Here is a 113,800-nt window from a genome sequence, read left to right as displayed (position 1 = left end):
ACAATATGATTGCACGTCCCGCATCACTACCCGATTCACCGGAACAGTCTTGCGCAGAATGGCGCGCACAATCATAAATCCTTCCGTTTCCTCAACGGTTGTCTCAATGTCCTTTTCCTTGCTGTCGGTATCAGCACCAACTGGCGGTTCTGGTAGCGGCGCTGCCGGCACGTCGTTCACCAACAAACTTTGTCCGCTGATATCAATCATTGCTGACCGCAACCGCATGGCTATTTTATCATTCAGAAACTGATGAAACGAACGGTGCACCAAGATGCTGAATTGCTCTTTGAGTTTCGGAGTTAGCACTCCTTCATACACTTGCTTCGACACAAAGTTTATAAAGTCGGCCGATGGCTGAGTAAACTGCTCATCGAAATATTTTTTGAAAGCCCGCATGTATTTGAGATTATATGCGGCAAAAAGTATGTCCTCAATGTTGAATGAGGCCTTGCTGAGCTTTTTGATTTCAGCAACATCGTTTTCATTGAAGCTGGTGAGGTCAAACTCCAGGAAAGGCCTTTCGTCCATTTTGTTGGCCTGTTCTAAATCGGTGAATAACCGATAAACAAGGCCATTGGTGAGGATGGCAATTCGTGCTTCGGTTACGTGAAAATACCGAAACAGCTGGCTGGCATGGTTGATATTGAGGTCACTGCCAACGTGTTTGCACTCAATTAGAATGATTGGCTTGCCATCGCGCATAATGGCATAATCAATCTTTTCGCCCTTCTTCGTACCAATATCACAAATGAACTCAGGGACTACTTCCGTGGGGTCAAACACGTTATAGCCAAGCGCATTGATAAACGGCATCACCAATGCCGTTTTTGTGGCTTCTTCGGTCTGAATATGCGCAATTTGCTTCTGGGCACGCGAAGCCAGATTAGTAAGTTGGTCAATAAGCTCCATAAGTTTTGGGGTTGGTAGAAAACAGGGTAAACTTATGGATTTTTGGCTAACAAAAAGCCGCTCCTGATTCAGAAGCGGCTTTTTGTTTCTCGAGCAGCGGCCGAAGCCGGCCGTAATTAGAGCTTAACGGCAGCCTCCGGCTTGGCGGCGGGCTTCACGCTGGCGGTTTTGCCGCCTTTCATGCAGCACGAGCCACCGGCCATGCCACCTTTCATGTCTTTGGTGCACGAAGCCTTCATGCTGGCGGTGCACTCCTTCTTGCCTTTCTGGCCGGGCTTGTCGTGGCCGTCGTGGGCGAAAGCAGTGGTACCGGCGAAAGCGAACAGGGCGAGGGCGAGCAGGGTATTTTTCATGAGTAAAGGGGTGGGGTGAGGGGAATAAAGAAAACCAAGCGGTTAGCAGCCTCTAAGATACACGACAGTCCCACTTCTTTGCAGAACGGAACGGGTTATTTCAGCTTCTGCTCCAGCAGCGCGATAATTTCCTTGTTGCCACCTTCTTTGGCCAAGGCCAGGGCGTCTTTGCCATCGTCATCTTTGGCCCGCACATCGGCCCCGCTGGCCAGCAGGAGCTCCACCATGGCCTTGTTGGTCTTGCTTACGGCGGCCATCAGGGCGGTGCCTTTGAAGGCATCGGGCTGGTTGACCTGGGCCTTGTGGCTAAGCAGGAGCCGGACCAGGTCGAGGCTGTTGTTGGTGGCAGCCGTGATGAGGTAGGTGGTGGGGAAGCCGGGCACGATTTGGACGGCGGCGTTGGGGTTGGCCCCGGCGCTGAGCAGGGCTTCGGCCGCCGGAGCATTACTTTTCAGGACGGCTTTGGTCAGCTCCGGGCTTTGGGCATGGGCGGTGAGCACGGAGCAAAAAAGGGCGGCCGCTAGCCATAAACCTTTCTTCATAGCGATAAGAATACAGTATCAGAGATAAAACGGACCACAAAGATGCGCCGGCCGCAGGCTGAATTTGCTGAACCAAAGCAGTCTGTTTGTAAATTATAAGCCGGTATTTGAAAAGTAATACTCCGGGGTAAATACCGGCCATCGCGCCGGGCGCACCGAAACAATTGCGGAAACCGGGGCGTTGCAGGTAGCTGCAACCGCTGCCTGATTCCGGAGAAACCGGTTTTCTCCGGCCTCGGCTGCAGCTCCGTTTTTGCGGGCTACGGCCTGCCCTTGTTCGTTCTATGTCCCTTCGTCGCTACGCCCACATTACCCTGTTCGCATTGGGCCTGCTCACGGCCCTGAGCGCGTTCTTCGTTGCTCAACTGCGGTTCAACTATAATTTCAACGACTTCTACCCCGCCGGCGACCCCGACCTGGATTACTACCAGGGCTACACCCAGCGCTTCGGCAACGACAACGACTACCTGCTGCTGGGCGTGGAAGCCCCCGCCGGCCGCACCGTGTTCGACCCCGCTTTTCTGGCCCGCGTCGATTCCCTGACCCGCCTGGCCGCCCGGCAAAAGGACGTGCGGCACGTCACCTCCCCCACTACCCTGGCCAACACCGTGGTCGAGGGCCTTGGCGTGTTCAGCCTCCCCTACCTGCACCCCGACACCTACCGCGCCGACCCCGCCCGCCGCGCCCAGGACTCCACCCTGATTTACCGCACGCCCGGCCTCATCGGCAACGTGTTCAGCCCCGATGCCCGCGCCCTTACGCTGGTGCTCCAGCTCACGCCCGACCTCGAAAAGCCACCCGGCGACTCGCTGTTCACGGCCCTGCGCAGCGGCCTGGCCCGCCTGCACATCCCCGACGAGCAGGTGCATTTCGCGGGCCGCATCGTGGCGCAGTCCGTGTTTGTGGACCGGCTGAAGTGGGAGCTGGTGGTGTTTATGTCGCTGTCGGTGCTGCTGGTGACGGGGCTGCTGTGGCTCACGTTCCGGACGTGGTGGGGCGTGGTGCTGCCGCTGGTGGTGGTGCTGGGGGCCATTTTGTGGGGCCTGGGCATCATGGCCGCCTTCGGGGTCAGCATTGATTTGATGACGGCCCTGCTCCCGCTCATGCTCTTCGTGGTGGGCATGAGCGATACCATCCACATTATCAGCCGCTACGTGAGCGAGCTGGGCTACGGGGCCAGCAAAAAGGACGCGTTGCGCGTCACCATTAAGGAGTCAGGGTTCGGGTCGGGGCTGTCGGCGCTCACCACCAGCCTGGGCTTTTTCACGCTGATGACCAGCACCATTCGGCCCATTCACAACTTCGGTCTGTTCACGGGCGTGGCTGTTATTCTGGCCTTCATCCTGAGCTTCACGCTGCTGCCGGCCATGCTTGTGCTGCTGGGCAAACCGGCATTGCGCGAGCCACGCCGACAGGGGCACAGCTGGGACGGCGTGCTAGGCCGCCTGTTTCGGCAGGTGCTGGTGCGGCGGCGGCTGATTTTTACGGTGAGCGGGCTGGTGCTGGCCGTTTCCATCGGGCTGGCCACTCGGGTACACATCAATTCCTCGCTGCTCGACGACCTTTCCAAGAGCGACCCCGTGCGGCAGGATTTCGCCTTTTTCGACCGGCAGTTTGCCGGCGTGCGGCCCTTCGAGCTGGAGCTGAAACCGGCCCCCGGCCGTGACATTTACGACTTGGCCGTGCTACGCGAAACCGAACAAATTGAGGGTTATCTGGCGAATACCTACGGCCTGCGCTTCGCCGCCTCGCCCGTCACGCTGGTGAAATCGGTGCGCAAGGCCCTGCACGGCGGCGGCCTGGCCGAATACCGCCTCCCCACCGATACGCTGGAGCTGAAAAGCCTGCGCAGTAAGCTCCGGCAGTTCCGCAAAAAGCCCGAATTCAGCGCCCTGGCCCTGCCCGATGGCTCGGCCGGCCGCCTCACCGGCCGCATGGCCGACGTGGGCAGCATACGGGCCGATAAGCTGAACGCCGCCCTGCGCCGCTACCTGCGCACCAGCACCGACACCACCGTGCTGCGCACCCGCCTCACGGGCTCGTCCAACCTCATCGACAAGAACAACGAGAACCTGACGCTCAACATGATTCAGGGCATGGCCATCGACATTGCCATGGTAACGCTCATCGTGCTGGCGCTGTTCAAGTCCTTCCGCATGACCCTGGTGGTGCTCATTCCCAACCTGCTGCCCATCATCATTGTGGCCGGCGTGATGGGCCTGGCCGGCGTGAACATGAAGGTGAGCACCAGCATTATTTTCACCATTGCCTTCGGCATCGCGGTTGATGATACCATTCACTTTATCAGCAAGCTAAAGCTCACGCTGGGCAAGGAGCCGGATATTTTCAAGGCCGTTCGCTACACGTATCTGCTGGCCGGCAAAGCCGTTATCACCACCTCGCTGATTCTGGTAGGTGGCTTCTCCACGCTGCTGTTCTCGAAATTTGACGGCACGTTTTACGTCGGATTATTGATTGGCCTGACGCTGCTCTTCGGCGTGGTGGCTGAGCTGACGCTCCTGCCCCTGCTGATACTGTATTTCTACAAGCGGCCGAAAGTGGTGACGGCCGGAGCAGCGGTGCCCGATTTGTTAAGCAAGTAGCCTTTAAGCGGCAATAGAAGCGCATTGTAGGGTGCGGGGCTTGCCCCCGCCCGTCGTTGAACGATTCGAGAGCGAGTTATTCAACGACGGACGGGGGCAAGCCCCGCACCCTACCTATCTATGCTAATTTCAAACATCCACTTTGAATCACAAAGTTCTTTATACATTTGCAATCGAATTATCAGCCTGCCGCCTGGTGTTCTGATTTCGCCTCTGCCCGCAATACCTTATGGATTACTTCGTAGCCCCCAATTCCATCGTGCGCCGCATCTGGGGCACGGCCGATACGGTGCTGTTCATCTTTGCCGGGGCAGCGGCGGAGTTTGCGCTCAACAAGGCGGTGGACTGGCTCTACTTCACTGGCCGCCTGCCCGCCGACCCGCTGGCGCGGCTCTTTTCGACGGTTGACTACGCCCGCCGCATCGTGTTTGCCGACCGGGCCGGGGCCGAGCGGGCCATCGACAGCATTGCCGCCATCCACGCGGCCGTGGAGGCGCGGCGCGGGCAGGCCATCCCGGCCTGGGCCTACCGCGACGTGCTGTTTATGCTCATCGGCTATTCCATGCGGGCGTTTGAAGTGCTGGAACGGCCCCTGACCGATGCCGAGCGTGCGGAAATTGTGACCGTGTTCTGCCGCGTGGGGCAGCGCATGGGCGTGCCCGATTTGCCCACCTCCTACCCGGAATGGCGGGCGGCCCGCCAGCAGCACCTGGCCCGCGACACAGCCGCCAGCCACTACACCGCCGACTTGTACGTGCAATACCGGCGGCACCTGGGCGGCCCGCGCTACCACCTGCTGCGCCTGGTGCAGGGCCTGGTGGCACCCGCCGGAGTACGCCAGCTTCTGCAGCTGCCCGCCGGCTTTTACATAGCCCCGGCCGTGGCTTTCTACCGCCGTACGCGGCACTGGCAGGTAAGCCAGTGGGCCCGGAATGCCATGCTGCCGGCGGCGTATCGGGCCCGGATTCAGGCCCTGGATGCCGCGCCAGTGGTGCTGGCCGAACCAGCGGCGGCATTCCAACCCACCCGCCGCTGCCCGATGCACTAAGCGCCAATCCGACCAGGCGGGCTGCTGGCTTTTCGTTGGCAGCCCGCTCAAATGGTACCGCACCAGCCATGTACTCAGCCCATGATTCGCATCCAAAAGCACTATTTATTGGTCGCCAGCTTATTATTCCTGCTGGAAATTCTTATCGCCCTGTTTGCGCACGATAAAATCATCTGGCCGTACGCCGGCGATTTTCTGGCCACCATTTTTCTCTATTGTCTGGCCCGGGGTCTGCTTTCCGCCCCGCCGAAGAAAGTGGCGCTGGGGGTTCTGCTTCTATCCTATTTAATTGAATCACTGCAATATGCCGGCCTGCTTGCCTGGCTGGGATGGCAGCACTGGCGGCTGGCACGCATCGTGCTGGGCAGCCATTTTGAGTGGGCCGACCTGCTGGCCTACACGCTGGGAATAGGGCTGATACTGGGCATTGAGCGCCAAATCGGCCCAATCTGCTGGCAGAGGCGGCGGCAGCCCGCCGCATTACCGCGCTGAAAAACACGAACGCCGGAAAACTATCCCGTGTTCTGCCGGCCATAATGCGTTATTTTTACTCCAAAAATCAGCCTATGAAACCTTATTTTTCCGCCGTACTAACGCGCCTTTTCTTCATCACCCTGCTGGCCTCGGCCGGCTTGTTTACCACCGCGTGCAAGAAAGACGACCCCGCGATGAAGGACTACAGCGGCATCGACCAGGAAATTATCACCCAATACCTGGCCACCAACAACATCACCACTGCTCAGAAACAGCCTTCCGGCGTGTACTTCCTGCCCATTAGAACGAATACGGCGGCCCCCAAAGTCACCTCCGGCTCGTCGGTAGCGGTGCTCTACACCGGCCATTTGCTGGATGCGGCCGGCACGGTATTCGATGCTTCCTCCAAGCACAGCAACCCGCTGTTGACCTTCGTGCAGGGGGTTGGCCAAATTATCCCGGGCTTCGATGAGGGTGTTTCGTTGATGCACGTTGGAGATAAGGCGGAGTTCCTGATTCCTTCCGCACGGGGCTATGGCTCGACGGAAAGGGGCAGCATTCCGGCAAACTCAGTACTGCGCTTCGAGGTGGAAGTAGTGGACGTACCGACGTACGATGACAACCTGATTACAAGCTACCTTGCGACCAAAAACATCACCACTGCCCAGAAGCAGGCTTCCGGGCTCTACTTTCTGCCCATTACGACCAACGCCAACGCGGTGCGGCCGGCCATTGGCAACACGGTTACGGTGCTCTACACCGGACACTTGATGGATGCGACCGGCACGGTGTTCGACGCCTCCTCCCTCAACGGCAACACCCCGCTGAGCTTCACGTTCGGGCGCGGCCAGCTGATTACGGGCTTTGAAGAAGGCATTGCCCTGATGCACAAAGGCGACAAGGCCGAGCTGCTGCTGCCCTCGGCGCTGGCCTACGGGGTGCAGGGCGCTTCCACCATCGGGCCCAACACGGCCCTGCGCTTTGAGGTGGAAGTGGTAGATATCAAGTAACTCAGATTGCGGGGGTGAACGACAGTCCCAATGGGGTCATTCACTCCCGCAATCTGGCTGTAAAAAGGAAAAAGAAAGCGGAGCCGCGCTACCGCACCCGGGCCAGCAGGGCCGCGTGGTGGGGGGCGCGGCTCAGCATTTCGGCGTTGCCGAGCAGCACCAACTGCTGGCGGGCGCGGGTGAGGGCCACGTTGAGCTTGCGGTCGACCTGCCCGGTTTCGTCGGGCGATACCATGAGCTCCAGCTGGTGCTCGTGGTGGCAGCAGAAGCTCACGATGATGACCTCGCGCTGGCTGCCCTGGTAGCGCTCCACGGTATCGACACTGATTTGGGCCAGGGCCGGCAGGCTCAACTCAACGGCTAGCTGGGCTAGCCGGGCGCGGATGCGGGCCGCCTGGTTGCGGTAGCTGGCGATGATGCCGAGCGTGGTTTCGGGGTTGAAAGCCGGGCCGTAGCCCTGGGCCACGTAGGCGGCGGCGCGGGCCGCCAGCTCGGCCTCCTGCGCCGATTCCTTCATGGATAAATCCTCGGGCTGGCGCTGGGTGGGCACGAAAACCACCCGCTGGCGGCGGAGCGCGGCGGTAAAATCATCGGCAGCGGCGGGCCAGGCGGCGCGGTCGAGCGGGGCCGCCTGCCAGGGCATTGGGCAACGCAGCTGGCCATCGTAGAAGTCCTGGTTGACGAGCACGGCCAGCTCTTCGTGCATGCGGTATTGGTCGGCGAGGGTACCGTGGGCGTGCGGCCAGTGGGCTTCGGCCCGCCGGAACAGGCGCTCGAAGTAGGAGTTGCGCAGGTTGGTGAGGCCAAGGTTTTCGCGCAGCAAATCGGCCACCTCGGCGGCTACGGCACTGGTTTCGGGCTCCTGGGCCACCACGGCGGGCAGCTGGCGGTGGTCGCCGATGAGGATGAACTTTTTCACCTTGGCCAGCAGGGCCAGCATCGGCGATTCCAGCACCTGGCTGGCCTCATCCACCACGGCCACATCGAACTGCTTGAGCATGAACAGCTCGGGCTTGCCCAGCAGGCTGGCCACGGTACCCACGTAGAACGGCGTGCCCGTGAGGCGGGCGCGCACGGTCTGGCGGCTGGCGCAGTCGGCAATCATGGCATCGAGCAGGTACGGCCGGTACTGCGGCGAGGTGCCCAGCCGCGAGCCCACCCGAATAAACGGCAAGCCCGCATCGACCAGCTGCTCGCAGATTTCGTCCACGGCGCGGTTGGTATAGGCCGCCAGCAGCACCTGCTTATCTTCTTTGTAGAGTTTTTCGGCCAGCTCGCGCAGCACGCTGCGGGTTTTGCCGGTGCCGGGCGGGCCGCAGAGCACAAACCAGTCGGGCGCGGCCAGGGCGCGGGCCACTACTTCGGTGGCCGTGGTGGCGGGCGCGGCCGTCGGGCTCCAGTCCTCGGGCTCGCGCGGGCCGGTGCGGGCCAGCAGGCGCTTCCGCCGCTCGGGGCTCAGGCCAAGGAAGGACGAAAGGCCGGCCCACTCGCGCCGGAAGGTGTCGTAGGTATCGGGCTCCAGGGCCCAGTGCGAGTGGCCCAGCAGGTAGCGCGGGGCCATGCGGCGGTTGCGCACGCTGAGCACCACGCGGCCATCGGCCCCGAGGTCTTCGGCCAGCACGACTTTCACTACCTGACTATCGAGGGGGCTTAGGGTCTTGGGGTCCTGGGGACTTGGGTTTTCGCCTTCCGGTATTATGTGACGGGCAGGAAGTATGGAGGAGTCAAAATCAGAGGCGACACTACTGGCTACCTCCGCATTCTGAGTCCCCAAGTTCCCAAGTCCCTGAGTCCCAATTTTGCGGCGCGGGTAAAGAATGAGCGTATCACCGGCCCGGAAGTTGACTTCGCGGCCACCGGCGAGGCGTTGGAAAATGAGGTGCGGGCCAAGGCCGTTGCGGGCATCATCGGGCGCGCCGCTGTGGTCTTCGATGAGTTCCAAATCATCGAGCAGGCTGAAATTTTGATACTTACGGGCCTGGGGCAGCAGCCAGAGGCCGGCCTGGCCGCCGGCGTCACCAGGGCGGGCTTCGTCGCCGAGCAGGGTGAGGCGCATTTCACGGGCCGCAAAGCGGGCCAGCTCCAGGCAGTAGGCGCGCTCCACGGGGTCGGCGGCGGCCCAGGCGTTGGCTACTTTTTCGGCTTTGGCTTTGCCGAAGGGCGGCAGGGCCATGAGGTTGGGGTGCAGCACGGGGGCCAGCAGCGCGGCCGTTTGGCGGGGGCCGGTTGCGCGAGCCAGCTGCAGTTCGGTGCCCACGAGCTGGTTGCGGGCCGAGAGCAGGCGGTCAATCAGGTCCTGGTCCTGGTCGACGCGGCGCACGGCGGGCTGGCCGCTGGCCGCGTTGGAGTACAGGATGCTGGTGCGGCCCCGGCCGGCCGTTTCCCCATCGGCTCCGAACACCGATTCGAGCAGCAAACGGTAGAGCTGGGCCTGGGCAGCGTGGTTGGTCCAGGGCTCGGCGTGGGGCACTTTGGTCGAGCTTTTGAGCTCGATGAGGTCGTAGCCGGTGCTGCTTTCGTGCAGCAAATCGAGCCGGCCCTGCAGGCCGTAGGTGGCCGACAGGAAGGTGGGTTCGAGGAAGCAGTCGGCAAGGCGCAGGGGTTCCTGCTGGTAGCCGGTGCGGCTGGCGGCCACGAAGCCCAGGGCGCGGGTTTCGCGCAGGGTGCGGTGGTGGCGGCGCAGGTCGCTCAGCAGCTCGGGCACGCCGGTGCGGGTCTGGAACTCGGGCAGCGTGCTGAGCGAGAGCGGCGCCGAGCGGAAAAGCCGTCCCTTGAAGAAGGTTTCCAGGTCGAAATCCTTCGCTGTCAGCTGCTCATCAGCAGCAGTCAACTCGAATTTGGGAGTATCGGCGGCTTCCGGCACGACGGTAGCACTATCGTGGCCGGCCAGCTTCGCCAGTCGCTCCAGCTGCTGTTTGCGGGCAGCTTCTTCCTTCTTAATTCTTATTTCTTCGTTCCTCCCCGCGTGGCTTACTTCCTCATCCAGCAGCAGGTTCACCAGGTTTCCGAGCACCAGCGGGCGCGAGGTTTCATCGGGTAAAAACGCATTCAGCAGCGCCCATTCGGGAATGGTGCCGTCGCGCTGGGCGCACTCAGCAATGGTGGTGACGCTGATAAGGTAATCGGGCTCCAGCACCACGCGGCGGGCGCGGACGCTGCCATCGGCCAGCAGCACCGGGCCGATGAGGTGCAGCGTGGGATGCAGCGTAGCGGCCAACAGCAGCACGTTTTCGTAGGCGGCGGGCAGCACCAGGCCGAAAGGGCCGGCGGGGCGGCCATCGGCGGGCGCGGCCATTTCGACGGTGAGGCTGCCGGTGGCCAGGTCGGCGTGCAGCACCCGCACGCGCCAGGTAGTGCTGGCAGCGGCCTCGGGAATATGGGCGGCGGCTACCTCAACTGTTTCGGCGGGCCCGGCGGTTTCGGCCAGGGGCTGGGGCAGCGCGGGGCCGGCGTAGGCCGCGCCGGTGAGGTGCAGCACCAGCGCCGCCACGGCCGCAAAGCCACTGGCGGCTTCGGCGGGCGTGCCGGGGTAGCTTTCGTGCACCACCAGGTTGGCGGCCAGGCGCAGGGCCTGGAGCTGCTGGCGCAGGGCGGCGGGCAGCTCGTGCGTGTAGGCGGCCTGGCCGATGGCCTGGTTGAGGTCGATGAACGGGGACTCCCGGGCCTTGCAGTCGTCGCGCAACACGGCTTCGAGCAGCTTGCGCAGCTTGGGAAGCTGGTCGGCGGGCGCGGCGGCGGGGTCGGCGGCCAGGGCGGCGAGGCGGGAGTAGTAGCGGGTGGGCATCGGGAGGTAGAGAATTGGCGGCCGGACCGGTAAAAGTAACGGTTTTCCAGGTCCGGCCGGCCCGCTGCGGGCCGGGTTAGCGGGCGGCGGTCAGGCCTGCGGGCGCTGCCAGCGTGCCCTCCTCGTACATATTCAGGTAGAGCTTGAGGGGCTGCTGCTGCCCTTTCCACGTGAGCGAATACACGTCGAGCTGACCTTCGTTGTCGATGCCGGCTTCGGCAATTTTGAAAGCGCAGCAGCTGCCCTCGTGCTCATACTTAAGCGGTTCGCCCCGGGGCCCGAGCAGGGCATTGAGGTAGCGCTGCTGGTTGCGCAGGCCGGCTTCGCGGCCGCCGCCCACCCGCACCGGGTTGTTTGCCGTAAAGCCGTAGGTTGCGTCCTGGCTGGTGGCCTGAATAAGGAAGGGCAGTACGCCGCTGCCCCCTTTTTCGTACAGGCCCTGCGATACCGCGCCGCCGTAGGTGGGCGGCGTTTTTGGCCGGGCCGTTTCGCAGCTCCACAGGCTCAGCACCCCGAGCACCAGGAGGCTGCCTTTTATCATTCGTTGTTTTTTATTCATGCGTACGCACTTCTTTTCCTGGGTTGACAGTTTGCAAATATCCGACGCTCGCCCCGTTTTTCGGGCCCTGGCCCTGAGTGGCGGGCTGCTGTGGGGGCTGGCCACGGCCGCCCAGACGCCGGCCATCACCGCCGATTCGCCCCTGCCCGGCCTGCTGGCCGAGCGCAAATCCCTGACCGACCGCTACCGCGAGGCCAGCGCCCAGCGCCATAGCCTGTTCGGCAACAAGCCTTCCAAAAAAGACCTCCAGGAAGTGGTGGATGCCCTGCAGGGCATCGTAGACAAGGACCAGCAGATTGTGGACGTGCTCAACCGCACCGCCCAGGCGGCCCAGACCAATTCCGTGCGCCTGGCCGCCACCACCACCCACCTCGAAACCAGCTCGCGCGACGACCGCAACCTCACCGCCCAGCGCCTCTCGGAGCTCACCAACGAAACCGAAAACATGCGCCAGCGCGAAAAGCAGCAGCTGGCCAAAATGCGCGACCTCGAAGCCGAAGTAGCCGAGGCCAAGCAGGGCCACTTCGTGCGCGACGCCCTGATTGCGGGCCTGGCGCTGGCCTGCGTGGGCATGGTGGTGGCACTGCGCCGGCGCCGGTAGCCCAAGGTTTTTTGGCGGACCGGCGGGAAGTCTGGCCGCGTTGCGTGTTAGCCTGCTACACTCGCCCAAAAACCTGCATGACCGTTCTCTACTGGCTGCGCAACGACCTGCGCCTGCACGACAATGAGGCGCTGGCCGCGCTACCGGCCGGCACCACCGCCCTGCTGCCCGTGTATTGCTTCGACCCGGTATCGCTGGGTCCTGATGCCTACCTGGACCTGCCGCGCACCGGCCCGCACCGCCTGCCCTTCCTGCTCGAAACGCTGGCCGACCTGCGGCAGCGCTACAGCACGCTGGGCTCCGCCATTCACTTCGCGGTGGGCCGCCCCGAAGAAGTACTGCCCGCCCTGGCCCGGCAGCTGAACGCGGGGGCCGTGCACGCCAGCGCCGAGCACACCACCGAGGAAGAAGAGGCCGAAGAAGCCCTCCGCGCCGCCCTCGGCCCGCAAGTCCCCCTCCGCTGCTTCGAAACCCTGACGCTGCTGCACCCCGACGACCTGCCCATTCCCATTGGGCGGCTGCCGCTGTCGTTCAGCAAGTTTCGGTTTGATGTGGCTGCGAAAGTGCGGGTGCGGCCACCGCTGCCCGCGCCGCGCCAGCTGCCACCATTGCCGTCGGGCTTCGTACCCGCGCCGCTGCCCACTGCCGATGCGCTAGCCACCGCGCTGGGCCTGCCGGCAGCGGCGCGGCCCCTGCCCGACCGCCGCTCGGCCCTGCCCGCGCTGGGCGGGGGCGAAACCGCCAGCCTGGCCCGCCTGCACGACTATGCCGTGGCGCGCCACCTCATTGGCCGCTACGACGACACCCGGAATGAAATGCTGGGCGAGGCCTTCAGCACCAAGTTTTCGCCCTGGCTAGCCAATGGCAGTCTCTCGGCCCGTCAGATTTGGGCGGCCATTGATGAATATGATGCCACCCACGGCGCGCGCAGCAAAGGCGCCATGCAGCTGCGGCTGGAGCTGCTGTGGCGCGACTATTTCCGCCTGCTGGCGTACCGCGTCGGGCCGGATTTCTTCCGTTGGCGCGGCCTGCGCGACCAGCTACCCAAGCCCGTTCAATCCGACAAAACCGTGTTTGCCAACTGGGCCGCCGGCCGCACCGGCAATGCCTTTGTGGATGCCAATATGCGCGAGCTGGCCGCCACCGGCTTCATGAGCAATCGGGGCCGACAGAACGTAGCCAGCTACCTCATTCACGACTTGCACCAGGACTGGCGCTGGGGCGCGGCCTGGTTCGAACACCAGCTCATCGACCACGACGCAGCCTCGAACTGGGGCAACTGGAAGTACATCGCCGGCACCGGCACCGATGTACGCGACACCGCCTTCGACGTACCCCAGCAGGCCCGGCGCTACGACCCGCAGGGCCGCTACGTGCGCACCTGGAACAAGTAGCGCGGACTTTGCGAGTCCGCGCGTAGCACAGTTCACGCGCGGACTTGCAGCGTTTACGGTACACCCTGCTACGCCCGGCCGTACCTTCGCCGCATGTCCGTTACGTTCCCTTTTCAGCTCTCTCCCGCCCCCGCGCCCGTTTCTCCCGAGTACCAGGTATTGATTTTTGCCGATGTGGGCGGGCTGGAGGACTATTACGCCCTGTTTCAGCACTTCGGCTTCGGCGGCACGGCCGCTTCCTGGGCCGAGCACCTCGAAACCATTGTGGAGGAGCATTGCCCCGCCCTGCTCGATGAGATGGAGTTCACCGAAAGTGGCACCGCCTTCGTGGCCTACGTCAGCAGCCCGGCCCTGGCCGACCAGTTTCTGGCCTGCGTACTCCCCTATTTCGGCACGCTGCCGCAGCTGCGCAAGTACCTGAGCCAAGCCGACCCGGACGACTTTTTTCAATAGCCCAAAGTAGGACGCGGGGTCGCATCCTACTACTTTTCCGCAAATTACTTCGTTAAGAAGAGCCTCGTTTGAAAAAAAGCCGCGTCGCGGTGACAGAAGCGCCTATGCAATCTGTCACCGCGACGCGGCTCTATCGTTCAGGTGGCGTGTTGCTACAAACCTGTCACCGCTACGCGGTTGCTCTGCAATCAGGCAGAATTAATGCTTGGGCATCAACTCGGCGGCGCTGAGCTGGTACACGTCGGAACGGCGGTTGCGCAGGTTTTGCACGCTGCCGCTGTGCCGGAGCTTATCCAGAATCGACAGGTCCACGTCGGTCACCAGAATCATTTCGGTGTTGGGTGTGGCCTCGCTTTTCACGCCGGTGTTGGGGAAGGCGAAGTCGCAGGGCGTGAGCACGGCCGACTGGGCGTACTGGATGTCCATGTTCTTCACGCGGGGCAGGTTGCCGACCGAGCCGGCCATGGCCACGTAGCACTCGTTTTCGATGGCGCGAGCCTGGGCGCAGTGCCGCACCCGCGAGTAGGCCGTCTGGGTATCGGTCAGGAACGGGATGAACAGGATGTTCATGCCCTGGTCGGCCAGCAGGCGGGCCAGCTCGGGAAACTCCGAGTCGTAGCAAATCAGCACGCCGATGGGGCCGCAGTCGGTGTCGAAGGTTTGCAGGCGCTTGCCGCCGGTCAGGGCCCAGTATTTGGCCTCGTTGGGCGTGACGTGGATTTTCTCGTAGCGCTCCGTCGAGCCATTGCGGCGGCAGAGGTAGCCCACGTTCATCAGCTTGCCGTCGGCGGCCACTTCGGGCATCGAGCCGGTGATGATGTTGATGTGGTACTTCACGGCCAGCGCCGTGAAGCGGGCCAGAATTTCTTCGGAATAGCGGCTCAGCTTGCGAATGGCGTCTATTTCCGACAGCTCATTGGCCTCGGCCATCAGCGGGCCGTGGAACAGCTCGGGAAACAGGGCGAAATCGGCGCGGTAGGCCGCCAGCGCATCCACGAAGTATTCCACCTGCTGGAACATGTCGTCGAGGCCTTCGTAGAGGCGCATCTGCCACTGCACCAGGCCCAGGCGCACCTGCGTTTTCTGGGCAATGGCCTGCACCGGGCTGGTGTCGTAGAGCATGTTGTCCCACTCCATGAGCAGGGCGTAGTCGCCCGAGGCGGCGTCGCCGGGCAGGTAGCCCTTGAGCACCCGCACCGGGTGGAAGTCGTTGGCCAGCTGGAAATTCAGCGAGGGGTCCACGATTTCGCGGTCCTTCACCTTCTGCACGTACTGCTTGGGCGTGAGCGTATCCAGGTATTCATGATAGCCCGGAATACGCGCCCCGAAAGCAATGGAGCGCAGGTTGAGCCGCTCACAGAGCTCCTTGCGGGCATCGTAGAGGCGGCGGGCCAGCCGGCGGCCGCGCATGGCCGGCACCACAAATACCTCGATGCCGTAGAGCGTGTCGCCGGCGGCGCTGTGGGTACGGAAGGTGTAGTCGCCGGTCACGTCCTGAAAGGTGTGCACCTCCCCAAACTGGTCGTGCGTCACAATCAGGGCCAAGGCGGCGGCCACGATTTCCTCGTTCACCGTTACCACAAACTGGCCCTCGGGAAACAGGTCGACCAGCAGCTCGACCTGCTCGCGCCGCCAGTAGCTCTGCATGCGCGGGTAGGCCAGCAGCATGGCGGATTTCAGGGCTTCGTAGTCGGATTTGAGCAGATGGCGTATTTCAATTAATTCATTCATAAACGGCAGTAAAGGGCAAGTGCGGAGCTAATGGGCGGCCCTTGGGGCGGCTGTTGGCTTCGATTGGTAACGGGGGTTAACTTTCCTTTTCTACGCAGGAAACGCAACATTGGCCGGATAGCCGATTGCCTGGCGGCATTCTGCCGCTCTGGCCGATGCAATTGCAGGCAGGACTGCAACGCTTGTTACTTTGGGCCTTATTGCCACGAAGGCAGCCCTTCTAATTACTGAAGCCAGCAACTGAAACGTTGTTTCTCAAGATACTCCCGACCTTTGCCTGGCTACGCTTTAAAATGATGAATGCGCTGCACGACAACCTGGGGATTTCGGCCGAAGTGCTGTTGGCTGCGGCTTAAGAAACTGTAGACTATAATGGAATCAGAAGCTCCTCAAGAATTCTTTTGTACTGCAATTGGAAATATAGTAGCGGAACGGTCGTACGGTCCAAGTGGAGAGGAAACTCGCACGGGCACCAAACACTTCCGCCCCGGAGCCAAGGTTTACATTATCGACTGGTTTCCGGGAATGTGTAATGATGTGGTCGTGATTGGACATCACCGAAAGTCAAACCGACCGATAAAAGCAATTATTAGGGCTAAGCACATCGAGAACCTTCGCATAAAAAACTGTTACAGCTTAGGTGTTATTCGGCTGATTAAGGAGCATCAAGCTACCCAACCTGCTCCAGAACTCACGCAAGAGTTTGCCGAAACGCTCTGCCAGTCATTACCTCACTGGCGGTAGAAATCAAATTAATATCCACTTGTAATTGGTTGTTCGTATTCTGTCACGAACCCAACCCGCTTTCACTTGTCCGATACCACCCCCACTTTCGCCCCCGTCGACCCCTACGCCATCGAAAAAGAGCTGCGCCAGGTGCAGGCCCTTATGAAGCTGGAGCAGCAGGAAGACCTGGTGCAATTCAAGCTCAAAAACGCCAAAGCCAGCATATCAGAGCGGCAGCAGCGCGGCCTCACCTGGTACCCCGTCACCATCACGCAGGAAGACATTGGCTTCGGCGGCAAGGTGGTGCTGGAGCTGGAGCGGCCCGCCGGCCAGCAGGGCCTGCACCTGTTTCAGGTAGGCAAGAATGCGGCCCTGTTTGGCAACGTACCCGGCCGCTCGGCCACCGACCGGCCCACGCTTAATGGCGTCATCATCAGCGTGCGGCGCAACAAGCTGCGGCTCGCCACTACTAAAGAGGACCTGCCCGACTGGGTGACTGAGGGCAATAAAATGGGCATCGACCTAACCTTCGATGAGGTGAGCTACCGCGAGATGGACTACGCCCTGGGCAAGGTGATGGGCGCCTACGGCGACCGCTTGGCCGAGCTGCGCGACATCCTGCTGGGGGCCAAAGAAGCCCGTTTTCGCGAGGAAAAAGCCACCGACCTCTTCTACCCCAGCCCGCTGAATGAATCCCAGCTGGCCGCCGTGAAGCATGTGCTGGCGGCTAAGGACGTAGCCATCATCCACGGCCCGCCCGGTACCGGCAAAACCACCACGCTGGTGCAGGCCATTCTGGAAACCATCCGGCGCGAGCGGCGGGTGCTGGTATGCGCCCCCAGCAACACGGCCGTGGATTTGCTAACCGAAAAGCTGGCCGAGCGCGGCGTGAACGTCATTCGCATGGGCAACCCCTCGCGGGTTTCCGACCTTCTGCTGGAGCACACGCTGGATGCTCAGGTGATGAACCACAAGAGCTACAACGAGATGCGCTCGATGCGCCAGACAGCCGACCAGTACCGCGAAACCGCCAGCAAACACGTCCGCAACTTCGGCTACGAGGAGCAGCAGCAGCGCCGGATGCTGAAGGAGGAAGCCAAGATGCTATTCCAGCAGGCCGACGATTTGGAACGTTACATCACGGAGGATTTGCTGGAGTCAGTGCAGGTGATAACGTGCACGCTGGTGGGCGCGAGCAACCGCAACATTCGCCACCTGACGTACGAAACGGTGTTTATTGACGAAGCCGCCCAGGCCCTGGAGCCGGGTTGCTGGATTCCCATTTCCAAGGGCCAGCGCGTGATTCTGGCCGGCGACCACCACCAGCTGCCGCCCACCGTGAAGAGTGACAAGGCCGGGGCCCTGCGCGAAACGCTGTTCGAGAAAGCCATTAAGCGCCAGCCCGCCACGGCCCGCATGCTCACGGTGCAGTACCGCATGCACGAGCAAATCATGCAGTTCAGCTCCGACCAGTTCTACGACGGCCAACTGGTGGCCTACGAAACAGTGGCCCACGCCGGCCTCGACGCCTACGACCTGCGCTTCGCCCCCGACCTGCCCGTGGAATTCCTCGACACGGCCGGCTTCGGCTTCCAGGAAATCACCATCCCCGAAAGCCGCTCCACCGCCAACCCCGAAGAAGCGGATTTGCTACTCAAGCGCCTCGCCCAACTCCTCGAACCCTACGACCCCGCCGACCACGAGGAAGACCCGCTCAGCATCGGCGTAATTGCCCCCTACCGCGCCCAAATCAACTACCTAAAGGATGCCATTGAGGAAAACGACGAGCTCAGCGGCTTTATGCTACACCGCCAGCTCAGCGTGGGCACCGTGGATTCGTTCCAGGGCCAGGAGCGCGACATCATTGCCATCACCCTCACCCGCAGCAACAACCACGGCGAAATCGGCTTCCTTTCAGATATCCGCCGCATGAACGTGGGTATGACGCGGGCGCGGAAAAAGCTCCTGCTCGTAGGGGATTCTTCGACGCTGAGCGCGCACCCGTTTTTCAAGGCCCTGATTGAGTATGTAGAGCGGATTGGAGGGTATCGCACTGCGTGGGAGCTACAGGAGTAACCGCATCACCTCACCCCCGGCCCCTCTCCCGCGGAGAGGGGAGCCACGACGGTATTAGGGTAAATTTCCCACAAAAAATGCCCGCTGCAATTGCAGCGGGCATTTTTTGTCGTCAGGCTCCCCTCTCCGCGGGAGAGGGGCCGGGGGTGAGGTGACGACTACGGCAAGTCAATCACCGACTCCGTATGCGGCGCATCCGACTTCACATTCACGAAGTGCTTCGCCGGATTATCGTAGTTGGAAATGTACAGGCGCTTGCCTTTCAGCAGCACCTCGGCGGGCTGGTCGAGCTTGCCGCCGGTACCGTCGGTGTCGGGGTTCTGGGCCAGCGTGGTCACGCTGTTGTCTTTCAGGTTGATGACGAAGATGGCGTTTTGGCGGGCGCCGGTCACGTAGGCTTTGTCGGTGGCGCGGTCAATCACGAAGCCGTCGATGCAGGTGATTTTATCGCCGGTCAGGGCTACGGCTTCCTTCTTGGCGTAGGTGCCGTCGGGTTTGAGGGTGACTTTGTAGAAGCTGCCGTCGCCGAACGAGCCGGTGTAGAGGTTGCCTTTGCTGTCGTAGTCGATGCCATCGGCGCCGTTGTCTACGCCGGTTTCGTTCACGTTGGTCGTGAACATGGCCAGTACGTGCGGGTCCTTGGTTTTAGGCTTGAGGTGTAGCGGGCCACCTTTTTTCAGCTCATCGAGGGTGAAGCGTAGGATGGCGCTGCCTTTGTCGTTGCCGGGCATATCCCACTGGCTATCGGTGATATACAGCAGGTTGCCCTTCCACACCAGGCCGTTGGATAGCGCGAAGCTGTCCACTACGGTTTCGATGTTGCCGGGCTTGCCATTTTTCATGTTGATGCGCATAAGGCGCGACACGTATTTCTTGCTGTTTTCGTACTGGTTTTCGGTGTAGTACACGTTGCCGTCGGGGCCGAAAGCCAGGTCCATCGGGGCAGCTTTTTTGGTGGTGGGCTCCAGGGGCAGGTTGGGCGCGAAAGGCTTGTAAGTATTGCCCACAATCTCGACAATTGCGGCGGGCTGACTGTTGTCGGCAATGTTGGGCACCGAGAGCAGGATGCGGCCGTCGGGGCTCAGGGCAAGGCCGTCGGGAGTGTTGTGCGTATCCGGCAGGGTGAAGAGCAGCTGCGGGCTGCCAACGGTGGGAATAGAGCCGGCGGGCACGCCCATGGTATCGGCCGAAGCCGTTTTAAGGGTCGCTGAGTCGGTGTTTACCACCGCTTCTTTGTTCACGGCATCGTCCTGGGTGGCTGGTGGATTGGAATTGCAGCCGGATAGCAGGGCACCGCTAAGCAGCAAGGTGGCCAACGAGTTATAGGTAGGGTAAGGCATTGGGGGGAATCAGAAAGAGGTTGAGTCGGGCGTTGTTGGTTGTGCGGAGTCGGTACGCACGGCACCGGAGCGGGGTTGCTGGCCGGGGCCGGTTTGCGTGGCCGAGGTATTCTACTGTTGAGTCTTTGTAAAACCCACTCAAAATTTATTCACGCCGCAGGCTCCTCCTTAGCTTCAACCGATACTTTGAGACTCAACACAAAAGCCAATCTGCCTCCCGAATGCCTATATGCAGGATTCAAATAATGCACCAACCACTAAACCAGGAAGTGCGTTGTTGGGGGCGTAAGCCACCAAAAATCCTCCTCCTATGAAAAACAAGCCCCTAACCAAAAAGACCCACGAAGACACCATAACCAACCCCAAAATTGACGACCTGGCCCGGAATACCGACGACGGCTACGGCGAATTCCTTACCTCGAACCAGGGCTTACGCGTCAACGACGACCAGAACTCGCTGAAGGGTAGCGAGCGCGGCCCCTCGCTGCTCGAAGACTTTCTGCTGCGCGAAAAAATCACCCATTTCGACCACGAGCGCATCCCCGAGCGGGTGGTGCACGCCCGGGGCGTAGGGGCCCACGGCTATTTTGAAGCCTACGACAATGCCAGCGCCCTAAGTCGTGCCGGTTTCTTGCAGCCGGGCGTTAAAACGCCGGTTTTCACGCGTTTTTCCACCGTGGCCGGCTTTCGCGGCTCTTCCGATTTGGCGCGTGATGTGCGCGGCTTCGCGGTAAAATTCTACACCCAGGAAGGCGTTTTTGACCTTGTGGGCAACAACATGCCGGTGTTTTTTATTCAGGATGCCATCAAGTTTCCCGACCTGATTCATGCGGTGAAGCCCGAGCCGCACAACGAGATTCCGCAGGCTGCTTCGGCGCACGATACATTTTACGACTTCATTTCAACCAGCCCCGAGGCCATGCACATGCTGCTCTGGGCCATGTCGGACCGCGCCCTTCCGCGCAGCCTGCGCATGATGGAGGGCTTTGGCGTGCACACCTTCCGGCTGGTGGATGCCGCTGGCAAGTGGCGCTTCGTGAAATTCCACTGGAAGCCGCTGCTGGGCGTGCACGGCGTGGCCTGGGAAGAAGCCCAGCAGATTTCGGGCAAAGACCCTGACTTCCACCGCCGCGACCTCTGGAACTGCATCGAAATGGGGGCCTACCCCGAGTGGGAGCTGGGCGTGCAGGTGGTGGAAGCAGAGGACGAGCACAAGTTCGGCTTCGATATTCTGGATGCCACCAAGCTCATTCCCGAAGACCTGGTGCCGGTGCAGAAAATCGGCAAAATGGTGCTCAACCGCAACGTGGACAACTACTTTGCCGAAACCGAGCAGGTCGCGTTCTGCCTGAGCCACATCGTGCCGGGCATCGACTTCACCAACGACCCGCTGCTGCAGGGCCGCCTGTTTTCCTACCTCGACACCCAACTCAAGCGCCTGGGCGGCCCCAACTTCCACGAAATTCCCATTAACCGCTCGCTGGCCCCCATACACAACAACCAGCGCGACGGCCACATGCGCCAGACAATCAACAAGGGGAAAGTGGCTTACAACCCCAACTTACTGAACGACAATACCCCCAAGCAAGCCAAGCAGAGCGAAGGCGGCTTCAGCTCGATGTATGAGCGCGTGGACGGCCACAAAATCCGCCTGCGCAGCAAGAGTTTCAGCGACCATTTCAGCCAGGCCCGCCTGTTCTGGAACAGCATGTCGGAAGCCGAGAAAATGCACATCGTGAAAGCCCAGCGCTTCGAGTTGAGCCACGTTCAGACCGAGTCGATACGCAACCGCATGCTGATGCTGCACGCCCAGGTGGCCCCGGAACTGGCCGAGCGCATTGCCGAGGGCCTTGGCGTACCCGTGCCCTCGGCCGAGGGGGTGCAGCTCAACCTCGGCAGCTACGGCGCCGATACCGACCCGGCCCCCTACCAGCCCAAACCCGCGACCGATTCGGTGGGCAGCGACTCGGCCCTGAGCATGGCATCAGGGGCCAAGGCAAATGCCACGGCCAAGGGCATCAAAACCCGCCACGTTGCCGTTCTGGCCACCGACGGGGCCGACGTAACCGCCATCGGCGACCTGATGAAAGCCCTGATGGATGAAGGCGCGCAGGCTGCAATTATTGCCACGCACCTGGGCAGCATCAAGGGCCAGGGCGGCGAGGAGCTGCTGGTTAACGGCACGTTCCTCTCCACGGCCTCGGTGCTGTTTGATGCCGTGTACGTGGCCGATGGCCAGGCCAGCGTGGCCATTCTCAAGCAGAACCCCGACGCCGTGCGCTTCGTCAACGAGGCCTTCCGGCACTGCAAGCCCATCGCCGCCGCGGGGGCGGGCACCGAGCTGCTGCAAGCCGCCGCTTATCCTGGTGCCGAGGATATTCTGAGCGCCGAAGGCGTGGTGACCGGCAAGGATGCGAATGGCTTGAACAACGACTTCATCGCCGCCATTGCCAAACACCGTTTCTGGGGCCGGGAGTTGAAGGCCATGCCGGCGTAATTTCAGCTGGCAGCGAGCAAATTAGAACGTCATGCTGCGCGCAGCCGAAGCTTTCTACCGCTATAGTAAATAAATTACTTGCACGGTAGCGAGCCCTCGGCTACCTCCGGCATGACGTTCTGATTTTTCCGAATTTGCCCGCTGTTCCCGGCAGAACTTCCTTTCTTTGTACATCAGCCGCAAGGCTGGCGCTATATTCTCCCCCATTCTCCTAATTCAATCCAATGGCTGCCATCAGCGATAAAAAAGTCGTCACCATTACTTACGACCTCAGCGTAACCGACGAAAACCAGGAAAAAGTATTGGTCGAATCGGCCGAAGCCGACGCGCCCATGGTTTTTCTGTTCGGCCACAGCGGCCTGCCCGAGGAATTTGAAGCCCAGCTCAACGGCAAAAATACCGGCGACGACTTCCAGTTCAGCCTAACTCCCGAGCAGGCCTACGGCGAGTATGACGAGCAGGCACTGGTCGAAATCCCCAAGGAAGTTTTCCTTATCGATGGCAAGCTGGACGAGGAAATGCTGCAGCCCGGCAACTTCCTGCCCATGGCCGACAACGAAGGCAACCACATGCAGGCCAAGGTCATCAGCATCGGCGACACCGCCGTGCAAATGGATTTCAACCACCCCCTGGCCGGCATGGTGATGCACTTCACCGGCAAAGTAGCCGACGTGCGCGACGCGACCGCCGATGAGCTGGCCCACGGCCACGCCCACGGCGAAGGCGGCCACCAGCACTAACGCTACGCTGCTTTCTCACAGAACGTCATGCTTCGCTCCGCGCTGCATGACGTTCTTTTTTTGTCCCTGCCTCACCCGTCCAGCAGCCCCGCAACGTACAGCTGCAGCTCCGGGAAAAACGCCCTAAAATCTGCTTCGTATTCTGCGTAGTTGGCAACCAGCTCCACCGCCGCCGTTTCCATGCCCGAGCCTACTGAGGCCCGGCGGCTCAAGCCACTCAGGGCGCGGCTGATGCCATCGGTTTCGGCGTAGGTCAGCAGCCAGTTTTGCTGGGCCATGTAGGGGAAGAAGTGCTGCACGCGGGGCGGCATTTCGACTTCGCGGGCGGCGAGCAGAGCGTAGACGCGGTGCGTGAAATCGGGCAGGCTTTCGGTGGAGAACTCCCTGAAATTGCGGGCTAGTAAATGGTCCAGAAACATATCTGAAATCACGCCGGCGTATTTGCCGTAGCCGGCGGCGCGCAGGCGTTGGGTGCTGCGGCGCACCACGGGGTGCTGGTCAGTGAACGTGTCGATGGCCCGGTGCAGGCGGATGCCGGTTTGCACGGCGGGTGGGTAGTTTTCGAGCTGGCGGCCGGGCACCGAGTCGGCGATGAAGTTGCCGAGCAGCACATCGGCATAGGTGGCCGAACCGGGCGCGCCGGAGAGAAAAAGATGGGCCAGAAAGTTCATTGGGGCAGGAAGGTACGGGCGGGGCCAGGGTTTTATTCAACCCCGGCCCGCTGGCTGACGTAAACCAATATGCCGCCGGCCCAGTTTGGGCGCGGCCTGTTCTTTCACCTTACCAACAACCTTCCCCATGTCCGATAAGTCGCCCGTAACCCACGACCTGACCCAACTGTTCGATAAAATCAAAGAAGTGCGCATGGCCATGCTCACCACTACCGACGAGCACGGCAGCCTCCACAGCCGCCCCATGGCCACCATCAACCCCGGCAAAGACGAAGCCCTCTATTTCCTCACCGATGTGAATTCGGCCAAAGTGTACGAGGTAAAGAAAGACAGCCAGGTAAACCTGAGCTACTCCAACCCCGAAAGCAATGTGTATGCCTCTGTTTCGGGCAAGGCCAATGCTTACCGCGACGAAGCCAAAATTGCTGAGCTCTGGAGCGAGCCCATGCGCGCCTGGTTCCCCAAAGGCAAAGAAGACCCCAGCATCAGCATCCTGAAAGTAACCATTGACAAGGCTGAATACTGGGATTCGCCCAGCAGCATCCTCTCACGGGCCTACGGCTACGTGCGGGCAGTAGTGACCGGCGAAGGCAGCAAAGACGACGACGTGAACCAGCACGCCCAGGTGCAGGTGAAGTAAAATTGTGCGGTAAGCTTTAGCTTGCCGTATTATGAAACAGCCAAGCCGAAAGGTGCCCTGAACAAGGTGCCTTTCGGCTTGGTTTATTTTGGGCCTAATCCTCCTCCATTACGGTCCCGCATTATCCGCTAAAGCTTACCGCACTTGCATACCACCCTTACCGTTTTCACCCTGAAACCCGGCCACCGGCGCTGGGGCCTGGCCCAGATGGGCACCTCGCCTCCCACCCTGAAAAAAGTACCGGGCATGAACTTCTTCAAGCTGCTTGGCAGTGGGGCGGCCAACGGCTTCGGCGTGTGGCCCAACCTCGACCGCTACGGCTTCATGGCCGTGTGGGAAGACGTGGCTTCGGCGGCGGCATTTTTCAGTCGCCACCCACTGTGGGCGGCCTACCAGCGGCGTAGCGCCGAACAATGGACCGTGCGCCTTGCCCCCATCAAAGCCCAGGGCCTGTGGGACGGCCAAAACCCGTTTGATTACAGCTCCAATGCCCTTTCAGCCCCGGCCGATGCGCCCATAGCCGTGCTCACCCGGGCCAGCATCCGCTGGCGCAAAACCCCGCGCTTCTGGAAATTCGTGGAGCCCACCAGTGCGGCACTGGCCCACGCGGTTGGCGTGCGCGCTGCCATCGGGCTGGGCGAGTTGCCACTGGTGCGGCAGGCCACTTTCAGCGTGTGGGAATCGGCCAAAGCCATGCAGGAATATGCCTATAAAGACGCCACGCACCGCGAGGTAATCAAGCTCACGCGCCGCGAAAACTGGTACGCGGAGGAGCTATTTGCCCGCTTCCAGGTGCTGAGCAGCGAGGGCACCATCGATGGCCGGGAGCCACTGGCCGGACTGCTGGCGGCCCCGGGCTAGTCGCTCAGATTGTAGCGGTGCAGCCAGGCGCGGCCGTTGGCCGTGAGTTCGGGGTGCGGGTCGGTTTCTATCTGCACCCCGGCCGGCCGCGAAGTAAGCCGCTCACCGGGGCCCGTGTACCAGGTCACGTCGCCCGGCGTGGCCCCCGGGGTAGTGATGACCTGGTTGCGGCCCGCCCCATCGTAGAAGTGCACGGCAATACCCTGCGGCAAGCTGCCGCGCAGTTCAAATACGTCGTCGCCGCCCAGGCCGTACAGGTCGAGCCGGGGGGTGATTTTACGGTTGAAGGTTCGCTCCACCACGAGGCTATCGGGCCGGCCGGGGCGCCGGGCCAGCAGCTGCACGCGGAGGCTGCCGCCGGCTTCGCTCAGAATGAAGCGCTCGGCCTGGTCGGTGCCAATCAGCCAGGCCTGCTTGTTCAAAAGGGCATAATACTGCTGGGCCACGGCGGGCAGCTGCTCGCGCCGGGCGCGCAGCATGGGCACAAACCGCGCCGCCAGGCGGGCCCGCGTATCCGGCGGCCCCGCGTTGAAGGCCCGCACCAGCACGGCATCGCTTAGGCTGGCCCGCACGGAATCGGCCACTTCCCGAAAGTCATTCGCGTTGAGGCTGGTGAGCAGGGTGCGGTCGAGGGCGCGGGCGGTAGTGGTGAGGCCATCCACGTTTTCCAGGCCAATGGTGGCCCGGAAGGTCTGGTACTTGGGGGCGAACCACGACACCAGCCGCGTCACCAGCCCGTCATCAAACAGAAAAAAAGCCTGGTCGCGGTCGCGCGGCACGGGTCGGAAAGCTACCCGGCCGGCCTGCGGGAACGTGGCCCAGCGCCACTGGTCTTCGCGACGGCTCCAGTCGCCCACCAGCAGGTCGAGCAGGCGGGCGCGCAGGAAGGCGCGGGCGGGCACGTGGGCACCGGGCCGGCGGCGCAGGGCGGCCAGCATGTGCGCCGAGTTTACCACGCGGGGCGAATGGCCGAAGCTGGCTACCAGGCGCTGGTCGCCATCGGGCCGCTCCTCAAACAGGTAGAGCGCATTGGCATAGGCGGCTTTAAACTTGCCCAGGCCGGTATCCGGCCCCACGAATACCAGGCGCGGGTTGGCGTGCAGCACCCCGGCCGCCTCGGCCAGCCGGGCGGCCGGATAGGCCCCGAAGGGCTGCGTGGCGCTGGTCTGGTCCTTGAGCAGGCCGCGCAGCAGGTTTCTTTTCCAGCCCGGGCTGAGCGCGGCGCTCATGTCCTTGTCCACGGAGCGCAGCACGTACTCGCGGCCGTCGGGCGCGTGCAGGCGCAGGGTGTGGCTCTGGTAGCTGCCGCCCGCCTGCATGGGCACCAGGCCGCCGGGCACGGCGGTGGCCAGCCGCAGCACCGGCACCGTAACCGGCGTGGCCCAGATGCTGCGGTAGTGGGTGCCAAAAAAGAACTGCCAGGCAGCGCTGCGGGCATATTGCGGCCCGGCGGCCATGCGTACGGTGGTCGAGTCGGTGCTCCATTGCGGAGCGGCCCCGGCCGGGGCCGTGTGCTCAGCGCAGCTTGCTAAAAGCACGGCTGCCGCCCCGGTGCACCAGCCCCGCGCCCACGGTTTCCATTCAGCAGTCAGGCCCGGCATAAGCAGCAGTTTTCCAAAACCAGGGAAAGCCCATCAGGGCCAAAAAGCAAGTAGTTATTGGCTAAATCAGATGCCAAACGCATGGCCAAAGCCATTCGCTGCCCACCTTTACGGGGAAGTTGCGTTAAAGGCTCATTCGCGCTTGCCTGCCTTTACCGAATGCCTCACCCTTTTGTTCGCTACCCCGGTTTTTGCCCGCGCCTGCTTGTGCTGCTGGGCCTGGGGCTGGCCGCCAGCGGCTGCGCCCGCCGCCATTATTTTCAGCCCGATGCCCGCGTGGGCCCGGGCAGTGCCGCCGCCCTGCCGGCCCACGCCGATTCGGTGCTGACCACGGCCGGACGCCAATACGACCGCCACTCGGGTTTCTACCGGTTTTTTCTGGGCCGCCACTACCGCAAAGTATGGGCCGCCCCTGCCAAAGTAGCGGTACTGAACCTGGCCACGGCCGCCCCCGGCGGCCTCACGGCGGGCAAGGCCGGCGGCGGCTACCAAAGCATCAGCATGACGCTGGAAGGCCCCGAGCAGCGCGAATATGCCCTGCGTGCCCTCGACAAGGAGCCATACAAAACGCTGCCGCCGGTGCTGCGCCACACCTTCGTGCTCAACGTGGTGCGCGACGCCACTTCGGCCGCCATTCCCTATGGTGCGCTCACGGTGCCGCCGCTGGCGCAGGCGGCCGGCGTACCCCACACCCACCCGCGCCTCGTATATGTGCGGCCCGATGAAACCGGCCTGGGCACGTCCTCCACGCGGTTTCAGGGCAAGATGGCGCTGCTCGAAGAGAAGTATAATTCCCCGGCCGCCCGCACGCCCGACCTAGCCAAGGCCATTGATTTTGACGGGGGCGAGGCCATGCTGAAAAAGGTGTACAACCATCCCTCCTATTTCATCGACCAGCCCGCCTTCCTGCGCGCCCGCCTGCTCGATGTGTGGCTCGGCGACTGGGACCGGCACGAGGGCCAGTGGAGTTGGGCCGCGTTTGAGGAAGCCGGGGGCCGGGTGCGCTACCTCGGCATTCCGAAAGACCGCGACCAGGTGTATTTCCGATTCGATGATGGGGTGATTCCTTGGCTGGCAGCCCGGCCGTTCATCGCCCCGCAGTTCCAGACGTTTCGCAACGAGTATAACAACATGGCCGCCCTGGTATTCCAGGCGAAGTTTATTGACCAGCGCGGCCTCTCGGCCATGACCAGGGCCGATTTTCAGCGCACCGCCCGCGACTTGCAGCGCCGCCTGCCCGATTCCGTGATTGAGCAGGCCATGCGCCGCCTGCCGCCCGCCGTGTACGCCCTGGAAGGCACCCGCCTCGGCAATGCCCTCAAGACCCGGCGCGAAACCCTGCCCCGGGCGGCCGAAGAATTCTACCTCACCCTGGCCCACGAGCCCACGCTGGGCGGCACCGCCCAGGCCGAGCGGTTTGTGGTGCACCGCTACGCCGATTCCACCACGGTGCGCGTGTATTCCCAGGCCCTGAGCCAGCTTTCGGCCGGTGACTCGCTCCGGTTCCGGCGCACCTACTACGCCGCCGAAACCAAGGAGCTGAGCCTCGACGGCCTCGGCGGCGATGATGTTTTTGAGATAACCACCATCGCCACCCGCCGGCCCATGTCCGTGCTCCTCTACGGCGGCGAAGGCCACGACCAACTGGTGCTGCAAGGCAGCAGCCGGCGACTCAAGCTCTTCGACGAAGCTTCCGATGTGACGGCCGCTGGCCACCTGCGCCCCAGCCTGCCCAAAAAGAAACATCGTGCCTTCAACCGGCTTAATGATGATTAGCGCGGAGCTGCTGCCGTAGCCCGCCAGCCTTTTCTACCTTTTTGCCGTTCAACCCCCAACCTTAATTACCCTGCCTGCTTTTGATGCTCCTCCGTTTGCGCTTTTATACATTGATGGGAGGCGCACTGGCTGGGCTACTCGGTACCGGCTGCGTTCGCAAGCAGTTTTTTCAGCCCGATGCCCGGCTCGCAGCTACCACGCCCCTGCCCGCCTCGGCCGATAGCGTGCGCGGGGCCACCGCCGGGCGGCAATATGCCCGGCACGGCAGCCTGTACAACGCGCTGGTGGGCCGGCACCACCGCCCCACCTGGGCAGCCCCGGTAGCGGCTCCGGTGCTGCACCTGGGCACCGTACGGCCGGGCGGCCTGCGCCCCGGCAAAGTGGGCGGCGGCTTCAACAGCACCAGCCTGAGCCTGATGGCCCCCGACGGCCGCGCCTACGTGGTTCGCACCGTGGATAAAGACCCCATTCGGGCCACGCCGGAGCTATTGCGGGGCACTTTTCTGGTGAATGTGCTGCGCGATAATATTTCCTCCACCAACCCCTATGCCGCGCTGGTGGTGCCGCCGCTGGCCGCTGCCGCCGGGGTGCCGCACGCTTCGCCGCGCTTGTTCTACGTGCGGGCCGACGACCCGGCTTTTCAGACCGATTCACTGCGGCACTTCCGGGGCCAGCTGGCCTACCTGGAAGAAAAAGCGGCCCCGATTACCCCGCCGCCCGCTGCCGTTGTCAACAGCACCAAGGCGTTTGCCGCCGCATTCGCCAGTCCCGAGCAGCGCTTCGCCCCGGCCGACCTGCTGCGCGCCCGCCTGCTGGACGGCTGGCTGGGCGACTGGGACCGCCACCCCGGCCAGTGGAGCTGGGCCCTAACCAGCCCCACCGAAGCCAGCCCCGCCACGCTCGTGCCCCTGCCCAAAGACCGCGACATGGTACTCTACCGCCTCGATGATGGCGTGCTCGGTTGGCTCATTGGCCACGTTTTTCTGCGCCACTGGGCCACGTTTGCCCCTCGGTATAAGAATCCTTCGGGCCTGATGTCTTCCGGCCACTACCTCGACCAGCGCATCCTCAATGGCCTGAGCCGCGCCCAGTTCCAGGCCGCCGCCGGGGCCATGCAGCAGCGCCTACCCGATTCCGTGATTACCCGGGCAGTACACCAGCTTCCCCCCGCCGCCTTCGCCCTCGAAGGCCCGCGCACCATTGCGGCCCTGCAGGCCCGCCGCGCCGCCCTCCCCGCCCTGGCCGACGAATTTTATGAGATGCTGGCCAAGCGTCCCCGCATCGGCGGCACGGCGAAGGCCGAGCGGTTCACCATTCGGCGCTACGCCGATTCGACGGTGGTAATCGTCGAGTCATTGGCGGCCGGTGCTCCGGCCGCGCCATTATTGCGCCGCGCATTTATGCCCGCCGAGACCCGCCTCATTCAACTGGAAGGCCTAGCAGGCGACGACGTTTTTACGGTTGAGGAACAAGGCACCAACGCAGCCAGCAAGCCGACCATCCGCATTTACGGCGGCGCGGGGCACGACGAGTTTCGGGCGGCCGGTAGTGGCGGGGGCATTCGCTTCTCGCAGAAGAGCGCGCCGGCCAAGCGGGCGTATGACAAGCCGCCGGAAGAGTAGCGGTGCGCCAAGGGTGCGCCGCTACTCTTCCAACTCACGCCTGGGCCAGCATTTTCAGCACCAGCCGCTCCACCGGCGTTAGCGGGTCGTCGGCCTGGGCTTGGGCATCGTGTTCACGCAGGTAGTCAATCAACTGGCCCGATTTGAACAGTTCCACTACCTGCGGGTGAATGTAGTATTTTGAGCACACCGTGGGCGTATTACCCAGCCCGGTGGCCACTTCCTTCACGGCTTTTTTGATGACTTTTTCGGGAGCCAACTCCGGCTCTTCGTTCAGCACGGCTTCCAGGCAGCTCACCATTTTCACGGTGCCGCCCCAAGTGCGAAAGTCCTTCGCCGATAGCTGCAAGCCAGTGTGGCGGTGCAGGTAGTCGTTCACATCCCCCGATTCCAGGGCGTGGCGCTGCCCATCGGCCGAGTAAAACTGGAACAGGTGTTGGCCCGGAATTTCCTTGCACTTGCGCACCAGCCGGGCCAGCCGGGCATCGTGCAGGGTCACATCGTGCGGCACCCCTTTTTTGCCTACAAAGCTGAAATTGACCTTGGCTCCTTCGATGGCGACGTGCTTATCCTGCAAGGTACTGAGGCCGTAGCTAGGCTTCGACTTGCCGTTTTTCTTCGCGTACTCCTTGTTGCCAACGCGAATAAACGACTGGTCCATGAGGGTGAGCACCAGGGCCACCACTTTTTCGCGGTCGAGGGCGGCGCGGCGTAGGTCTTTGCTGAGCTGCTCGCGCAACGGCCCCAGCTTTTCGCCGAAGGTGCGCAGGCGCGAAAACTTGGTGAGACTGCGAACTTCGTCCCAGGCCGGGTGGTAGCGGTACTGCTTGCGGCCGAGGGTATCGTGGCCCGTTACCTGGAGGTGCGTGGTGGCCGAGGGCGAAATCCAGACCTGCGTCCAGGCCGGCGGAATCACGAAGCTGGCGATGCGGTCCAGCGTTTTGGGGTCGTTTACTTTCTGGCCTTTGGCATCGTGGTAGGTGAAGTGACCGGCGCGGGTGGGCTTGCGCGTGAGGCCGGGGCCCTGGTCGGTGGCGTAGCGCAGGCCGGCCATTTCGGCCTGCCGGGCGGGGTCTTTGTACACGATATGCGCTTCTTCCTGCGGCTGAAGCGTCTTTTTGCGGGTTTTGGGGTGGGCGGTGGCGGTGGACATTGGTGTGGAAGAGGAATAAATTCCTGTTGCTTACGCAAAAGCAGCTCCTGAGTGTGCTCCTGGCAACTATTTCCTGTCAAAAATTGTATATTTGCGTAGGAGCGGAACGTTTAGGACGCTTAAGGGGGGGACTGGTTTGGCTTGCCAAGCCTTGTTGCATTTCCCGCCGCTCAATTCAAAAGACCAGTTGCTCATGCGGCTGGTCTTTTTTTATACATCGTGACCAGTGCGAGCCGTTTGCGACCAGGACGAAACTCAAGGATGGCGCAAATCTGACCGGTTGCTAGATTTGCGTAAAATTCGATACACGGCATGGGCTGTCTGCCCGGCCGCAGTTGACCTGGGTGCACTGCCTGGGGCGTTAGCAACCATTCGGATAGGGCCAGAAAATCTGCTTCCCCGATTGGCACCTGCCCTTGGGCTATTTCGGAAGCAGCATTGACAACGCCGTGCTGCCTAAGCGTATGCCTCACCCCAGACCGGTCCAACACCACCTCGAAACCCTCCACGTTGAGGCCCGCCGCTTCCTGCACCTGTAATGCCAATACAGCAGACACGTTTCCGACGCAGCAGAATCCTTCTTTGATTTCATCAGGTGGCAAGAGGTGGTTGGCGAGTAACTCGCCGAGAGTGCGAAATCTTTGGTGCATATGGCGCAAAGCAAAGGAGAATAGCTGATTTGTTACCGCTTAAACAGGGGCCTATTGCCCTACGTTACTCCTTTCTGCAAGCATTTCTCTACTTATCTACCGGCCGGCAGCCGTAGGTTTGCCCCATGAAGCTGCCTGCTGCCCTTTCCAATCTCACCGAGTGGACCGACCATTTATTCACCCGTTTTTCGGCCCGACGCGGCTGGCTGCGGCCCCTCCAGATTGACGCTTACCGCAGCTACGGCACCGCCGCGAAGTTCTACATCAAGGGCCGCCTGCTAGCCGACCCTGGCCTGACCGCCGCCACCGCTACCGACTCGCGCTGGCGCAATTTCCGCAGCATGGTGCGCCGCTTCAACAGCCGCGAAGTAGCCGGGGCCGACCTCGTCGCCGAGCTGCCCGACGGCAGCCAGCACCTCGTTACCACCGACGACGAAGGCTATTTCACCCTCGTTATCGAGCCGCACGCGTTGCCCGCGCCCGTGGCCTACCTCTGGTACCCGGTGCCGGTGCGCGTGGCCCGGCTGCCCCAGTTCCTGAAGCTACCAACCGAAGCCATTGCCACCGATGCCGCCGTGCTGGTGCCGCCCGCCAGCGCCGAGTTCGGCGTGATTTCCGACCTCGACGACACGGTATTTGAAACCAGTGCCACCAATATTTTTAAGATGCTGGGCCGGGTGCTGTTCAGCAATGCGCAGTCGAAACAGCCGTTTGCGGGCGTGGCCGAGTTCTACCGCCGGCTGCAGCGGGGCCGCAACGGCCTGCCCGACAACCCGTTTTTCTTCGTCAGCAGCAGCCCCTGGAACCTCTACGACCTACTGGACGAGTTTCTGCGCCTGCACGAAATCCCCACCGGCCCGCTCCTGCTGCGCGACCTGAGCATTGCCCGCCCCAAAACCACACCCCCGCCCGGCGTCACGGGCTCGGCCGCCATCCATTTCGCCCACAAGCTGCACGAAATCGACGACCTACTCACCACCTACCCCAGGCTGCCCTTCGTCCTCCTTGGCGACAGCGGCCAGGAAGACGCCCGCATCTACCGCGAAGTAGTGCGGCGGCACCCCGGCCGCATTCTGGCCATTTACATCAGGGATGTGCAGGTGCCGGCGCGGGCCCTGCTGGTGGGGCCAATTGTGGAGGAATTGGGCCGGGAAAACGTGCCCATGCTGCTGGTAGCGGACTATGCCACGGCTGCGGCGCACGCGGCGGAGCTAGGACTGGTGGTGTAGTAGCACAGCCGGGCACGTCGATACAAGCGGGCGGCCTATTGGCTGTTCGTGTGGTCGGCCACCACCACCCATTTCCCGTCAATCTGCCGCAATACCAACAGGAAATATCCCTGCAAATCGCCCAATGCCGCTGGCCGCGCCAGGTGCCAGTGCCCCACCACCTGCGCGGCGCTCGGCGCCAGCAGTGACACCCGCAGGCCGCTGAAATCCAGCTTGCCCATGGCGGCAGCATCGGGGTAGTTTTTCTGATAATTGGCCAGAGTGGGCTGCCAGCCATACGTGGGGCCCTTGCGGCCGATGAACACCAGCGAATCAGACCGCCAGTAGCCCTGCATAAAGCCGGGAATATCGCCCCGATTCCAGGCCGCCGTTTGGGTAGTGAGTACCTGCACGATGGCCCGGCGGGCCGCCTCCGGGCTGGTTTTGGGAGTTGCCTGGGCGGCGGCGTAGTGAGTGCCGGCCAGGCAGGCCAGCAGGCCGAGTATCGGGGTCGAAGTTGCCATTGGGTTGTTGAAAAAATTGGGCAGCGGTGCTGAATTATCGCCCAATCTCGCAAAAAAGCTGAAGTAATTGCGCGGCAGTCGTATCCAAAACAGCGTGACGGCTGTTGCATTAGTGACCCGGCAAGGACTCAAACGACCTCAATTACAAAATGCCCACCTCATGCCTGAACCAACCTTAACCGACCAGGACATCGACCGCATTATCGAAATGGCCTGGGAAGACCGGACGCCTTTCGAAGCCATTGAGGCGCAGTTCGGGCTCGCTGAAGAAGCAGTTATCAAGCTAATGCGCCGCGAGTTGAAGGCCTCATCTTGGCGCATGTGGCGCGCTCGTGTGCAGGGCCGCGCCACCAAGCACCAGGCCAAAAGCCGGGTCACCGATGCGCGCTTCAAGTCGACCCTACAGCGCAACATCACCTTCAACAAAATTTCCAAGCGCGGCTAAGCGTGCAGCCAACGGCTTATTTCAGCATTTCGGCCACGTAACGCGTGCCGCCTAGGCGGCGCATGTTGCGCAGCACCCGCAGTTGCTTGGCCCGCGCTACCGGCCCGGGGTTCGAGGCCCGGAAGCGGAGCGGGTTAGGCAGTACGCCGGCCAGCAGCGCTGCTTCAGCGGGGCTCACTTGGCTGGCGGGCTTGCCAAAATAGCGCTGGCTGGCAGCCTCCACCCCAAAGGTGCAATCGCCCATTTCGGCCACGCTGAGATACATTTCCATGATGCGGCGCTTGCTCCAGAGCGTTTCAATCAGAACCGTGAAATACGCCTCGGCGGCCTTGCGCACGTAGCTGCGGCCCTGCCACAGAAACACGTTTTTGGCCACTTGCTGCGATATGGTGCTGCCGCCCACAATGTGCTTGCCGTCGCCGTTCCAGTTGCGTTTGGCCGCGCTGGTCAGGGCATCGAGGTCGAAGCCGTGGTGAATGAGGAAGCGTTGGTCTTCGGCGGCCACCAGGGCTAGGGGCACGCTGGGCGACACCTCATCCAGAGTGCGGAAGCGGTAGCGAATGTGCCGGGGCTCCTCCTGAATGCCATAGTAGCCCAGCCCCATGGGCGCGTGGGCGCGGCGGTCCAGCATCAGCCAGGTGGCAGGCGGGGCCACCCAGCGGTAAATCAGCACCCAGGCCAGCGAGGTTAGAAACAGTGCCGCCGCTACTTGGAGCAACAGGCGGCCGGTTTTTTTGAGCAGTACGGAAACGTCGGGAATCAGCTTGGCAGATGGCATGGAGCACAAAAGTAGCGGGGCCGGCGGGGTTTCGGCTTTCGCCCCTACCTTGCCGGTGGCTTCATTAGCTGTGGGCTCCAGCCCGCTGCCCAAAACCCAACCACCGGTTCCGGTTGTTGAGCCGGTAGTTACATCCCTTTTCCGTTTCGCTGCTCATGGCTCGCCTGATTCCGCTGTTCCCTCTAAATCTGGTCGTTTTTCCGGGCGAAAAACTGAACCTGCACATCTTCGAACCCCGCTACCGGCAGCTGGTGCGCGAGTGCATCGAGCAGAATACCACCTTCGGCATCCCGCCCTATCTCGACAACTCCCTGAGCGAGCTGGGCACCGAAATGCGCCTCATCAGCGTGGAGCAAACTTACGCCAGCGGCGAGCTCGACATTCGGACCAAAGCCGTGGGCGTGTTTCGTATCAACAAATTCTACCGCCAGGCCCCCGGCAAGCTCTACGCCGGCGGCCTCGTCGAAGACGTGGTGCAGGACGAAGAACCCGACCCGGTTCTGCGCGAAATCATCACCAAGCAGGTGCGCCAGCTCTACGAAGCCCTCGGCCTGCGCAAGCTCCTGCTGGAGCTTGCCCCCGACTACTGCATCTTCGACGTAGCCCACCACATCGGCTTCAGCACCGAGCAGGAGTACCAGCTGCTGGCCACCACCAGCGAGCAGGAACGCCAGGAAATGGTGCGCGAGCACCTCGACACCATCCTACCCGTCGTGCTCGAAACCGAGCGCCTCAAAGACCGGGTGCGCCTCAACGGCCACTTCAAAAACCTAACGCCGCCCAACTTCTAAATCACTGATTAATCGGATTTTAGCGGAATTCACGGATTTTGTAGTTGGCGCAGTTTTGCACTGGTAGCTATAAAAATAAAAACGGCCACTCAATCGAGTGGCCGTTTTCATTTAGGCAGCAAGTAGTCTGGCATAACTGCGCCAACTACAAAATCCGTGAAATCCGCTAAAATCTGATTAATCAGTGATTTATTGCTTGAGGCCAGTTGGCACGCCCTGCGGATATTCTGCCGCAATCTCCTTCTCCAGCTCGCCAATGCGGTTGCCCGGGTTGGGGTGCGTGCTCAGGAATTCGGGGGTTGAGCTGCGGCCGCCTTGCTGCTCTAACATCTTCATCACCTGAATCATGGCGCGGGGGTCGTAGCCGGCTTTGGGCGTGAAGTCCACGGCCAGCTTGTCGGCTTCCAGCTCGTCGTTGCGACCAAAGCGCAGGCCGATTACCTTGGCAATGGCGGCGGCTACGGCAGCCTTGGCTATCGAGCTGCCGGGACTGTTGGGGTCGTAAGAAGCAATGGTGGCGGCTCCGGCCAGGCCCTGGGTCAGGTTCGATTTGGCCACTTGGGCCGCCGAGTGCCGGCCCACCACATGGCCGATTTCATGCGCCAGCACCCCCGCCAACTGCCCTTCCGAAGTCAGGTTTTTGAGCAAGCCCTGGGTGATGAACACCTGCCCGCCCGGCAGGGCAAAGGCATTAATAGTTTGGTCATCGGCCAGCAGATGGAACTGGAAGCGGTAGGGCGTCTGGCCCGCCTTCGTGCTGCTGATGATTTTCTGGCCCACGGCCTGCACGGCGGCAGTGGCGCGGGCATCGGGGCTTTCGCCGCCGTACTGGGCGGCCATTTCGGGCGCGGCCTGCACACCCAGGGCAATTTCCTGGGCGGCGCTCATATTAACGTGTTGGGTTTCGCCGGTCACTTCATTCTTGGAGGTGTTGAAGAAGTAGCCGAACAGAGATACCGCCGCCACGATAATGGCAATGATGAAGCGGAGATTCAAGCGCATGGAACAGGAGATAAAAAGGGTGAAAAAGAAACGGGCGCAGCCATAGCTCACTGCTACGGGCCACGCCCGATGCGCTTTAAACGCACCCTTCGAATTCTGGTTATTCTATCGCTCCATTCGGCCCGCGCCGCGCTGGCTGGCAAATGCCGAAGCGGCCGTGTCCACGTTCAACCACTGCGACTGGTAGCCCGCGCCCGCCGGCCCGTGCAGGTAAATCACGCTGCCTCCCCGAATAGCTTTCACAATGGCTTCCGTTTCAGCCACTGGCAAGGCTGGGCAACCTTGGCTGCGCCCCAGGCGGCCGTGCGCCTTCACAAAATCCTCGCACACATACTCGGCCCCGTGCACCACCACCGCCCGGCTTGCCGCGTTGGAATTGAAGCCCGGGTCCATGCCCGCTATTTTCAGCGACAGGCCGTGTTTACCCACATAAGTAGTTGGGGCCGTGCGATAAAAGCCCAGGCTGCTCATCTCCGAACCGTCTTTGTTCGAAAAAGCCAGGGGCCGGTCTTCGCCGCTGGCTTTGCCATGGGCCACCAGTGTATGAAACAGCACTTTGCATTTTTCTACGTTGATTACCCACAGCCGCTTTTGCTGGCTCGATTGGCTAAAGTCAATAAGGGTGAGCACCGGCGGAGTGGCGGCATAGTTGCCCGACGCGCGCAGGTTGTAGTACCCCACCAGCCCCTCCCGGAACACCGGCAACGACAGCCCCGAGGCTCCCAGGTGCATTTTGGCATACATTGCCACCGCCTGCTGCATGAAGGCTACCTGGTAATAGGCCCGCCGCGCCGGAGCTGGCAGCGTCTCGACGGCTGCCTTTCGGTCCTGAGCCGCCACCGGATTGGCGGCAGCAAACAGACCCAATAGCGCAATAGTAGAAAAAAACTTTCTGGTCATCAAATAATTAAAGCTATATGAGATTTGAATAATTTTAATACAAGCCCCTAGACACAGGCAAGCCAAAAATAGTGCTTAGTTTCGCTAAGTCCCTCTCACCCATAAACGTTTATTTCTCTTTTTTCTAATGTCAGCCGCTTTTTTTTCTACTTTTTTCAAGCAGCTGGCCGGTGCTGCCCTGGGCAGTGCCCTCCTGGCTGGCTGCGGCCATGCGCTGCCCCAGGTGCCCGGCTTCGATGCCGCCACCTGGCGCGCCGACCCTTACGCCTGCAAAGACCAGCGCCGGGCGGCCGTGCCCGCCCTCACCAAGGCCAAAGAGCAGCTGTATGAAGCCCGGGCCGATGACGTAAACGCCCTACTCGGCCCGCCCGATGAGGAAGAGTTGCGCGCCGGCACCGAAAAAGTGTACTACTACTACCTGGAGCCCGGCTCCCAGTGCGACGCCGGCCACGCCCGCTCGGGGGCCGCCTGCATCAGCCTGCGCTTCGGGCCGCTGGGCACCGTCACCGAAGTCCTCACCGACCCGCTGTCGTCGAAATAAAAAAAGGGCCCGCCAGAAATCTGGCGGGCCCTTTTCATTTAACCGTTTTTTTTCTAGCCGAGGCCGTTACCGGCGTTGGCGGGGGCACCGTTGGGCTGCCCGTTTTGCTGCTGGAGCTGGCTAAGCTGCGAAGGCGTCAGAATACGGCTGCATTCCTGCTCAAACTGCGCCTCCAGCTCGGCGGCTTTGGCGGCGCGGGTAGGCTCGTCGGCCCGGTATTGCTGGTCGATGCTGTGCATGCCGGCCAGCCTGGTGCGGTTCAGGGGCAACAGCTTCAGAAACTGACCTTCGTTGAGATGGAGCCGATTGGTCATCTCCCGGGTTTCGGCGATGGCGGCGGCTTCGGCCGAGGACTTCCGGGCTACGGTGATTTTTGCAGTCGGGTGCTCGGAAAGCCGGTCCGACATCTGAGCGTGGGCTGAAATGGAAGCTAATGCAAAGCCGACGATGAGAGAATACTTGAACATAATGAATATCTTTTTGTCAGCAACCACGAGCTGATTTTCCCCGAAACGTCTGCAAGATATTATTTAGTTTCTGCTTTGTCTAATTTCTCTTATAAAATCTAAAAAATGTAATACTGCTGAGCTCAAAAAAAAGGCCCTTGGAAGGGCCTTTTTTAAGTAATCGTGCTGTAAAATCCGGTTACTCCATACTCACTTCCGCCTGATGCTCAGAAGCTTTGAAATATTGCATGGCAACGAGTGACGTTACCACCCCGGTCATAGTGCCCAGCAAAATGATGCCCAGGCCGCCAATGAGTACTCCGAGGTCGGCCCCGAACAAGTCCCGAGCCTGGATTTGCTGCACGGCAGACTGACTGATGCCACCCAGCAGCCAGAAAAAAGCACCCAGCATCACCGAGGCCGCCAGGGCCGTGATGATGCCCGTACTAAAGCCCTGAAAATACGACATGTGCCGCCCTTTGGCCCGCTTGAGACGGCGAATGGAGAGCACCACGCCTGCCGCCAGAATGACGATATCGAGCGTACCGGCTTCGATTTGACCCAAAAAGCCGGCTGCAGCGGCAATACCGGTATAAACTGCCAGCACGGCGGCCGTGAACGCGCCCATGCGGATGCCATTGCTTTCGGAAGTCAATTGATTGTCTGCCATGCCCGTAAGAGGTAAAAAATGAGAAATCAGCCGGCGTGCCGGCCGCAAATGCTATACTATCTATACTTACCCCGGTGGCGGAGGGTTATCCTTTGCTGGGTGGGGCCGGGTGCGGGAGCGACCGTTGCGGATAGCTGCGGGCACTAATTGCCCTGCTAGTTAGTTATTTTCGGGAGGCTTGGCAACTACTTTTTTCGCAACGATTCCAACGGAGGTCCTGTTGCGTAATTTTGCCGGGCTGCCGCGTGCCAATGCGCGGCTTTTGTGAGCTACTATTTTCTGACTGAATGATTTCGACCACCAATGTGAGCCTGCGCTACGGCAAGCGCATCCTGTTTGAAGACGTTACCGTTAAATTCCTGCCGGGCAACTGCTATGGCCTCATTGGGGCCAACGGGGCAGGCAAATCCACGTTCCTGAAAATCCTGTCGGGCGAGCTGGAGCCGAACACCGGCTCGGTGGAGATGCCGGCCGGCCAGCGCCTGGCCGTGCTGAAGCAGAACCAGTTTGCCTACGACGACCAGCCCGTGCTGCAAACCGTGATTCAGGGCCACCAGCGCCTGTATGCCGTGATGAGCGAGAAGGATGCCCTCTACGCCAAGGCCGATTTCACGGACGCCGATGGCGAGCGCGCCGCCATTCTGGAAGGCGAATTTGCCGACCTCGAAGGCTGGAACGCCGACTACGAGGCCGCCGAGCTGCTCTCCGGCCTCGGCATCACCGAAGACAAGCACTATTCGCTGATGTCGGACCTCGGCGCGAGCGAAAAGGTGCGCGTGCTGCTGGCCCAGGCCCTGTTTGGCAACCCCGACGTGCTGCTGCTCGACGAACCGACCAACAACCTGGACGCGGAGAGCGTGCTCTGGCTGGAAAACTTCCTCGACTCGTTCCAGAATACGGTGATTGTGGTGAGCCACGACCGCCACTTCCTCGACGCCGTGTGTAACTACATGGCCGATTTGGACTTCTCGAAAATCACGATGTACCCCGGCAACTACAACTTCTGGTACGAGAGCAGCCAGCTGGCCCTGCGCCAGCGCCAGGACGTGAACAAGAAAACGGAGGACAAGCGCAAGGAGCTCGAAGAGTTTGTGCGCCGCTTCTCGGCCAACGCCTCGAAATCGAAGCAGGCCACCAGCCGCCAGAAGCTGCTGCAAAAGCTCACGCTGGAGGAAATTAAGCCGTCGTCGCGCCGCTACCCCTACATCGCCTTCAAGCCCGAGCGCGAAGCCGGCAACCAGCTGCTGGAGGTGAATGGCGTGGCCAAGACCGTGGATGGCCAGTCGGTGCTCAAAAAGGTGTCGTTTACGCTCGATAAGGGTGACAAGGTGGCCATTGTGGGCCGCGACGACCGGGCGGCGTCCCTCCTGTTCGATATTATTTTTGGTGAGGCCACGCCCGACAAGGGCGATTATAAGTGGGGCACCACCATCACCCCCAGCTATTTCCCCAAGGAAAACAGCTCCTTCTTCCAGGCCGACAACATGAACCTGGTGGACTGGCTGCGCCAGTACTCGGTGGAGAAGGACGAAAGCTTTGTGCGCGGCTGGCTGGGCCGGATGCTGTTTTCGGGCGAGGAGTCGCAGAAAAAGCCCAACGTGCTGAGCGGGGGAGAGAAAGTGCGCTGCATGCTCTCGAAAATGATGCTGGAAAGCGGCAACGTGCTGGTGCTGGACGACCCGACGAACCACCTGGACCTGGAAAGCATCCAGGCCCTGAACAACGGCCTGAAGGAATTCTCCGGCTCGCTCATTTTCGCCTCGCACGACTTGCAGTTCATCGAAACCGTGGCCAACCGCATTATCGAGCTTACGCCCGATGGCATCATCGACCGCCGCATGAACTACGAAGAGTACCTGGCCGATGAAACACTGAAAGCCCAGCGCCAGAAAATGTACCAATTGGCTTAAGCAATCGACGAATGGCGGCCGGAAAATGAATAATTTTCCGGCCGCTTTCGTTAACATGGCTGCGCCCCTTCACCCAACTTCCCTTCTTTTTTAATCCTTCGCATGAAACGTCATTTGTTTCCGGTACTGCTGGTAGTTGCGGCGGCCGGGCTGCCCGCTTTCCGGGCCCAGGCCCAGGACAAGCCCGTGCTGAACACGGCCCCGCCCGCGCCGCAGCCGGCCCCGCCCCGGCCCACGCCGGTGCCCGCCACCCCAGCCCCCGAATCCACTCCCGAGCCGACTTTCAACGCCCCGGTACAATCGACGCCTGACGCTCCTTCGGGCCTGGATTTCCCCAACCGCAAGGCCACGAAGGCCGGCGGTGCCGAAGACAAGCCGCCAACGAAGAAGTTCATTTACACCAACTTCGGCCTGGGCTTTAGCTCCTACAACGGCCTGAGCCAGTTTAACGTGAGTGCGGCTCCAGCCATCGGCTTCCGCATCACGGATAAGTTTGCGGTTGGCCCCGGCATTTCGTATGCCTACAGCAGCTTCAGCCTGCCCAACAACTCGCAATATGTTCTCACGGCCAACGGCGACAAGAGCATCAACACCAGCAGCCTGGGCTTCAAGGCATTTGCGCAATACATCGTTTACAAGGAGTTTTTCGTGCACGCCGAATACGAGGTGACGAACGCGCAGCTTGTTGACCAGGATGCCAACCTGTATTTCTATAAATACAAGCGCACCGTGGCCACGCCCCTGGCCGGTATTGGCTACCGCTCGTATCTGGGGCAAAATGCGGCGGTTGATATTGTCGGCCTCTACAATTTCGACAATACGATTTCTTCGTTGTATCCACCGCTGGTAATTCGCTTTAGCTTCCTGTTTAATTTCGGAAAATAAAGCTAAAAGCGGTTCTTGAAAACACAGAAAAGCCGCACTGGAAATCCAGTGCGGCTTTTCTGTGTTTTATAAGTTACCCTTTTCGGGCTGCGCTAGACAGCGCTTCGGCCGCTAATGACGCGCAGCAGGATGGCGATGATGGCAATGACCAGCAGGACGTGAATAATACCGCCGGTGAAGAAGCCGCCGAAGAAGCTTACAGCCCAGATGATGACCAGAATTACGGCGATGATATACAGGAGATTTCCCATGGCTTTGTAAAATTAAAGAAGAATGAAGGGGAGGTGAAAGATGTTAGAGAAGTGTCTCTGGGGCATTGTACGGGGGGTTTATTTAAAAGGATATGGTAATTGAAAAAATATTTTCCAAACCGCAAACAAAAAGCAGGGTAGCCAATGCTGCCGTAGCTTTGTTGTAGCAGGCTATCTGGCCGCTCAACATATCCCACCCACTCTTTTTCCGCTACTTATGAACGTCGCCGTTATTGGCTCCGGCACCATGGGCAATGGCATTGCCCACGTTTTTGCCCAGCACGGTTTTTCTGTCTCGCTGATTGATATCAACCAGCCGGCCCTGGACCGCGCCCTGGGCACCATCACCAAAAACCTCGACCGCCAGGTAACCAAGGCCACCCTGAGCGAGGACGAAAAAGTGGCCACCCTGGGCCGCCTGAAAACCTTTACATCCATTCAGGAAGGCGTGGCCGGCGTGGGCCTGGTGGTAGAAGCCGCCACCGAAAACGTGGATCTGAAGCTCCAGATTTTCCGCGACCTCGACCAGTACGCGCCCGCCGAAGCCATTCTGGCCTCGAATACGTCCTCGATTTCCATTACCAAAATCGCGGCCGTTACCAAGCGCCCGCAGCAGGTGATTGGCATGCACTTCATGAACCCGGTGCCGGTGATGAAGCTCGTGGAGGTGATTCGCGGCTACGCCACGTCCGATGCCGTGACGCAGCAGGTGATGGACCTGTCGCGCCAGCTGGGCAAAACGCCCACCGAGGTAAACGACTACCCCGGCTTTGTGGCCAACCGTATTCTGATGCCCATGATTAACGAGGCCATCATTACGCTATTTGAGGGCGTGGCCGGCGTGGAGGAAATCGACACGGTGATGAAGCTGGGCATGGCCCACCCCATGGGCCCGCTGCAGCTGGCTGATTTTATTGGCTTGGATGTGTGCCTGGCCATTCTGCGGGTGCTGCACGAAGGGCTGGGCAACCCCAAGTACGCCCCCTGCCCACTTCTGGTGAACATGGTGATGGCCGGCCGCCTGGGCGTGAAGTCGGGCGAAGGCTTCTACCAGCACACGGCCGGCTCGAAGGAGCTGGTGGTAGCGGAGCGGTTCCGGAAGTAAAGCATTTCCAGCGCAGGACAAAAGAACGTCATGCCGAGCGTACCCGAGGCATCTCGCGTGCAGTAGTAACTCAATCGATTAGGTTACTACCACACGCGAGATGCTTCCACTACGTTCAGCATGACGTTCTGTTTTATGCCCCATTTCCAGATGTAAGGAAATAACCTGCGCTACGTCTACCGCGTTGTTACCACAACCAACGAATTAATATCCCTACCCATGCAAAAAGCAACATTTGGCGCCGGCTGCTTCTGGTGCGTCGAAGCCGTATTTCAGAACCTGAACGGGGTTGAAAAAGTGGTTTCCGGCTACGCCGGCGGCCGCATTGCCAACCCAACTTATAAAGAAGTGTGCAGCGGCCTCACCGGCCACAACGAGGTTATCGACATTACTTTCGACCCGGCCGTTATAAGCTATAAGGAGCTGCTCGAAATCTTCTGGAAAACCCACGACCCGACCACCCTCAATCGCCAAGGCAACGACGTAGGCACCCAGTACCGCTCGGGCATCTACTACCACAACGACGAGCAAAAGCAGCTCGCTGAAGAGTACAAGCAGAAACTCAACGACGGCCACGCCTTCCCCAACCCTGTGGTGACGGAGATTCTGCCCGTTCCTAATTTCTACCCCGCCGAGGACTACCACCAGAACTACTTCAACCTGCACGGCCACGAACCCTATTGCCAGTTTGTGGCCCGCCCCAAGGTCGACAAGGTGAAGGCCCTGTTTGGTGAGAAGCTGAAGGCCGGCGTGTAATTGTCATTCCGAGCGCAGCGAGGAATCTGAGAAACGCAAAAGGCCGCTTCGTGGAAGCGGCCTTTTTTTTTGTGCGAGTTACTAGTACTCAGATTCCTCGCTATGCTTCGGAATAACAACTAGACGCTGACACCAAAGTCCCGCAGCGCGTCATTCAGGCTCGTTTTCAAATCCGTACTCGGCTTGCGCTGACCGATGATGAGCGCACACGGCACCTGGTACTCGCCGGCCGGAAACTGCTTGGGAATGGTGCCGGGAATGACCACCGAACGGGGCGGCACGTAGCCACGGTACTCCTTGGGCTCGGGGCCGGTCACGTCGATGATTTTGGTGCTGCCGGTGATGGTAACGCCCGCGCCAATCACGGCTTCTTTGCCAATGCGGCAGCCCTCGACCAGGATGCAGCGCGAGCCGATGAAGGCGCCGTCCTCGATGATGACGGGGGCCGCCTGTACGGGCTCCAGCACGCCGCCGAGGCCCACGCCGCCGCTCAGGTGGACGCCTTTGCCCACCTGGGCGCAGCTGCCCACGGTAGCCCAGGTGTCCACCATGGTGCCTTCGCCTACGTAGGCACCGATGTTGGTGTAGCTGGGCATGAGGATGACGCCGGGGGCCAGAAACGCGCCGTAGCGGGCCACGGCGGGCGGCACCACGCGCACCTGCTGGCCGGCGTAGTCGGTTTTGAGCAGCATTTTGTCGTGGAACTCGAAGGGGCCGACTTCCTGGGTGCTCATCTGGCGGATGGGGAAGTAGAGAATCACGGCTTTTTTCACCCATTCGTTGATGGTCCACTCGCCGCCGTCTTCGGTGGGCGGGGTGGCCACGCGCAGGCGGCCCTTATCGAGCTCCTCGATGACGTGCTCGATGGCGGCTTTGGTTTCGGGGGTCTGGAGCAGGGCGCGGTCGGCCCAGGCGGCTTCAATTTGGGTTTGCAGGTCAGCCATTTGAGAAGGCGAAGGGATGGATGGGCAAAGCCGCCGGAAAATGCCAGCGCGCTTTAGAAGCTGCAAAAATAGCATCTTTGGGCCGTGCCTGGTTCCGGAACTGCCCAATTCGTTATTCTGCTGGCCTCGGTGTTGAAGCCGGTAGATGATACCCGTATGCGGGGAAAGTTCGCCAAAACCCTCGCGGAACGGGCCGGAACCCAGGTGCACATTGCCGGGCGGGGCACAACTAGCGCAGGCGCAAACCCCGCAAACAGCGGCCTCCACCCTATTTTCAGTGGTACGCGCCTCAGCCTGGGCCGGCTGGCCGCGCAGTGGCGCTACGGGCAGCTCCTGCGCCGGCTCAAACCCGGGGTAGTCATCGTGCATGCGCCGGAGCTGCTGCCGCTCACGCTGCTCTGGCAGGCGCTGGGCACGGGCCGGAAGTTCCTCTACGACATCCGCGAAAACTACGCTCTCAACGTGTCGACGCAGCGCGTGTACCAGGGTTTTATGCGGCACGGGCTGGCGGCGGGGCTGCGCTGGGTGGAGGAGCTGGCGGCGCGGCGGGCCGCCGGAGTTATCCTGGCCGAAGCCAGCTACGCTGCCGAGTTGCCATTCCTGAATGAGTTGCAACCGGGCCGCGTTGTGGTGCTCGAAAACAAGTACCAGCCTCAGCCAGACGAAACGCTACGCCCGCAACCAATAAAGCTGCCACCGCCCACGGAGCCGCTGCGCTTGCTGTACTCCGGCACCATTTCCGAGCTCAATGGCGTGTGGGAGGCCATTGCCCTCGCCCAGCAACTGCGCGCCGCGTGGCCCGGCGGGGCGCGGCTCACCATCATCGGCTTCTGCCAGCAGCCCGAGTTGTTGCGGCAGCTGCTGGCAGAAGCCGCGCAACACCCCGCCTGGCTCACACTCATTGGCGGGGCCGAACCGGTGCCCCACGCCCGCATCGTGGCTGAAATAGGCCGCAGCCACCTCGGCCTGCTGCCCTACCGGCCGCATGCCAGCACCGAACGCTGCCGGCCCACCAAGCTGTTTGAGTACCTGGCCCACGGGCTGCCGGTGCTGGCCGCGTCCAACCCGCTGTGGCAGGAATTGCTGGCGGCCCACGGCGCGGGCCTGCCGCTCGCCTTCGGGCAGCTCATCGATGGGCCGGCGCTGGTGGCACGGCTACAAGGTCACTGCTTCTACCCCAACGGTATTCCCGGCGACGTGCTTTGGGCCGGCGAAGGCAAAAAATTGTGGCATTTGCTGGATTCTGTGATTTAACCTGCCACCTTTGCGCCCCAATTTGCCCGTCGCACGTAGTCATTCTATTGTAATTATTACCGCCCTGGCGCGGTTACTTCTCTCCCAGCCCAACTTTCCCCCTCTCACCATCCATGGCAACTTTACGTCACTCATTTATCGCCGGGGTCGGCCACTACGTTCCGAGCCGCGTGGTGAAAAACGCCGAGCTGGAACCGATGATGAACACCTCCGATGCCTGGATTCAGGAGCGCACCGGCATTCAGGAGCGCCGCTGGTTCGAGGAAGGCAAGGACACCACCGCCAACATGGGCGCTAATGCGGCTCGCAAGGCCCTCGAAATGGCCGGCGTGGAAGCCAACGACGTGCAGCTGATTGTGTTCGCTACGCTCTCGCCCGACTACTTCTTCCCCGGCTCCGGCGTGCTCATGCAGCGCGAGCTGGGCATGACCAACAACTGCCCCGCCCTCGACGTGCGCAACCAGTGCTCGGGCTTCATCTACGCCCTCTCCGTGGCCGACCAGTTCATCCGCACCGGCATGTACGATACGGTGCTCGTGGTGGGCTCCGAAATCCATTCCTCGGGCCTCGACAAGACGCCCGAAGGCCGGGGTGTAGCGGTAATCTTTGGCGATGGCGCGGGCGCGATGGTGTTGCGCCCCAGCACTTCCGAAAACCAGGCTATTCTCAGCACTCACTTGCACGCCCAGGGCGAATACGCCGAGGAGCTTATCGTGAAAGAGCCCAGCTCGAACCGCAACAACCGCGTGGGGTACATCGTGGAAAATCAGGCCGAGCTCTACCCCTACATGAACGGCCAGAACGTGTTCAAGCACGCCGTGGTACGCTTCCCGCAGGTTATCAAGGAGGCGCTGGACCAGAACGGGATGCAGGCGTCGGATATCGACATGCTCATCCCACACCAGGCCAACCTGCGCATCACGCAATACGTGCAGCAGAAAATGGGCCTCAGCGACGATAAAGTATTCAGCAATATCCAGCGCTACGGCAACACTACGGCCGCCTCGGTGCCCCTAGCATTCAGCGAAGCCGTGCAGGAAGGCAAAATCAAGCGCGGCGACCTCGTGTGCCTGGCCGCCTTTGGCTCGGGCTTCACCTGGGCCTCGGCGCTGTTGAAATTTTAAGCAGTTTTTATTAGCGGGCAGTTCGGGCCGGTGTGAAGCGCGCATTTTTACATGCAGCTTTGCACTGGCCTTCCTGTTCCGCCCCTGTCAGCATGAGCGACTCCCCGTCCAGCACTCAACCGCCCAAACTTCCCAGCCAAACCGAGGAAAATTACCTCAAAGCCGTTTTTAAGCTGGCCGAGGCCGAGCCCGAAACGCCCGGCGTAAGCACCAACCGCATCGCGGCCGCCCTCGATACCCGCGCCGCGTCCGTGACCGATATGCTGCGCCGCCTGGCCGACAAAGGCCTGCTGAATTACGAGAAGTACCGCGGCGTGCAACTCACGGCCGAGGGCCGCCGGCTGGCGCTGCTCACCATTCGCAAGCACCGGCTCTGGGAAGTTTTTCTGGTGCAGCAGCTCGGCTTCAGCTGGGATGAGGTGCACGAAGTGGCCGAGGAGCTGGAGCACGTGCAGTCGCCGCTGCTCATGCGCCGCCTCGATGCCTTCCTGGGCCACCCCGTGCTCGACCCGCACGGCGACCCCATTCCCACCGAGGACGGGGCCATGCGCCGCCCCGCCCACCGCCTGCTGGCCGACCTCAACGCCGGGGAGCGTGGCACGCTTTCGGCCGTCAAAAACACCTCACCGCCCTTCCTGCAGTACCTCGACAAAGTGGGCCTGCAACTGGGTGCCGAGGTTGAAGTACTGGATAAGGTGGCATTTGACAACTCCTTCGAGCTCAGAATAAATCGGGAGCGTACCACGCTGATATCAGCCGAAGTAAGCCGCAACCTGTTTGTAACGGCATAAGCCGGCCATCCACACAATCGGGGCACTCCGACTAAACCGAAAAATCCGTGGCTCAGACCATTTTCTCCGATACCATCGTGGCACTGTCCACGCCGCCGGGCGCGGGCGCGCTGGCCGTTATCCGCCTGTCCGGGCCGGCGGCTGTGGCCATTACGGCCGCCGTTTTTTCCAAAACAAGCTTCGCGGAAGCCGCCGGCAATACCCTGCACTACGGCACCCTGCGCGACCCCAGCGGCGGCGAAATACTCGACGAAGTGGTGGTCGGCCTCTTCCGCGCCCCGAGGTCTTTCACCCGCGAAGATGTGGTCGAAATCAGCTGCCACGGCTCCGACTACGTGGTACGCCAGGTGCTGGCCCTGCTCCTGCGCCACGGCGCGCGCCTGGCCGAAGCCGGCGAGTTTACCAAGCGCGCCTTCCTGAGCGGGGCCATGGACCTGGCCCAGGCCGAAGCCGTGGCCGACCTCATCGCCGCCGACTCGGCCCTGAGCCACAAAGTAGCGTTGAACCAGCTGCGCGGCGGCTTCTCGCAGGAGCTACGCGAGCTGCGCGCCCGCCTCATCAAATTTGCTGCGCTGCTGGAGCTGGAGCTCGATTTCGGCGAAGAGGACGTGGAGTTTGCCGACCGCACTGGCCTGGCCGCGCTGCTGGCCGAGGTGCGCGGCGTGGTGCGGGGACTGCTCCGCTCGTTCGAGTTGGGCAACGTCATCAAAAATGGCATTACCACCGTCATCGCCGGCCGGCCCAATGCGGGCAAGTCTACGCTCCTCAACGCGCTGCTGCGCGAGGAGCGCGCCATTGTGTCGGCTATTCCCGGCACCACCCGCGACTTTATCGAGGATGAGGTGAACATCGACGGCCTGCGTTTCCGCTTCGTGGACACGGCCGGCCTGCGCGATAATACTGCCGATGAAGTGGAAGCCATTGGCGTGGCTCGCACCCGGGAGCGCGTGCGCCAGGCCTCGTTATTATTGTACTTGTTCGACTTGACTGAACTGTCGCCGACGGAGGTGCGCGCCGAAATCCAAGCGCTAACCACCGGGCTGCAGTTGCCCGTATTGGCCGTCGGCAATAAAACCGACCTTGCATCTGCTGAAGCTCTGGCTGCTTTTGAAACTGAGTTTCAAGCCAGCCACTCCAAAGAAAACACCGAAATACCGCTGGTGCTGCTGGCTGCCGCTCAAAACCAGGGCCTCGAAGCCCTCCAAACGGCTCTACTGAAGCAGGTGCGCGGCTCGGCGCTCGAAAACAACGCTTCGGCTACCATCGTCACCAACGTGCGCCACGCCCGCGCCCTCGAAACCGCCGCCGCTCACCTCGCCGCCGTGCAAACCGGCCTCGACACCGGCTTCGGCACCGAGCTACTGGCCGCCGACCTGCGCCACGCCCTGGCGGCGCTGGGCGAAATAACCGGCGAAATTTCATCCGAAGACTTGCTCACGAGCATTTTCACCCAGTTCTGCATCGGCAAATAATTTGTTTTGCTGCTTTTCCTCCAATGACCCGCCCGAAATCAATGCAAACGTTGCCAGGCGGCCTCTGCGCACTTTTTAGGGTCGTTTATCGAAACCTCACGGTCCTTTTAACTGTAATGAATGTTCATACCAAGCCGGGAAAATTTCCCGGCTTAACCCGTATGGCTTAGTTTCGCACTCTATTTCCCTCACACCCCTCCCGCCCATGGCAGAAACTGCTGAACTCATCCTCGACGGCAAGTCCATCACCTTGCCCGTTATCGAAGGCACCGAACACGAAAAGGCATTTGACATTGGCAAGCTGCGCGACCAGACCGGCTATGTCACCCTCGATTCGGGCTACAAAAACACCGGCGCTACCAAAAGCGCCATCACGTTCCTCGACGGTGAGGAAGGCATTCTCCGCTACCGCGGCTATCCCATTGAGCAGCTGGCCGAAAAGTCGAGCTTCCTGGAAGTAGCCTACCTGCTGATTTATGGTGCGCTGCCCACGGAGGCTGAGTTGGCGCACTTCAACGGCCAAATCACCAAGCACACGCTGGTACACGAGGACATGCGGAAGATTTTCGACGGTTTCCCGTCGGCTACGCACCCCATGGCCATCCTGTCGTCGCTCATCTGTGCCCTCACCGGCTTCTATCCGCAGAGCGTGTCGCCCGACCTCAGCCCCGAGGAGATGGAATTGAACATCATTCGCCTGCTGGCGAAGATGCCGACCATCGCGGCCTGGACCTATAAGAACAACATGGGCCATCCGTTGAACTACCCGCGCAACGACATGGACTATTGCGCCAACTTCCTCTACATGATGTTCAGCTTCCCTACCGAGAAGTATGAAATCAACCCCGTAGTGGTTAGCGCCCTCAACAAGCTGCTCATCCTGCACGCCGACCACGAGCAGAATTGCTCCACCAGCACGGTGCGCCTCGTGGGCTCGGCCAACGCCAGCCTGTACGGCTCGGTTTCGGCCGGCATCAATGCCCTGTGGGGTCCGCTGCACGGCGGTGCTAACCAGGAAGTTGTGGAAATGCTGGAAGCCATCGAAAGAGACGGCGGCGACACCAGCAAGTTCATCAACAAAGCCAAGGATAAGAACGACCCATTCCGCCTCATGGGCTTCGGCCACCGCGTGTACAAGAACTTCGACCCGCGCGCCAAAATCATCAAAGTAGCCGCCGACGAAGTATTGCAGGCCCTCGGCATGCAGGACAGCCCGCTGCTGAAAATCGCGCAGGAGCTAGAGCAGGCCGCCCTCACCGACGAATACTTCATCGAGCGCAAGCTGTACCCGAACGTAGACTTCTACTCCGGCATCATCTACAAAGCGCTGGGCATCCCTACCGAGATGTTCACCGTGATGTTTGCCCTAGGCCGCCTACCCGGCTGGATTGCCCAGTGGAAAGAGATGCGCGAGAACAAAGAGCCCATCGGCCGTCCCCGCCAGATTTACACCGGCGAACTGGAGCGCGACTACACGGCCATCGACGCCCGCTAGTCCCGGCCAATTGGCTAAAAACAAAAAGCCCGCTCTATGGAGCGGGCTTTTTCGTGTCCGGCCGGGAAGGTTGCCCTCCCCTATTTCAGGCGGTGCGCGGTAAAGTTGGTGCGGAGGTTCTGGTAAGCCAGCAGCTGCTGGGGCTGCAGGATGCCGGCCAGCTCGGTTTCGTAGCGCTGCTGAGCCTGGGCCAACTGGGTATCACGCTCTTCCGCGCTGGCGCCGTTGAGCATAATCTCCAGGTCGCGCCGCTCGGTGAGCATATTCAGGTGCAGCTGCTTTACGGAGAGGTATTGGGCCTCGTTGAAATGTACGTGCTGCGCCAGCGCCCGGGTGAGCGTGGTAGCCCGCGCCATCATGGCGTGTGAGTAAGAGCCGTCGCCGGGGCCGGCCATGGCCACTGGGGTAACGGTAACACCCGCAGCAAAGCAAGTAGCCAGGAATAAATTTTTCATGGAATGTGGGGGTTATGGTGATGAGATAAGGCAAGTGCCCTGCTGGAGTGCAATTGGGCTCATCAAACATAGACAAATTATCAATTTGAACAAAAAATACTTTTTCTGGCACTTTTTTAATTTCAAGGTTTTTACCTTGTTAAATAAATACCTGATTTATAGTTAAATAGCTTACTTAAAAAAATCAGTCGCTGAGGCCGGAAAAAAGTTTTCCAGTGGGCGAACCATATATTTTTCCTTACGAGTGCAATTATATTTCACCTTACTTAAAGCCTTACTTTAAGTAAAAAGCCCTTGTAGGGCCATTCTCTCAATAGTTGGTTTAAGCTGCTATCCAGGCCAGCCTGTGCAGGTACGGTGGCCTTTCAGCTGCCTTGGCACCCGTAAATGAGTGATTTTCGGGCTGGTGTGCGGGCTTTGAATGGTGTGGTGCGACGAATTGGGGCAGCAAATGCAGCACCATCAAGGCTACAGCACCATAAGGGCTGCCGGCAAAAAAGCCGGCAGCCCACAATAATCCCAGTGGCAGTGATGACCGGAATGGGTAATCCCGCCCTTACAAAATGTGCAGCTCGATGCGGCGGTTGAGCTGGCGATGGCCTTCGGTATCGTTGGCAGCCAGGGGGTGGCCTGCGCCATAGCCTTTAGAGCGCAGCCGGGTGGTGGAAATGCCGTGGTCAGACAGGTATTCAACCACTGCCTGGGCACGGCGCTGCGAGAGCTGAATATTAGACTCAGGGGCACCTACGTTGTCGGTATAGCCGGATACTTCAATCTGCACGTCGCGGTACTGCCGCAGGAACTCAATCAGGCGATTGAGCTCGGTGCGGGACTGCGGCTTCAGGTCGTACTTATTGGTATCGAAAAACAGGTTATTCAATACCACGCTGCGACCGGCGCGCACGGGTTCGAGGTAAATATCCAGCGCCGTGGGGCTGAACGGGTGCTGGCTGGAATAGTCGAAGCTGAGGCTTTTGAGCAGGTATTTATCGGCCGCAGCGTACATGGCGTAATGGTGGCCTTCGTTGAGCACCACCGTGTAGTCGCCGTACTCGGGGTCGGAAGTCACGAACTGCGTGAGCACGTCGGTGTCGAGGTCGTAGAGCTTTACTTCGGCTTTGAGGGGCTTTTTGGTGTTGGCATCGAACACGCGGCCCTGGGTGTAAGTACTGGTTTCGCGGGCCTTCACGGCCGGCGGCACCGCAAAGCCGAACAGCTCCACCGGCCGCTCGCGCGACAGCCGGTAGCCCCCGGGCGGCTCCTCCGATGCCCGGCTGCGCGAGCAGAAACCCTTCTGGTTATCGGAAGTGATAAAAAGGGAGGCTTCGTTTTCGAAAGTATTGAGTGGGTAGCCCAGGTTGCGGGGCTCGCTCCAGTTGCTGGCCCCCTGCTTTTCGCACCGAAAAACGTCGAGGCCACCCATGCCCACTAAGCCATCGGTCACATAATAAAGCGTGGTGCCGCTGGCGTGGATGAACGGGGCCATGTCCTTGCCGGCGGTGTTCACAGGCGTGCCCACGTTTTGGGCGGGGCTCCAGTTGCCATCGGGCTGCAGGGTGGTCACGTAAATATCCTCCTGGCCCTGGCCGCCGCGCCGGGTCGAGGTGAAGTACAGGGTACGGCCATCGGCCGAGAGCGACGGCTGCGAGTCCCACTCCGTAGAGTTCACGTTGAGACCCAGGTTAATGGGCGGGCTCCAGTTGTTGCCGGTGCGGCGCGAGATGTACAGGTCACAGTTGCCAATGGCCTTGGGCCGGTCGCATGACGCGAAAACCAGCGTTTTGCCATCGCCCGAAATCGAGCCCGCGCCTTCGTTGTAGCTGGAATTAATGGCCGGCGAAATCGGCACGGGTTCGCCCATGGACCCGTCCTTGTTCTGGCGGCTTATGTATAGGTCTTCGCCGCTGCTGGCCGCCGGCCGGCCCGTGAAGAGCAGGAACCGGTTATCTGCCGTAAGGGCCGGGAAATACTGAAACTTGAAGCTATTCAGCGGAGCGGGCAGCGGCAGCGGCGCTTCGCCCACAGGGTGCTTCATGGCATCGAGCGCAAACTCACAGGTGAGAAGCTGCCGCTGCGACTTAGCCAGGTTTTTCTGGGTTTTGGGGGCCACTTTCATCAGCTGCCGGTAGGCATCGAGGGCAGTCTGGTAGTCGCCGTAGCTCAGGGCCAGGTCGCCCAGCAGCTGGTATTCGGAGGCGTGAACCGGCTCGGGGGCTACTTTGGACAGGCCGTCGCGGTAGGCGGCCAGGGCCCCCCGGTTGTCGCCCATGGCTTTCAGCAGGGAGCCCTTCAGCAGGAAGGCTTCGCCGAAGGATGGGAACTTCTGGTTGAGCTGGTTCAGGGTTTCAACGGCCTTGATGAAGTCCCTTTCCTTGGTTTGCTGCTGCGCTTTTTCGAGCAGGCTGCGGGCCTTCGTGTTGGTGGGCATCTGCACTTTGGGCGGTAGCTGCGCCCAGGCCGATTCGGCAGAGGCCAGGCCCAGCAGACACATCATTCCGAGGCGCACGGCCCCCAACACTGAAATGCAACGCATACGGTAAGCTAGGGAATGTCGAGGTATTTGTGAGTCTGGAGCGACACCTGCCAGCGCGGGTGCTGCTTCACGTAGTCAACCAGCTCGGGCGTCATGCGCGCGGCACGGCTCCACTCGGGCTGCAAGTATAGGCGCGTGGTGGCCGGAACCAACGCCGCGTGTTCCTCAGCCCATGCAAAATCGTGCCCATTAAATACGACTACCTTCAATTCGTGGGCCACAGCCAGCACTTCGGGCAGCGGGGCCTTGAATTTCTTGGGCGAAAGGCATATCCAATCCCAGGTGCCGGAGAGCGGGTGCGCGCCCGAGGTTTCGAGCCAGGTGCGGCAGCCGGCCGCCTGCAAAGCCGCCGTGAGGAGCTCCAGATTGTGCATCAGCGGCTCGCCGCCGGTAATGACCACATCGCGGCCGGGATAGGCCAGCACGGCTTCCACCAGTTGCGCTACCGACTGGCGGGGGTGGGCGTCGGCATCCCACGATTCCTTCACGTCGCACCATACGCAGCCCACGTCGCAACCGCCCAAGCGGATAAAATAGGCGGCCCGGCCGGTATTATACCCTTCGCCCTGAATGGTATAGAACTGCTCCATTACGGGCAGCAGCGTTCCGGCGGGCACAGCCGTCACATCATCGGAAGATGCAATTAATTCAGAAGTAAGTAACGTCACGGGTATTTTCACAAAAAGCCTCAGGAAGCGAAGCAACCTGAACACCAACTATAGGACACGCCGTTCCCAAGGCCGGACTTTAAAAGTACGCCAGGAGCTAATTATAACCAAATATTCCTAAAAATCAGCCGGCTGGGTGCGGGTATATTTCGCCCTTCGCGGCCCGCAGCGTATTTAGCAAAAGCATGGCGATGGTCATGGGGCCTACGCCGCCGGGCACTGGCGTAATGGCCGAAGCCAACGGGGCCACCTCGGCAAAGTTCACGTCGCCCTTCAGGGTGTAGCCGCTTTTTTTGCTGGCGTCGGGCACGCGGGTGGTGCCCACGTCAATCACCACTGCGCCGGGCTGCACCATGTCGGCGGTCACGAACTCGGGGCGGCCAATGGCAGCCACCACGATGTCGGCCGTCCGGCAGATTTCGGCCAGGTTCTGGGTACGCGAGTGGCATAAAGTAACCGTGCAGTTAGCTGTATCCAAATTCTTGGCCAGCAGTATGCTAACCGGCGTACCCACAATGTTGGAACGACCGATAACCACGGCGTGCTTGCCGCTGGTTTTGATGCCCTGGCGCGCCAGCAGCTCCACGATGCCCGAGGGCGTGGCGGGCAGCAGGGCCGGCAAACCGGCCACCATCCGGCCGATGTTCATGGGGTGAAAACCGTCGACGTCCTTCTCGGGGCGGATGGCTTCAATGACCTTTTCGGGGTTGATGTGGGCCGGCAGCGGGAGCTGCACAATGAAGCCGTCAATCTCGGGGTCGCGGTTCAGCTCGTCCACCTTGGCCAGCAGGTCGGCCTCGGTAATATCATCTTCGTAGCGCAGCAGCGTGGACGCAAAGCCGACCCGCTCGCAGGCCAGCACCTTGTTGCGCACGTAGGTTTCGGAGCCGCCGTCGTGGCCCACGAGAATGGCGGCGAGGTGCGGCACCTTATGGCCGGCGGCTTTCAGGGCGGCCACTTCGATGGCGATTTCGGCTTTGATGTCCTCGGCGGTCTGCTTGCCGTCGATGAGGTTGGAGGTGGTTACGGAAGTCATAAGGGGATTATGTGTCATCCTGAGCAAAGCGAAGGACCTTATCACGCCTTGCGCCGCATGTTGTTAGCAATTCTGACGAAAGCAGCCGTGATAAGATGCTTCCTTCGTCAGCATGACATGCATAAAAAAGGCGGCTCGAAAGCCGCCTTTTTCAAATCAATCAATCTTAAGCACCGCCAGAAAGGCTTCCTGTGGGATTTCGACGGAACCCACGGAGCGCATCCGCTTCTTGCCTTCTTTCTGCTTTTCGAGCAGCTTGCGCTTCCGCGAAATGTCGCCGCCGTAGCACTTGGCAATCACGTTTTTGCGGAGGGCTTTCACCGTTTCGCGGGCAATGATTTTCTGGCCGATGGAGGCCTGAATGGCGATGTCGAACATCTGGCGGGGCAGCAGCTCGCGCAGCTTCTCGCAGAGGCGGCTGCCCCACTGGTAGCTCTTGGAGCGGTGCACGATGGCCGACAGGGCATCGACCTTCTCGCCGTTTAGCATCACGTCGAGCTTCACCATGTCGGCTTCGCGGAAGCCAATCAGCTCATAATCAAGCGAAGCGTAGCCCCGGCTGATGGTTTTAAGCTTGTCGAAGAAGTCGAATACAATTTCGGACAGCGGCAGCTCAAAGGTCATTTCTACCCGCTCGGAAGTGAGGTAGGACTGGCCCTTAATGATGCCGCGCTTGTCCATGCACAGCGTGATAATGGGGCCTACGTAATCCGCCGCCGTAATAATCTGGGCCTTTATGAAGGGCTCTTCAATGAGCTTAATCAGGTTGGGCTCCGGCATTTCCGACGGGGCGTTGATTGTCAGGAGCTGGTCTTTGGTGCCGATGGCGTGGAACTGCACGCTGGGCACGGTGGTGATGACCGTCATGTTGAACTCGCGCTCCAGGCGTTCCTGCACGATTTCCATGTGCAGCATGCCCAGGAAGCCGCAACGGAAGCCAAAGCCCAGGGCCACCGACGTTTCGGGCTCCCACACCAGCGAGGCATCGTTGAGCTGCAGCTTCTCCATACATGAGCGCAGCTCCTCGTACTCGGTGGTTTCGACGGGGTAGATACCGGCAAACACCATCGGCTTTACATCGGCAAAGCCCTGAATAGCTTCGGTGGTGGGCCGCGCCACGTGGGTAATCGTGTCGCCCACCTTCACCTCGCGAGCTTCTTTGATGCCCGAGATGAGGTAGCCCACGTTGCCGGCGCTCATTTCCTGACGCGGCTCCTGGTTCAGGCCCAGGATGCCAATCTCGTCGGCGCCGTACTCTTTGCCCGTGGCCATAAACTTCACCTTGTCGCCTTTGCGCATGGTGCCGTTTTTGATGCGGAACAGGACTTCGATGCCGCGGTAGGAATTGTAGACGGAGTCGAAAATCAGGGCTTGCAGGGGGGCTTCCGGGTCGCCTTTCGGGGCCGGAATGCGGTCGCAGATGGCATTGAGGATGGCTTCGATGCCGATGCCGGTTTTGCCGGAAGCGTGCAGAATATCGCCGGGCTCACAGCCAATCAGGTCCACGATTTCGTCGGTCACCTCCTCGGGCATGGCGTGCGGGAGGTCGATTTTGTTGAGCACGGGGATGATTTCCAAATCGGCCCCGATGGCGAGGTAGAGGTTGGAAATCGTCTGGGCTTCGATGCCCTGCGAAGCATCTACAATCAGCAAAGCGCCTTCGCAGGCGGCGATGCTGCGGCTTACTTCGTAGCTAAAATCGACGTGGCCGGGCGTGTCAATCAGGTTCAGCGTGTAGATTTCCCCTTTGTAGGGGTACTGCATCTGGATGGCGTGGCTCTTGATGGTGATGCCGCGCTCGCGCTCCAGGTCCATGTTGTCGAGCAGCTGGGCCTGCATGTCGCGCTTGGCCACGGTGCTGGTGAATTCCAACAGGCGGTCGGCCAGGGTGCTTTTACCGTGGTCGATGTGGGCAATGATGCAAAAGTTGCGGATATTCTTCACAGATATTTCTTAAGCTGGGCTGCTGGCGGGGCGGTTGAAACTCGGGAAAGCTGACTGACCGTTGCCCGGCTTTCCGCTACCCTAGTACCCGTTTTACCAGCTTGAGCCTGCAAATTACGACCAGAATAACTAGTCTGCGCGATTTGGCCTGGCGAGGGGCAGATTCCGGGGCAGCTGCCGGCTTCGGGACTTGTTTTGGAGCGGGGATTTTGCGCGGCGTAGTGCATCGCGGCAGCCGAGTTGGTCAGATGAGAAATCTCATGCGTTGCCATGACGTTCATCACAGCATTGCGGGGGCGGGCCCACCACCTTTACCAGCGGTTATCCTCACCCTACCCCTCTGAATATGCGTCCGTTAAAGTCCATGCTGCTAGCGGCTTCACTGACGGCCATTCTTTTCGGGCTGACCAGCGCCGACCGGCTGGCCGCGCCCCGTGCCCTGGCACCCAATTACCCGGCCGACTCGCTGGCCGGCCGCATTCAGCGCCTGCTGGCGGTGCCGGCGGCCGAGCGGGCCTTACCGCTGGCGTTGGCCGATGAACCGGCCGTGCAGGCATTTTATACCCAGCGCCAGCACTCGGCGGCGTGGTGCGCAGATGCCGGAGCCGGGCCGAAAGGCCGGGCGGCGCTGGCGCTGCTGACCCAGGCCAGCGACTACGGCCTGACGCCGGCGGTGTACCATGTGCCGCTGCTCAAGGCGCTGGCCGATTCGCTGGCGCAGCCGGCCGGCACGGCGGGCCAGGTAGCCCGGCAGGCCCGTTTCGATGTGCTGCTGACCGATGGCGTGGTGCTGTTTGCGCGGCATTTGCGGCGGGGGCAGCTGCATGCCTTCACGCCTTCGCCACTGGAAAAAGCTGGGGCTCCGTTTGAGCCGGCGGCCTGGGTGGCCCGGGCGCTGGCTGCCCCGGGCTTTGCGGCGGCCTTGCTGCGCTGCCAGCCGCCGCAGCGCGAGTACCGGGAGCTTCAAAAGGCGCTGGCGCGCTGGCGGCGGCAGCCCGCTACCGGGAACGATGCTCCGGCTCACCGCCGGCGCAGCCAGCAAATGGCCCTGACGCTGGAGCGGTGGCGCTGGGAGGCCATTCCCGGCAGCGAATACCTGCTGGTGAACCTGCCGGCTTATCAGCTGGAGGTGGTGCGCAAGGGCCGCGTGCAGCTCAGCCAGCGGATTATGATTGGGCGGCCGGACCGGCCCACGCCTACGCTGAACAGTCGGGTTACGTCTTTCACCATTGCGCCCGAGTGGAACGTGCCCCACGACGTAGCGGTGCGCCACATTCTGCCCTACCTGAAGGCCAATGCCCGCTACGCGCCGGAGCAGGACTTCCTGGCCAACAACAACTACCGGCTCTTTGATGCCCAGGGCAAAGCCGTGAACCCGGCCACCGTAAACTGGCAGCGCGTTACGGTGACGAACTTCCCTTATACCATTCGCCAAAGCCCGGGCTGCGGCAACCTGCTGGGCAACATCATCTTTCGATTTCCGAACCCCTACGGCCTGTACCTCAGCGATGCCCCAGAGCCCGGCCAGTTTGCGCACGCCTACCGGGCGCTGGAGGAAGGCTGCATGAAGCTGGCGCGCCCCATGCACCTGGCAGCCTACCTGCTGGGGCCCGACAGCACCAGCGCCGCGCTGCCCACCGAGGCCCAGTGCACCGCCAATCCGCAGCCGCGCACCATCTTTCTGAAGCGCCCCCTGCCGCTGCACGTGCGCTACGCTACCTGCGCGGTGGTGGCGGGCCGGCTGCGCTTCTACCCCGACGTATATGGCCTGGATGCTACCCTGCGCCGGCAGCTGCTGGCCATGCAGGCCGCCGCCCAGCGCAGCGCCCTGCCCAGCCTGCGCCAGCGGAAGGACGCGACAGAAAACCAGCCCCCGGGCACCACCCTGGCCGGGCAACGGGAGGAGCGGTAGTTGTGCAGGGCCGTCTGTGGTGTCGTTGCTGGTTGAGCGCTTCTGAGCCGTTTTTTAGCGTGTACGGGGTGTAGAGACGCGAAGTGTCGCGTCTCTACACCCCGTACAAGTATATGCAAATAGCTTCAGCAACGGATTGAAAACCAGAACTCAGTATTTCCCGGCGTAACAAAGCAGCGGGCCGCAGCCGTGCAGGGGTTTATCAGCCCAAATATTTCCCGATGTGCCTGAGGCGCTATCCAGGGCCCGGATTAGTGCGTAGCAGCGGGAAAAGCGGGGTGCCACCGACTTGGTGGCAGGCAGAAAACCATCGAAGTTTTATAATTATTATTACAATTATATATATTGCATTAATAATAATTAGCCGATATCGTGAATTCATTTGTCCCACATCCCCCCCCGGATTGCCGCCACTGGGCCGATGCCCTGCTGGCCAGCAACCAACACATGGCCCTAATTGAGGCCGCGAAAACGACTCATCATTATCAGCGCGGGCAGGTATTGTTTCGGGAGGGCGACCACGCGGCGGGGCTCTACAGCATCAACTCGGGCCATGTGAAGGTGACGAAAGTGGGCGGCGATGGCAAGGAGCAAATCATCCGGCTGGCCAGAGACGGCAACATTCTGGGCTACCGGGGACTGCTGGCCGGCACTGGCCACGCCGCCAATGCCCTGGCCCTCGACGAGGCCGAGGTGTGCTTTATTCCCAAATCGGTGTTTTTTCAGCTCATCGAGCACAATCCGGGCTTTGCTTTCTCACTGATGAAGCTGATGGCCAACGAGCTGGCCGAAACCGAGGAACGAATGCTGCACCTGGCCTACAAGCCCGTGCGCGAGCGCCTGGCCGAGGCCCTGCTCCTGCTGCTGCGCACCTACCAGCAACCGGCCGATGGCCCGCCCAGCTTCACGATTTCGCGCGAAGACCTGGCCGCGCTGGTGGGCACCGTGCGCGAAACCGTGAGCCGGTTCATGGCCGAGCTGAAGGCAGAAGGCGTGCTCAGCACCAAAGGCAGCAGCATCACCATCCTGGATATCAAGCGACTAATCGAGATTTCGACCCTTTACGACTAGGCCCAGCCAGGGCCAGATGCCGTTGCCGAGGCGGGCCGCCACTACCCGCTGGGCCAGGATATTATCGGCTTAGAAAGAGCCGGCGTAAACGCCCAGCGCGCCCGGATTGCGGGCCATGCCGGCCGCTTCGGTCAGCGTATCGTCGAGGCCGTAGTCAGCTTCGGTCAGGGGGCGGGGCTCGCGGTAGCGCTCTGGGGCCGGGTAGCTGGGCGTAGCAGGGCTGCCGACAGTGGGCGATTCGGTGGGGCGCGGGGACTGCACAGTGAATGGAAAAGCAGGGGTCGGGATTGGCTGCGACATGATTTGAACGGGTCTAGTAGCACGTTGATTAGCAAGTCGTAGTCATGTCATCATACGCTTATATTTATTAGTTGCTGATTGGTCGGCGGCCTTCAGTGCAGCGGCCGTAAGTGGTTGTTCACTTCGCGGGCTCCGCAGTCGCGGGCATCGGTGGCGGCGCGCTGGCGCTCCAGCCACGTATCCACGGGGCCGGTGAGGGTGGCGCGGCCGTTGGCCACGCGCACCTCAATTTCCTGGTCGTGCAGCAGCGCCGACCAGTAGAAATGCAGCCGGATGCGCTGCTCCAGGGCTAGGTCGGCGGCCGGGCCGGTGAGGTCGGCCGCATCATCGTCTTCATCGTCGGGTTGCGCCCGCCCCGGAACCACCCGCACGTGGTTTTCCAGGGCCACTACGCCGTTGATGCCGCTGGCCACTTCCGCCGTGCGCTGCTGGTCGAAATGCGAATCTACCGCGCCGCCCACCTGCACCCGGCCGTGGTGGCCGCTCACCTGCAAGTCGTAGCCGGCCAGGTAGGCATCGGCGGCCAGGGCCTCTCGCACCAGGTGCTCCAACACATCATCGGCCACGGGCGCGGCGGGGCTTACTTGCAGCAGGTTGCGCACCTCCTTCACCCCCAATACATTGCGGGCGTCCTGGCCGGCGGCGCGGCGGGCGCGCAGGTTGCCCACCGTGCCGGTCAGGGTCACGGTGCCATGCTCGACCTGCACGGTGGGCGCATCGGGCTGGCAGCGCGGGTCGTAGCGCAGGGCATCGCGCACGGCCTGGGCCACGGCTTCGTCCGGTTTCGGGGCAAACCGCTGGTGGCGCAGCACCTTATCCAGGGCCCACGGGGCTACCTGGAGCTGCGCGGCCTCCACGCTGGTGGCCCCGGCCCGGTAGGCGGTGGCCAGCACGTGGTCGAACTCGGCCGCCGTGCCCACTGTACCGCTCAGGTGTACCACGCCGTGGTCGGCGGCGATGTCCACGAGCGGGCTTTTCACGCGCAGGTCCCAGGCCAGGCAATTGCGAATGTGGGCGGCAATGTCCTCATCGGCGGCCGTTTCCGGGCCGCCGCGCACCACCAGGCGGTTGTGCAGGTGGCGCACGCCGGGCACGCCGCGCAGGGCCCGCAGTACCAGCAGCTCTTCGGCCCAGGTCTGCACGCTGCCTTGCAGCACGATTTCGCCGTTGCTGGCGTAGCTGTGTACGTGGTAGCGCCGCACGGCGGGGTCGTTTTGCAAGGCCCGCACCACCCGGCGCTGCAGCTCGGCACTGGGCACATCGGGGGTGCGAATGGCCAGCTCGTTTACCACGCCGCGCACGCCGAGCACGGCTTTGGCCACTTCGGCCGCCCGCTCCCGCGCCAGCAGGTTGTCGGTGAAGCCGCTGAGCACCACAATGCCTTCGTGCGTGGCCACCTCCACCAGGTGCGACGTGACGCCTTTCTTGAGCATAAACAACAGCTCGATGGCCGCCGTGATGTCGGCATCGGCCAAATGCTCTTCCGTGCTAATCGTTGCAGGTTGGCTTTTCATGGCAAAAAAGCAAAAAGGATGGGAAGGCCGAACGAACCGAACGGCTTAGCGGCTATCTGGGGAGGCAAGCGGACAGGCAGCCGGCATTTTCGCCGGCTGCCTGTCCGCATCAAATGCCTGTTTGCATAGGCATCTTAGTAGGCGCGGGCCGGGGTACCACGGCGCAGGCCAATGGCCAGCAGGCCAAATACCAGTAGCAGGGAAAACAACAGCGAGGGCGTAACCATGACAGGGTGAGTTAAAGGCCAACGAAACAGAATTACCCGGAGGTTTTCTGACTATTGCAAGATGCACCCGGCGCCCCCTTCAATGCCGTGACAACTATCATATATTGCCATGACTTTGGTTATTACTGCCCGATGCCCGCGACGGGCTACAAGTGGCTTTTTCGGTCCTGGCCGGGCCTTATTTAGCCGGGCAGCGAAATGCGGCTGCGCAATTGCAGCCCAGCAGCTTAGTTTTGCTGATTCCCCGATTTTGCCCGCTTCAGTAAAGCTGCCTATGCACCCGGAAACTGCTACTACTACTTCCCTCAAAACCGACCCTCGCAAGTTTTACATCGTGGCCGCCAACGGCACGGCGCTGTATGTGCTGGCCTATTATCTGGTGTGGGGCCTGCATCAGGCGGTGAAGGTGGCCGTGTCGCACCACTTCCAGTTGCGCGGAATCTGGGACCCCAGCGACGTGCGCTACACCCTGGCCGATAATGAGTGGTGGCGCACGGCCATCGTTGGGGTGTATGGCAGCGGGCCGGTGGTGTGCCTTGTGCTGGGGCTGGTGGCGTTTCGCTGGTACTGGCAGGGCGCACGGGCGCGGCGGGGGCAGTTTAAGCTGCTGCTGCTGTGGGTGGCTTTCCACGCCTGCAACGCCGTATTCGGGGCTTTGCTGGCCGATACGTTCACGCAATCGGGCTTCTGGTACGTGCCCGACTGGCTCCTGCGCCTGGGCAATGTGATGAACGTACTGCTGGCGCTGCTGGCCGGACTGGTGCAGCTGGGCCTGGGCTATTTCGGGGCCATTGCCTTCCTGCAGGCCCACGACTCGCACACGGTGATGCGCTTCGCCAACCGCCGGCTCATGGTGGTGAGCACGCTCATCGTGCCCTGGGTGGCCGGAGGAATCTTCATTGCCCTGGCCAAAGTGCCCTACCTCACCGTACAGGAAACCCTGCACCTGGCCCTGATGGGCCTGCTGGTGACCCCGCTGGCCCTGGGCTGCCTCAACGAGGTATTTTCCGAAACCGTGAAGCGCCCCCAGGCCACACGCGTGGGCTGGGGCCTGGTGGCAGCGGCCATTGTCGTGGCCCTGGTCTGGCGCCTGGCCCTGAGCCCGCCGCTGGTTTTTGGCTGAGATGCCCGAAACGACTGCAAAAGCCCCGGCCTGCCGGGGCTTTTTTTATATCCGACTACCAGTACAGAAATCGGCATCGAGTTGCCCAGGATGGTATCCCCGGATTTTTCCGGCCCTGTATTATTCTCGCAAAATGGTCCGGTATGGTCGCAATCACCACATTGGGGCTAACCAAATGGGCCAGAATCCGCTTAAGAGTTGGAAGGATTTTATTTTTCAAAACCAGCTTTCACCCCAACTCACCAACACACTTATGGGAATCACCCTGAAACAAGCCCAAACGGCCGTGCAAGCCGCCCACGAAAAAGCCCTCGAAATGGGCGTTAAAATGAACATTGCGGTGGTCGATGCCGGTGCCAACCTCGTGGCATTCATCCGTATGGACGATGCCTGGCTGGGTTCGCTCGACATTTCCATTAAGAAAGCCAAAACGGCGCGCTTCTTTGACATGCCCACCGGGGCCATTGGGGGGCTGTCGCAGCCGGGCGGGCCGCTCTTCGGCATCGAGCATTCCAACGGCGGCCTCATCAGCTTTCCCGGCGGCATCCCCATCAAGGGCGATGGCGGCCTGGTGATGGGAGCCATTGGCGTATCGGGCAGCACCGTGGAGGACGACCACGCCGTAGCCGAGGCCGGCCAGCTGGCCATCGAAGGCAAGCGGTAGGACGCGCAACCCCGCCGACCCAAACGCCATGCTTCGGCTTGCCAGGCATGGCGTTTTTCTTTTTCCGTTTATTTCATTAATCCCCAGCATCATGGCTAGCAACAGAGGCGTTGTTTACCTGGGTCCCGGCAAGGTCGAGGTCCAGAGCATTGATTTTCCCGAGCTAAAGAACCCCAAGGGCAAGAAAATCACTCACGGAGTAATTCTGAAAGTAGTTTCAACCAACATTTGCGGCTCCGACCAGCACATGGTGCGCGGCCGGACCACGGCCCCCGCCGGCTTGGTGCTGGGCCACGAAATCACGGGCGAGGTAGTGGAGGCCGGTGAGGACGTGGAGTTCCTGAAAAAAGGCGACCTCGTGTCGGTGCCGTTTAACGTGGCCTGTGGCCGCTGCCGCACCTGCAAGGAGATGAAAACCGGCATTTGCCTGACCGTGAACGAAGGCCGCGCCGGTGGCGCCTACGGCTACGTGGACATGGGCGGCTGGGTAGGCGGCCAAGCCGAGTACGTGATGGTGCCCTACGCCGATTTCAACCTGCTGAAGTTCCCCAACAAGGAACAGGCCATGGAGAAAATCCGCGATTTGACCATGCTGAGCGACATTTTCCCCACCGGTTTCCACGGGGCCGTGAAGGCGGGCGTGGGGCCGGGCACCACGGTGTACGTGGCCGGGGCCGGGCCAGTGGGCCTGGCGGCCGCCGCATCGGCGCAGCTGCTGGGCGCGGCCGTGGTGATTGTGGGCGACATGAACAAGGCCCGCCTAGCGCACGCCCGCTCCTTCGGCTGCGAAACAGTGGACCTGAACGAGGACGCCAGCCTGGCCGACCAGATTGCCCAGATTCTGGGCGTACCGGAAATTGACTGCGCCATCGACTGCGTGGGTTTCGAGGCCAGCGGCCACGGGGCCCAGGCCAAGACCGAAGTGCCCGCCGCCGTGCTCAACTCCCTCATGGAAATTACCCGGGCGGGTGGCTCCATCGGCATTCCCGGCCTGTACGTGACCGACGACCCCGGCGCGGCGGACCAGGCCGCTCGAAGCGGCAACCTGTCCATCCGCTTCGGCCTGGGCTGGGCCAAGAGCCATTCCTTCCACACCGGCCAAACGCCCGTGATGAGCTATAACCGCCAGCTCATGCAGGCCATTTTGTACGATAAAGTACAGATTGCCAAAGCCGTGAACGTGGAGATTATCAGCCTTGACGACGCGCCAAAAGGCTACGCCGAATTTGATAAAGGCGTGGCCCGGAAATTTGTGATTAACCCCCACAATATGATTCCGGACGTGAAGAAGGCCACCGCCAAGAAAGAAACCGCCACCGCTTAGGCATCGGCTGAAGCCGAAGTAACAGCCGGGCTGCCAGCGAGGCGGCCCGGCTGTTTGGCGTTTCACGCTATTCTATCAGACTTGCCCCGCCCGACCCCGCCGGGACGTTTTCCGTACCTTCGTGCACGTTTTTCACGCTTTCTAACGGCGGGCTGAAGCCCGCCCTACTTTATATGCACCCCGCTCCCACCGCGCCTTATAAACCGAAGAACCACGTTCGCATCGTCACCGCCGCCGCTTTGTTCGACGGCCACGACGCCGCTATCAACATCATGCGCCGCATCATTCAGAGCAGCGGCGCGGAGGTAATCCACCTCGGGCACAACCGCTCGGCGCAGGAAATCGTGGATTGCGCCATTCAGGAAGATGCCCAGGCCATTGCCATCACCAGCTACCAGGGCGGGCACAACGAGTATTTCAAGTACATTTTTGACCTGCTGAAGGAGCGCGGTGCGGGCCACATCAAAATCTTCGGCGGCGGCGGCGGCGTGATTCTGCCCACGGAAATCGCGGACTTGCAGGGCTACGGCATCACCCGCATCTACTCGCCCGATGATGGCCGCGCCATGGGTCTGCAGGGCATGATTAACGACCTGCTGGAAAAGGCCGACTTTCCCACTGGCCAGAATCTAAACGGCGAGGCGGGCCACGTTAAAGAGAAAGACGCCCGCAGCATTGGCCGTCTGATTTCGGCGGCCGAGAACTTCCCCGAGGAGTTTGAGCGGGTAAAGTCGCAGTTGGTTTCCGATTTTCAGTTGGAAGAGAAAAGTCAGAACCAGGCACTAAGCACCAGGCACCAGGCACCAATTCTCGGTATCACCGGCACGGGCGGCGCGGGCAAGTCGTCGCTGGTAGATGAGCTGGTACGGCGCTTCCTGATGGACTTCCCGGACAAGACCATCGCCATTATCTCCGTGGACCCCAGCAAGCGCAAGACCGGCGGCGCGCTGCTCGGCGACCGCATTCGGATGAATGCCATCAACTCGCCGCGGGTGTACATGCGCAGCCTGGCCACGCGCCAGAGCAACCTGGCCCTCAGCAAGTACGTGCAGGATGCGGTGGACGTGGTGAAAGCCGCCAACTACGACCTTATTATCCTCGAAACTTCCGGCATCGGCCAGTCCGACACCGAAATCATCGAACACTCCGACGCCAGCCTGTACGTGATGACGCCCGAGTACGGCGCGGCCACGCAGCTGGAGAAAATCGACATGCTCGATTTCGCCGATGTGATTGCGCTCAATAAGTTCGACAAGCGCGGGGCGCTGGACGCGCTGCGCGACGTGCGCAAGCAGTACCAGCGCAACCACGGCCTGTGGGACACCCCTACCGACCAGATGCCGGTGTTCGGCACCATTGCCTCGCAGTTCAACGACCCGGGCATGAACCGCCTGTACCGGGCGGTGCTGAAGATGCTGGAAACCAAAACTGGGGCCATTTTCGCCTCGCACCTGGAAACCAGCACCTCAGATTCGGAGAAGATTTACATCATCCCGCCGCACCGCACGCGCTACCTCTCGGAGATTGCTGAGAGCAACCGAGCCTACGACCAGCGCGTGCGCGAGCAGGCCAACATTGCGGAAGTAGCCGGCGCGTTTGCCAAGCTGGAAGAGCACTACGGCGCCGACAAAGCCAGCCCGGCCGGCACCGTGGAGGAGTTCAGCAAGAACAAGCAAACCCAGCTCCGCCGCCTCGATGCCGACAGCCAGGCCATTCTGGAAAACTGGGAAAGCACCCTGCAGAACTACCGCGACCCGGAGTACGTGTACTCGGTGCGGGGCAAGGAAATTCGGGTGCAGACGCACACCAAATCCTTGTCGGGCAATATGATTCCGAAGGTATCGGTGCCGCGCTACACCGGCTGGGGCGACCGGCTGCGCTGGGCCATGCAGGAGAACTTCCCCGGCGAATTTCCCTACACGGCCGGCGTGTTCCCCTTCAAGCGCGAAGGCGAAGACCCCACCCGCATGTTTGCCGGCGAGGGCGGACCGGAGCGCACCAACCGCCGCTTCCACTACGTGAGCATGGGCCTGCCGGCCAAGCGCCTGAGCACGGCCTTCGACTCGGTGACGCTGTACGGCGAGGACCCCGACCACCGGCCCGACATCTATGGCAAGATTGGCAACGCGGGCGTGAGCATCGCCTGCCTCGACGATGCCAAGAAGCTCTACTCGGGCTTCAACCTGGCCAACCCCAGCACGTCGGTTTCGATGACCATCAACGGCCCGGCGGCCACGCTGGCGGCGTTTTTCATGAACGCGGCCATCGACCAGCAGTGCGAGTTCTACATTCAGGAAAACGGCCTGGAAGCCGAAACGGACGCTAAAATCGACGCGATTTACGCGGCGCTGGGCCAGGCCCGCCCCCGCTACCAGGGCGAATTGCCGGCCGGCAACAACGGCCTGGGCCTGCGCCTGCTCGGCGTGACCGGCGACCAGGTGCTGCCCGCCGATGTGTACGCCACCATCAAAGCCCGCACCCTGACGCAGGTGCGCGGCACCGTGCAGGCCGACATTCTGAAGGAAGACCAGGCCCAGAACACCTGCATTTTCAGCACCGAATTCGCGCTGCGCCTCATGGGCGACGTGCAGCAATACTTCATCACGGAGAAGGTGCGGAATTTCTATTCCGTGTCCATTTCGGGCTACCACATTGCCGAGGCCGGGGCCAACCCCATTACGCAGCTGGCGCTGACGCTGAGCAACGGCTTCACGTTCGTAGAATATTACGTGAGCCGGGGCATGAGCGTGAACGACTTCGCGCCCAACCTGAGCTTCTTCTTCTCCAACGGCATCGACCCGGAGTACGCCGTGATTGGGCGGGTGGCGCGCCGCATCTGGGCCAAGGCCATGAAGCTGAAGTACGGCGCCGACGCCCGCAGCCAGATGCTGAAGTACCATATCCAGACTTCGGGCCGCAGCCTGCACGCCCAGGAAATCGACTTCAACGACATCCGCACCACGCTGCAGGCGCTGTACGCCATCTACGACAACTGCAACTCGCTGCACACCAACGCCTACGACGAGGCCATCACCACGCCCACCGAGGAATCGGTGCGCCGGGCCATGGCCATTCAGCTCATCATCAACCGCGAGCTGGGGCTGGCCAAAAACGAAAACCCGCTGCAAGGCTCCTTCATCATCGAGGAGCTGACCGAGCTGGTGGAAGAGGCGGTGCTGCTCGAATTTGACCGCATCACGGAGCGCGGCGGCGTGCTCGGGGCCATGGAAACCATGTACCAGCGCGGCAAAATCCAGGAGGAAAGCATGCACTACGAGATGCTGAAGCACACGGGCGAGTACCCCATCATCGGGGTGAACACCTTCCTCTCGTCGAAGGGCTCGCCCACGGTGGTGCCGGCCGAAGTCATCCGCGCCACGGAGGAGGAAAAGCAGTACCAAATCGACATGCTCCAGCTGCTGCACCAGCGCAACGCCGACCAGGCCCCGGCGCGTCTCCAGCAGCTCCAGCAAATAGCCGTTGCCAACGGCAACCTCTTCGCCGAGCTGATGGAAACGGTGAAATACTGCTCGCTGGGGCAGATTACCAATGCGCTGTTTGAGGTCGGCGGGCAGTACCGGCGGAATATGTAGCGGGGCTCTTAGATACAAATCAAGAAAGGGGGCTACCTCGTCAAGGCAGTTCCCTTTCTTTTACCCGGAAAAAATAGTAGATATATGGAATTTAATGGCATCATCAAAAGGCTTGAATCATTTGGGGAAACCATCAACCGAGCAGTTATTGGCGCGGCCATATTTGAGGGAATCATTGTTACACTTATTGGCATAGTGTCAAATAATCTAAGCACTGAGAATGAAACACTCAATAGACTCTCGCTTTACGCTGTAATATTTCTAGGAATCACCTACTTATTGATATTATTTTTTAAAACCGCTTACACAGCTAACTATCCTGGTTCAATAACTAACGAGCTGAAATCGGAGCGAGAACTTCAAGAATTGAGAAGTGAAGCGGAGAGAAAAAACACTATTAATGATTTTCTCGTGCAGACGATGCAACGTCTTAATGGCCAAACTTGCTCTTTAAATATTGGCGATGATACCCATCTTTGTGATGGAGGAATTTCAAAAGGTGTACGCGAGCTTATAGAACCAGTAATAGACAATACGTTCTTTCTACTAAACACTATCAACACCAAATTTACTATTGGATTGTATCTGAATGGCTACAGTTCAATGGACACCCCTAACCATTGGGAAAGCGGCTTGATTACTATTGACGACAAACTTGATAAACGGCACTGCTTGCCTAAAGAACTATTCAATATTACTGGTGTAAATGGAGAGGCACTAGAAATCCAAACAGCCATTAGACAATCATTCAACAACCAACAGTTTGTCTTTAAGAATTATGAGACTAACGGAGAATCATTCTCGATAATTTGTTCAAATATGCCTGTTGCTTGCAATGAAAATGATGGTTTAGGAGTATTATTCATCATCAGTAAAAATGTAAGTAGTTTACCATCGGATTTATCTACTCACTTAAAGATATTTGGTAGAGTTATCGCGAATTGGGTTTATCGTTATAATGAGTGTGTTAGCAATCGACTAACAGCTAGGCAAGAGCGCAGTGTATTCAATTCCATCTCGCTTCCAACTCCACCCGAAGCATTAGCTCCTGGAGCACGCAGAGGTAGTCGCCCACCATTATAACAAGATTTCCTTCCCCAAACACCCTGCCTTCCCCACCTTGGGAGGGCGGGGTGTGGTGCGTAAAGGGGCCCCGCCCACGCGGGCCCGCCGGGCCCGCCGGGCCCGCCGGGCGCGGCGGCGCGACGCGGCCCGCTTCGGCAGCGGCTGGGGTAGCGGCTGGGGTAGCGGCTGGGGTAGCGGCTGGGGTAGCGGCTGGGGCAGCGGCTGGGGCAGCGGCTGGGGCAGCGGCTGGGGCAGCGGCTGGGGTAGCGGCTGGGGCAGCGGCTGGGGTAGCGGCTGGGGTAGCGGCTGGGGTAGCGGCGCAACTTTCGCACCTGCCTCCGGTTTGCACCCTGAAACTCTTCCCACTGCTTGATGGCCCGGTGCAACTCCCCCAACGATATTAAGCAGCTCGCCGACCTGAACCAGTTGAGCGAGATTGTCGTGGATAAGCGGCTGGGCAAGCGCGCCGAAGCCAAGAAAAGCCGCCGCAACCGGCACTACGAAAAGCAGTTTATCAAGAATGCGCTGCAGGCCGGCTTAGCGGGCGACGAAGCCTGAGCGGCCAGTGCGTTGGGCCTGCTGGGCGACACGGCCCGCTTCGGCAGCGGCTTTGGGGCAGCAGATACTATGCTGCTACATTGGCCGGCCCTTGATGCACCACCCGCGCATGGCGGGGCAGCGGCGCGGTGGCTACGGCCAACTCATAAGGCCGGTTGAACGCTTCCTGTGATACCTGGAAGTACCCCAACTGGCGCGAGTTTAGGCGCAGCCGTAACTCGTGACCAACATTGAAGTGGAGATTGTACCTCCACTGCCGCAACGCGGCAAGCTCGCCTGAGGTCAATTGCCGGGCAAATGCAAGTCGTTCTGATGCGAGGCACAGCCTCGCCCGAATGATGGGCACGAGTTACGGCGAGATATTTAATTTCATAAAACAAAAAAGCGCGCTACTTTGTAAGTAGCGCGCTTTTTTGTTTTATGAAACTTGCAACAACTTTAAAGGTTATTTAACTACTAATGGAGGCTTATCATAGAATTTTTCGAAAGCAAATTTATCTGAAGCGTAAAGGCTTTCAATATCAGTAGCACTGCATATGATATGATAGTAGCCTTTAGATGCAACAGTATTGAGTGGCAATTTCAATCTATAAGACTTGAGATTAGAAGCATGAACGAAATCAACCATTTGACAATAAGAGCAATTATCTATTTGAACAACATGAATGATATTATCTTTTAACTCGGTAAAAACTCTTGGCATTCCAGAGTCCTGGAGAACTGTTTGAAAGGCAATCACATCCCTTTTTAACAACCACTGCTTCCTTTCAAGCCGTCCATATGTGCCTACTGATAGATTTTTTACTGAACTAGGCTCAAAATTCATGACACTCTTATATCCATCCCTATTTACAACGATAGTCCCAGAGGGTTTAATCCCCCAAACTCTTCCTTCTGCTGTACCTGTATTTCCTTCATACGTAACTAGTACTCTCGACCCGAAGCTAATAGGTTCATCTGCCTCAAGTCCTAACTTGCTCAAGCTGCTAGCAATAAGCTCAAGGGCCATCTGTGTTTCAACTAACTTATTAGCTAAGTCAGTTCTAAAATTCAATTGCAGTGCAGGCAGTGATATTTCCATGTTTCGAATTTACTATACAAGCCCCAAACTGGCGAGAGTTTAGGCGCAGCCGTAACTCGTGACCAACATTGATGTGGAGGCTGTGCCTCCACTGCCGCAACGCGGCAAGCTCGCCTGAGGCCAATTGCCGGGCAAATGCAAGTCGTTCTGCTGCGAGGCACAGCCTCGCCCAAAGCGTAGGCACGAGTTACGGCTACGCCTAAACTCGCGCCAGCTCAGTCTAATTTGATTGCATTAACATACTAAAAAGTGGGTGAACAATGCTCATTTGTAACTCTGCGCCTACTGGGCTAGTATGCCGCATTTACACTGCTTCGACTCATGATTACCCATTTCACCGAACTAGACAGAACCAAGCTTTTTCTGCTGTACCACCTCAACCCGGTGCATCCCAAAGCCCCGCCGGTTCCCAAAGGGCCCTTGCTCCAGATTGTCATCATCCGGCACGGCGAAAAGCCTACGGAGGGCGACAATCTTTCGGCCGCCGGCTTCGAGCGGGCGCTGGCCCTGCCCGAAGTGCTCAACAGCCTGCTGCCCCGGCCACCCCATTTCACCTACGTGCCGTGCATCGGCACCGATAAGGAGGAAACCACCCGCGTGCGGATGATGCAAACCGTGCTGCCCTACGCCGTGCAGCACAACCTGACCATCAACAGCGACTACGCCCCCGACGAAATCAAGGGCCTCGTGAAGGAGCTTCGGCACCACCGAGGGACGGTGCTGCTGGTGTGGGAGCATCACAACATTGTGAAAATCGCTGAAGCCTTGGGTATTATAGAGCCCCTGGAATGGCCCGACAATGACTATGACAGCATCTGGACCATCACGTTCAAGAAAGGCCGGGCTAAAGGCAAAGCCAAACTACCGGTGCTCATCAAGGCCCGGCAAGGCATTTATCCGGCGGCTGTTTAAATCAGACTCGGTAGCCTGACTTTACGACTCTCCCCCAACCTTTCGGGGGCCGCACTGGTAAAACCAACCCGGCTGCACGCTCACCAATCCGTCAGCCGGAGTCCGATGGAATTAGCCAACAAGAAAGTATTTATCACGGGCGGCAGCGCCGGCATTGGCAAAGCGTTGCTGGCCGAATTTATCCGGCTCGGCGTGCGCGATTTTGCCGTGATGGGCCGTAAGCAGGCCGCCCTTGATGCCCTGAAGCAGGAATTCCCCGAGGCCCGGCTGCTGCTCATTGCCGGCGATGTGGGCCAGCCCGCCGACCTCGACCGCGCCGTGGCCACCATCACCCGCGAGTGGGGCGGGCTTGATATCCTGGTGAACAACGCCGGGGTGGTGAGCGCCGGCCTGCTCGCCGACCAGTCCGACGACGACATCATCAGCCAGATAAATATCAACCTGACCGGCCTTATCCTGCTCACCAAGAAAGCCCTGCCCCTGCTGCTGCAAAGCCCCGACGCGGCGCTGATGAATATTTCTTCGGGCTACGGCTACCTGGCCATGCCCTTCTACAGCGTGTATGCCGCCACCAAGGCCGCCATCCGCCAGTTTTCCGATGCCATGCGCCGGGAGCTCTACCAGCACCCGCTGCACGTGATGACGGTGTACCCCTCCGCCACCGATACCGACATGATGAAAACTGCCGTGGTGAAGGGAATGGATTCGGCCGAGGACGTAGCCAAAGCCGCCATTGAGGGCCTGCTGGCCGGCGAAATCAACGTCATCATGGGTGGGGCCGAGCGCGAGGCCCAAATCAAAACCAATTTCCTGGAGCCGCACAAAATCGACGCCGTAGCTGCCGCCAACTACGAAGCCCTGCGCGCACGCACGGCCAGGCACCGCTCCATGTAGCCCGCAGGGCCACAAAGGCTGCAGCTAGAGCAGTTTTCGGGTTTAGGTACCGCTTATGAGGCCAGCCGGCGGTAGCGCGAACTTTGTAGTTCGCGTCCCCGCGCCGTTAGTGAATCGTTGATACGGCGCGGGGACGCGAACTACACAGTTCGCACTACGTGTACACGAATCTGAAAACCGCTCCAGGAAAATTTCAGCGGCCATGTACCTGTGGTGATTTTGAACCACTGCTAAATAAAAAACCGCCGGCTGTGCAGCCGGCGGTTTTTTATTTAGCCCACGTTGAACACTACTACAGCTTATCGGCCCGGTGGTCGTAAGTCTGAAAAATCTGGCCTATGGCGACGTATACTTTGTCTTTGTTTTTATCGAATACGTTGCCATCGGTGAGCCCCGAAGCGTAGCCTTGCCACACCTGTACTCCCTTTTGCCGGTCGGCCATCTGCACCAGAATGCTGCCCCGGTCGAGCTTCACTTTATTCCGGTTGTTGTAGGCATATCGTTCGTTATCCGACCAATAGCCAGCGCCCAGGTTGTCGTTGCTCGCGAGTTCGACGGGTTGGTCGAAGGTGCGGAAATTCACCACCAGGTCACCGTTATCGGGCTGGTAGGTGTAGCCTTTGGCTGCCATCTCATGCTCGACGGCGTCGCGTATCTGGCCCTTAAATATGAGGTCATTCAGGAAAAAGACGCTATTCTGAGGGTCGGTTATCTGCGAGGACCACGAGTAGGATTTATACTTGCTGAAATCGGGCTGGTCGGTTGCAGTGCTGATGTAGCCCGCATTGGTGGCCGCCGGATTGGTTCCGCGCTGGTCGCTCCCGACCGTAACGCCGGATTCGTTGGCGCAGCCCGTGGCGGCCAGCGTGAGCGAGGCTAAAAGCAGGAAAGAATGGATGGTTTTCATGGCGATGGAATAGGTTAGAAAAGCTGACTTAACCCGCAAACTACTGGCTGGGTCGTTCAAATTAGTACGCCGGTTATCTTGGATAGTTTATAAATTTATTTTCATTTATTCAATAAGCTCAACTATTCACCCTCAGCTATTTGGGTATTTTCAGAAGCCGTATTACCGCTCAGCCGTTTATGACAGAACACACTTTTAGATTATTTTAAGCCTATTCTTCAGCTTATCTTTTTCGCTTTTTTTTTCCAAAGCGCTACTCCTGAAATGGCTGTTTGGCGCGGCTAGGCAATGCGGTTTCGGCCCAAGGCATGCCCGGAAATTCGGCACGTTTAAACATCTCGGGTTTCAAACCGTCTTTTGCGTAGTCAACGCCATTTCCTTATTATGTCCACCATCACCATTGCCCGACATTCTGCCCGGCCCCTCACGGTTTCGCGCCTCGGCTACGGCACCATGCGCCTCACCGGCCCCGAAATATGGGGCGAGCCCGCCGACCGCCCGCAGGCGCTGGCCATCCTCAAAAAAGCCGTGGCCTCGGGCGTGAACTTCCTCGATACCGCCGACTACTACGGCGAGGACGTAACCAACCGCCTCATTGCCGAAGCCCTGCACCCCTACCCGGCCGACCTGGTTATCTGCACCAAAGTAGGCGCCACCCGCCGGCCCGACAAAAGCTGGGTGCCCTTCAACACCCCCGAAAACCTGCGCACCGCCATCGACAACAACCTGCGCACCCTAAAGCAGGAGCAGATTCAGCTGGTGCACCTGCGGCTGATGGGCCACGGCGCGGTACCACTCGATGAGCAGCTCGGGGCCATGTTTGAGATGCAGCGCGAGGGCAAAATCCTGCACGTAGGCCTGAGCAACGTGACCCGCGAGGAGCTGGAAGCCGGCCTGAAAATCGGCGAGATTGCCACCGTCGAAAACATGTACAGCTATGCCCAGCGCACCACTGTGGTGCTCCCCTACGGCACCAACCCCGGCGGCGAAGAAGTGCTGGACCTGTGCGAGCAGCACGGCATTCCGCTCATCCCCTTCTTCTCGCTGGTGCATGGCCTGCCCAACGCGGGCCATAAGCTAACCGAGCTGGCCCGCCGGCGCGGCATATCGGAAGCCCAGCTCAACATTGCCTGGCTGCTGCACAAGTCGCCCTGGATTCTGCCCATTCCGGGCACGTCGTCGCTGGCGCACCTCGAGGAAAACCTGAAAGCCGCCGATATTGAGTTGAGCGCCGAGGAAATGGCCTACTTGGGGTAGTAGTTTGTTTCGTTTCCTTCGTCCCGACCTTAATTTGGGGGAATGAAACGTTGGTTCACTCTACTTTTTCTACTTCTTGCTTTTGCAGCCCCCTGCCTCGCTCAGGACTTATCCGGTATTTGGCAAGGCGCTGCTATTAACCTGCCCAGGCGGGTCGTAAGCCCGATAGATATGCAGATTTACAAGCAAAGTGCCGCCCCACTTTCGGGATGTTTCTATCAGGAATTTGAATACGGAAAGTATTGTGTTATCTACCAGCTAACGGGCACGCTGTCAGCTAAAACGCTGGTTATTGCATTCGATAGCATTTTACAAGAACGTCGCCCTTACAACCCAAACTTCAGTTGGGACGCCGCACCCATTACGTTTTCTTATGATGAACGGCAGGAAATGCTTGTTGGAAAAAACTCTCCAGGGAGGTATACCCGGAGTATGGACTACACCTTCACCTTTTTTCGGATAAAGCTGAAATCGAGTTTGGTTGTGCCTGCGGCAGCTACAACTACCCTGCGCGTCTCGGGGCGCGATGTGCGCTGGTTTTCGGACCCAGCACTCAAACGTCCTGTTGCTCAGGGCAACACGTTCAGCACTCGACTGCAAAAAACCACCACTTTCTATCTAACGCAGGGCTTCTATCCTTCGCGTAAAAGCACCGCCACCGCCGTAACCATTCGGGTGAGGCCCGCTTTAAAATCTGTTGCTAAGCAGCGTCTGCCTACCTCCGCACCTGCAATTGTCGTTCCGGTGCTATTGCCCACGGTCCTCTTCTTTGTGGGTACGGCCACGCTGCTGCCTACCGCCACTCCTGCTCTGGAGCAGCTCACGGCTGACCTGAAAGCCCGGCCCGCCATGCGCATTCGCATCGCCGGCCATACCGACCGGGTGGGCGAAACCGACAAAAACCAGGTGCTATCCGCGCAACGGGCGGCAGCGGTAATGGCCTTTCTTGTGAAATCGGGCATTGCTCCTGCGCGCCTGGCAGCCATTGGCTACGGCGATAGCCACCAGCGCTACCCTACCCCCGATGCTCGCAACCGGCGCGTAGAAATAGAGGTACTGCCGTAATCAGGCCACACAATTTGCTGCTTTGGCCCCATAGTTTTTTTTCCTCCTTCTGGTTAGCCATCAAACTTCTGACGAACGAATTATTACCCTATGAAACGCAGCTTTTGGTGTGGTATCGGGGCCCTGCTGCTCGCGGGCCCGGCACAGGCCCAATCCCTGACCGGCGTCTGGCAGGGGGTAGAATCGGAAACCCGCCAGCCGGATGCCTACTGGCCTTCGGTACTGCGCCTGCAGGAGAGCAAGAGTGGGAGCCTGTTTGGTGTGCTGTATGAGGAAGTGGGCACCAATCCGGGCATTTCGGTCACGTTCCGGATGGCGGGTAAGCGCACCGGCACCAGCTTCCGCTTGGAGCACGGTGAGAAGCTGAACGAAACAGGCCGCACCATGCTCAGCTACTGGTGCGACGGCTCCATCACCTTCACCTACGACCCCACCCTCGAAAAACTCACCGGCCACGCCACCTATAAGCCGCGCGGCGATTGCAGCGTGGGCACGTTCACGCTCTACCGCATCAGGTTAAAATCGGCCGCCACCGTGCCGGCCGGGGTCGAAACGAGCATCCGCGTGTCGGGCCGTAATGTACTTTGGTATGCCGATGCCGAGCTGAAGAAGCCCGTGAACTCGGGCAATACCTTCCGGACCAAACTCAATAAAACGACTACATTTTACCTCGCGCAGAGCTACTACCCCACCAGGGAGAGTACCGTGGTGCCCATCACCATTAAGGTAAGCGGTACGCCGCCCAGGGCAGCCAAGCCCCCGCTGCCCGCACCTGTCCCCGCTCCACTCCCGCCCCCCGATACCGTACGCCGCCCCTCCGCCCCGCTGGTTTCGGCCACGCCCGTTGTACTGCCCACCGTATTGTTTAAAGTGGGCAAGCCAGAGCTACTGCCCGAATCCAGCCCGGCCCTCAACCAGCTGGCCGATGAGCTAAAAGCCCGGCCCACGCTGCGCATCCGCGTGTTGGGCCACGCCGACAAGGTAGGCGAGCCCGACAAAAACCAAGTGCTGAGCGAGCAGCGCGCCGAAGCCGTGAAAACCTTCTTGGTGCAGGCCGGCATCGCGCCCGAGCGCCTCCGCACCATTGGCTACGGCGACTCGCGCCCGCTCTACCCCTCGCCCGATGCCCGCAACCGGCGGGTGGAAGTGGAGGAAGTGAGATAGCCGGGGACTTGTAGCAGCCCGGTGCAGTAGTATCGCCTCATTGGGCATGTCGCCCGAAAAACCGCGAAACGGCTGCCCAAAGCAACAGACCGGGCACTTACTTTGCCCCGTGAAAACAGTTGCGATGTATAGCTTGCTCTGGGTGCTGCTGCTGAGCGGCCGCCTTCAGGCCCAGGACTTGTCGGGCGCTTGGCAGGGCGTTGAAATCCACTTACCACTGCAAGGCTACTGGCCAGCCCTGCTTACCCTGCAAACCGATACCGGCTCAACCATGACCGGGGTGCTGTTTCAGGAAGTAGGTGACCACTCCGATGCCACCGGGACCTTTGCCATGCGCGGCACCCGCACCCCCACCGGTGTGCAGCTGGATTACACCAAAATATTGGCGGAAAACCACATGCCCGCGAGCTGGTGCCTGGGCACCATCACCTTCAGCTACGATGCGGCACAGGAGAAGCTTACCGGGCGCTCCAGGTTTAAGCCTGTTCCGGCGGGCAACTGCAGCACCAGCACATTTGAGCTGTTTCGGGTACGGCTCAAGTCTGCTGCTGCCGTTGCGCCCGGCGTGTGGAGCACCGTGCGGGTTTCGGGCCGCGAGGTCCGCTGGTTTACCGACCCTGCCCTACTGAAGCCCCTGGCTACCGGCAACAGCTACCGCGTAGCCCTTAGGCAGACGACCGTTTTCTATATTGTCCAGAACTTTTACCCGAACGCCCGCCGCCCGGTCACCCCAATTACGATAAGCGTGAAGGGGCCATTACGCCCAAAAGCCGCCGCGAAACCGCCCCGAGGGCCTGTCCATACGGCCCCGGTGGTGCTGCCCACCGTATTGTTTAAAGTGGGCACCTCCAAGCTGATGCCCACCGCCACCCCGGCCCTCAACCAGCTGGCGGCCGAGCTCAAAGCCCGCCCGGCCTTGCGCCTGCGCATTGCCGGCTATACCGATAAAGTGGGCGAGCCCGATAAAAACCAGGCGCTCTCCGAGCAGCGCGCCGAAGCCGTGAAAACCTACCTGTTAAAAGCCGGCATTGCGTCCGAGCGCCTCAGCACCATCGGCTACGGCGACTCGCGCCCGCTCTACCCTTCGCCCGATGCCCGCAACCGACGCGTAGAAGTGGCGGAGCAGCAATAAGCCCCGGCCGTTTTTCCCGCCTTTGCGTGAGTCGCCAGCCAGGCAGAAGCCCGACCTTTGCAGTGCGCGCCGCTCCCCGCCGCGTGCCAGCAATAAGTCAATTCCTCCCCGTATGGCCCATCGCCACTTTCTCATTCATAAGCCCTACGGCTGCCTCAGCCAGTTCACCAGCCAGTTTTCGGGCGAGGCGAAAAAGACCATGCTGGGCAAATTCCATGACTTTCCGGCGGGCACTATGTCCATTGGTCGGCTCGATGAGGACAGTGAGGGCCTGCTCTTGCTCACCACCGATGGCAAGGTGAGCGAAGCCATCCGGAGCCGGCACGTCGAAAAAGAATATTATGCCCAGGTTGATGGATTGATGGACGAGCCCGCCCTGGCCCGGATGCGGGCGGGAGTCGAAATTGGAGTGCACAGCGAAAAAGTTACCACCAGCCCCTGCGCCGCTCGCCGCCTCGAGCCCGCCCCCGACTTTGCCCCGCGCACCCGCAAAATCCGCGACGACCGGCACGGGCCCACTTCCTGGGTGGCGATTACGGTGCGGGAGGGCAAATTCCGCCAGGTGCGCAAAATGACGGCGGCCGTGGGTTTCCCCACCCTGCGGCTGGTGCGCGTGCGGGTGGGCGATATCTGGCTGGGCGACATGGCCCCGGGAGCCGTAGTGGAAGTGCCGGATTTCGGGTTGTAAGCAGTTGATGTGGGATGCGGGGCACGCTCCCGCACCCTACATATCACCATTATTAAATCGTTATTTTATGCTGCATGCATAACATTTATCGCGTTATGTCGTATCTTTGCACCAGCATTAACCACTAGGCCTGTGCGCACTATCGATATGAAAAAAACCGCTGCTTTCTCGTTTTCCTCGCTGCTGCTGTTGGGCGGCGTGAGCTACCTGGCTGCCAAACTGGCCGGCCTCGACCTGACGTTCTTCTTCCACGGCGACGACGACCACCAGCACTACTGCTAATCCCTATTTTATCGCTACACAGCACCCTATCCGCATTATTACCTGAAAAAGCCTGGCCATTAGCCGGGCTTTTTTGTTATGACATCGGCCAATGCGGCGGGCCCGGGCGGTTCGGCGCGGCTTTTGGAACTTTGCCCCCGCAACGGCGTAACCCGTAGCAGTTCTTTTTCACGGCGGCGGGCGGCCACGCGTGGTCGCATCCGCCGCTTCACCAATTCCCCTCCTGGTTTTATGAACCTCGATTCCCACCAAGCTCAGGTGAGCTACATCATTGGCCGCGACCTGGCCCGCAACTTTGCCCAGCAGGGCCTCGAACTGGACGTTGATACCCTGGCCGGCGCGCTGAAAGAAGGCCTGCAGGGCCTTCCCAGCCGCCTCACCCAGGAGCAGATGCAGGCCGCCATGCAGCAACTGCAGGAGCAGATGGGCGGCGCCGAACAAGACGATAATTCCCAAGACCCCGAATCCATGAACAACAACAAAGCCGAAGGCGAAGCCTTCCTCGCCGAAAACGCCAACAAAGCCGGCATCACCACCCTGCCCAGCGGCCTCCAGTACGAGGTAATCACGCAGGGCACGGGCGCCAAGCCCAGCCTGAAATCGTCGGTGACGACGCACTACCACGGCACCCTGATTAACGGCACCGTGTTCGACAGCAGCTACCAGCGCGGCCAGCCCGCCACCTTCCCCGTCAACGGCGTAATTGCCGGCTGGACAGAAGCCCTGCAGCTCATGCCCGAAGGCTCGAAGTACCGCCTCTACATCCCCTCCGACCTGGCCTACGGCAAGCGCGGCGCGGGCCGCGACATCCCCGGCGACACCGCCCTCATCTTTGATGTGGAGCTGCTGAAAGTGAACAACTGAGCGAACGTAGCGGCGGGAACATCTCCCGCCGCTACCCGCACGGCGGCCCCTGCCTGGAGCCGCCCCACCAGCACCATCCCGGCTGTTTCCAAGACCATGAATCCCTTCGAAGCCCAGCCTCCCGCTGACCAGCCCAACGTGGCCCCGGAACAACCTTCCGGGGCCTCTTTGCTGCCTACACCCGCCACGGCTGCAGTTCCGGCCCCCGCCGCGCCCCACTACCAGCCCACCCCGCCCCCCGAGCCCCTGCCGGAGCTGCCCCCCCTGCCCGAAGTGCGGTCCGACGACGGCCGCGTGGTGCTCTCCGGTAGCACCGTGACGGTGCAGGGCCGGCAGTTCTCGCTGCGCGAGCTGGAGCGGTCCGAAATCACGCCCGTGAAGTGGATACTGTGGTACCTGCTCGGGGGCCTGGGGCTGGCCTTTGTCATGATTGCCTTTCTGCAAAACCAGCTACGCACCGGCCCGGCCATGCTGGGCATGGTGGCCACGGCGCTGCTGCTGGCCTACGGGCACCGCGGGACCAACCGCCTGCGCCTGCACCGGCTGGGCCGCGAGATGGTGAATTTTGCCCTGCCCGGCGACACCGCGCCCTGGCTGCGCCTTACCGCCGAGCTGAACCGCCGCATCTACCGCGTGCACGATTACGATGCCCGAGTGGCCGCCGCCGCCCTGGCCGCGCACGACGAAGCCGTGCGCCTCGCGGCCCAGCTCGCGGCCGAAGCGGCAGCCCTGGCAGACCAGACCGGTCAGGCCCAAGCGCCCCCCGACGAAAATGACCAGCGCTGATTTCAGCCCCGCGCTGGCGTGCGGCCGTAAGGCTGCTGGCCGGAGCGCATCCGCTACCTTCGCGCCCCGTAAACCATTTCCAGCTTAGCCCCCGATACCTCACCTTTACTTTATGAGTTCCGATACTAAACATTCGCACACCGCCATTTCCGGGGCGGGGCTGCTGATTGCCTTGGGCATCATTTACGGCGACATCGGCACCTCGCCGCTCTACGTGATGTCGTCCATCCTGAAAAGCGGTCGTGTGCCCGATTTGATTGATGCACACCTCGTATTAGGCGGCATCTCCTGCGTTATCTGGACGCTCACGCTCCAAACCACCATCAAGTATGTACTGCTCACGCTGAACGCGGATAACAACGGCGAGGGCGGCATTTTCTCGCTCTACGCCCTGGTGCGGCGGCGCGGTGCCTGGCTCTCGGCCGTGGCCATCATCGGTGGTTCCGCCCTGCTGGCCGATGGAGTGATTACGCCGCCTATTTCAGTATCGTCGGCAGTCGAAGGCCTTAAAAACGTCTTTCCAACGCTGACCCAGGATATTGTTGTTTATATCGTTATCGGCATTATTGCGGGGCTTTTCTTGCTGCAAAGCTTTGGTACCCAGATTGTTGGAAAGGCCTTTGGACCAATTATGTTCCTGTGGTTCACCATGCTGGGCGTGCTGGGCATTAGTTGGATTATCCAAAACCCGGTGATTCTGAAGGCAGTTAACCCGTACTACGCCTACGACCTGCTGGTGCGTTACCCCGGCGGTTTCTGGCTGCTGGGCTCGGTATTTCTGTGCACGACCGGGGCCGAGGCCCTGTATTCGGACCTGGGCCACTGCGGCAAGGGCAACATCCGCATCAGCTGGACTTTCGTGAAAACCTCGCTGCTGCTCAACTACCTGGGCCAGGGCGCCTGGCTGCTGGCCCACCAGGGTGAGATGCTGAACGGCAAAAACCCGTTCTATGCCCTCATGCCACAATGGTTTTTGCTTATCGGCATCAGCGTGGCAACCATTGCGGCCATTATTGCTTCGCAGGCGCTCATCACGGGTTCGTTTACGTTGGTGGCCGAGGCTATCCGCCTGAATATGTGGCCCAAAGTGAAGCTCAACTACCCCACCGACGTGAAGGGCCAGCTCTTTGTGCCCAGCATGAACCGGCTGTTGCTGCTGGGCTGCATCGGCGTGGTGCTGTACTTCCGCGAGTCGACCAACATGGAAGCCGCCTACGGACTGGCCATCACCCTCACCATGCTGATGACCACCGTGCTGCTCACCATGTGGCTGAAGATGAAGAAGGTAGCCATGCCGCTCATCGTCCTGTTCGCGGTGGTGTACGGCATCATCGAAGGCTCATTTTTGATTGCCAACATGATTAAGTTCCCGCATGGCGGCTGGGTGTCGCTGGCCATCGGCGGCACGCTCATGGCTGTGATGTACGTGTGGCTCAAGGCGTTCTATATCAAGCGCCGTCTCACGGAATTCGTACGGCTGGAGCCTTACGTGGACGCCCTCAAGCAGCTCAGCGACGACGAATCCATTCCGAAATACTCCACCCACCTCGTATTCCTGACCTCGGCCGAGCGCAGCACCGAGATTGAGCAGAAAATCATCTACTCTATCTTCCAGAAGCGGCCCAAGCGGGCCGATATCTACTGGTTTATCCACGTCGACACCACCGACGAGCCGTACACGATGGAGTACAAGGTGACCGAAGTGGCCAAGGATGACGTGTTCCGCATCAATTTCCGGTTGGGCTTCCGGGTGCAGCAGCGCATCAACCTCTACTTCCGCAAGGTGATTGAGGACCTGGTGCGCAACAAGGAAGTGGACATCACCTCGCGCTACGAGTCGCTGAGCAAGCAGCACGTTACCGGCGATTTCCGCTTCGTGGTGCTGGAGAAATTCCTCAGCATCGAGAACGACTTCCCCACCGTGGAGAAGCTCGTGATGCAGGCCTACTTCTACATCCGCCAGTTCATCGCCTCCGAAGACCAGTATTTCGGCCTCGACACCTCCTCGGTGAAGGTAGAAAAAGTGCCGCTGGTGATTGCGCCGGTGCGCGAAGTGGCACTCAAGCGGATTAAATAAGACCACGGATTAGCGCGGACTCTAGCGAATTTCGCGGATTTTGTGGACGACTACCGATAAAAAAATACCCCGTGCGAATCGCACGGGGTATTTTTTTTAAATAAGATGGTAGGCTACTGATTACCCTTTTATCACTACTTCCCCAGCCACTTGGCCAGCACTTTCTGCTGGGCGGCGGTAGGGCTCGCCACGGGCTGAATGGTGAACTTGCGGTCGGGATTGGGCAGGGCCTTAAACGTGATATCGCGGGTGAGGCCGTCGCGGCGCACCTGCAGCTTCACATCGGCACCCACTGGGCTGTTGATGAGAGCTTTCACGGTTTCGTCGCTGGGTGCAGCCCCATTGATGAGCAGCACTTCGTCGGTGGCGTTGAGGCCGGTGTTCCAGGCGGCACCGTCGCGCACCACGCTGGCCACGAGCAGCTTGCCGGTACGGTTCGAGAAGTTGGCCCCGAGCGTGCCGTCGGTGCTCAACGGCGCGCTGGTGAGCGTGAGGCCGGCGTAGCCGAGGGCAGTGGCGAAATCAATGGGCTTGGTGTCGTACACGTTATTCTGGAAGAACTCGTCGAAGCGGCGGCCGGCCACGGTAGCTACGGCGTCTTGGTATTCCTGGTCGGTGAAGCCCCGGCCGGCCTTCTTATAATAGGTGTCGTAGAGCAGGCGGAACACGTCGTCGAGGTGCTTGGTGCCGTTGGTGGCTTGCACAATGTTCAAGTCGAGCCAGGTGCCAATCAGGTCACCCTTGGGGTAGTAGCTGATTTGGGTGTTGTTGCTGTTTTCATTCGGCCGGTACGACTTAATCCAGGCATCAAAGCTGGACTCGGCGGCCGACTGAACGCGGTTGCCGGGCGTATTCTCCACCTCCGTAATGGTGTTTCCCAGCTTGCCCAGGTACTCCTCACGGCTAAGAATGCCGGCGCGCGCCAGAATCTGCTTCGAGTAATATTCGGTCATGCCTTCGCTCACCCACAGCATGTGGGTGTAGTTTTCCTGGTCGTAGTTGAACGGCCCCAGCGCCACCGGCCGGATGCGCTTCACGTTCCAGAGGTGGAAATACTCGTGCGCCACCAGGCCCAGGAAGGACTTCAGCCCGGCATCGGTGCCGTAGGCGGTGCGGCTCACTTCCAGCGTGGTTGAGTACAGGTGCTCCAGGCCACCGCCGCCGCGCTCCAGGTTGTGTACGATGAACAGGTAGTGGTCGAGCGGATTCTGGCCCACCACGCGGTGCGCCTCTTCGCACACGCGCTTCATGTCGGCTACCAGCTTGGTGTCGTCGGCGGCGTACTGCCCGTACATGGCTACCTGGTGCGGGGTGCCGTTGGCGGTGAATTCCAGCACTTTCTGGTTGCCGATTTCAATTGGCGAATCGGCCAGTTCGTCGTAGCTCGCGGCCTTGTAGGTGAACTTGCCGGGGCCGGGGCGCAGGGCCGTGCTCACCTTCTCCCAGCCGGCGGCGGGCTGCACGGTCAGCGAACTGCTCAACATCTTATTATCGGCCGGGTACATGAACACGCTGCTGCCGTTGAGGTAGCCGTGGTCGGCGTCGATAAACGACGTGCGCACGCTCAGCTCGAACGCATACACCCGGTAGCTCACCCGGAAACTGGCCTGCTTGGGGTGGCGCACCCGCCAGGTATTCTTGTCGATTTTCTCCGCCACCAGGGCCTGCCCGCCGCTGGTCTGGGCCTGGAAGCCTTCCACGTTTTTGGCATACTCGCGCACCAGGTACGAGCCGGGGGCCCACACGGGCATTTTCACGTCGGTATAATCGGCCGAAAAGCCGCCCAGCTCCATCTTCACCTCGAAGTAGTGGGACTGGGGCAGCTGCATGGCCAGCGTGTAGCGCAGCGTGGGCACCACGGCGGCTGTTGGACGGGCATTCACGCCCTCAGCTGCTAACACAAGTCCCGCCACAGCAGCGGCACGCAGCAATACGTTTGAGTTTCTAAGCATTCGAAAATTAACTAAATTGGAAGCAAGGGCACAAAGTAAGCCCCGCGGGTTGCCTCCAACCTAGCGGGCAGCCCCGCCGTTAGGACCTAGCGTGGCGCTTACCCGACAGCCACGCACCTTTTGCCGGACTTTTGTATGCGCTATATCTGGATAATTTTTGTGGGGCTGCTGTTGGCCATGGCGGCCATAGTTCCGCGCCTGGGAAAGCACAAATCCACCCCACCCATGGCAGAAACCAGCCAGACCGACGCCGCCCTGCGCGCCCGGCCGGCCTCCCTGCGCACGTCTTCCGGCTCCGCCCTCCCGCCCCGCGCCGACAGCGTGGTGGCCTTCGGGCTGGCCCAGCGCGGCACGCCCTACGTGTACGCGGGCACCTCGCCGCTCACCGGGTTCGACTGCTCGGGGTTCATCATGTACACATTTGCCCATTTCGGGGTGCCGGTACCGCATTCCACGGCGTTGCTCATTGATGTGGGCCGGCCCGTGGCCCGCGCTGAGGCCCAACCCGGCGACATCGTTGTGTTTACCGGCACGGCTGCCACCAGCAACACGCCGGGCCACGCCGGCATCGTGATATCGGCCCGGGGCGAGTTGCCGTTGCGTTTCGTGCACGCCTCGTCGTCGCGCCGCGAGCCGTTTGTGAAAGTGAATCAGGTGGAGAACTCCGATTACGAGCGCCGTTTTATGCAGGTGCGGCGGGTGCTGGGGCCGGGCACGGGCATTGCCGCCACGGCCCGGCCGAAACTGCTAACGGCCCCCGCCAGTACGCCGCCCGTGGCCGCGCTGCCCACCCGTCAGGTGGCCGTGGCAGCAGTGGCCGCGCCCGTTCCTGCGCTCCCAAAGCGGCTCGCAACGAAGAAATACCCGACAACCGCGATTACCGCTAAGCAGAAATCGACAACTAAAAGAGCCCCGGCAAAAGCGGCCGTGGCGGCTAAAAAGAAGTCGGCGGCTATCCCCAGGCGCAAGCGGCCGGCCACCAAGGCTAGGTAAACCTTTCAAAACCGCTTAAACGCAGCGATGCCCGGCCTGCCTTTGCCGTCCCACTAAAGGGCGGCTGGGCAAACCGGGCATCTAATCCTTCAAATCTTACCAAGCGGCGAAACTGGGGTGCAGTTCCGGCGTCTTTCAGATAAGACCTAGCCGAATGTGGGTAGCCTTAGGAGCTACCCCACGAAGCTGTTGTTAGGCGTGTACTGCGGTGAAGCGTACGACATTCGACAGGCTTGGCAGGATTTGTTTGGGACTACTAGACATTTTGTACCTCCTTTCTTTACGTTCGACATTGCCTCATAATCGCGGCCCAATAGTTTAGGGATGCTCAAAATGGGGTCGTAGCACTCACTACTGAGCGGTAAAGTTAATAGCAGGGGCTAAGGTTCAAAATCTGCCCGGCTTTTTTAGGGCTGCGCTGCTCAAAAAACGGCTTTACGGCTGATTTACAGCCATATTATTTTTGCTGCTGCCGCCGTATTTTTTTCCGATTGGCCCGAAGCGTAAACTTGGCTGTAAACTTGCAATAGCAGCAATAGCCAGCCTGTTGGCTTGGTCTCTAAAATTTTTGCTTACCTTTTCTCCTCAAACCCACCTCATCCAATCTTCAGAAATGAAAAAAACACTGCTCTTACTGGTTGCCCTCGTGCTGGGCCTCGCTGGCATGGCCTCCGCCCAAACCATGTCGCCGCTGGGTGTCTGGACCAATGCGGAGAAGAAAGCCACTTTTGAAATCTACAAGTGCGGCGATAAGCTGTGCGGTAAAATCGTGAGCCTGACCATTCCCAACGACCCCGCCACCGGCAAACCCAAAACCGACTCGCAGAACCCCGATGCCAAGCTGCGCAGCCGTCCCCGCCTGGGCCTGGTTTTCATGCAGGGCTTTAAGTATGACGACAATAACAAGTGGGACGATGGCAAAATCTACGACCCCGAAACCGGCAAAACCTACTCCTGCTACATGAAGATGGAAAGCCAGAACACGATGGAAGTGAAAGGCTACATCGGCTTCTCGCTCATCGGCAAATCGCAGACCTGGACGCGGGTAAAATAGCCCCGGCTCCTGCCCCTTCTTAGCGCGTGCTACGGCCGGCTCTCCACCCCGAGGGCCGGCCGTTTTTTGGGACACGGTACCGGCAGGGCGGCAGCAAATTGGGCCTACATGGGCATATTTGAAGGTTAAAACCGCCCGTCGCTCACAAACTATTTGTCCGAGCCGGTGTTCTGACTCCACTAACGTATCTTGTTTTGTTCGATTTCATTCAGCAGTTATTTCGCCCAAAAGCGGCCGCTTCGGCCGCCTGGCACGCCGTGGCGCTCACGGCGGCGCAAGCCCGGCGACACGCCCGCTGGGTAGAGCAACGCGTGTTTTTGAACTGGCTGGAGCCCTACTACAAGGCCTATCACCTGCGCAAGGGTGGGGCCGGTGGCAACCGGGGCTTTCAGGTGCAGCAGCTGCACGAACCGGGCCGCCAGGGCGCCATTCTCTTCTTCGACCCTACCATTGGGCCGGGCAATTTCCGGCATTTCTACGAGCACCTGGGCGAGCGCCTGCTCGGGCTGGGCTACCACCGCGCCTGTGCCGACCAGTGCACCCAGCGCAAGCAGCACCTGCGCGAAACCGTGCTCAAGCAGCTCTTCAAGCCCAACCCTACCGACTGCCCCGATACCGGCCACTGCAACCAGCGCTTCGGCCTGGTTACCATCGACCTGGTAGCAGTAAACGGTCAGCCCATGTTTATCCGCCTCACCAACAACGCGGTGCTGCAACCCGGTTTCACGCCCGCCGGCTCGTTTGATGAGTTACTCCGGCACCTGCTGGACGCCCCGCCCCCCACGCCGGCCACCCAGGCCCTGATAGCCGAATACCACAGCCAGTTCTAACGGCCTGAAGCCAGTATATTAACCATAAAGGCCGCTCCCAATCCGGGAGCGGCCTTTCTTTTAGGTGGTGAAGCCGGGCGCTATTCCCGCACAAACTGCGCCCGGCCCAGCATATTGCCATTGAGGCCCAGCAGGCGCAGGTAGTACAGGCCCGGCGCCAGGCCGTGGGTATCAATTTGAGGCTGCGCGGCTTGCAGGGGCTGGCGCAGCACGACGCGGCCGGTGGCATCCACTACTTCGGCACGGGTGGTGGTGGCGGGCACGGCGGCCAGCTGTAGCTGGTTGTGGCAGGGCACGGGGAACAGGGTGAGCGGGGCCACGCCGGCCGTGGCGCGGGTGGCCAGCACGAGGGTGTTGTCGCGCACGGGCGCGGCGGCGGGCAGGTCCAGAATCCACTGGTCGGGGTCGACGGCGATGCTGGAAACCGTGCCGGCGGCTGCAAACTGGAACGTTTGGGTGGCCTGCGACTGGCGCAGGCGTACGGTTTGGGTGGAGCCGTTGGTGAAGGTGAGGCGGTAGTCGACTTCGGTGTCGAAGAACGGCGTGACGGTGGGCACCGAAGCCGTTTCGGTCACGCGCAGCACGACGGCGCTGCCCACTTGGTTCCACCGCCCGTTGAAGGTGGGGTAGCCATTGCCCCGGAACCACTGCTGGAAGAAGTAGGTGAGCGAGCGGCCGGCTTCGGCCTCGAAGATGCGCTGCAAGTCGGCGGTATGCGCCGTAGAGGCGCGGTAAGTAGTCTGGTACGTGCGCAGGGCGCGGAAAAACTTCACGTCATCGTTCAGCAGGTAGCGTAGCATGTGGATGACGGCCGCGCCCTTCTTATAGGTCAGAGCGGTGCTAAAAATGCGGTTCACGTTGGTGGTATCGGCCACGTACACGCTGCCGGAATTCTGCTGGGCCGTGCTGTGCGCGTTGTCCATCCAGCTGCGGGCGCTGGCGGGAGTGGCAAAAGCCTGATACGAAAGGTATTCGCCGTAGGAAGCAAAGCCCTCGTTCAGCCAGATATCCTCCCAGGAGGCGCAGGTCACGTTGTCGCCGAACCACTGGTGGAACAGTTCGTGGGCGGTGAGGTTGAAGAAAAACCCGTCCTGCGTGGTCATGGTCTGGTGCTCCATGCCGCCGCCCAGGCCCAGCGGGGCCATGCTGTGGCCGTATTTCTCGTTGGCGAACGGGTAGAGGCCCACCAGGCTGGAGTAGTTTTCGATGAAACCGGGCGTGCGGTCAATCTCGCTCTGGTAATAAGTCAGGGCCGCCTGGTTGTAGAGGTAGTTGACGATGGGCACCGTGGGCCCGCCCGCCGGGTGCGCGTAGTTCACGTATTCCACATACGGAGCCACCGCCACCGAAATCAGGTAATAATCAATCGGATAGCGCGACTTCCACTCATAGCGCACCTTGTTATTGGGCAGCGTGACGGTGCGCGTGAGCACGCCGTTGGAGCCCACTTTGTTGGGCAGCGTGGTGGTCACCCACACGTCGCAGGAGTCGGCCTTGTCCGTGAGCACCTGCTTGCAGGGAAACCACTCGTGGGCCGAAAACGGCTCCGAAAGGCTGTAGGTGATGTTGTATGGGATGGTGGTATTGTAGCCAATCTGGCCCTGGGTGCGGTTGCTCAGACCGTTGCCGATGGCGGCGGAGTTACCGCTCGGGGCCGTGCCGTGGTAGTAGATGCGGGCATCGGCCAGGGCATTGGCGGGGGCCAGTTGGGCCAGCCGGGCCGTCACGTCCTGCCCCACCCGCCGGATGCCGGGCGAGCGTTTCCCGTTCACCACCACCGAGTCGATGAGCAGCGTAGCCGTGCCGGCGGGCGAGCCCGCCGGGGCCTGGTAGAGCTCAAACGCGAGCGAATCGAGGGCCTGGCTGCCCACCCGCACGCGCATCAGCACCGAGCCGGCCACATTCAGCGAGGTGTTTTCCAGCGCCAGGTCGAGCTTGTAGTATTTCACATCGTAGCGGTTCATGCGGGCGCGGTGGGTCACCGATGAAGTGGCTATGCGCTGGGCGCTGGCAATGCGGCCCGCCGCGCAGACCAGCCCGGCATCCGGCCCGGCCGCAATCTGCTGCGACGCCGATGGCGTAGATTGGGCCAGCAGCAACCCGGGAGCGCTGAGTAAGGCACTGGCAAATAGCGCGTAGAGACGACGATGCATAAAAAGAAAGCGTGGAAAGGTGAGGGGGTTGAATCCGGGCCGCGGCGGTTGAGAAACCAGCATCCGAAGGTACGGTGGCGAAGGTAAAAGTGGCTGGGCCGGCAGTCGTTGCCACGCGCCCCAGGTGCCCGCGGCGGGCGGACTTATATGTTGGCTTGGCTGGTCGTATATTTCGGCTTTATCAGGATTTAATTCGCTTTTTCCCTTTTGGCATGCCCTACCGCTCCCGCCTGCCCCACTCCTTCCTGATTGGTTTTCTGTTGTTTATAACAGGTTGGCTGGGCGTAGCGGGGACAGCGAATGCCACGCACATCGTGGGGGGTGAAATGGAGCTGGTGCACAATTCCGGCGACTCGTACACGCTGTTGCTCAACCTCTACTTTGATGCCTACAACGGCAGCCCCAGCGCCCTCGATGCCGACCTGACGGCCAGCATTTTCGACAAAGCCACCAACGACCGGATGATGAACGTGCTGCTGCCCCTCACCAGCAACACCTTCGTGAGCTACACCAACCCGGCCTGCGCCAAGCCCACGCTCAGCACCCGCCGGCTGGTGTACAGCAAGGTAATTTCGTTGCCGCCCGGCACCTACAACGGCCCCCAGGGCTACTACGCGGCCGTAGAGCGTTGCTGCCGCAACAACTCCATCAGCAACATTGTGGACCCCGGCGCGGCGGCCCAGACTTTCTACCTCGAATTTCCGGCCGTGGTGCGGCGCGGCCAGCCCTTCTACGATTCCACGCCGCGCATTTTCCCGCCCCTGGCCGACTATGCCTGCCGCAACGAACTGTTTTACTACGACTTCGGGGGCAAGGATGCCGACCAGGATTCGCTGGTGTATGAGCTGGTGACGCCGCTCAATGGGCATTCCAGCACCGTACAGCCCAAGCCGGCCGCGGCTTCGCCGGGGCCCTACTCCCCCATCACCTGGCAACTGCCCGCCCCGGCGCTGCCCGGCCAGCCGGCGCTGCCGCCCCTGGGCACACTCAACCAGATTCCGGGCACGCCCACGCTGCAAATCAACCGCTTCACGGGGCGGCTCACGGTGCGGCCCAGCAACCTGGGTCTTTTCGTGTTTGGGGTGAGCTGCTCGGAATACCGGAAGGGCGAAAAAATCGGGGAATCCCGGCGCGATTTCCAGCTCATGGTCCTCAACTGCCCCACCAACACTAAGCCCAGCATGGTGTTGCTGCCCGCCGCCACCGGCAATGTGCCCTACCGGCCGGGCCGCGATATCCTGCACCTGGTACCGGGCGGCAACCATTGCGTGCGCCTGCGCTTCACCGACCCCGACCCCAACTCGCGCCTGTCGCTGTCGCTGAGTCCGGTCAATTTTTCGGGCCTGCTGCCAGCTTTTACCACGGCCACCAGCGGCGGGGTGCGCAGCCCCGGCCAGCCCGATACGCTCACGGCCACGCTCTGCTTTCCGGAATGCATCGACACCCAGGGCAAAGTATTTCTGCTGGATGTGGTGGTGGGCGACGACGGCTGCAGCCTGCCCAAGCGCGATACCGTGCGCGTGGCCTTCACGTCGGTACCGCCGCCCAACTCGCCCCCTACGCTCACCACCACCGCCGGCCCGGCCCTGCCCCTGCACGTGCGCGTGGGCGACCTGGTAACCTTTAACCTAACCGGCACCGACCCCGACAACGACCCCATTCAGCTGGAAATGAGCGGCAAGGGATTTTCTCCCGCCAGCCTTGGGGCCACGCTCACGCAGGCATCGGCCGGCAACCAGCAGCTGGGCCGCTTCAGCTGGCGCGTCGATTGCCGGGCAGTGGGGCCGGATTCGTTGCTGGTGTTTCAGTTTGCGGCGGCCACTTCGCCTTGTGCCAAGCGGCAGACAACGATGATTTCGGTGCCCATTGTAGTGCGCTATTCCAATACGCCGCCGGTGCTCACGGCCAGCCCGCTATTCCCGCTGCCTGCGGGCCCGGGGCTGCTGCCCGTGGTGCGCCTGCCGCTGGGCTCCACGTTCACCGCCACGCTGGCCGGGGTAGATGCCGACCGCGACGGCCTGACGATGACGGCCACCAGCGAGAATTTCTCATTGACCGAAGCCGGGATGAGCTTTACGGCCCAGAATGGCGTGGGCGTGGCCGCCGGCCAGTTTCGCTGGGACGTGAGCTGCGATGCCGTGGCACTGCGCCGCCCCCTGGACGTAACCTTCCAGCTGGTGGATGCCACCTGCCGGCCCGTAGCCCAGCGGCAGACCGTGCGCTTCGAAATCATCCGGCCCGACTCGCCGGAGCTCAAGCTCTACAACATCATCACCCCCAACGGCGACCAAGTGAACGACGAGTTCCGCCTGCCGGGGCTACCGCTCAACTTCTGCGATGAGCAGTTTGCCAGCGTCCGGATTTTTTCGCGCTGGGGGCAGCTGCTCTTTGAGTCGCACGACCGGGGCTTTCGCTGGCCCGGCGAAGGCAGCGCCAGTATGTACTACTACTTCGTGACGTACACCGATGGCCGCTCTTTCAAAGGCTGGCTGGAGGTGAAGCCTTAAATGGGCTTAAGCTTTTGGTTACCGCCTGGCTCCTGTCTGACCGCCCTAGGCGGTCTGACCGGTTGTTGGGAGCACGTTCGATATTAACCAACGACAACCGACCGGTATTAACAACGACAACCGGTCAGACCGCCTCGGGCGGTCGGACCGGGACCGGTTCACTGCACGATTTTCAACGCAAAGGGCCGCTCCAGATGGAGCGGCCCTTTGCGTTGAAAATCAATAACTAATGCCCGATTTAATACATAAAAAGAAAGACGGCGAACAGTGCCACCCACAGCACATCGATGAAGTGCCAGTAGGTACCCAGGAGCTGTAACTGCCGCCGGTAATACGGGTTGCGGATGAAGACGAGCGCGCGCACGGCGTCGCGGTCGGCGTGGGTCACGCGGAGCAGCAGTGCCAGCAGAAAGAGCATTCCGCCCAGCAGGTGGGCCACGTGCAGCGCCGATATCAGGTAGATGAACTGGCCGCTGCTGGTGCTGGTACTCCCCTGGAAGAGCACGCCCTGCGTCATCAAATCGCGCCAGCCTAGTAGTTGCAGGCCGGCAAATATGCAGCCCAGCAGCAGCGTGGCCCCCAGGCAGCGGGCCAGACTGCCCAGGTCGTCCTGCGCGTAGAGGCGGCGGGCCTGACCCATGGTGTAGCTGCTCACCAGCAGCACAATGGTGCTGAGCGAGAAGTAGCGCGGCAGCTGGTGCAGCCCGGTGGGCACCCCGCTGCGCACGCGGGTGGACACGTAGGCCGCCACCAGCATAACAAACATGATGGTGATGGCCACCATGGCTAGGTAGCCCGCCACCAGCAGCGGGGGCATTCGTTCGATACGGCCAAACGACGACGAGTTGCGCCGGGCTCCAACCTGATTATTACGTTCGTATTCGGAGTTCATGGAGTAGCACCAAGGGGGTGTACTATGAAAACTAACCCGGTGGTAATTAGTTGCACAGCCCCTCAGAATTGCCCGAAAGTTGCGCTACTTGAAGAACGAACCAATCTTACCCAGCACGGCATTGAGCGTAATTTTGGGGGTGCGCTGCACGCCAAAGGTCACGTAGGTTTTGCCGCCCACGCGCAGGTCGAGCACCCAGCCCAGCTGCCGGGCCAGGTCGTTGATTTGCTGGAGCGGGTCGGGGCCGGGGGATTTGGGCGCTTTGGGAGTTCCCGGCGGCTTGGGCGGGCCCGCCGTGAGCTGGTCGAGCACCTGCTGACTCGGAATGTTCAGGATGAGGTAGGTACCGGAAGCAGCCAGCTGTAACGCATGGCCGTTCCAGGTGATGACCAGCTGCGCGTCAATTTCGAGCGCGCTAGGCACCGGGGGTAGGATTGGTGCTAGTGGGCAATTGGGGCGCGCCCGGCTGTTCGCCCCGCGTGCGGATGCGCAACGAGCCGTTCAGCTTCCAGGTGGCGGCGGGGGCGCTGGGGTTTTGCGGGTTGGGCACTTGCAGCTCAATCTGGTCGAAGGCGCAGCTAAGCTCTACGCCGCCCGAGAGCTTGCCGAGCAGCGAGGCGGCCATATCGGCCCAGTTGGAAGAGGAGGAATCAGGCATAAAATCAGGAAAGTGATGGTGAAAACCAAGCGGCCAAAATGCCCGCCAAAACGAGCCAGCCGGCCGCAAAGTACGACCTTTGCCCCTGCTAACGCAATGCGCAGGCCAGAGTTGCAGCTTCATCCGCCGGGGCGTAATCCTGCGTACAGCCTCTCCAATCGCATTTATTGATTCTTGCTCAATGCCCTTCCCTGCTTTCCGCTTCCTCGGCGCGGCGGCCTGCCTGCTCTTTATTTCGGCCCCTGCCCAGGCGCAGCCCTCGGCAGATACCAGGCGCTTCCCCCGCGTATCCGACCTCGCCGACCTCAACTTTGAGCCCAGCAGCCGGCCGCCACCTGCTGCCAGCCATGACCGTCCCTTCGGCCTGCGCAAAGGCTACTCCCCACCACCCGCCGGGCTATTTCATTGGCAGGGAATGGCCGGGCCGGACGCCCGCCCGGCAGCAGCCAACCACCAGGCCATCAACTCCGAAGCTAAAGAATGGCCCAGCCGATTTCGCCCTGCGGGCCGCGCAGCAGGCTATATCGGGCCGCCTGCCCCAACACCACCACAGGAGTACGGGCCGCCAGCGCCCCCCAAGCCGGCGCGGCGCGCTCCGGCCCCACCAGCAGCTCGGTAGCCACGGGTAGCGACAGCCGGCGCAGGGGCGCGGCCATTGCCGCTTCCACGGCCTTAGCGGTCACGTAGCCAATCTGGCCGGTGGGGGTTTGCACCCGTAGTACGGCTCCTTGCTGGCCGAGTATCAGCAAGGGCAGCTGTTTCGAAGCTTGTATTAGCTGTTGAATAGCAGTATTTTGGCTGGATTCCGGTGAGGAACGGAGCACGGCTGCCGTCCGCAGCCGCACGAACTCGCCCCGGCGGTCGGGGCCGGTGGGGGCGCTGGCGGGCCGGCCGGCCCGGCGCACAAACGGCAGCGGGTCGAGCGCCCCCTGACCACTGCGATAGATGCCGAAATGCAGGTGCGGCACGGTGGTCCGGGCGTTGCCGGTGTTGCCCACCAGGCCCAGCGTGTCGCCAGCGCGCACGTGCTGGCCGGGCACCACCAGCTGCTTATCAAGGTGGGCATAGTAGAGGTGTTCGCCGTGCTCGGCATCGGCCAGCCACACCACGCGGCCGCCCAGCGTGGTTTCGCCGGTGCGGCTGATATAGCCCGCCGTGGCGGCCACGGCGGGCGTGCCGCGCGGGGCAAAAATATCGATGCCCTCGTGGCGGCGGGCTCCACCATCGCGGTCGGCACCCCAGAAGCTGCCGGCGGCGGCATCGCTGCGGCCCATCACCGGGAAGATGCTCAGGCTGGGCTCGCGGCTCAGGCGCAGGGTGTAGCGGCCGGCGGCCAGCAGCTCAGGCTGCACGCGCAGCAGGTGCTGGCCACTGGTTTCGGCCCGGTAGCGGAAGTCGAGCGTGAGCGTATCGGCATTGGCCAGGGGGGCGGGGGCGCGGCCGGGCACCATCTCAAACGCATCCAGAAACACGCGGGCATTGGTGCCCGGGGCCAGGGCAAGGCTGACGTGCACCTGCTCGCCGGCCTGCACGGCGTAGCGGTAGCTGGCGGCGGCGGGGCGCTCGGGGCGGAAATAGCCGGTTTCAGCAAAGGGCAGGGTGACTACCAGCGAGTCGCGCAGGGCCTGAGCGGCGGCCGCGAGCCAGGCGCGGCCCGCCGGACGCTGGTCGAGGCCCGCCTGGTGCAGCTGGCGGGCGTAGGCCTGGTGCGGGGTCGATTTTTGAAACAGCGCCTGCAGGGACTGCTGCTTACTGCAGCCGGCGCTGAAAAGCAGGGCGGCCCCGAACAGCAGGAGCCATAAGAATCCGAAGAGTGGCCGGGCAAACGGCCGCTCCGGGTAGAAAACCAACTTATTGTGCATGCCTCCCAACACGGCCGTCCGGCGGGTAGTTCGGCCCACAGCGGCGCGGGCTGCTACCTTTGGGGCATTCACCCTGCCCCCTCACCCCTGCCCATGAAGCTTATTGAATGCCCCCGCGATGCCATGCAGGGCCTGCCCGACTTCATTCCCACGGCCACCAAAACGGCCTACCTCAACACGCTGCTGCAAGTGGGGTTTGATACGCTGGACTTTGGCTCCTTTGTTTCGCCCAAAGCCATTCCGCAGCTGCGCGACACGGCCGAAGTGCTGGCCGGCCTCGACCTGAGCGCCACCCGCACCAAGCTGCTGGCCATTGTGGCCAACCTGCGTGGGGCCGAAACGGCCCTGCAACACCCCGAAATCAGCTACCTCGGCTTTCCGCTCTCGGTATCGGAAACCTTCCAGCGGCGCAACACCAACCAGAGCCCGGCCGAAGCCCTGGCCGACGTGGCCGCCATGCACGAGCGCTGCGAGCAGCACGGCAAAACCCTGGTTACCTACCTTTCTATGGGTTTCGGCAACCCTTACGGCGATGCCTGGAACCCGGAAATCGTGACCGATTTCACGGCGCGGCTGGCGGCGCTGGGCGTCCGCATCGTGGCCCTATCCGATACCATCGGAGCCTCCACAGCGACCACTATCGAGCCGCTCTTTTCGGCCCTGATTCCGGCCTTCCCGGCCATTGAGTTCGGGGCGCACCTGCACACCACTCCTACCACCTGGCGCGAGAAAGTGGCTGCCGCCTACGCGGCCGGCTGTCGCCGCTTCGACGGGGCCATTGGCGGCATTGGCGGCTGCCCCATGGCCACCGATGAGCTGACGGGCAACATGGCTACCGAGAATTTATTGGCTTTTCTAGCCGAAAAGGGAGTAGATTCGGGACTGAACGCGACGGCGTTCGGGCAGGCCCGGGCGGCGGCGGGCCAGGTTTTTGGGTTTCACTAATACTTTGTGCTGATGCCGACTACCGTCGATATTTTCATCCCCTGCTTCGTCGACCAGCTTTACCCAGCCACGGCCATGCACATGGTGCGCGTGCTGGAACGGGTGGGCGTAGAAGTCAACTACAACCCCAACCAAACCTGCTGCGGTCAGCCGGCCTACAACGCCGGCTACGTAGACCAGAGCCGCGCCGTGGCCGATAAGTTCCTGGCCGATTTTGCCGCCCCAGCTACCGATACCCAGCGCTACATCGTGAGTCCGTCGGCCTCGTGCGTGGGCATGGTGCGCAACAGCTACAACGATTTGTATGCCGGCCAACCCGGGCGCGCCGCCTGCCAGGCCGTGCAGGGCCGCGTGTACGAGCTAACCGAATTCCTGGTGGATGTACTAGGAATCACGGCCATACCCGGCGCGCGCCTGGATGGCAAGTACACTTACCACGACTCCTGCTCGGGCCTGCGCGAGTGCCACATCCGGGCGCAGCCGCGCCAGCTGCTGGACGCGGTGGCCGGCCTGGAGCGCCTCGAAATGGCCGAAACCACCACCTGCTGCGGCTTCGGCGGCACATTTGCGGTGAAGTTCGAAGCTATTTCCGTGGCCATGGCCCAGCAAAAAGTGGAGCACGCCCTCGACACCGGGGCCGATTTCATCGTGAGCACCGACGTGAGCTGCCTCATGCACCTCGAATCTTATATTAAAAAGGAGAAGCTGCCGTTGAAGTGCCTGCACGTGGCCGACGTGCTGGCCAGCGGCTGGTAGCAGTGAGCAGTGAGCAGTGAGCAGTGAGCAGTGAGCAGTGAGCAGTGAGCAAAAGAACGGTCATGCAGCGCGCAGCGAAGCATCTTTACCGCAGTAGTAATTCAATCGACGCAAAAAAGCCGTAAAGCTGCTTCGCTGCGCTCTGCATGACGTACTTACGTTATGCTCCACCACCCAAATGTCATTCGTGCAGCATTATTTATCCGGCCGGCTCTCGCAGTATCTGCTGCTGCTGGCTTGTCTGGCGGGCATTGCGGGCCTGCTAGCTTCCCGGGCACTTACTGCGATTGCGCCCATCGTGGGCGTGGTAGCGGCCCTGGCCAACCCGCAGCTGCGGCGCGCCATCCCCGGCTATTTCCGAAATGGGGCCGCAATGCGGGCGGCAGCCGTAGTGGTTTTTCTGCTGATTAGTGGCTTATACACCTCTGATTTGCTGGTGTGGCGGCACGAATTATTCCGCGACCTCACCTGGCTGGCAGTGCCGCTGGCCTTCACGCTGGCCGTGCCCCTCACGCGGGGGCAGCGCCTGGCGGTGGGCAGCGGGTTTGTGCTGAGCGTGGCCGCCGTGGGACTGACTACCCTGGTGCAATATTGGCAAGACTACACGGCGGCCAATGAGGACATCCTTTTGGGGCGGAACATGCCGGTAGCCACCCACATTTTTCACATCACTTTTGGGGTGATGCTGGCCCTGGGGGCCTTCTGGGGCATGCTGCTGCGGCGGCACGAGCTGGCGCGCCCGTGGCTGCGGGCGGCCCTGCTGGGGGCGGCGGCCGTGGCGGCGCTCACGCTGCACATACTGGCCTACCGCACCGGGCTACTGGTATTTTACGCGGCCCTGCTGGCGGTGGTGGTGCGCCTGCTCATGCGCCGCAATCTGGTGCTGGGCCTGGCGCTGCTCGTGCTGCTGCTAGTGGGCCCGTGGGCGGCCTACCGAGGGCTCGATTCGGTGCGCAAACGGGTAGATTCGTCCTTCTGGGACGTGGGGCAGCTCACGAATGAGCATGATATCAACGAAACTTCCCTGTCGCGGCGCCTGGTCGCTCTCGAAACCGCCCGGCAGGTTATCGTGCAGCACTGGCTGGTGGGCGTCGCTCCGGCCGATGCCCACGCCGCCATGATGTACCAATACGACTGGCAGGGCTTCGGCCTGCGGCCCGAAAACCGTATTGAGGTGCACAACCAGTTCCTGCAGGCCATGGTGGGCGGCGGCGTGCTGGGCCTGGCCCTGCTGCTGGCGGTAATGTTCTGGCCGCTTACCCGGCCCTGGGCGCGGCGGCAGCCGGCCATCGGGCTTTTCCTGTTGATGCAGGCTACGAGCATGCTGGTGGATGCGCCGCTGGACCTGCAGCTGGGCCTGAACCTGTTCGTGTTCGGCTACGGCTTCCTGATAGTGGCCGGCGAGCGCCAGGCCACCCAGGAGCTGGCAGCCTAGCGCTTTCGGCTTTGCCGGGGTGCCCTACAGCGCCTTCCGAATCCGGTCTTTCAGGCCCTCGGTGGCTTCGAGCAGCGGCAGGCGCACGGCCGCGCCGCACACGCCCAGGGCTTCGAGCACGGCTTTCACGCCCACGGGGTTGCTTTCCTCATACATCATCGGGTTGAGGGGCAGCAGGTGAAACAGGCCTTCGCGGGCGGCAGCAAAATCGCCGGCCAGCGCGGCGCGGGTGAGCTCGGCAAAGCGCTTGGGGTAGGCATTGGCCATTACCGAAATGATGCCTTCGCCGCCGCAGGCAATGATGGCGGGCGTGAGCATGTCATCGCCCGAAATCAGCAGGAAATCCTTCGGCTTGTTGGCCGCGATGACCAGGCACTGCTCCATAAAGCCGCTGGCTTCCTTGATGCCGATGATGTTGGGGTGCTGGGCCAGGCGCAGCGTGGTTTCGGCGGTGAGGTTGGAAGCCGTGCGGCCGGGCACGTTGTAGAGGATAATGGGCAGCGGGCTGGCGTCGGCCAGGCGGGTGTAGTGGGCAATGATGCCGGCCTGGCTGGGCTTGTTGTAGGCGGGGCTGGCCGACAGGATGGCGGCCACGCCGCTGAGGTCGGTGGTGCGCAGGGATTCTTCGGCGGCGGCCGTGTCGTTGCTGCCAATGCCGTAGACGAGCGGCACGCGGCCGGCCACGTGCTCCTTGGCCACGCACAGCAGCTCGGTTTTCTCGTCGGCCGTGGTGGTGGGCGACTCGCCGGTGGTGCCGTTCACCACGAGGTAATCGACCCCGCCATCAATGCAGAAATCAAGCAGGCGGCGCCAGCCATCGTAATCTACGGCCTGTTCCGGGGTGAATGGGGTGACTAGGGCCACGCCCGTACCATGAAACGCGGGCAGAAGGGAAACGGATTTGTTCATGCCGGGAGTTTGAGCGTTAGTTTTGTGGGCTGCAAAAGTAGCAGATAGGTCCGCTTTGCGCGGGTCTTTTGTTCGCTCGTCCTTATTCATCACCCATTCCCCCGGTTGCGAAGCCCGGCTTCGCGCGTGTTTCAATGAAATTTTCCTCTGCTTCCCTCCTGCTGGGTGCCCTTGCCATGGCCGCCTGCGACACTAAAACCGCCACCACCGGTGAAACGGCCAACAGCAGCGTCACCGTAGAGGCTGCCCCCACCGATGCCGCCGCCGCCGAAACGTCTGGCACTCGGGCCACCGCCACCGACGAGGCCAATGCCACGCCCGCCCCGGCCCCCGGCAGCATTCCGGCCAGCAAAACCGGCGACGCGGCCGCCATTCTGGCCCGCCCGCAGGTGCCCATTCTGTGCTACCACCAGATTCGCGACTGGACGGCCCGCGACTCGAAAGGTGCCAAGGACTACATCACGCCCATTGCCACGTTCAAGGCCCATATCAAGATGCTGGCCGACTCGGGCTACCACACCATCTCGCCCGACCAGCTCTACGCCTACATGACCACCGGAGCCAAGCTGCCGAGCAAGCCCGTGATGCTCACCTTCGATGACACCGACCTCGACCAGTTCACCATTGCCCGGCCCACGCTGGAGCAGTACGGCTACAAGGCCATGTACTTCGTGATGACCGTGAGCCTGGGCCGCCCCCACTACATGACCAAGGCCATGGTGAAGCAGCTCTCCGACGAAGGCAACGTCATCGGCTCGCACACCTGGGACCACCACAACGTGAAGAAATACCAGGGCAAGGACTGGGAAACCCAAATCGACAAGCCCACCAAGACGCTGGAAGAAATCACAGGCAAGAAAATCACCTACTTCGCCTACCCCTTCGGCCTCTGGAACACCCAGGCCTTCCCCGAGCTGAAAAAGCGCGGCTTCGTGGCTGCCTTCTCGCTGGCCGAAAAGCGCGACCAGCAGGACCCGCTCTTCACCATCCGCCGCATCATCGCCAGCGGCTACTGGACTCCCAAAACGCTGCGCAACAACATCGTGCAGTCGTTTTAATCCGATTGCTGCCAAGCAAAAAAGTCCCCACTGCAATTGCAGCGGGGACTTTTTGTTTGGTAGCAATTGGGGGGGGGGAATATTACGGGGCTTTCACGCCGCCAGTACCGCTGGCGGCGGGCGGCATGCCCGGCGGCACCTGGTGCACCACCACCACGAAGGGAAACTCGCCCTTCATCTGACTGTAAATGGTGGCCTCAAAGTCTGGCCCCTGGTAGCGCACGGCTTCGCAGCTGGGGCAGGTCACGGGCTGAGCCGTGAGCTTGCGGCTTTTAAGTTCACGGCCCAGGTCGCGCACGCAGCTGGCCTGGGTGGTTTTCAGTACTACGTCCTGGCCGGGGCGCTGGGCGCGCAGCTGCAGGCGGGCCGTGGGCGTGGTGCTGCCGGCGGGCACATACGTCCAGGCGGCCTCGCGCACGGTGGCCGTGGGGCCCATATACGTCCACTCAAAGGTGAGGTGGTCCGTCACCACTTTGGGGGTTGCGAGGGCGGTGGGCTCGGCCCCGATGGCCAGCAGGTCGGCCAGGGCGATGCACTGCGCCTGCAACGCAGGGGCCCATAGGGCCTGGCCAATCAGAAATGCAAAAAGGAGGAATGCGCGCATGGATGGGAAAATGGAGGTCAAAGGTCGGGATTTCAGTCCATAGACAAAAACTTAGCCGAACTATTTGCGCAGAACTTAATAAATCTTCAACGTTTCTCGCCTTTTCCTCCATTATCGGAATATTCCAGCGGCACACCTAGAATAGGTTGCCCTGCTGGCCCGGCCCCGGCATAACGGGCGCAGGCAGCACGGCGGCGGCAGCTTCGGCGGGCGCACCGGCATCGGCGGCGGGCAGCATGCCCATCAGGTCGGTTTCGGAGATGATGGGTACTTTGAAGCCCAGGGCTTTTTCACGCTTGGCGGGGCCCATGTTGTCACCGGCCACCAGGTAGCTCAGTTTTTTGCTGATGGAACCCGTGATTTTGCCGCCGTTGGACGTGATGAGGTGCTGCAGCTCCTCGCGGCTGTGCTGCTCAAACACCCCCGAGATAACGAACGTGAGGCCGGCCAGCCGGTCGGAAGCAGGCACGGGCGCTTCGCCGGTCACTTCCAGCTGCACGCCGGCCTGGCGCAGGCGTTCCACCAGCGCGCGGTTTTCGGATTGCTGAAACCAGTGCGCGGCGGCCACGGCAATCACGCCGCCCACTTCGGGCACGGCGGCCATTTCTTCGGCGGTGGCGGCCATCAGGGAGTCGATGCTGCGGTAGTGGGCGGCCAGCTTCTGGGCCACGGTTTCGCCCACATAGCGAATGCCCATGCCGAACAGCACGCGCGGAAATGGCACCTGTTTGCTGGCCTCGATGCCGGCAATGAGGTTGTCGATGCTCTTTTCGCCGAGGCGCTCCAGCGTCACCAGCTCGGGCCGGCGGGCGGGCAGGTCGTAGATGTCGGCGGGGGTGCGCACCATTTCCAGGTCGAAGAGTCGGCCCACTGTTTCAGCCCCGAGGCCGTCGATATTCAGCGCTTTGCGGCTCACGTAATGCTCCAGGCGGGCCTTGAGTTGGGGCGGGCAGCCGCGCTCGTTGGGGCAGCGAAAATGGGCCTCGCCCTCGGGCCGCACCAGCGGCGTGCCGCAGGCCGGGCACGCCGTGGGGTATTGGATGGGCACGGCATCGGCGGGCCGGGCGGTGAGGTCCACACCCGTGATTTTGGGAATGATTTCGCCGCCCTTTTCCACGTACACCAGGTCGCCAAGGCGCAGGTCGAGCAGCTCTATCTGGTTGGCGTTGTGCAGGGTGGCGCGCTTTACCACGGTGCCGGCCAGCGGCACGGGCGTGAGCACGGCCACGGGCGTGACGGCCCCGGTACGACCCACGTTGTAGAGCACGTCGTTGAGGCGGGTGCGGGCGGCCTCGGCGGGGTACTTGTAGGCAATGGCCCAGCGCGGGCTTTTGGCCGTGTAGCCCAGCTGGTCCTGCTGGCGCAGGTCATCTACTTTGATGACGATGCCATCGGTGGCCACGGGCAGGTCGAAGCGCTTTTTGGCCCAGTAGTGCACAAAATCAAGCACTTCATCAATTGTGGAAGCCCGCCGCCAGGTATCCGACACCGGTAAGCCGTACTGGCTCAGGGCTTCGAGGGCGGCGCTGTGGCTGGCGAAGTGCCGGCCCGGTGTGAGCAGCGAGTAGGCATAAAAGCGCAGCTTGCGGGCCGCCACCTGGGCCGAATTCTGGAGCTTGAGGGTACCGCTGGCGGCGTTGCGGGGGTTGGCCAGCAGGGCTTCGCCGTTCTGCTCGCGCTCGGCGTTTAGCTCCTCAAACACCGGCAGCGGCAGGAATACCTCGCCGCGCACCTCAAAGTCTTCGGGCTGGTCGGAGCCGGGGCGCAGGGCCAGCGGCAGGGTTTTGATGGTACGTACGTTGGCCGTTACCACATCGCCACGGGTGCCGTCGCCACGGGTCACGCCCTGGGTGAGCTGGCCGTGCTCGTAGCGCAGGCTCATGGCTACGCCGTCGATTTTCAGCTCACAGACGTAAGTGTACGGCGCACCCTCCAGCCCTTTTTGCACCCGCTCATCAAATTCGCGCAAGTCGTCTTCCGAGTACGTGTTGCCCAGGCTGAGCATGGGGAAGCGGTGCACCGATGTAGGAAACTGCTTGGTGATGGTGCCGCCCACGCGGCGGGTGGGCGAGTTGGGCAGAGCCAGGTCGGGGTGTGCGGTTTCGAGCTGCTGCAGCTCAGCTAATAGCATGTCGAATCCCTGGTCGGAAATTTCCGAGATATCGAGCTGGTAATACTGGTGATTGAGGTGGTGCAGCTGCTCGTTGAGGGCCTGAATGCGGTGCTGAATGGCGGGAGTATCGGGCATGGCGGGAGTATAGCGTCGGTAAGAGGCCACAAAAAAACGTCATGCTGAGCGAAGTCGAAGCATCTCTACCGCGATAGTAAATAGATTACTTGTGCGGTAGAGATGCTTCGACTTCGCTCAGCATGACGTGGTATGTATTCCGGTTGCTGGCGAGTGATGTTAGTTCTGCACCAGCACGCCATCGGCCAGAAAATTCAGCTCCTGCCGGGGCTGGGTGATAGCGGCAATTTCTGGCTCGGGCTTGCCGGCGTCGCGCAGGTAATGCTGCTGCTCGGCCACGCTCACGGTCTGACGGTGCGCCCAGCCGCTCACTACTACGGTATGGCCGCTGAGGTCTTTGGGCACGAAAAAGGCGTAATCGCGGAAGCTTACGCGCATGTCCTGGCCGTCGGCGGTGGGCAGGGTCATCCAGCAGCCTTTGGCCTGGCACACGGCGGTGGCTTTGCCCACCAGTTTCACCTGGGCCGAATCGCGGCTGCCCAGGGCGGTGGCCAGGGCGCTCATGGGCAAGGCACCGGCGGGCGTGATGACCGAACCGTAGTTCTGGCCGGGGGCGGCCGGGGCAATGCTGGTGTTGCCGGGCGTCTCGCCATCTTCTTCCTCGCCGTCGGCATTGGCACCCGCGCCTTTGGGCACTTCAGAATCGTGGCCGTTCACTTCCTGCTGGCCCTGGGGCAACGGCAGCACGGGGTTGATGGGGGCCGAAGGAACAAATTTCAACAGGAGCAGAATGGCGACCAATACGCCAGCGAAAGAGAGCAGGAATTTCATGATTCAAAAACAGGAAGTGGAATCGAATGTATGGCGACCGGGCTAATTGGCCTGGCCATCAACTTAAGGTTGAACATTAACCAGATACGGGCTACTGGCTGATGACTACGGCCTTGCGCAGCTTGCGGGCATAGGCCATGCGGCGCTCGGACCCGCCCGCGCCGGGATAGTCAAAGCCCACGGTGGTGGGGTCTTCGCGCAGGGCCGACCAGGTTTTGGCGTCTACCTCGGCGGGCTGCTCGGTACCGGGCGGAATGGCCGGCTGCATGAAATGGGTATCGGCAAAGAAGTTATTCATGCCCTGCAAAATGGCGATTTCCTGTTCGCGCACGCTCGCCGACTGCGGGTCGGCTATGTCGGTGTGGCTGAGCAGAGCGCGGGCGGGCAGCACTTCGTGGCGCAGGGTATCGCCGGTGCTGCTGGTCACGATGAGGTGGGCCTGGGCCGTGAGCACGCGGGGGCCGCGCAGCTGCAAAATGAAATTATCCCGGGTGGCCGGGTCCGAAAACGAGTGGGTGGCACTCACAGTATTGAGCACCGTTTTGCCGCTCACGCGCACACGGCTGCCGGCGGGCGGCGGCGTATACGTGGAGCGCGGGTCGGTGGAGGAGCTGCTTACTTCGCGCTCGGTGCTTACGCAGGAGGCCAGTTGCAGCGTGAGCCCGGCGGCCAGCAGAACTTGGGCAGAAAGTCGAAAGTATTTAGTTTTCATAAAAGATAAAGCGAGGCCAAAGGAAGGCTCAGTGCACGAAGGTAAGGAGAGTAATGAGGCCGATACTATATAAAAAACCTGCCGGCCCAGGGGAGCCAGCCCGGGGATTTTACGGCAAAAGCCCAACAATGGGTTTGAACCCGGCCCACTGGCCCACTCAGAACAAGCCTACTTCAACCCCCAGCATCCAGCGGGGCAGCTCGGGCAAGGCCCCGTAGCCGGACGCAAACACCGGCGAGAGCCGGTAGCGGGCCGTGAGGGCATAGCGGTCGACGCCCACGCGCGCCCCAACCAACCCTGACCAGCGGCGCAAATAAGGCAGGCCCCGCTCGGTGGTTTCGACGGAGGCGATGCCCGGCGCGGGGTCGTCTTCGGTGGTGTGGGAGGTGGCGGCCACCCAGCCGCCACCGGCCAGCAGGTCGACGTAGCGACCCACGGCGTTGCCCCGACGGCCGTAGTTCAGCCGCAGGCTGAGCTCGGAATACAGCTGGTGCAGGGCAAGGCTTTCGCTGCGATGCTGGGTAAAAGCCGGCACGAGTTTCTGGCCGTTTTGGGCCAGGTTGTAGCGCTGGTAGGCATAGCCCAAGTCGGCATTGAACGCCAGCGCCTGGCTGAGGCGAACCTTGAGCCGCCCCCCGGCGCGCAGCTCCGCCGAGCCCAGCCCGTAGCGCACGGCCGCGCCGGTACCCGCCGGGCCGGCCAGCAGCCCATAGCCAAAATAAGCGTGTCCGAAATAGCGCCGATTGGGGCCGAAAGTCGTTTTCACGGTGTCATCGGCCACGTTGGCCTGCACCAGCACCTGCTGGGCACGGGCAGCGGGCAGGGCCCCGGCCAGCAGGCCCAGCAGCAGCAGCCCCCGGCACCTGGCACCGGCCGGCCTCCATTGCCTGTTCAGTTCTGCAGGTTTCATTCCTCTGAAAATGTGGCCGTGTAGCCTTTGAAATAAACGCGTAGCACGTTGCCCCCGCCCAGGAGGCGGCGCGGCACCTGCACCACCAGCCGCTGCGTCACGGCGCGGGTTTCGTAGCGACGCAGCACGCCGCGCCGGTCCGCCAGGTTCCAGTAGAGGTAGGCCGGGTAGCTGGGCTCGGGCAGCGGCGCGGGGCTGGGGCCCACGGGCTGCTCGCGGCCTACGTGCGGGACGTTGTCGGCGGGGCTTTTCGCTTCCGGGGCGGGCAGGGCAGCGGGGAGCATGGGCTCGCTCTGGTCGGCCATGAGCGGAAGGATTTCGGCGGGCCGCAGGGCGGCTTCGGGACGAATAACGACGGCAATCAGGCTGTCATGGGGCACAAAATCGAACGTGGGCCCGGCCGCAACCGCCGGCACCGAAAGCGCAAAGTGCGCGAAGCGGGGCCGCCCGTAGCCGTGGGCATAGTCGAAATATGGGTACAGCTCCGCCGATTTTTCGAGCCCCCGAAACACCTGCATGGCCGTGAGCTCCCGGTGCTGCTGCCACAGGCAGGCCGCGAAGCCCGCCACCAGCGGCGAGGCAAAGGATGTGCCCTCCAGCCGCTCGTAGCCGCCGCCCGGCGTGGTGGTGAGCACAATGCCGAACGCCGCCAGGTTGGGCTTCGGACGGCGGTCGGCGGTGGGGCCGTAGGAGCTGAAAGCGACGTGCAGGCCGGTTTCGGGGTCGAGGCCGCCAATGGCCAGCGCCGAGTCGGCATCGGCGGGCGTGCCGATGCGGACCCAGTCGTCGTCGCCGTCGTTGCCGGCGGCGCTCACCACCAGCACCCCCTTGCGGGCGGCCAGGTTGGCGGCGCGGGCAATGAGGCTACGGTGCCCGTCCATCTGCTCGGGGAAATAGCGCTGCTCGGTGTAGGCCAGCGAGGAATTGATGATGTCGGCCCCGAGGCGGTCGGCCCATTCCACGGCGGCCAGCCAGGCCTCCTCCTCGGCGTAGCGCTCGCGGTGCAACTGCTCGGTGCGGGCCAGCAGGTACTCGGCATCGGGCGCGAGGCCCAGGGCCGGGCCCGACGTGCCCCCGGGACCACCGGGCAGGCGGCCGGCCAGGCAGCCCATCACCTCGGTGCCGTGGCTGCCGCCGATAAATACATCATCGCGGTTGCGCAGAAAGTCGTGGGTGGCCACGATGCGCTTGCCCGCCACCAGTTCCCGAAACGCCGGGTGCTCGGGCAGCCCCCGAAAGCCCACATCGAACACGGCAATGCGCATGCCCTGCCCGGCCATCCCGGCCGCTCGCAGCGCGGCCCCGTCGAGGTAGGCCGTTTGGCGGCGGGCCAGCAGGTAGTCGTTGGCGGAAATGGGTTTGGGCGCGCTGGTAGGTTGGTAGCGTACTGGTTTGGTTGCCTGATGAGCGGCGGCTTCAGCGGTGCGCTGCGGCCACGCTTCGACGTTGGCCACGCCGGGCAGTGCCCGGAGCGCGGCGGCCTGGGCCGGAGTGGCCCGGCAGGCCACGGCATTGAACCAGCGGCTGACCAGCGTCACGGTATCGACCCGCGCCGCGATGGCGGCCACGTAATCGGCCCGCACGGGCAGGTCGGTGGCGTCAAAAGCCGGCAGGTGCTGGCGGACGCGGCGGGCCTGCGCAGCGGGTGAAAAATAGTGCTTCGGACTAAAACGGACGCCCGCCTTATCGGCCAGCGATACCCAGTAGCGCGCAGGAGCTTGCTGATTTACGGGCAATGCACTCCCAGACTGCCCCTGCGCAGCACTTGGACCGGCCGCGCCCAGCAGGGCCAGGGCCAGTCCGGTGGCCCGGCACGCCGGCCCCATGCGCTTCCAAACGGTGGTAAGTAGAGGAGAAACGTGCATAGAATTTCGCCAAAGGTAACCCCTGCGGGTGGGCTCCGTTTTAAGGCTGGACCATTTCGAGGTCTAATTGACTTCTTTACTTCTCTTTCACGCTTATGAATTTCCGCCTCCTCCCCACCCTGCTGCTAGGTGCCACGCTGCTGGCACTGCCCGGCTGCAACCAAAAAGAAATTGCCGCCCTGCAACAGCAGAACTCCGACCTCACCAAATCGCGCGACCAACTCGCGCTGGAAAAAAATGCCCTGGCCTCGGCCAAAGCCCGCAACGAGGATGAGCTGCGCAACTCGATTCTCAACAAAAACCAGCAGGTTAGCCAGCTGAACCAGAATCTGGGCGATGCCGAAACGGACATCAAAAACAAGAATGCCGACCTGCAAAGCAAGGAGGCCGACCTGCAAAACAAAAACGCCCGCATCGCGGACCTACAAAATGCTCTCGCCCAGAAAGATGCCGCTACCAAAGCCCTCCGCCAGCGCGTTTCGGATGCCCTGCTGGGCTTCAATGCCCAGGACTTGCAGGTGAGCGTGAAAAACGGCAAGGTGTACGTGTCGCTTTCCGAGCAGCTGCTCTTCAAATCGGGCTCGACCAAAGTTGACCCCAAAGGCCAGGATGCCCTGCGCAAGCTGGCCACTGCCCTCAAAGACAACAAGGACGTGAACGTGCTGGTTGAAGGCCACACCGACAACGTGCCTATCAAAGGCACCACCGCCAGCGGGGCCAAGGACAACTGGGACCTGAGCGTGATGCGGGCCACGGAAATCACCCGCCTGCTCACCACGGCCGGCATGGACCCCGCCCAGGTTACGCCATCGGGCCGCTCGATGTACATGCCCGTGGTGGCCAACGACTCCCCCGCCAACAAGGCCCTGAACCGCCGCACCGACATCATCCTCACGCCCAAGCTGGATGAGCTGTTCTCGATTCTGGGCCAAAACTAAATCACTGATTTTCGCGGATTAACCGTGATTTCGCTGATTTTTTTTCCGTAGAAACGGCCCCACCTGCTTGCGCGGGTGGGGCCGTTCTGTTTCGTAGCAGGCTTGTGTTCGGAATAGCCGGGAAACCCCGTTAACGAATCAGCGAAATCACGGTTAATCCACGAAAATCAGTGATTTAGAGGCCGTACTTGCTCAGCAGGTAAATCAGCGATGCCATGCTGGCCCCGCCCAGCTCCAGCTCGCGGCGGTTCACTTTGTCGAAGGTGTCGGCGGCGGTGTGGTGGATGTCGAAGTAGCGCTGCGAGTCGCACTTGTAGCCGATAAGGGCTTTGGGATGCACGGCGGCTTGCAGGGGTTCAATGTCGGTACCGGAGTGGCCGGCCGTTACGTCGGCGGCGTGGTAGGGTCGCAGCAGCGGGGCGAAGCGGGCCAGCTTGGCCACCGTGGCGGGGTCGCCCTCCACGGTGAAGCCGCGCGGCGTGAACCCGCCCCCGTCCGACTCGATGGCGGCGAGGTGGGTTTCCTGGTTCTGGGCCGCCAGGCGGGCGTATTCGTTGCCGCCCCGGGTGCCGTTTTCTTCGTTCATGAAGAGCACTGCGCGTACCGTGCGCTCGGGCTTGAAGCCGGCGGCTTTCAGTAAGCGCAGGGCCTCGATGCTTTGCACGCAGCCGGTGCCGTCGTCGTGGGCGCCCTGGGCCAGGTCCCAGGAATCGAGGTGGCCGCCCACGGTGATGATTTCCTGCGGGAATTTGCTGCCCTTGATTTCGCCCACCACGTTGTAGCTTTTTTCGTCGGACAGGGTGATGCACTCCATTTCCAGCTCAAACTGCAGGTCGGGGTTGGCCTTGAGGAGTTGGCTGAGCCGGTCGGCGGCGTTGGTGCTGAGGGCCGCGCCGGGCACCTTGGCCACGCCCTCGGCGTAGCGCATGGTGCCGGTGTGCGGGTTATCGTCGCGGGCGCTGGTCATGGAGCGCACCAGGGCCCCCACGGCCCCGCGCTTGGCGGCTTCGATGGCCCCGTTGGCGCGCTGGTCCACGGCCCCGCCGTAGGCCGCGCCCGGCTCGATGAGAGCATCGTTGAAGGGCCGGTTGTAGAATATGAACTTGCCTTTCACGGCCGCTTCGGGCAGATTTTTCACTTCTTCCAGGCTGTGCACTTCTATCACACCAGCCTTCAGCTTGCCGCCGGTGCTCACCGAGCCGCCCAGGGCGCACACCGGCACCCGCACGCCTTTGTCCTTATTCCCAATGATTTCGCCGCGCTCCTTGCTGCCGCGTACCCAATGCGGCACCATTACCTCCTGCAGGTACACGCGGTCGAACCCGGCTTTTTCCATGGTGGCCTTGCCCCAGTCCACGGCCTGCTGGGCCTGCGGCGAGCCCGACAGGCGCGGCCCGATGGTGCCGGTGAGGTAGCGCAGGTTGTCGTAGCTCTCGCCGCGCAGCAAGGCTTCGTCGAAGATTTTGCGCAGGGCCAGCGAGTCGGTCTGGTCGGTTTTGACTGAAGCAACGGGCGCGGGCGTGCCCTTGGCTTTTTTGCGCGACTGGGCCTCAGCCGGGGCGTTGATAACCAATAGCGTGCCGGCCAAAACCAGCATTTTTTTTACGTAACAAGGCATAGAGCGACAAGCTGAAATCCGCGACCGTAGTGGCCGGGCGTGGGCGAAAGTACGGCGGCGGGCCATTGCGGCGTTGGCCCCGGCCAGCAGCAGGCCGGGAGCTGCCGGAGCAGCTACTGGTGCAGGGCCTCAAAAGATAAAGCCGCCGCCCCTCACGCAGAGCGGTGAGAAGCGGCGGCCTTGGGCATCTTTACCGGCTTTGGTAAGCCGCAGCGGCTACTTCATGGGTGCAGTCTGAACCATGGGTGCAGACTTGCCTGGTTTGGGGCTCTGCCGGCGCTCGGGGCCATAGCCACGCACGTCGACGGTGGGCATGGCCCCTTCTACCACGCGCACGGTAAAGAGGTATTCGTAGTCATTTTCGCCGATTTCATCTACCGGCGGGGTGGCTCCGAAATCATCAATCAGCGAGAGCACATTGTTGGAATGCCCCACGATAACCACCGATTTGCCGGCGTATTCTTTCAGGATGCGGTCGGTCAGGTCACGGCCGCGGCGAGGGTCGTATACCTGGGGCTCCAGCTTCAGGGCCTCGGCCAGGGGGGCCAGGGTGGCGCGGGTGCGCTTGGTTTCGGTGGTGAAGAGGGCCACCGGGTTGTGGCTCATCAGGGTTTTGCGCAGGGCCAGGGCGCGGGTCTGGCCCAGGGCTGAGAGCGTGGGGTCGGTGCGGTCGGTGGTCGTATCTTTTTCGGCGTGGCGCACAATGTACACCGTCGTGACAATGGGCTTGGCCTTGGATTTGGATTTGGCCGGAGCCTGGGCCGCAGCACTGTTGACCAGCGCGACCAGAGCAGCCAGCAGCAGCGGCCAGAATGGGAAGCGGTATTTCATCGGAAAAGCAGGAAGAAAGCGTGGAAGGATATTATGGGGGCAAGATACGCCGCAAAGTTTGAGGGGGTAGGGATAGTTGGCCGGGGCTGGAGTGAAAACCTTCCTTCATGCGCCGTTCAGATGCGCATGTCGTATGTTGTACCCGAAAGCCTCACCCGTTACTCTCTTTTTTGCCCCATGCACGTTCTGCTCATCGAAGACGAAAAAAGCCTGCACCAGGAAATGCGGCAGTTTTTGCTGCAAGCCCAGTACCTGGTCGATTCGGCCTACACCTACGCCGAGGCCTCGGAAAAGCTCTACGTGAGCAGCTACGACTTCGTGCTGCTCGACCTGGGCCTGCCCGGCGGCGATGGCCTGGACCTGCTCCGGGAAGCCCGCCTGAATGAAAACCAGGAGGCCTCGTTCATCATCCTCACCGCGCGCGGCGCTCTCGATGACCGCATTCACGGCCTCGACCTCGGGGCCGACGACTACCTGCCCAAGCCGTTCTCGCTGCTGGAGCTCACCAGCCGCATGCAGGCCATCACGCGCCGCAAGTTCAACCTGAAACGCCCGGAAATCACCTTCGGCCAGGGATTTAGCATGGACCCCAACGCCCGCATCGTGCGGCACGGCGGCCAGGAAGTGCCCCTCACCAAAAAGGAGTTCGACCTGCTGCACTACCTGCTGCTGCACCGGGGCCGCGTGCTCACGCGCCTGCAGCTGGGCGAGCACCTGTGGGGCAACGTGCTCGAAGACGATTCCGACTCGAACTACATCGACGTGCATATTAAAAATGTGCGCAAGAAGCTGGCCCAGTTCGCCTCCGCCGACTTTCTGGAAACGGTACGCGGCATTGGCTACCGGGCGGCGGAGTAGTTTTCATTTAACATTTATCAATTAACATTTAACAGCTGTTCAACCGGCAATTTTGCGCATCTGAACACATCAACCTGTTAAATGATAAATGTTAATTGTTAAATGAAATGAGACTCGAAGCCAAGCTTGCCCTCTTTAATGCCCTGTCCAAGCTGCTGCTGGTGCTGCTGGGGGCCCTGGTGATTCCGCCCATTGTGCAGCGCGTGGCCGTGGCCCACACCGACCTGTACCTGCGG

General features: G+C 61.3%; 101 protein-coding genes (2 of these 101 only partly in view). 58 read left to right on the top strand and 43 right to left on the bottom strand.

All coding sequences use genetic code 11. From position 1 onward, the window contains the following. The 3 genes from HBN54_RS08890 to HBN54_RS08880 all read right to left on the bottom strand — a co-directional run. Positions 1-912: the 5' portion of a type I restriction endonuclease gene (locus HBN54_RS08890; RefSeq protein WP_168672846.1), read on the bottom strand. 192 nt of this gene lie to the left of the window's left edge; 912 of the gene's 1,104 nt are visible here — the first part of the coding sequence; its start codon is at positions 910-912; its stop codon lies off the left edge, out of view. A gap of 116 nt (positions 913-1,028) precedes the next feature. Further along, positions 1,029-1,265 (bottom strand): hypothetical protein, encoded by a 237-nt coding sequence (locus HBN54_RS08885; RefSeq protein ID WP_168672845.1) that lies wholly within the window; start codon positions 1,263-1,265, stop codon positions 1,029-1,031. Between the two features lie 95 nt (positions 1,266-1,360). Continuing rightward, a complete protein-coding gene (locus tag HBN54_RS08880) occupies positions 1,361-1,807 on the bottom strand; it encodes an ankyrin repeat domain-containing protein (protein ID WP_168672844.1) in 447 nt (148 codons plus the stop codon). A gap of 284 nt (positions 1,808-2,091) precedes the next feature. On the opposite strand from HBN54_RS08880, the gene HBN54_RS08875 reads away from it, so the two are divergent. The 4 genes from HBN54_RS08875 (at position 2,092) to HBN54_RS08860 (ending at position 6,942) form a co-directional block, all read left to right on the top strand. Further along, entirely contained in the window at positions 2,092-4,410 is a 2,319-nt protein-coding gene (locus tag HBN54_RS08875) for an efflux RND transporter permease subunit (RefSeq protein WP_168672843.1), read from the top strand. Between the two features lie 229 nt (positions 4,411-4,639). Further along, entirely contained in the window at positions 4,640-5,458 is an 819-nt protein-coding gene (locus HBN54_RS08870; RefSeq protein WP_168672842.1) for an oxygenase MpaB family protein, read from the top strand. Positions 5,459-5,539: 81 nt separating this feature from the next. After that, positions 5,540-5,950: a ribosomal maturation YjgA family protein gene (locus HBN54_RS08865; RefSeq protein WP_210427990.1), complete on the top strand. Its 411-nt coding sequence runs from the start codon at positions 5,540-5,542 to the stop codon at positions 5,948-5,950. 74 nt (positions 5,951-6,024) lie between these two features. Beyond that, positions 6,025-6,942 (top strand): FKBP-type peptidyl-prolyl cis-trans isomerase, encoded by a 918-nt coding sequence (locus HBN54_RS08860; protein WP_168672841.1) that lies wholly within the window; start codon positions 6,025-6,027, stop codon positions 6,940-6,942. Positions 6,943-7,030: 88 nt separating this feature from the next. Here the strand turns inward: HBN54_RS08860 and HBN54_RS08855 are convergent, their stop codons facing one another. Both HBN54_RS08855 and HBN54_RS08850 read right to left on the bottom strand, forming a co-directional pair. Next, positions 7,031-10,726, bottom strand: coding sequence for an AAA domain-containing protein (locus tag HBN54_RS08855; protein WP_168672840.1), 3,696 nt, complete (start codon positions 10,724-10,726; stop codon positions 7,031-7,033). 76 nt (positions 10,727-10,802) lie between these two features. Beyond that, positions 10,803-11,285, bottom strand: coding sequence for a hypothetical protein (locus tag HBN54_RS08850; RefSeq protein ID WP_168672839.1), 483 nt, complete (start codon positions 11,283-11,285; stop codon positions 10,803-10,805). A gap of 31 nt (positions 11,286-11,316) precedes the next feature. Here HBN54_RS08850 and HBN54_RS08845 point away from each other — a divergent pair, with 31 nt between their 5' ends. The 3 genes from HBN54_RS08845 (at position 11,317) to HBN54_RS08835 (ending at position 13,733) form a co-directional block, all read left to right on the top strand. Further along, positions 11,317-11,886 carry a hypothetical protein gene (locus HBN54_RS08845; protein ID WP_168672838.1) on the top strand — a complete coding sequence of 190 codons (570 nt, stop codon included), beginning with the start codon at positions 11,317-11,319 and terminating at the stop codon, positions 11,884-11,886. 77 nt (positions 11,887-11,963) lie between these two features. Next, on the top strand, positions 11,964-13,280 hold the full coding sequence (locus tag HBN54_RS08840) for a DASH family cryptochrome (RefSeq protein WP_168672837.1): 1,317 nt from the start codon (positions 11,964-11,966) through the stop codon (positions 13,278-13,280). Between the two features lie 93 nt (positions 13,281-13,373). Next, positions 13,374-13,733 carry a hypothetical protein gene (locus HBN54_RS08835; protein WP_168672836.1) on the top strand — a complete coding sequence of 120 codons (360 nt, stop codon included), beginning with the start codon at positions 13,374-13,376 and terminating at the stop codon, positions 13,731-13,733. Positions 13,734-13,931: 198 nt separating this feature from the next. Here the strand turns inward: HBN54_RS08835 and HBN54_RS08830 are convergent, their stop codons facing one another. Beyond that, positions 13,932-15,464 carry a carbon-nitrogen hydrolase family protein gene (locus HBN54_RS08830; protein WP_168672835.1) on the bottom strand — a complete coding sequence of 511 codons (1,533 nt, stop codon included), beginning with the start codon at positions 15,462-15,464 and terminating at the stop codon, positions 13,932-13,934. An 810-nt stretch (positions 15,465-16,274) separates the two neighbouring features. On the opposite strand from HBN54_RS08830, the gene HBN54_RS08825 reads away from it, so the two are divergent. Beyond that, on the top strand, positions 16,275-18,266 hold the full coding sequence (locus HBN54_RS08825; protein ID WP_210427989.1) for an AAA domain-containing protein: 1,992 nt from the start codon (positions 16,275-16,277) through the stop codon (positions 18,264-18,266). Positions 18,267-18,424: 158 nt separating this feature from the next. Here the strand turns inward: HBN54_RS08825 and HBN54_RS08820 are convergent, their stop codons facing one another. Beyond that, entirely contained in the window at positions 18,425-19,606 is a 1,182-nt protein-coding gene (locus HBN54_RS08820; RefSeq protein ID WP_168672834.1) for an SMP-30/gluconolactonase/LRE family protein, read from the bottom strand. 310 nt (positions 19,607-19,916) lie between these two features. Between HBN54_RS08820 and HBN54_RS08815 the strand changes: the two genes are divergently transcribed. Beyond that, the gene (locus HBN54_RS08815; protein ID WP_168672833.1) at positions 19,917-22,103 is read left to right on the top strand and encodes a catalase; all 2,187 of its coding nucleotides are present in this window, start codon (positions 19,917-19,919) and stop codon (positions 22,101-22,103) included. 224 nt (positions 22,104-22,327) lie between these two features. Next, the gene (locus tag HBN54_RS08810; RefSeq protein WP_168672832.1) at positions 22,328-22,843 is read left to right on the top strand and encodes an FKBP-type peptidyl-prolyl cis-trans isomerase; all 516 of its coding nucleotides are present in this window, start codon (positions 22,328-22,330) and stop codon (positions 22,841-22,843) included. A 71-nt stretch (positions 22,844-22,914) separates the two neighbouring features. On the opposite strand, the gene HBN54_RS08805 is transcribed toward HBN54_RS08810, so the two are convergent. Continuing rightward, positions 22,915-23,514 (bottom strand): acyl carrier protein phosphodiesterase, encoded by a 600-nt coding sequence (locus tag HBN54_RS08805; RefSeq protein ID WP_168672831.1) that lies wholly within the window; start codon positions 23,512-23,514, stop codon positions 22,915-22,917. Positions 23,515-23,641: 127 nt separating this feature from the next. Between HBN54_RS08805 and HBN54_RS08800 the strand changes: the two genes are divergently transcribed. After that, positions 23,642-24,154 carry a pyridoxamine 5'-phosphate oxidase family protein gene (locus tag HBN54_RS08800; RefSeq protein ID WP_168672830.1) on the top strand — a complete coding sequence of 171 codons (513 nt, stop codon included), beginning with the start codon at positions 23,642-23,644 and terminating at the stop codon, positions 24,152-24,154. Positions 24,155-24,298: 144 nt separating this feature from the next. Then, entirely contained in the window at positions 24,299-25,015 is a 717-nt protein-coding gene (locus tag HBN54_RS08795; RefSeq protein ID WP_168672829.1) for a spheroidene monooxygenase, read from the top strand. On the opposite strand, the gene HBN54_RS08790 is transcribed toward HBN54_RS08795, so the two are convergent. After that, positions 25,012-26,616 (bottom strand): hypothetical protein, encoded by a 1,605-nt coding sequence (locus HBN54_RS08790; RefSeq protein WP_168672828.1) that lies wholly within the window; start codon positions 26,614-26,616, stop codon positions 25,012-25,014. The genes HBN54_RS08795 and HBN54_RS08790 overlap by 4 nt on opposite strands. A gap of 159 nt (positions 26,617-26,775) precedes the next feature. Here HBN54_RS08790 and HBN54_RS08785 point away from each other — a divergent pair, with 159 nt between their 5' ends. Together HBN54_RS08785 and HBN54_RS08780 are read left to right on the top strand one after the other, a co-directional pair. Beyond that, positions 26,776-28,392, top strand: a complete 1,617-nt coding sequence (locus HBN54_RS08785) for a hypothetical protein (RefSeq protein WP_168672827.1) — start codon at positions 26,776-26,778, stop codon at positions 28,390-28,392. An 80-nt stretch (positions 28,393-28,472) separates the two neighbouring features. Further along, positions 28,473-30,014, top strand: coding sequence for a hypothetical protein (locus HBN54_RS08780; RefSeq protein ID WP_210427988.1), 1,542 nt, complete (start codon positions 28,473-28,475; stop codon positions 30,012-30,014). Positions 30,015-30,048: 34 nt separating this feature from the next. Here HBN54_RS08780 and HBN54_RS08775 read toward each other — a convergent pair whose 3' ends face one another. Next, complete coding sequence (locus HBN54_RS08775) at positions 30,049-31,167, bottom strand: DNA topoisomerase IB (protein WP_168672825.1); 1,119 nt, start codon at positions 31,165-31,167, stop codon at positions 30,049-30,051. Positions 31,168-31,358: 191 nt separating this feature from the next. Further along, positions 31,359-31,817 (bottom strand): PBECR3 domain-containing polyvalent protein, encoded by a 459-nt coding sequence (locus tag HBN54_RS24115; RefSeq protein ID WP_382213593.1) that lies wholly within the window; start codon positions 31,815-31,817, stop codon positions 31,359-31,361. 125 nt (positions 31,818-31,942) lie between these two features. Between HBN54_RS24115 and HBN54_RS08765 the strand changes: the two genes are divergently transcribed. Continuing rightward, complete coding sequence (locus tag HBN54_RS08765) at positions 31,943-33,046, top strand: App1 family protein (RefSeq protein WP_168672823.1); 1,104 nt, start codon at positions 31,943-31,945, stop codon at positions 33,044-33,046. Positions 33,047-33,081: 35 nt separating this feature from the next. Here HBN54_RS08765 and HBN54_RS08760 read toward each other — a convergent pair whose 3' ends face one another. Next, complete coding sequence (locus HBN54_RS08760; protein ID WP_168672822.1) at positions 33,082-33,549, bottom strand: YybH family protein; 468 nt, start codon at positions 33,547-33,549, stop codon at positions 33,082-33,084. Positions 33,550-33,709: 160 nt separating this feature from the next. Here HBN54_RS08760 and HBN54_RS08755 point away from each other — a divergent pair, with 160 nt between their 5' ends. Continuing rightward, the gene (locus HBN54_RS08755) at positions 33,710-33,994 is read left to right on the top strand and encodes a TIGR03643 family protein (protein WP_168672821.1); all 285 of its coding nucleotides are present in this window, start codon (positions 33,710-33,712) and stop codon (positions 33,992-33,994) included. A gap of 16 nt (positions 33,995-34,010) precedes the next feature. Here the strand turns inward: HBN54_RS08755 and mtgA are convergent, their stop codons facing one another. Next, on the bottom strand, positions 34,011-34,772 hold the full coding sequence (mtgA, locus tag HBN54_RS08750) for a monofunctional biosynthetic peptidoglycan transglycosylase (RefSeq protein ID WP_210427987.1): 762 nt from the start codon (positions 34,770-34,772) through the stop codon (positions 34,011-34,013). Positions 34,773-34,927: 155 nt separating this feature from the next. Here mtgA and HBN54_RS08745 point away from each other — a divergent pair, with 155 nt between their 5' ends. Further along, on the top strand, positions 34,928-35,563 hold the full coding sequence (locus tag HBN54_RS08745) for an LON peptidase substrate-binding domain-containing protein (protein ID WP_168672820.1): 636 nt from the start codon (positions 34,928-34,930) through the stop codon (positions 35,561-35,563). A 189-nt stretch (positions 35,564-35,752) separates the two neighbouring features. On the opposite strand, the gene HBN54_RS08740 is transcribed toward HBN54_RS08745, so the two are convergent. After that, positions 35,753-36,565 carry a M48 family metalloprotease gene (locus tag HBN54_RS08740; protein ID WP_168672819.1) on the bottom strand — a complete coding sequence of 271 codons (813 nt, stop codon included), beginning with the start codon at positions 36,563-36,565 and terminating at the stop codon, positions 35,753-35,755. A 105-nt stretch (positions 36,566-36,670) separates the two neighbouring features. After that, on the bottom strand, positions 36,671-37,465 hold the full coding sequence (locus HBN54_RS08735) for a murein L,D-transpeptidase catalytic domain family protein (RefSeq protein WP_168672818.1): 795 nt from the start codon (positions 37,463-37,465) through the stop codon (positions 36,671-36,673). Positions 37,466-37,592: 127 nt separating this feature from the next. Here HBN54_RS08735 and HBN54_RS08730 point away from each other — a divergent pair, with 127 nt between their 5' ends. Then, complete coding sequence (locus HBN54_RS08730) at positions 37,593-38,006, top strand: hypothetical protein (RefSeq protein ID WP_168672817.1); 414 nt, start codon at positions 37,593-37,595, stop codon at positions 38,004-38,006. A gap of 53 nt (positions 38,007-38,059) precedes the next feature. Here the strand turns inward: HBN54_RS08730 and HBN54_RS08725 are convergent, their stop codons facing one another. Both HBN54_RS08725 and HBN54_RS08720 read right to left on the bottom strand, forming a co-directional pair. Then, a complete protein-coding gene (locus HBN54_RS08725; RefSeq protein ID WP_168672816.1) occupies positions 38,060-38,473 on the bottom strand; it encodes a hypothetical protein in 414 nt (137 codons plus the stop codon). A gap of 178 nt (positions 38,474-38,651) precedes the next feature. Then, complete coding sequence (locus HBN54_RS08720) at positions 38,652-39,122, bottom strand: hypothetical protein (RefSeq protein WP_168672815.1); 471 nt, start codon at positions 39,120-39,122, stop codon at positions 38,652-38,654. Positions 39,123-39,409: 287 nt separating this feature from the next. Between HBN54_RS08720 and HBN54_RS08715 the strand changes: the two genes are divergently transcribed. Then, positions 39,410-41,032, top strand: coding sequence for an ABC-F family ATP-binding cassette domain-containing protein (locus tag HBN54_RS08715; protein ID WP_168672814.1), 1,623 nt, complete (start codon positions 39,410-39,412; stop codon positions 41,030-41,032). 102 nt (positions 41,033-41,134) lie between these two features. Beyond that, positions 41,135-41,917, top strand: a complete 783-nt coding sequence (locus tag HBN54_RS08710) for a hypothetical protein (protein ID WP_168672813.1) — start codon at positions 41,135-41,137, stop codon at positions 41,915-41,917. Positions 41,918-42,009: 92 nt separating this feature from the next. Here the strand turns inward: HBN54_RS08710 and HBN54_RS08705 are convergent, their stop codons facing one another. Next, a complete protein-coding gene (locus HBN54_RS08705; protein ID WP_168672812.1) occupies positions 42,010-42,168 on the bottom strand; it encodes a lmo0937 family membrane protein in 159 nt (52 codons plus the stop codon). 217 nt (positions 42,169-42,385) lie between these two features. Here HBN54_RS08705 and HBN54_RS08700 point away from each other — a divergent pair, with 217 nt between their 5' ends. Beyond that, positions 42,386-43,273 carry a 3-hydroxybutyryl-CoA dehydrogenase gene (locus tag HBN54_RS08700; protein ID WP_168672811.1) on the top strand — a complete coding sequence of 296 codons (888 nt, stop codon included), beginning with the start codon at positions 42,386-42,388 and terminating at the stop codon, positions 43,271-43,273. 219 nt (positions 43,274-43,492) lie between these two features. Further along, positions 43,493-44,029 carry a peptide-methionine (S)-S-oxide reductase MsrA gene (gene msrA / locus HBN54_RS08695; protein WP_168672810.1) on the top strand — a complete coding sequence of 179 codons (537 nt, stop codon included), beginning with the start codon at positions 43,493-43,495 and terminating at the stop codon, positions 44,027-44,029. Positions 44,030-44,148: 119 nt separating this feature from the next. Here the strand turns inward: msrA and HBN54_RS08690 are convergent, their stop codons facing one another. After that, on the bottom strand, positions 44,149-44,973 hold the full coding sequence (locus HBN54_RS08690; protein WP_168672809.1) for a 2,3,4,5-tetrahydropyridine-2,6-dicarboxylate N-succinyltransferase: 825 nt from the start codon (positions 44,971-44,973) through the stop codon (positions 44,149-44,151). A gap of 84 nt (positions 44,974-45,057) precedes the next feature. Here HBN54_RS08690 and HBN54_RS08685 point away from each other — a divergent pair, with 84 nt between their 5' ends. From HBN54_RS08685 to HBN54_RS08665, 5 genes are all read left to right on the top strand, one after another. After that, positions 45,058-46,227, top strand: coding sequence for a glycosyltransferase family 4 protein (locus tag HBN54_RS08685; protein WP_168672808.1), 1,170 nt, complete (start codon positions 45,058-45,060; stop codon positions 46,225-46,227). A 113-nt stretch (positions 46,228-46,340) separates the two neighbouring features. Beyond that, positions 46,341-47,351, top strand: a complete 1,011-nt coding sequence (locus HBN54_RS08680) for a 3-oxoacyl-ACP synthase III family protein (RefSeq protein WP_168672807.1) — start codon at positions 46,341-46,343, stop codon at positions 47,349-47,351. A gap of 92 nt (positions 47,352-47,443) precedes the next feature. Continuing rightward, complete coding sequence (locus HBN54_RS08675) at positions 47,444-48,142, top strand: metal-dependent transcriptional regulator (RefSeq protein WP_168672806.1); 699 nt, start codon at positions 47,444-47,446, stop codon at positions 48,140-48,142. Positions 48,143-48,189: 47 nt separating this feature from the next. Beyond that, positions 48,190-49,614, top strand: a complete 1,425-nt coding sequence (gene mnmE / locus HBN54_RS08670; RefSeq protein ID WP_168672805.1) for a tRNA uridine-5-carboxymethylaminomethyl(34) synthesis GTPase MnmE — start codon at positions 48,190-48,192, stop codon at positions 49,612-49,614. Between the two features lie 205 nt (positions 49,615-49,819). Next, on the top strand, positions 49,820-51,109 hold the full coding sequence (locus HBN54_RS08665; protein ID WP_168672804.1) for a citrate synthase: 1,290 nt from the start codon (positions 49,820-49,822) through the stop codon (positions 51,107-51,109). A gap of 80 nt (positions 51,110-51,189) precedes the next feature. Here the strand turns inward: HBN54_RS08665 and HBN54_RS08660 are convergent, their stop codons facing one another. The 5 genes from HBN54_RS08660 to lepA all read right to left on the bottom strand — a co-directional run bounded on the left by HBN54_RS08660 (position 51,190) and on the right by lepA (position 57,745). Continuing rightward, complete coding sequence (locus tag HBN54_RS08660) at positions 51,190-51,564, bottom strand: hypothetical protein (RefSeq protein WP_168672803.1); 375 nt, start codon at positions 51,562-51,564, stop codon at positions 51,190-51,192. Between the two features lie 556 nt (positions 51,565-52,120). After that, positions 52,121-54,097, bottom strand: coding sequence for an OmpA family protein (locus tag HBN54_RS08655; protein WP_235955452.1), 1,977 nt, complete (start codon positions 54,095-54,097; stop codon positions 52,121-52,123). An 8-nt stretch (positions 54,098-54,105) separates the two neighbouring features. Further along, the gene (locus HBN54_RS08650; protein WP_168673009.1) at positions 54,106-54,687 is read right to left on the bottom strand and encodes a 7-carboxy-7-deazaguanine synthase QueE; all 582 of its coding nucleotides are present in this window, start codon (positions 54,685-54,687) and stop codon (positions 54,106-54,108) included. Between the two features lie 202 nt (positions 54,688-54,889). Further along, positions 54,890-55,801: a bifunctional 5,10-methylenetetrahydrofolate dehydrogenase/5,10-methenyltetrahydrofolate cyclohydrolase gene (locus tag HBN54_RS08645; protein WP_168672802.1), complete on the bottom strand. Its 912-nt coding sequence runs from the start codon at positions 55,799-55,801 to the stop codon at positions 54,890-54,892. Between the two features lie 156 nt (positions 55,802-55,957). Further along, on the bottom strand, positions 55,958-57,745 hold the full coding sequence (lepA, locus tag HBN54_RS08640; RefSeq protein WP_168672801.1) for a translation elongation factor 4: 1,788 nt from the start codon (positions 57,743-57,745) through the stop codon (positions 55,958-55,960). A gap of 346 nt (positions 57,746-58,091) precedes the next feature. On the opposite strand from lepA, the gene HBN54_RS08635 reads away from it, so the two are divergent. Both HBN54_RS08635 and HBN54_RS08630 read left to right on the top strand, forming a co-directional pair. Continuing rightward, complete coding sequence (locus HBN54_RS08635) at positions 58,092-59,657, top strand: L,D-transpeptidase scaffold domain-containing protein (RefSeq protein ID WP_168672800.1); 1,566 nt, start codon at positions 58,092-58,094, stop codon at positions 59,655-59,657. A gap of 372 nt (positions 59,658-60,029) precedes the next feature. Next, positions 60,030-60,728, top strand: coding sequence for a Crp/Fnr family transcriptional regulator (locus tag HBN54_RS08630; RefSeq protein WP_168672799.1), 699 nt, complete (start codon positions 60,030-60,032; stop codon positions 60,726-60,728). Positions 60,729-60,797: 69 nt separating this feature from the next. On the opposite strand, the gene HBN54_RS08625 is transcribed toward HBN54_RS08630, so the two are convergent. Together HBN54_RS08625 and HBN54_RS08620 are read right to left on the bottom strand one after the other, a co-directional pair. Continuing rightward, positions 60,798-60,989 (bottom strand): hypothetical protein, encoded by a 192-nt coding sequence (locus tag HBN54_RS08625; protein WP_168672798.1) that lies wholly within the window; start codon positions 60,987-60,989, stop codon positions 60,798-60,800. A gap of 131 nt (positions 60,990-61,120) precedes the next feature. Continuing rightward, positions 61,121-62,542, bottom strand: a complete 1,422-nt coding sequence (locus HBN54_RS08620) for a BON domain-containing protein (protein ID WP_168672797.1) — start codon at positions 62,540-62,542, stop codon at positions 61,121-61,123. 501 nt (positions 62,543-63,043) lie between these two features. Between HBN54_RS08620 and HBN54_RS08615 the strand changes: the two genes are divergently transcribed. The 7 genes from HBN54_RS08615 to HBN54_RS08585 all read left to right on the top strand — a co-directional run bounded on the left by HBN54_RS08615 (position 63,044) and on the right by HBN54_RS08585 (position 71,096). Beyond that, on the top strand, positions 63,044-63,892 hold the full coding sequence (locus HBN54_RS08615; RefSeq protein WP_168672796.1) for a hypothetical protein: 849 nt from the start codon (positions 63,044-63,046) through the stop codon (positions 63,890-63,892). Between the two features lie 253 nt (positions 63,893-64,145). Continuing rightward, a complete protein-coding gene (locus HBN54_RS08610; protein ID WP_168672795.1) occupies positions 64,146-64,556 on the top strand; it encodes a GlcG/HbpS family heme-binding protein in 411 nt (136 codons plus the stop codon). A 91-nt stretch (positions 64,557-64,647) separates the two neighbouring features. Continuing rightward, entirely contained in the window at positions 64,648-65,880 is a 1,233-nt protein-coding gene (gene fdhA / locus HBN54_RS08605; RefSeq protein ID WP_168672794.1) for a formaldehyde dehydrogenase, glutathione-independent, read from the top strand. 173 nt (positions 65,881-66,053) lie between these two features. Further along, positions 66,054-69,473, top strand: coding sequence for a methylmalonyl-CoA mutase family protein (locus HBN54_RS08600; RefSeq protein ID WP_168672793.1), 3,420 nt, complete (start codon positions 66,054-66,056; stop codon positions 69,471-69,473). 84 nt (positions 69,474-69,557) lie between these two features. Beyond that, complete coding sequence (locus HBN54_RS08595) at positions 69,558-70,556, top strand: hypothetical protein (RefSeq protein ID WP_168672792.1); 999 nt, start codon at positions 69,558-69,560, stop codon at positions 70,554-70,556. Positions 70,557-70,593: 37 nt separating this feature from the next. Beyond that, complete coding sequence (locus tag HBN54_RS23215) at positions 70,594-70,911, top strand: hypothetical protein (RefSeq protein ID WP_210427986.1); 318 nt, start codon at positions 70,594-70,596, stop codon at positions 70,909-70,911. Next, a complete protein-coding gene (locus tag HBN54_RS08585) occupies positions 70,911-71,096 on the top strand; it encodes a hypothetical protein (RefSeq protein WP_168672791.1) in 186 nt (61 codons plus the stop codon). Before HBN54_RS23215 ends, HBN54_RS08585 begins: the two co-directional genes overlap by 1 nt. Before the next feature lie 445 nt (positions 71,097-71,541). Here the strand turns inward: HBN54_RS08585 and HBN54_RS08580 are convergent, their stop codons facing one another. Further along, a complete protein-coding gene (locus HBN54_RS08580) occupies positions 71,542-72,177 on the bottom strand; it encodes a hypothetical protein (RefSeq protein WP_168672790.1) in 636 nt (211 codons plus the stop codon). Positions 72,178-72,498: 321 nt separating this feature from the next. On the opposite strand from HBN54_RS08580, the gene HBN54_RS08575 reads away from it, so the two are divergent. Further along, complete coding sequence (locus HBN54_RS08575; protein ID WP_168672789.1) at positions 72,499-73,089, top strand: histidine phosphatase family protein; 591 nt, start codon at positions 72,499-72,501, stop codon at positions 73,087-73,089. 105 nt (positions 73,090-73,194) lie between these two features. Continuing rightward, the gene (locus HBN54_RS08570; protein WP_168672788.1) at positions 73,195-73,983 is read left to right on the top strand and encodes an SDR family NAD(P)-dependent oxidoreductase; all 789 of its coding nucleotides are present in this window, start codon (positions 73,195-73,197) and stop codon (positions 73,981-73,983) included. A gap of 292 nt (positions 73,984-74,275) precedes the next feature. Here HBN54_RS08570 and HBN54_RS08565 read toward each other — a convergent pair whose 3' ends face one another. Beyond that, positions 74,276-74,890, bottom strand: coding sequence for a DUF4136 domain-containing protein (locus tag HBN54_RS08565; protein WP_168672787.1), 615 nt, complete (start codon positions 74,888-74,890; stop codon positions 74,276-74,278). Between the two features lie 384 nt (positions 74,891-75,274). On the opposite strand from HBN54_RS08565, the gene HBN54_RS08560 reads away from it, so the two are divergent. The 9 genes from HBN54_RS08560 (at position 75,275) to HBN54_RS08525 (ending at position 84,205) form a co-directional block, all read left to right on the top strand. After that, the gene (locus tag HBN54_RS08560) at positions 75,275-76,147 is read left to right on the top strand and encodes an aldo/keto reductase (protein WP_168672786.1); all 873 of its coding nucleotides are present in this window, start codon (positions 75,275-75,277) and stop codon (positions 76,145-76,147) included. Between the two features lie 42 nt (positions 76,148-76,189). Next, entirely contained in the window at positions 76,190-77,212 is a 1,023-nt protein-coding gene (locus HBN54_RS08555; protein WP_168672785.1) for an OmpA family protein, read from the top strand. Between the two features lie 90 nt (positions 77,213-77,302). Then, positions 77,303-78,376 carry an OmpA family protein gene (locus HBN54_RS08550; RefSeq protein ID WP_168672784.1) on the top strand — a complete coding sequence of 358 codons (1,074 nt, stop codon included), beginning with the start codon at positions 77,303-77,305 and terminating at the stop codon, positions 78,374-78,376. A 109-nt stretch (positions 78,377-78,485) separates the two neighbouring features. Continuing rightward, the gene (locus HBN54_RS23815; protein WP_168672783.1) at positions 78,486-79,508 is read left to right on the top strand and encodes an OmpA family protein; all 1,023 of its coding nucleotides are present in this window, start codon (positions 78,486-78,488) and stop codon (positions 79,506-79,508) included. A gap of 112 nt (positions 79,509-79,620) precedes the next feature. Continuing rightward, on the top strand, positions 79,621-80,196 hold the full coding sequence (locus HBN54_RS08540; RefSeq protein ID WP_168672782.1) for a pseudouridine synthase: 576 nt from the start codon (positions 79,621-79,623) through the stop codon (positions 80,194-80,196). A gap of 147 nt (positions 80,197-80,343) precedes the next feature. Beyond that, on the top strand, positions 80,344-80,478 hold the full coding sequence (locus HBN54_RS23810; RefSeq protein ID WP_262888265.1) for a hypothetical protein: 135 nt from the start codon (positions 80,344-80,346) through the stop codon (positions 80,476-80,478). A gap of 231 nt (positions 80,479-80,709) precedes the next feature. Further along, the gene (locus HBN54_RS08535; protein ID WP_168672781.1) at positions 80,710-81,342 is read left to right on the top strand and encodes an FKBP-type peptidyl-prolyl cis-trans isomerase; all 633 of its coding nucleotides are present in this window, start codon (positions 80,710-80,712) and stop codon (positions 81,340-81,342) included. A 96-nt stretch (positions 81,343-81,438) separates the two neighbouring features. Then, complete coding sequence (locus tag HBN54_RS08530) at positions 81,439-82,128, top strand: hypothetical protein (RefSeq protein WP_168672780.1); 690 nt, start codon at positions 81,439-81,441, stop codon at positions 82,126-82,128. A 112-nt stretch (positions 82,129-82,240) separates the two neighbouring features. Beyond that, entirely contained in the window at positions 82,241-84,205 is a 1,965-nt protein-coding gene (locus tag HBN54_RS08525; protein WP_168672779.1) for a KUP/HAK/KT family potassium transporter, read from the top strand. Positions 84,206-84,339: 134 nt separating this feature from the next. Here HBN54_RS08525 and HBN54_RS08520 read toward each other — a convergent pair whose 3' ends face one another. Continuing rightward, positions 84,340-86,157, bottom strand: a complete 1,818-nt coding sequence (locus tag HBN54_RS08520) for a M61 family metallopeptidase (protein ID WP_235955451.1) — start codon at positions 86,155-86,157, stop codon at positions 84,340-84,342. 225 nt (positions 86,158-86,382) lie between these two features. Here HBN54_RS08520 and HBN54_RS08515 point away from each other — a divergent pair, with 225 nt between their 5' ends. The 3 genes from HBN54_RS08515 (at position 86,383) to HBN54_RS08505 (ending at position 89,034) form a co-directional block, all read left to right on the top strand. Then, the gene (locus HBN54_RS08515) at positions 86,383-87,150 is read left to right on the top strand and encodes a C40 family peptidase (RefSeq protein ID WP_168672778.1); all 768 of its coding nucleotides are present in this window, start codon (positions 86,383-86,385) and stop codon (positions 87,148-87,150) included. A gap of 613 nt (positions 87,151-87,763) precedes the next feature. Beyond that, positions 87,764-88,204: a DUF2147 domain-containing protein gene (locus tag HBN54_RS08510; RefSeq protein WP_168672777.1), complete on the top strand. Its 441-nt coding sequence runs from the start codon at positions 87,764-87,766 to the stop codon at positions 88,202-88,204. Between the two features lie 194 nt (positions 88,205-88,398). Further along, the gene (locus HBN54_RS08505) at positions 88,399-89,034 is read left to right on the top strand and encodes a hypothetical protein (RefSeq protein ID WP_168672776.1); all 636 of its coding nucleotides are present in this window, start codon (positions 88,399-88,401) and stop codon (positions 89,032-89,034) included. An 80-nt stretch (positions 89,035-89,114) separates the two neighbouring features. Here the strand turns inward: HBN54_RS08505 and HBN54_RS08500 are convergent, their stop codons facing one another. Further along, complete coding sequence (locus HBN54_RS08500; RefSeq protein WP_168672775.1) at positions 89,115-91,187, bottom strand: M1 family metallopeptidase; 2,073 nt, start codon at positions 91,185-91,187, stop codon at positions 89,115-89,117. 212 nt (positions 91,188-91,399) lie between these two features. Between HBN54_RS08500 and HBN54_RS08495 the strand changes: the two genes are divergently transcribed. Further along, positions 91,400-93,694, top strand: a complete 2,295-nt coding sequence (locus HBN54_RS08495) for a T9SS type B sorting domain-containing protein (protein ID WP_168672774.1) — start codon at positions 91,400-91,402, stop codon at positions 93,692-93,694. A 238-nt stretch (positions 93,695-93,932) separates the two neighbouring features. Here HBN54_RS08495 and HBN54_RS08490 read toward each other — a convergent pair whose 3' ends face one another. The 4 genes from HBN54_RS08490 to HBN54_RS23960 form a co-directional block, all read right to left on the bottom strand. Continuing rightward, complete coding sequence (locus tag HBN54_RS08490) at positions 93,933-94,586, bottom strand: cytochrome c oxidase subunit 3 (RefSeq protein WP_168672773.1); 654 nt, start codon at positions 94,584-94,586, stop codon at positions 93,933-93,935. A gap of 84 nt (positions 94,587-94,670) precedes the next feature. Further along, positions 94,671-95,009: a hypothetical protein gene (locus HBN54_RS08485; protein WP_168672772.1), complete on the bottom strand. Its 339-nt coding sequence runs from the start codon at positions 95,007-95,009 to the stop codon at positions 94,671-94,673. Next, the gene (locus tag HBN54_RS08480; RefSeq protein ID WP_168672771.1) at positions 95,002-95,244 is read right to left on the bottom strand and encodes a hypothetical protein; all 243 of its coding nucleotides are present in this window, start codon (positions 95,242-95,244) and stop codon (positions 95,002-95,004) included. The genes HBN54_RS08485 and HBN54_RS08480 overlap by 8 nt, the downstream gene beginning before the upstream one ends. Positions 95,245-95,717: 473 nt before the next feature. Then, positions 95,718-97,145, bottom strand: a complete 1,428-nt coding sequence (locus HBN54_RS23960) for a M23 family metallopeptidase (protein ID WP_168672770.1) — start codon at positions 97,143-97,145, stop codon at positions 95,718-95,720. A 54-nt stretch (positions 97,146-97,199) separates the two neighbouring features. On the opposite strand from HBN54_RS23960, the gene HBN54_RS08470 reads away from it, so the two are divergent. The 3 genes from HBN54_RS08470 to HBN54_RS08460 all read left to right on the top strand — a co-directional run bounded on the left by HBN54_RS08470 (position 97,200) and on the right by HBN54_RS08460 (position 100,242). Then, complete coding sequence (locus HBN54_RS08470) at positions 97,200-98,051, top strand: hydroxymethylglutaryl-CoA lyase (RefSeq protein WP_168672769.1); 852 nt, start codon at positions 97,200-97,202, stop codon at positions 98,049-98,051. Between the two features lie 12 nt (positions 98,052-98,063). Then, positions 98,064-98,807: a (Fe-S)-binding protein gene (locus tag HBN54_RS08465; RefSeq protein WP_168672768.1), complete on the top strand. Its 744-nt coding sequence runs from the start codon at positions 98,064-98,066 to the stop codon at positions 98,805-98,807. 178 nt (positions 98,808-98,985) lie between these two features. Next, on the top strand, positions 98,986-100,242 hold the full coding sequence (locus tag HBN54_RS08460; protein WP_168672767.1) for an O-antigen ligase family protein: 1,257 nt from the start codon (positions 98,986-98,988) through the stop codon (positions 100,240-100,242). A 24-nt stretch (positions 100,243-100,266) separates the two neighbouring features. Here the strand turns inward: HBN54_RS08460 and dapA are convergent, their stop codons facing one another. Further along, positions 100,267-101,151 (bottom strand): 4-hydroxy-tetrahydrodipicolinate synthase, encoded by an 885-nt coding sequence (gene dapA, locus HBN54_RS08455; protein WP_168672766.1) that lies wholly within the window; start codon positions 101,149-101,151, stop codon positions 100,267-100,269. Positions 101,152-101,285: 134 nt separating this feature from the next. On the opposite strand from dapA, the gene HBN54_RS08450 reads away from it, so the two are divergent. Continuing rightward, entirely contained in the window at positions 101,286-102,209 is a 924-nt protein-coding gene (locus tag HBN54_RS08450; protein ID WP_235955450.1) for a polysaccharide deacetylase family protein, read from the top strand. Positions 102,210-102,291: 82 nt separating this feature from the next. Here HBN54_RS08450 and HBN54_RS08445 read toward each other — a convergent pair whose 3' ends face one another. From HBN54_RS08445 to HBN54_RS08420, 6 genes are all read right to left on the bottom strand, one after another. Then, positions 102,292-102,813 carry a hypothetical protein gene (locus HBN54_RS08445; protein WP_168672765.1) on the bottom strand — a complete coding sequence of 174 codons (522 nt, stop codon included), beginning with the start codon at positions 102,811-102,813 and terminating at the stop codon, positions 102,292-102,294. A 136-nt stretch (positions 102,814-102,949) separates the two neighbouring features. Beyond that, positions 102,950-105,061: an NAD-dependent DNA ligase LigA gene (gene ligA / locus HBN54_RS08440; RefSeq protein ID WP_168672764.1), complete on the bottom strand. Its 2,112-nt coding sequence runs from the start codon at positions 105,059-105,061 to the stop codon at positions 102,950-102,952. A gap of 159 nt (positions 105,062-105,220) precedes the next feature. Further along, positions 105,221-105,832, bottom strand: coding sequence for a DUF4920 domain-containing protein (locus HBN54_RS08435; protein WP_168672763.1), 612 nt, complete (start codon positions 105,830-105,832; stop codon positions 105,221-105,223). A gap of 91 nt (positions 105,833-105,923) precedes the next feature. Continuing rightward, positions 105,924-106,544, bottom strand: a complete 621-nt coding sequence (locus HBN54_RS08430; protein WP_168672762.1) for a hypothetical protein — start codon at positions 106,542-106,544, stop codon at positions 105,924-105,926. A 157-nt stretch (positions 106,545-106,701) separates the two neighbouring features. Beyond that, positions 106,702-107,454 carry a hypothetical protein gene (locus tag HBN54_RS08425; RefSeq protein ID WP_168672761.1) on the bottom strand — a complete coding sequence of 251 codons (753 nt, stop codon included), beginning with the start codon at positions 107,452-107,454 and terminating at the stop codon, positions 106,702-106,704. Further along, positions 107,451-109,319 carry a S8 family serine peptidase gene (locus HBN54_RS08420; protein WP_168672760.1) on the bottom strand — a complete coding sequence of 623 codons (1,869 nt, stop codon included), beginning with the start codon at positions 109,317-109,319 and terminating at the stop codon, positions 107,451-107,453. The genes HBN54_RS08425 and HBN54_RS08420 overlap by 4 nt, the downstream gene beginning before the upstream one ends. A 95-nt stretch (positions 109,320-109,414) precedes the next feature. Here HBN54_RS08420 and HBN54_RS08415 point away from each other — a divergent pair, with 95 nt between their 5' ends. Further along, positions 109,415-110,257 (top strand): OmpA family protein, encoded by an 843-nt coding sequence (locus tag HBN54_RS08415; RefSeq protein WP_168672759.1) that lies wholly within the window; start codon positions 109,415-109,417, stop codon positions 110,255-110,257. 175 nt (positions 110,258-110,432) lie between these two features. Here the strand turns inward: HBN54_RS08415 and HBN54_RS08410 are convergent, their stop codons facing one another. Both HBN54_RS08410 and HBN54_RS08405 read right to left on the bottom strand, forming a co-directional pair. Further along, positions 110,433-111,875, bottom strand: coding sequence for a M20/M25/M40 family metallo-hydrolase (locus HBN54_RS08410; protein ID WP_210427985.1), 1,443 nt, complete (start codon positions 111,873-111,875; stop codon positions 110,433-110,435). A 216-nt stretch (positions 111,876-112,091) separates the two neighbouring features. Then, a complete protein-coding gene (locus tag HBN54_RS08405) occupies positions 112,092-112,706 on the bottom strand; it encodes a phosphoglycerate mutase family protein (protein WP_168672758.1) in 615 nt (204 codons plus the stop codon). A 177-nt stretch (positions 112,707-112,883) separates the two neighbouring features. Between HBN54_RS08405 and HBN54_RS08400 the strand changes: the two genes are divergently transcribed. Both HBN54_RS08400 and HBN54_RS08395 read left to right on the top strand, forming a co-directional pair. Further along, positions 112,884-113,564 (top strand): response regulator transcription factor, encoded by a 681-nt coding sequence (locus tag HBN54_RS08400; RefSeq protein WP_168672757.1) that lies wholly within the window; start codon positions 112,884-112,886, stop codon positions 113,562-113,564. 107 nt (positions 113,565-113,671) lie between these two features. Next, on the top strand, positions 113,672-113,800 hold the start of the coding sequence (locus HBN54_RS08395; RefSeq protein WP_168672756.1) for a sensor histidine kinase. It continues 1,251 nt past the right edge of the window; the window shows 129 of its 1,380 coding nt (coding positions 1-129); the start codon lies at positions 113,672-113,674; its stop codon lies off the right edge, out of view.

The organism is Hymenobacter artigasi, from assembly GCF_012275535.1.
Taxonomy (GTDB): domain Bacteria; phylum Bacteroidota; class Bacteroidia; order Cytophagales; family Hymenobacteraceae; genus Hymenobacter; species Hymenobacter artigasi.
This window is presented reverse-complemented; position numbering and strand designations above follow the sequence as displayed.

Excerpts from the sequence above, each read along its gene's own strand:
- HBN54_RS24115 (WP_382213593.1), bottom strand. The coding sequence starts at position 31,817 with ATGCACCAAAGATTTCGCACTCTCGGCGAGTTACTCGCCAACCACCTC.
- HBN54_RS08775 (WP_168672825.1), bottom strand. The coding sequence starts at position 31,167 with ATGTCCACCGCCACCGCCCACCCCAAAACCCGCAAAAAGACGCTTCAG.
- HBN54_RS08840 (WP_168672837.1), top strand. The coding sequence starts at position 11,964 with ATGACCGTTCTCTACTGGCTGCGCAACGACCTGCGCCTGCACGACAAT.
- dapA (WP_168672766.1), bottom strand. The coding sequence starts at position 101,151 with ATGAACAAATCCGTTTCCCTTCTGCCCGCGTTTCATGGTACGGGCGTG.
- HBN54_RS08530 (WP_168672780.1), top strand. The coding sequence starts at position 81,439 with ATGAATCCCTTCGAAGCCCAGCCTCCCGCTGACCAGCCCAACGTGGCC.
- HBN54_RS08850 (WP_168672839.1), bottom strand. The coding sequence starts at position 11,285 with ATGAATAAAAAACAACGAATGATAAAAGGCAGCCTCCTGGTGCTCGGG.
- HBN54_RS08875 (WP_168672843.1), top strand. The coding sequence starts at position 2,092 with ATGTCCCTTCGTCGCTACGCCCACATTACCCTGTTCGCATTGGGCCTG.
- HBN54_RS08760 (WP_168672822.1), bottom strand. The coding sequence starts at position 33,549 with ATGGCAACTTCGACCCCGATACTCGGCCTGCTGGCCTGCCTGGCCGGC.
- HBN54_RS08600 (WP_168672793.1), top strand. The coding sequence starts at position 66,054 with ATGCACCCCGCTCCCACCGCGCCTTATAAACCGAAGAACCACGTTCGC.
- HBN54_RS08860 (WP_168672841.1), top strand. The coding sequence starts at position 6,025 with ATGAAACCTTATTTTTCCGCCGTACTAACGCGCCTTTTCTTCATCACC.
- HBN54_RS08520 (WP_235955451.1), bottom strand. The coding sequence starts at position 86,157 with ATGCTTAGAAACTCAAACGTATTGCTGCGTGCCGCTGCTGTGGCGGGA.
- HBN54_RS08480 (WP_168672771.1), bottom strand. The coding sequence starts at position 95,244 with ATGCCTGATTCCTCCTCTTCCAACTGGGCCGATATGGCCGCCTCGCTG.
- HBN54_RS08490 (WP_168672773.1), bottom strand. The coding sequence starts at position 94,586 with ATGAACTCCGAATACGAACGTAATAATCAGGTTGGAGCCCGGCGCAAC.
- HBN54_RS08575 (WP_168672789.1), top strand. The coding sequence starts at position 72,499 with ATGATTACCCATTTCACCGAACTAGACAGAACCAAGCTTTTTCTGCTG.
- HBN54_RS08680 (WP_168672807.1), top strand. The coding sequence starts at position 46,341 with ATGGCAACTTTACGTCACTCATTTATCGCCGGGGTCGGCCACTACGTT.
- HBN54_RS08595 (WP_168672792.1), top strand. The coding sequence starts at position 69,558 with ATGGAATTTAATGGCATCATCAAAAGGCTTGAATCATTTGGGGAAACC.
- HBN54_RS08665 (WP_168672804.1), top strand. The coding sequence starts at position 49,820 with ATGGCAGAAACTGCTGAACTCATCCTCGACGGCAAGTCCATCACCTTG.
- HBN54_RS08745 (WP_168672820.1), top strand. The coding sequence starts at position 34,928 with ATGGCTCGCCTGATTCCGCTGTTCCCTCTAAATCTGGTCGTTTTTCCG.
- HBN54_RS23810 (WP_262888265.1), top strand. The coding sequence starts at position 80,344 with ATGAAAAAAACCGCTGCTTTCTCGTTTTCCTCGCTGCTGCTGTTGGGC.
- HBN54_RS08410 (WP_210427985.1), bottom strand. The coding sequence starts at position 111,875 with ATGCCTTGTTACGTAAAAAAAATGCTGGTTTTGGCCGGCACGCTATTG.
- HBN54_RS08470 (WP_168672769.1), top strand. The coding sequence starts at position 97,200 with ATGAAGCTTATTGAATGCCCCCGCGATGCCATGCAGGGCCTGCCCGAC.
- HBN54_RS08465 (WP_168672768.1), top strand. The coding sequence starts at position 98,064 with ATGCCGACTACCGTCGATATTTTCATCCCCTGCTTCGTCGACCAGCTT.
- HBN54_RS08620 (WP_168672797.1), bottom strand. The coding sequence starts at position 62,542 with ATGAAAAGCCAACCTGCAACGATTAGCACGGAAGAGCATTTGGCCGAT.
- HBN54_RS08765 (WP_168672823.1), top strand. The coding sequence starts at position 31,943 with ATGAAGCTGCCTGCTGCCCTTTCCAATCTCACCGAGTGGACCGACCAT.
- HBN54_RS08870 (WP_168672842.1), top strand. The coding sequence starts at position 4,640 with ATGGATTACTTCGTAGCCCCCAATTCCATCGTGCGCCGCATCTGGGGC.
- HBN54_RS08415 (WP_168672759.1), top strand. The coding sequence starts at position 109,415 with ATGAATTTCCGCCTCCTCCCCACCCTGCTGCTAGGTGCCACGCTGCTG.
- HBN54_RS08525 (WP_168672779.1), top strand. The coding sequence starts at position 82,241 with ATGAGTTCCGATACTAAACATTCGCACACCGCCATTTCCGGGGCGGGG.
- HBN54_RS08700 (WP_168672811.1), top strand. The coding sequence starts at position 42,386 with ATGAACGTCGCCGTTATTGGCTCCGGCACCATGGGCAATGGCATTGCC.
- HBN54_RS08610 (WP_168672795.1), top strand. The coding sequence starts at position 64,146 with ATGGGAATCACCCTGAAACAAGCCCAAACGGCCGTGCAAGCCGCCCAC.
- HBN54_RS08565 (WP_168672787.1), bottom strand. The coding sequence starts at position 74,890 with ATGAAAACCATCCATTCTTTCCTGCTTTTAGCCTCGCTCACGCTGGCC.
- msrA (WP_168672810.1), top strand. The coding sequence starts at position 43,493 with ATGCAAAAAGCAACATTTGGCGCCGGCTGCTTCTGGTGCGTCGAAGCC.
- HBN54_RS08660 (WP_168672803.1), bottom strand. The coding sequence starts at position 51,564 with ATGAAAAATTTATTCCTGGCTACTTGCTTTGCTGCGGGTGTTACCGTT.
- HBN54_RS08540 (WP_168672782.1), top strand. The coding sequence starts at position 79,621 with ATGGCCCATCGCCACTTTCTCATTCATAAGCCCTACGGCTGCCTCAGC.
- HBN54_RS08425 (WP_168672761.1), bottom strand. The coding sequence starts at position 107,454 with ATGAAACCTGCAGAACTGAACAGGCAATGGAGGCCGGCCGGTGCCAGG.
- HBN54_RS08495 (WP_168672774.1), top strand. The coding sequence starts at position 91,400 with ATGCCCTACCGCTCCCGCCTGCCCCACTCCTTCCTGATTGGTTTTCTG.
- HBN54_RS08450 (WP_235955450.1), top strand. The coding sequence starts at position 101,286 with ATGAAATTTTCCTCTGCTTCCCTCCTGCTGGGTGCCCTTGCCATGGCC.
- HBN54_RS08740 (WP_168672819.1), bottom strand. The coding sequence starts at position 36,565 with ATGCGCTTGAATCTCCGCTTCATCATTGCCATTATCGTGGCGGCGGTA.
- HBN54_RS08705 (WP_168672812.1), bottom strand. The coding sequence starts at position 42,168 with ATGGGAAATCTCCTGTATATCATCGCCGTAATTCTGGTCATCATCTGG.
- HBN54_RS08805 (WP_168672831.1), bottom strand. The coding sequence starts at position 23,514 with ATGAACTTTCTGGCCCATCTTTTTCTCTCCGGCGCGCCCGGTTCGGCC.
- HBN54_RS08885 (WP_168672845.1), bottom strand. The coding sequence starts at position 1,265 with ATGAAAAATACCCTGCTCGCCCTCGCCCTGTTCGCTTTCGCCGGTACC.
- HBN54_RS08635 (WP_168672800.1), top strand. The coding sequence starts at position 58,092 with ATGCGTCCGTTAAAGTCCATGCTGCTAGCGGCTTCACTGACGGCCATT.
- HBN54_RS08435 (WP_168672763.1), bottom strand. The coding sequence starts at position 105,832 with ATGAAATTCCTGCTCTCTTTCGCTGGCGTATTGGTCGCCATTCTGCTC.
- HBN54_RS08580 (WP_168672790.1), bottom strand. The coding sequence starts at position 72,177 with ATGGAAATATCACTGCCTGCACTGCAATTGAATTTTAGAACTGACTTA.
- HBN54_RS08650 (WP_168673009.1), bottom strand. The coding sequence starts at position 54,687 with ATGGAGCAGTTCTATACCATTCAGGGCGAAGGGTATAATACCGGCCGG.
- HBN54_RS08865 (WP_210427990.1), top strand. The coding sequence starts at position 5,540 with ATGATTCGCATCCAAAAGCACTATTTATTGGTCGCCAGCTTATTATTC.
- ligA (WP_168672764.1), bottom strand. The coding sequence starts at position 105,061 with ATGCCCGATACTCCCGCCATTCAGCACCGCATTCAGGCCCTCAACGAG.
- HBN54_RS08790 (WP_168672828.1), bottom strand. The coding sequence starts at position 26,616 with ATGCCGGGCCTGACTGCTGAATGGAAACCGTGGGCGCGGGGCTGGTGC.
- HBN54_RS08800 (WP_168672830.1), top strand. The coding sequence starts at position 23,642 with ATGTCCGATAAGTCGCCCGTAACCCACGACCTGACCCAACTGTTCGAT.
- mtgA (WP_210427987.1), bottom strand. The coding sequence starts at position 34,772 with ATGCCATCTGCCAAGCTGATTCCCGACGTTTCCGTACTGCTCAAAAAA.
- fdhA (WP_168672794.1), top strand. The coding sequence starts at position 64,648 with ATGGCTAGCAACAGAGGCGTTGTTTACCTGGGTCCCGGCAAGGTCGAG.
- HBN54_RS08830 (WP_168672835.1), bottom strand. The coding sequence starts at position 15,464 with ATGAATGAATTAATTGAAATACGCCATCTGCTCAAATCCGACTACGAA.
- HBN54_RS08755 (WP_168672821.1), top strand. The coding sequence starts at position 33,710 with ATGCCTGAACCAACCTTAACCGACCAGGACATCGACCGCATTATCGAA.
- HBN54_RS08585 (WP_168672791.1), top strand. The coding sequence starts at position 70,911 with ATGGCCCGGTGCAACTCCCCCAACGATATTAAGCAGCTCGCCGACCTG.
- HBN54_RS08725 (WP_168672816.1), bottom strand. The coding sequence starts at position 38,473 with ATGTTCAAGTATTCTCTCATCGTCGGCTTTGCATTAGCTTCCATTTCA.
- HBN54_RS08855 (WP_168672840.1), bottom strand. The coding sequence starts at position 10,726 with ATGCCCACCCGCTACTACTCCCGCCTCGCCGCCCTGGCCGCCGACCCC.
- HBN54_RS08400 (WP_168672757.1), top strand. The coding sequence starts at position 112,884 with ATGCACGTTCTGCTCATCGAAGACGAAAAAAGCCTGCACCAGGAAATG.
- HBN54_RS08835 (WP_168672836.1), top strand. The coding sequence starts at position 13,374 with ATGTCCGTTACGTTCCCTTTTCAGCTCTCTCCCGCCCCCGCGCCCGTT.
- HBN54_RS08815 (WP_168672833.1), top strand. The coding sequence starts at position 19,917 with ATGAAAAACAAGCCCCTAACCAAAAAGACCCACGAAGACACCATAACC.
- HBN54_RS08715 (WP_168672814.1), top strand. The coding sequence starts at position 39,410 with ATGATTTCGACCACCAATGTGAGCCTGCGCTACGGCAAGCGCATCCTG.
- HBN54_RS08570 (WP_168672788.1), top strand. The coding sequence starts at position 73,195 with ATGGAATTAGCCAACAAGAAAGTATTTATCACGGGCGGCAGCGCCGGC.
- HBN54_RS08615 (WP_168672796.1), top strand. The coding sequence starts at position 63,044 with ATGCACCCGGAAACTGCTACTACTACTTCCCTCAAAACCGACCCTCGC.
- HBN54_RS08645 (WP_168672802.1), bottom strand. The coding sequence starts at position 55,801 with ATGACTTCCGTAACCACCTCCAACCTCATCGACGGCAAGCAGACCGCC.
- HBN54_RS08510 (WP_168672777.1), top strand. The coding sequence starts at position 87,764 with ATGAAAAAAACACTGCTCTTACTGGTTGCCCTCGTGCTGGGCCTCGCT.
- HBN54_RS08500 (WP_168672775.1), bottom strand. The coding sequence starts at position 91,187 with ATGCATCGTCGTCTCTACGCGCTATTTGCCAGTGCCTTACTCAGCGCT.
- HBN54_RS08655 (WP_235955452.1), bottom strand. The coding sequence starts at position 54,097 with ATGCGTTGCATTTCAGTGTTGGGGGCCGTGCGCCTCGGAATGATGTGT.
- HBN54_RS08785 (WP_168672827.1), top strand. The coding sequence starts at position 26,776 with ATGCCTCACCCTTTTGTTCGCTACCCCGGTTTTTGCCCGCGCCTGCTT.
- HBN54_RS08710 (WP_168672813.1), top strand. The coding sequence starts at position 41,135 with ATGAAACGTCATTTGTTTCCGGTACTGCTGGTAGTTGCGGCGGCCGGG.
- HBN54_RS08405 (WP_168672758.1), bottom strand. The coding sequence starts at position 112,706 with ATGAAATACCGCTTCCCATTCTGGCCGCTGCTGCTGGCTGCTCTGGTC.
- HBN54_RS08535 (WP_168672781.1), top strand. The coding sequence starts at position 80,710 with ATGAACCTCGATTCCCACCAAGCTCAGGTGAGCTACATCATTGGCCGC.
- HBN54_RS08445 (WP_168672765.1), bottom strand. The coding sequence starts at position 102,813 with ATGCGCGCATTCCTCCTTTTTGCATTTCTGATTGGCCAGGCCCTATGG.
- HBN54_RS08515 (WP_168672778.1), top strand. The coding sequence starts at position 86,383 with ATGGCAGAAACCAGCCAGACCGACGCCGCCCTGCGCGCCCGGCCGGCC.
- HBN54_RS08555 (WP_168672785.1), top strand. The coding sequence starts at position 76,190 with ATGAAACGTTGGTTCACTCTACTTTTTCTACTTCTTGCTTTTGCAGCC.
- HBN54_RS08550 (WP_168672784.1), top strand. The coding sequence starts at position 77,303 with ATGAAACGCAGCTTTTGGTGTGGTATCGGGGCCCTGCTGCTCGCGGGC.
- HBN54_RS08880 (WP_168672844.1), bottom strand. The coding sequence starts at position 1,807 with ATGAAGAAAGGTTTATGGCTAGCGGCCGCCCTTTTTTGCTCCGTGCTC.
- HBN54_RS08690 (WP_168672809.1), bottom strand. The coding sequence starts at position 44,973 with ATGGCTGACCTGCAAACCCAAATTGAAGCCGCCTGGGCCGACCGCGCC.
- HBN54_RS08675 (WP_168672806.1), top strand. The coding sequence starts at position 47,444 with ATGAGCGACTCCCCGTCCAGCACTCAACCGCCCAAACTTCCCAGCCAA.
- HBN54_RS08735 (WP_168672818.1), bottom strand. The coding sequence starts at position 37,465 with ATGACCAGAAAGTTTTTTTCTACTATTGCGCTATTGGGTCTGTTTGCT.
- HBN54_RS08560 (WP_168672786.1), top strand. The coding sequence starts at position 75,275 with ATGTCCACCATCACCATTGCCCGACATTCTGCCCGGCCCCTCACGGTT.
- HBN54_RS08730 (WP_168672817.1), top strand. The coding sequence starts at position 37,593 with ATGTCAGCCGCTTTTTTTTCTACTTTTTTCAAGCAGCTGGCCGGTGCT.
- HBN54_RS08420 (WP_168672760.1), bottom strand. The coding sequence starts at position 109,319 with ATGCACGTTTCTCCTCTACTTACCACCGTTTGGAAGCGCATGGGGCCG.
- HBN54_RS08810 (WP_168672832.1), top strand. The coding sequence starts at position 22,328 with ATGGCTGCCATCAGCGATAAAAAAGTCGTCACCATTACTTACGACCTC.
- HBN54_RS08820 (WP_168672834.1), bottom strand. The coding sequence starts at position 19,606 with ATGCCTTACCCTACCTATAACTCGTTGGCCACCTTGCTGCTTAGCGGT.
- HBN54_RS08720 (WP_168672815.1), bottom strand. The coding sequence starts at position 39,122 with ATGGCAGACAATCAATTGACTTCCGAAAGCAATGGCATCCGCATGGGC.
- HBN54_RS08430 (WP_168672762.1), bottom strand. The coding sequence starts at position 106,544 with ATGAAAACTAAATACTTTCGACTTTCTGCCCAAGTTCTGCTGGCCGCC.
- HBN54_RS08460 (WP_168672767.1), top strand. The coding sequence starts at position 98,986 with ATGTCATTCGTGCAGCATTATTTATCCGGCCGGCTCTCGCAGTATCTG.